Origin of the sequence: Agriterribacter sp. (genome assembly GCF_035497235.1) — a bacterium.
Lineage (GTDB): Bacteria > Bacteroidota > Bacteroidia > Chitinophagales > Chitinophagaceae > Agriterribacter.
On sequence record NZ_DATJEB010000031.1, the window covers coordinates 1 to 115,343 of the forward strand.

The following is a 115,343-nucleotide window of genomic DNA, read 5'->3' on the forward strand; positions in this document are numbered from 1 at the left end:
AGAAGCTGTCTGAAGCATTAGAAAAGTGGACTCAGGATAGAAATGAAAACAAATGCACGATAGAGTGGAAATTCACCCGGCAGCATGCTGATAAAAAATTATCAAAACATTATGTTGCATAATTAAATTGTCATTACACTACTATGCTTGATCCTAAAAAGGAAGATAAAATTGCTGACCAGGTTTGGGCCAACCGCATACGAAGAGAAGTTTTGGAGCTGTGTGCAAACGACCTGAAAAAGATAAGCAATATGGAAAGTCATGCCGGGGAAACAATAACTCCTGTTACCGAAGAACAGGAAGGCATCATTAGTGAACAAAAATTTTGGATTGCGGTAAACAAAGCAGAAGCACATTTTGGATTGGGTGAGATGATGGAATACGAGCAAGCTGCTGCCGCTGCTGCATTGGTTAAACACGATGACTGGATGATGGAAAGCTTTACAAAGCAACTGCAAAAGCTCTCCGAAATGATGCATAAACAAGAAGCATTTGCATAAAACCATTGTATTCTTTATGCTTACTTTTTAATACCCGATCCTTACTTCACAATGGCTGTTATGCTGTTATCCCATAAATAAGCTTACCTTTAGAGGCAAACAAATTATACCCCGAAGCGAATATTCATTGGTTTCAACCATTTATCTCCATATATTCCCGTAGTATTTATTGTAATAAAAAAGCAAAACAGCATAACAATGGTATCACCAGCAGTAATCATCATCGCAGCAGTAATTATGTTCTTCTTCCTGGGAATAAAGATAGTAAGGCCAACGCACAGGGGTTTAATTGAAAGGCTCGGAAAATACAACAAGTTTGCCAATGCCGGCTTCCACTGGATCATTCCTTTTATTGACAAAATGTATATCGTAAATATAACAGAACAGATGGTAGACGCGCAGCCGCAGGAAATCATTACAAACGACAATCTGAATGCAAGCGTTGACGCGCAGGTGTATTTCAGGGTAGTTGAAGCCGAAGAAAGTGTAAAAAGCTCTCAGTACAACGTAAACAACTACAAACTGCAGATCGTTAATCTTGCCCGCACAACACTCCGGAACATTATAGGAACGCTTACCCTGAAATCGGCAAACAGCGAGAGGGGAAAGATCAACGCCGAACTGCATAACACCCTGCGCAACGAAACGGCAAGCTGGGGAATTATTATAGTACGAACCGAGTTAAAAGAAATAGATCCGCCTCGGGATGTGCAGGAAACGATGAATAAAGTAGTAAAGGCAGAAAATGAAAAAATAGCGGCAGTTGATTATGCTACCGCGGCAGAAACAGTAGCCGATGGTGTAAAGCGGGCTAAAATTAAAGAGGCGGAAGGCTATAAAAGAGCTAAAGTATTACACGCCGAAGGAGAAGCAGAAGCCATTATGCTGGTGAATGAAGCTGCCGACAAATATTTTACAGGAAACGCGCAACTCTTAAAAAAGTTAGAAACGCTGGAAGCATCGCTTAAAACGAATGCGAAAATCGTGATCCCCGCAGGAACGGAACTGGTTAATATTATTGGTGATATGGCCGGCATATTGCCCGTGCATTTAAGGAAAGAAGGAAACGGAGAAAGCAAAAATTTTCAGCTTACCGGTAACTCCGAATAAAAGCGGAAATCCCTGTTAACATGCAATAGCGAAAACACTAACCTGTACTGCTTTTACATCATGTAATCAACTGAAAAAGTAATCAACATGAAAAGAATAGCAATTAATGGTTTTGGCAGAATAGGAAGGGCTGCCCTCAAGGTAATGATGGAAACTCCTGAACTGGAAGTTGTAGCCATCAATGACCTGATGCATATTGATAATGCCGCCTATTTACTGAAGTACGACAGTGTATACGGTAAATATGAAAATAATATACACATAGCGGATCACCATTTATATGTGGGGAGTAAGAAAATACGCTTTCTTTCTCAAAAAGACCCGGCGCAGCTTCCATGGAAAAGCCTGGATATAGATGTGGTTATTGAAAGCACAGGATTATTTACCAACCGGGAGGATGCCGAAAAACACATTGCGGCAGGTGCAAAAACAGTAGTTATATCCGGCCCAACCAAAAGCAAAAACACCCCAACGGTATTGCATGGCGTAAATACCGAAGCCGGTAAGATGGCTGTGTTTTCATGCGCCAGTTGCACTACCAATAACATTGGCCCCATCATAGAAATCATAGACAGAAGAATAGGGATAAAAAAAGCCATCTTAAACACGGTTCATGCTTATACCGCATCCCAAGCCCTGGTAGATGCTCCTTCTAAACGCGAACCAAGAATGGGACGGGCCGCAGCAATAAACCTTGCCCCTGCCTCCACCGGCGCGGCAATAGCAACTATAAAAGCGCTACCCCGCTTAGAAGGAAAATTTGACGGGGTGGCCGTACGCACCCCGGTGCCGGTTGGTTCCATTTCAGACATAACCTTCGTGGCTGCCAGGAACACTTCTGCAGAGGAAATTAATGCTATCCTCACAGAAGAATCGAACAGCGCCAGGTACAAACAGGTACTCGCAGTTTCCAATGAACCGCTGGTTTCTACCGATATTATTAAAAGCACGTTTGCCGCAATTGCCGACCTGGAAATGACAAGGGTTGTAGATGGCGACCTGGTAAAAGTAATGGCCTGGTACGATAATGAATGGGGGTTCACCAACCAGATGATCCGCCAGATCCAATCACTATAAAACTGCAATTTTATTTTGCCGGGGAAGTTGCTACTGTTAACAGGAATACCGATTCCTGCAAGGCGGTTACGCTATGCGGCAAGCCTTTATGCAGCGCTATCATCCCCTCTTTTTTCAGTATTACCGATTCCTCATCCGTAGTAAAATTAATTTCTCCGTCAAAAACCTGTACGCTAATAATTCCCGCCGCGGTATGCTTTGCCATAACAGCGCCTTTGTGCAGGGCAACCAGTACCATTCTTAATCCATCGGTTTTATACACCGTTATGGCATTACGGTCGCTGTTAGTCCAGGCAGCTTCCGCTTTTATTTGCGTAATAAAATCAGGAATATTCATACGCACCAATGGCGCATCCAGTACCCTGCCACCTTCGGGCCTTAAACCCGTTGGCTCATTGTATTTCGCTTCCATAAGCATTATTTGAATTAAATCATAAATATAAGCTTTCCTGTAACAGCCCGTACCTGTTTCATAAATGCATTCCGTTTCAACCGGCAGTATTTTTAATATTGCTGTAAATCCGCAACAAAAAGCATTTCCGTTGTATAATTATTTTTTTTCGCAACCCGGCGCCGCCATTACATTATACCCGAATAATATCCACCCTGCCTGTGCATGACTTAATTACTATGCGTAATAAGTGTTAACTTTCAGTAAAACTACTCCTCTTTCCTGTACTCCATTTTTCAGAAAAATTAAAACAACAATAAAATGGACTCGATAGAACAGGCAGCCATTAATACCGTTCGCGTATTATCTGCCGATGCCGTACAAAAAGCCAATTCCGGCCATCCGGGTACCCCCATGGCGCTTGCACCCGCAGGCCATGTGCTTTGGGCGAAGAGCATGCAGTACAACCCGCAAAACCCGGAATGGGCCAACCGCGACCGGTTTATATTATCATGCGGCCATGCATGCATGTTACAATACAGTTTTTTGCATTTAACGGGTTACGCGCTTACGATGGACGATATCAAAAACTTCAGGCAGTTGCACAGTAAAACCGCAGGCCATCCCGAATACGGCTTATGCCCGGGTATTGAAGTTACGACTGGTCCGCTGGGACAGGGTTTTGCCAACGGCATAGGTATGGCCATCGCGGAACAATACCTTGCCGCACGATATAATAGACCGGGTTTCAACCTGTTTGATTACCACATATATGCCATTTGCAGCGATGGCGATATCATGGAAGGAGTGGCTTCAGAAGCGGCATCAGTTGCCGGACACCTGCAATTAGGACAGCTTATTTATTTGTATGATGACAATCGTATTACTATAGAAGGAGAAACGGCGCTGGCATTTAGTGAGGATGTAACTGAACGTTTTCAGGCCTATGGCTGGCACGTACAAGCTGTAGCAGACGGCAATGATATAGCGGCTATTACCACTGCCATTGAAAATGCAAAAAAAGAAAAGCAACGCCCTTCACTCATCAGGGTACATACCCATATTGGTTTTGGCAGTCCAAACAAAGTAGATACCGCTTCAGCGCATGGGGCGCCTTTAGGAAAGGAGGAATTAAGACTGGTAAAGGAGTTTTTTGGATTTGATCCCGACAAAAGCTTTATGGTGGCAGATGATGTATTGCGGTTTTACAGGGAAAAAGGAAAAGCAGGCGTACAGAAAGAAAATGACTGGAACACTTTATACCGGAAATATAAACAACAATACAGCGCCGAAGCTGCCGAATACGAATTGCTCAGCAGCGGTAAACTGCCCGAAGGATGGAACAATGATTTACCCGTTTTTAAGCCCGGTGAAAAAGGCATGGCTACCCGCAAGGCATCAGGCAAAATGCTGAATGCCATTGCCGATAAGCTCCCCCTGCTTATTGGAGGTTCCGCGGATCTTTCGCCCTCTACCGACACTCATTTAAACGCGTTTGAATCTTTCGGCAGCGAAAACCGCAGTGGCAGAAATTTCCACTTCGGCATCAGGGAACATGCCATGGGCGCTATTCTGAACGGCATGGCACTCACTAAGGGCATTATTCCCTATGGCGCTACTTTTCTCATCTTTTACGATTATATGCGGCCTCCTGTTCGCCTCGCGGCTATCATGAAAATAAGGCCTATATTTATTTACACACATGACAGCATCGGGCTGGGGGAAGACGGTACCACTCACCAGCCGGTAGAACAGCTCATTGGTTTAAGGTCCCTTCCCAATATGATGGTTATACGCCCGGCAGACGCCAACGAAACCGTGCAGGCCTGGCGCGTAGCGCTTGAACATACAGACGGCCCGGTTGCCATTATACTTACCCGCCAGGAAGTAGCGGTAATTGACCAGGAGAAATATGCCAGGGCCACCGCACTCGAAAAAGGCGCCTATATTTTATCTGATTGTGAAGGGGAACCACAACTTATTTTAATGGGAACGGGAAGCGAGGTGCAACTCCTGATAGAAGCGCAGCAACAATTGCTGCTGGAAAGCATTCGCGTACGTGTGGTGAGCTTTCCCTGCTGGGAACTATTTGACAAGCAACCTGCGGCGTACAAAGAAAAAGTACTTCCTGCGCATATCCGTACACGACTGGCAGTAGAAGCCGGCTCGCCGATAGGCTGGGGCAAATATGTAACCGATGACGGCGATGTGGTTGCTATTACACAATTCGGCGAATCTGCACCCGGAGCGGAAATTATGAAAGCATACGGCTTTTCCGTAAACAATATAACAGCAAAAGCAAAAGCACTTTTAAAAATTAAATAACTGATAAATTAAAATTACAGAATCATGAAAAAAGTATTAATCGCGCTCGACTATAGTACTACCGCGCCAAAAATTGCGGAAGCAGGCTATGCCATGGCCAAATCCATGAATGCCGCTGCCACTTTGCTGCACGTAACAACAGACGCCATCTATTACGCCTCCCGCAGCTATTCGCCGGTATTGGGATTCGACACTTTCAGTGATTTGGATATTCTTGAAACAACACCCGTGGAGGAAATAAAAAAAGCCGCGCAGGATTATCTCGGTCAGTTGAAGCAGCACCTGGGCGATGAAACCATACAAACTGTAGTAGAAGAAGGCGATAGCGGCGACTGTATACTGGAAGTGGCAGCCGCCATTAATGCAGACATTATTGTTATGGGAACGCACAGCAGGCGGGGAATAAATAAAATAATGATAGGAAGCGTGGCAGAAAAAGTACTGCGGCACAGTACCATACCTTTGTTTATTATTCCTACTAAAATATTCGAAGCGCAATAAAATCAACCCCCATTTTAAATTTTTTTTATGGCAGATTATCCAAACGAAGAGCATATTGTAAAAATATTAGAATGCGAACTGGTTACGCATAACGTAAAACGGTTTAAGCTGAGTAAGCCTGATCATTATATATTTCAGCCGGGGCAGGCAACCGATATCGTTATCAATCATCCGGACTGGAAAGCGGAAAGAAGGCCCTTTACCTTTACCGGTTTGAACGATTGGGATCACTTGGAATTTACGATCAAGATATATGATGATCACAATGGCGTTACCCATACATTAGGAACATTAAAAGCCGGCGATGAGCTGATCGTCCATGATATATGGGGTGCCATTCACTATAAAGGAGAAGGCACCTTTATTGCCGGCGGCGCAGGCGTTACGCCCTTTATCGCTATTTTAAGACAATTACAAAAGGATAATGCGCTGGGCGGGAATCAACTGATTTTTTCCAACAGAACGGAAAAAGATATTATTCTTAAAGACGAGTTTGAGAAAATGCTGGGGAATAACTTTATTAATACGCTTACAGGAGAAAAAAACGGGCAATATGATAACAGGAAAATAGATACCGCTTATCTCCGGGAGAAAATAAAGAACCTGTCGCAATATTTTTATATCTGCGGTCCCGATGCCATGGTAGAAAATATGGCGAAAAGCCTGGAAGAGCTGGGAGCAGATAAAAGCAAAATCGTTATTGAGGAATTTTAGTTTACACAAAACAACGAATATGAAAAGTGAACATTTGTATGCTGCGTCAACGCGGGAAAATGGTGAAAAAAGAGCAGCGCTCGCTCCTGAAATAATAGAAAGCTGGCGGAACTTCAGCAAAACCGTTTTTAAAGCAGGCGCTTTACCGGAAAAAACAAAACAACTGATTGCCGTAGCGGTAGCGCATGTAACCCAATGTCCCTATTGCATTCACTCGCATACAGCGCAGGCCATGCGAAAGGGAGCAAGTAAAGAAGAGATCATGGAAGCCGTGTGGGTAGCCGCTGAAATGCGGGCCGGGGCTACTTATGCACACTCCGCCCTGGCTATGGATGAAATGGAAGCCGCAGAAAAAGTATGAAAAGCGACAGGTACTATATGCAGCGCTGCGGGGTATTGGCCAATGCCGCCGCTGCAAAGGGTGAATCGCCGGTTGGAGCTGTTATTGTAAAAGATGATACACTGATAAGTGAAGCAATGGAAGCGGGTAAAAGCAAAAATGATATTACCTGTCACGCCGAAATAGAAGCCATAAGATCTGCCGTAGCAAAGCTGAAAACAAATGACTTGTCTGATTGTACCCTGTTTACCACACACGAGCCCTGCCTGATGTGTTCGTATGCCATACGGTTTCATAAAATAAAAAAGCTGGTATATCAAAATACAGTAAAATACCTGGGAGGCATTAGTTCTTCCATGCCGCTGCTTACAACAAATGAAGTGCCGCCGCACTGGGGCAAAGCGCCTGAAATTGTGCATCTGACTTAATAAGCAGCAACAACCGATGCCGTAATGGAAAGCAGTAAGCCCCTGCATTTGCGATATTGGTAAATATTATTCACCTGCGGGTTACCGGTATAAATAGCATGTACCTTTGCCAGGGTATTTGCTTCAACACTTTTCATACCAAAAGAATGGAACATGCTGAAAATACAGACGCTTTATTTCATTTGCCTTTTTTTTCTGTAATCATCACATCGTACAACAGGGCAAATCTTTTAAAGCGGGCCCTGCATTCTTTGATCACTCAAACGGAAAAAGACTGGGAAGCTATTGTTGTTGACGATGGCAGCACAGACGACACCTGCGCCCAGATTACGCCTTACCTGCAGTTAAACCATAAAATAACTTATACCAGGCAGGTAAGCAAAGGCTGTGTGGCATCGAAGAACTCGGGAATTTTATTATCAACCGGGAGGTATATTACCTTTTTAGATTCGGACGATGAGTTTAGCCCGGATCACCTTGCAACAAGAAAAGCCATTCTTATTAAAAATCCTGCAGTTGATTTTTTACATGGCGGTGTAAAAGTAATTGGAAGCCCTTATGTACCCGACAGATTCGATTATGAAAAAATGATTCACCTGCGCAACTGCGCCATTGGCGGTACTTTCTTCATTAAAAGGAACCTGGCATATTTGATGAAAGGATTCTCCGCTATATCTTTAGGGCATGATGCCGATTTCTTAGACAGGGTCATTCAGTCGGGCGCAACCGTAATGAAAACCGAACAGCCTACTTATATCTATCACCGCGAAACGCAAAATTCCATTACCAATAACCTAACGGCAAACAGGGGAATAGTATAGCATACACCGGTTGTTTTGATTAAACCATATGAAAAAAGAAGATAAATGCATCTGGACCATCGGGCATTCCACTCATCCTTTTGAGGAGTTTACAGCCATGTTACAATCCTTCCGGATTGAACTGGTAGCGGATATCAGGAGCTTCCCCGGGTCGCGTAAGTTTCCCCAATTCAATAAAGAAACATTACAAATTACTTTGCCTCAAAATCATATTCAATATATACATTTAAAGGAGCTTGGCGGAAGAAGAAAAGTGAATGCGGGCTCTAAAAATACAGCATGGAAACATCCCGCCTTCCGGGGCTACGCCGATTATATGGAAACAGATACCTTTAAAAATGGGATAATGACCCTCGAAAAAATAGCGGCGCAACAACGTACGGCGTATATGTGCTCGGAAGCCGTATGGTGGCGATGTCACCGGAGCATGGTTTCCGACTATCTTAAAGCAGGAGGATGGAAAGTATGGCATATTATGGGTATTGAAAAAGCCGAAGAACATCCGTATACCACCCCTGCAACAATTGTACATGGAGCGCTGAGCTATGGGAAAGGTGAATCGTGAGTAGTGAATAGTGAATAGTGAGACGTGAAAGTTTGAGAGGTAAAGGTACAAGTTTCAGGTTACAAGGAAGGCTGAAAGATAGAATAAGTCGTACTACGTTCATCATTAGTAATCCTTAACTCACCGAAGGCTGACGACTCTTTATTTCGGATTTAGAAAACATACCGACCCTCTTATGAACTAACTTTGCACTGAATTTTTTTATATGCATTTGCAATGGATACGCTTTTAGAAAAAATACTACGCTGTGAAGTTTGTAAAAATCATTTACCGTTAGGCCCTCGCCCGGTTGTTCAGTTGAGTAAGCAGTCAAAAATAGTTATTATTGGTCAGGCGCCCGGCAGGCGCGTTTATGAAACAGGCATTCCCTGGAATGATGCAAGCGGTAAAAAATTAAGGAGATGGATGGGCGTGGATGAAGCTACTTTTTATGACCCCAAGGTTTTTTCCATAATGCCTATGGGCTTTTGCTACCCCGGAAAAGCTATTTCGGGCGATCTGCCTCCAAGACCGGAATGCGCGCCGCTCTGGCATCCGCAGATTTTACAAAATTTCAAAAGCAATCCGCTTCTGTTACTGATAGGACAATATGCCCAGCGCTATTATTTAAAAAAGGATGGCAAAGCCAATCTTACGGAAACGGTAAGATGCTATAAGGAATATCTTCCCTGCTATTTTCCCCTGCCTCACCCCTCTCCCCGCAATCAAAACTGGGTTACCATAAATTCGTGGTTCATGGAAAAAACTGTTCCCGAATTACAGGAGCGCATAAGGTTAGCTATTGGCGGATCCAAGCCAACCTGACAATAGCAACCGGTTTACAAAATTCCGCATTATCCTTACCATCATCTTACACTTTAAAATATTGAAAATGCCTGCAACAAATACCATTCAACCCAACAAAGGCAGCACGCTAAAGCAACTGCATCATAACGGCAAGCTATTGGTGCTTCCGAATATATGGGACCCTTTAGGCGCGAAACTGTTAGAAAGTATCGGATACCCCGCTATTGCCACTGCAAGCGCTTCTATCGCTTTCAGCCATGGCTACCCGGATGGCGAAAAGATTCCTTTTAATGATCTGCCGGCTATCTTACAAAAAATAGTAAATGCGGTAACCGTTCCCGTTACGGCAGATATTGAAAGCGGCTATGCAAAAGACAATCGTACACTCTCTGAAAATATGAAGCGGCTTCTGGATACCGGTATTGCGGGTATTAATATAGAAGACACCCAGCACGACAATCACAGCCTTCGTACAGCAGAATCCCAGAGTGAGCGGATTGATTGTATCAGGCAAACCGCATCAGCTATGGGGATACCACTTTTCATTAATGCCAGAACGGATGTATATCTTAACACAAACCATTTGTCGGCCGAAGAAAAGCTGGCAGAAACTATCCGCAGGGGAAAAGCTTATAAAGACGCGGGAGCTGATGGATTCTATCCTATCTTCCTGAAGGCTAAAGCAGATATGGAAGCCGTTATTCAGGCAGTTGCACTGCCGGTAAATATTTTATTGCTTCCCGGAATCCCCGATGCTGAAACATTACAGCAAACAGGCGTAGCCCGGCTGAGTCTTGGTCCTGGGTTTTTAAAAACCGCTATCAGCGCTATGAAAAATACCGCGGAAAAATTATTGCACTATGAAGGAATGGAGGAAGTGAAGGAGAACCCTGTTACTACCGCTTATGTAAATAGTTTAACCGTGCGTGAAATGCTTCGGGATAAACTATGACAACAGAATTGCTTCGTTCAGCACTTAACTTAAAGATCGGCTATAGTACTGCTATCGGGTATTACTATAGCTGAAGCCACAGTAGTACAGGAGCTTAATCAGGGCTCCTCCCCGAAATCGGGCTGTATATTGATTTCGGGTGGCTTTTTTGGTTACTTTTTTTCCACAAAAAAAGTGACAAAATAGATGCTTCCTGCGTCAGTATTACAAATTATATTAGTATGGCTGAACTTTAGCAGTACAGCCGAATAAGACGCCCCGATTGATATTTCTATCAATCACTGAGATTGTATAACGTATAAAATAAATGATAACACATGAAAAGAATAAACATTACAAAAACAGAACCTAATGCCTACAAGGGTATGCTTGCGCTGGAACAATATATCAGGAACTCCCAAATTGCACCCCTGCTCCGGGAACTGATAAAAATAAGCGCCTCACAAATTAACGGCTGTGCTTATTGTATTGATATGCATACACAGGAAGCGTTGAAGATTGGCGAAACCCAGCGAAGGATTTTCGCCTTACCGGCATGGAAAGAATCTCCATTGTTTACTGCAGAAGAAAAGCGGTATTGCAACTAACGGAGGAGGTTACCCTCATTGCAAAAGGCGGAGTAAGCGATGAAACGTATAATAAGGTTTTAGCATTTTATGGAGAAAATGTGCTTGCCCAGATTATCATGCAGATCATTATCATTAATTCATGGAACAGGATAGCCGTTTCAACGCACCAGGTTTTCGGAGCGGAATGATTCGGTATCTTTAAACTAAACACTTTATCTGATGGCACTAATTATTACTGCTGTTGAAACAAGGGACATCAGGTTTCCCACCAGCAAAACCTTAGACGGGTCGGACGCGATGAACCCCGATCCGGACTACTCCGCAGCCTATGTAATACTTAAAACCAGCGACCCTTCTCTTGAAGGTCACGGACTAACCTTTACTTTGGGGCGGGGAAACGAATTATGCGTTGCTGCTATTCAATCCCTGTCTTATTTAATAACAGGAAAATCGCTTGATGCTATAACGTTGGACATGGCAGGCTTTTGGCGGATGATAACCGGCGACAGCCAGTTAAGATGGTTAGGGCCCGAAAAAGGAGTAATTCATATGGCAACCGGTGCACTGGTTAACGCAGTGTGGGACCTGTATGCAAAAGCCGAAAAGAAACCTTTATGGAAGCTTCTCGCAGATATGACTCCCGAACAGTTGGTTGCCTGTATTGATTTCACCTATATCACAGATGTAATTACGCCTGCTGAAGCTGCTGACATGCTTGGTAAATGGAAAGACAGCAAACAGGAACGAATAGATTTTTTGCTTACAAACGGTTACCCGGCGTATACCACTTCAGCAGGCTGGCTGGGATATTCTGAAGAAAAGATCCGCCATTTAAGCCGGCAGGCAAAAAGTGAGGGCTGGACGCATTTAAAGATGAAAGTGGGTGCAAATATCAACGATGATATCCGGAGAGCGCAAATTATAAGAGAAGAAATTGGAAATGATATAAAGCTCATGATGGATGCCAACCAAAAGTGGGATGTAAATGAAGCCATTCAGCATATGAAGCTCCTGTCTGCATTTAATCCGTGGTGGATTGAAGAGCCAACAAGTCCTGATGATATTTTAGGCCACCTGGCTATCCGTAAAGCTGTTTCACCCATTAAAGTAGCCACAGGTGAGCATTGCCAGAACAAAGTAATGTTCAAACAGTTTTTGCAAAGCGGCGCTATGGACATTTGCCAGATTGACAGTTGCCGGGTAGGGGGAGTAAACGAAGTACTGAGCATTATGCTGATGGCGGCTAAGTTTGATATTCCTGTATGCCCGCATGCAGGAGGCGTAGGCCTGTGCGAATACGTGCAGCACCTGTCTATGATAGACTATATTGCTATCAGCGGGTCTTTAAATAACCGTATCACTGAATATGTTGATCACCTGCATGAACACTTCCTGCATCCTGTTGTTATTAAAAACGGCAACTATATGCCCCCGTTAGCGCCGGGGTACAGTATTACGATGAAAAACAGCTCAATAGCGGAATATTCCTATCCATCAGGTAAGATGCGGAACCCCTACTTTACAAGGTGATTCGGAAAATCACTTACTTTTTTGCAGCATATTTGTTCCATAACCTGCTGTAATTGCACCTTCAGAATTGATATAGTATGGTTGCCACCTTCTTTGCCCAATGCGGATACACCATACATAAAAGATCGGCCGAGGAATGTAAACTGAGCGCCGGATGCAAGTGCTCTTGCAATGTCGGGGCCTGATCTTAATCCGCTGTCCATCATCACTTTTATTTTATCGCCGTATTTAGCAGCGATGGATGTAAGTGGTTTTATGGTTGACTGACCGGCATCTAATTGCCTGCCTCCATGATTGGATACAATAATGCCATCAACGCCCAGTCCTATGGCTCTTTCTGTATCGGCTTCGCTGGCTATCCCTTTTATAACAAGTTTTCCCTTCCACATATCGCGGATAGGTTTTATTTTTTCTTCATTGAGCCTGCCGGAAAAAGTTTGATCCATAAATTCACCCAACTTTCTTAAATTGAGTCCTTTGGGCATATAGGGTTCCAGAATTTCAAAAGAAGGCTGTCCGTTAATAAGTGTTTTGATTGCCCATTCCGGCTTGCCCATAATTTGAAGCATATTAGTGAGCGACATTTTAGGAGGCATGGCCAAGCCGTTCCTGATATCTCTTGGACGGTATCCAAAAGTGGGCACATCGCTTAATATTACAAGAACGGGGTATTGGGCAGCAGCAACTCTTTCTATGATTTTGTCTCTGAGGCTATTTTCGGCAGGATGATACAATTGAAACCAGGCCTGGCCGTTGGTAATCTCACCAATTTTTTCTATGCTGCTCGTAGATACTGTACTTAATACAAAAGGTATGTTGTGCTCAAAGGCAGCCTTGGCCAGTATTTCAGGGGCTTTAGGCCACATCAGGCCCTGCAACCCTACCGGAGCAATCCCAAAAGGCGCATCGTAGGTATGACCGAATAATTCGGTGCGCATATCAGAACCCTTATGCACACTAAGATAGTGCGGAAGGAGCTCCACTTCACGAATTTCTTCCGTATTCCTGTGCAGGTTTACATCTTCGTTACAGCCGCCGTCTAAATATTCAAACGCAAATTTCGGTATCTTTCTTTTTGCTTTTTCTCTTAAATCATCTATAGAAGGATAATTAGGGTTAAACTTAAGCTTCATTGTTTTATATCTTGTATGTATGTAGAATGAATGTTGGTGTAAAATTAGTTAACTCTCTTCACAATGAACGGATTTCATACCATGTACGGTTATCGGGAACAATAAAGTAGAGAAAGTTATCGGTTCTTTGCCGCTCCTGCCATGTTTCTTGTCTTCACGAAACGTTTACCCCTGCCGAGCCTGCCCGCTACGGTGGGATCGAGGCATTTGCAGAGATTAGAGCGAAGATAGATTCCTCCCTGCCTGCCCCGTCCAAATGGTTCATCCGGGCAGACGGCAGGCAAACTGCATTCTACAGCTGGCTGAAAAGGAAAAATACCACGAAATAAGTCATCGCCAACAGCATGAAAGTAGTAATTGATACCAACTGTTTGCTTAGCTGTATCGGCAAAAGATCCCCTTAATTTATTTCCCCCATTAAATATTTTGAAGTTAGAAGAATTCAGTTCCTTTTGGAATAGATAAATGATGGTTAGGTAGATTTTATGTGGCTATTGAATTTCCCGATGTAGTTTGTGTCTGCACGAAATACTTAATCAAACTCAAGATCGAAGCATCTGCAATGGTTAAAGCGAAGATAGATGCTTCTTCCGCTTTAAGGCGGAATCAGCATGACAAGCAGTAGTAGTGAATTTGAGCTTTTGAAATAAAGCCCAACAAAGAATTGCTCTCCTCTCCTACTTCAACAATCCGCTGAGCGGATAGGTTTTACCTGCAACGGTTTGCAGACTTATTTCTGCATTACCATATTTTACTTTACAGTCACCGCCTTTTTTGGAAAGCAGCACGGCATCCATCAGTTTTCCATCCTTCCATTTCATATGCAGTTCAAAGCCGCCCCTTGCACACAAACCTTTTACTTCACCATCTTTCCAGGAAGCAGGAAGAGCGGGTAATAATTCAATAAAATCTTCATGGCTCTGCAATAACATTTCGGCAATGCCGGCGGTAGCGCCAAAGTTGCCATCAATCTGGAATGGCGGATGGGCGCAGAATAAATTATTGTAAGTACCACCGCTGTTGGTCATTTCCACGCCGCTTGAATGTACAGGATTCAATAAACGATTAAGCAGTTTAAGCGCATGATCGCCATCGTGTAGTCTTGTCCAGAAGCTCACTTTCATGGCCAGTGACCAGCCGGTTCCCCCATCGCCTCTTAGTTCCAGCGATTTGCGTGCCGCCTGCGCCAATGCAGGTGTTTTATAATAAGATACCTGGTGACCGGGATATAAAGCAAACAAATGAGATACATGCCTGTGCTGTGGTTCCACTTCTTTAAATTCCTGCGCCCATTCCATTAACCTTCCATCGGAACCAATAGCAGGAGAAGGAAGCGCCTGTATAGCAGAGCGTATTTTATCAATCGTTTCATTCTTTATTCCCAAAACTTCAGCCGCATCTAATGTGTTGGCAAATAAATCGTGGATCACCTGGTGATCATGCGATGGCCCCATGCTGATGCTTGCCTGGCTGCCATCGGGCGCTATAAAATTATTTTCGGGCGAAGCCGCGGGACCAGATACTAATTTCCCCGACACAGGATCTTTTACTAACCAGTCAAGGTAAAATGCCGCAGCGGATTGTAATATGGGAAATACTTTTTTCAGATAGTCCTGATCTTTTGTAAATGCATAATGCTCCCACAAGTGCTGGTTCATCCATGCACTGGCGCCAACATGCAATCCCCAACTGGGATGCTCACCCGGCGCTGTAAAGCCCCATACATTGGTAATAGGATGCATTACCCAGCCGCCGGCATGATAATGCGTTTGAGCGGTTTTTGTTCCGGGTGCCTGCAGCGATGCAATGAGTTCTGTTAATTGCAGGTGGCTTTCTGAAAGATTGGTTACTTCAGCCGGCCAATAATTCATTTGCACATTTACATCGGTATGATAATCGCAGTTCCAGGGCGTTTGTATTTTATTGGCCCATATACCCTGCAGGTTAGCAGGGAGACTGCCCTGGCGCGAGGAAGACAATAATAAATACCTGCCGTACTGAAAATACAAAGCATATAACTCCTGTTCGTTTTGTGTTTGTTTATTCTTTTGCAGAAGTTCATCTGTAGGCAATACATTTTTATTGCTGCCCAACTGAAGCGATACTCTTTTCATATAGGAAGAAAAGTCGGCAATATGCTCCCTGCGCAGTGTGGCATAGGACTTGCTGACAGCGGCTGCGGTAAGCTGTTCCAGTTCTGTTTCATAACTGTTATTGGTATAATCCGGGTAATCCAAACGGTAATTCGTGGCCGAAGTTATAATCAATGTAACTTCCGTTGCGTTCTTTATTACCAGCTTGTTACCTGCTGTTTGTATGCTACCCCCTTTCAATACCGGTGTTACCACCACTTTGTATTTCATGCCTTCGCCACCGGCGCCATTGTTCATGGCGCCCGTCATCAGCAGCGTATTTTGCTGCGCCACGGTAGTAAATCTTTCCGGCCGGTTGATATCCAGTGTAAAAGAAAGGGCTTTGGCTTTTGATGCAGATAAATGAACGATCAAAGCCTTTGCGGGATAGCTGGCAAATATTTCTCTTTTGAACTGAATCCCGTCCTGGTCGTACTTTACAGCGGCGATACCATTGATAATATCAAGGTCGCGGTAATAGTTTTTGTATGATGCTTTTTTACCAAAATCAATCCACAGATCGCCGAGGGTTTGGAAACAACCAAAAGGTACTGTTGAGCCGTTGCCGTTACCCGACCCTGCTCCCTTGCATACCTGAGTTTTATTGGTGAGTGCAGTAGCCTCCTTATACTTTCCTGCAAATAGTAAGTTCCTTATTTCCTGCAAGGAAGCAAATGCATTGGGATTATCATTATCAGCCACGCTCCCGCTCCACAATGTTTTATCGTTCAATTGCAGTCTTTCTTTATTCACATCCCCAAACACCATAGCCCCAATAAAGCCATTGCCCACCGGCAGGGCTTTCAACCATTCCTCATCGTTCTTCCAGCCATCATCCACATCCTTAACCGATGCATCGGCCGGTGCGGTATACCACAGTTTAAGGTTTTGCTGCTGCTGTGCAAAAGTGATCGTTCCCATTAAAAAGAAAATACCAAAAACAATTGTTTTTTTCATGCCGTATATTTTAATATTCTATAGCCCAAATATAAACAAGGGGAAATGTAAATGCATACAAATAAATAAATACATCGTATATACAACCGAATACAGATTCTTCTCCCGCTTTGAGGCGGGATCAGAATGACAAGCGGTAGTAGTATGGATCAGCTTTAGTCGTATAGCCGACCCGCCTGCCCCGCCAGGATGAACTGTTCGGACGGGACTGGGAAGGGACTACTGCCCGTTATCGCCCACATGTTTGGTGTTCATGAAACACTACAACCTGCGGCAGTGCTATACACCGTGCCTGGAAGATAATTCACTTACCGCACAAAAGGCTTACCCTCCTTGCTTAATTCTCTTTTAATACCATGCAGCACATCGGCAAGATAAATAATAAGAGGAGGATGGTTCAGTTTTTTATCTGAGCTTGCTATAGCTTCCGGAAAATCTGTTTGGGGGTTATCATTGTTTGCAGCACCGTGCATGCTTGTTTGAACAGATGCTCGCTCTATGGCTTTAAGAGAGGCATAATGTACTACGTTAATGATACTTCCACCCGATATCTCATATTTTTTAACCAATTCGGGAAGATTGTTGTTTTCTTTATCCATTTTATTATCCAACTGTTCCGGTTCATTTGCAAAAACAACATTTCCGGGAAAAGACTTTTCCCATATTTGCACTCTTTCTTCTGCATCGGGAAAAGGAAACTTTAGTATAGCATTGAAACGACGAAGAAAAGCGTCATCAATATTACTTTTCATATTGGTAGCCAAAATGATAAGTCCGTCATAGTCTTCAATGCGCTGCAAAAGATAAGATACTTCCTGGTTGGCATATTTATCGTGCGCATCCCGCACATTGGTTCGCTTGCCAAATAAGGCATCCGCCTCATCAAAAAACAATATCCATCCTTTATCTTCTGCACGGGCAAAAAGCATTTCAAGATTTTTTTCCGTTTCGCCAATGTATTTTGATACTACCATGGAAAGATCAATTTTATAAATATCCCTTCCCATTTCATTGGCCAGCAAACCTGCGGTTAATGTTTTCCCGGTACCGGGCGGGCCATGAAATAATACCCTGTACCCTTTCTTTAACCGGTCCTGCATTCCCCATTGCCGCATCAATGTAGTGTTATACTTCAGCCAACCGGTAATTTCTTTAATCTGGTTTTGCAATTCTTCGTTGATCACCAGCGACTGCCAGCTTCTTTTTTCTCTTATACGCCGCGCCGGGAATGTCATGCTGAAATGTGGTGGAGAAGGTTTGCCATACATTAATATATCGGCATAATCCTGCGATAAAATTATCCTTCCGCTTAACGGGGGCTCACCCTGGGCAAGCTCTTCGAGCCATAATATTTTTTTTCGGCCAAATAAATGCTCCGCGCCAAATAGTTGCTGTACAACCAGTCTTGTCTGCATATCATCGCCTGCCAATAGAAATAAAGCAGTTTCGCCGGTGGGTAAAAATGCACGGGAGTTTTTACCACGAACACCGCCTATTTTCGGAAAATTCCCTGCATCATTTAACCGGCTTTCAATAGCATGGTCAAATAAATCGGGATACAGGTAAGGAGCAAGTACAATCAACAATACAACAGATTCCCAGCGGTTTAGTTTATTATTATTAATAAAACTTGCCAATGGAGCATGCCAGTTGTTCAAATCCGGAAGTGAAGGTTCTTCCACCTGCACATCAGCAGGGAAATAAGGAGCCAACCGGTATTTAATGAGTTTATCTAAGTAAATAAATTCCCGGGAAACCGTGGCTTCACGATATACATTATTCCCTGCTAAACCTGCTTCCGCATTATTACTGTTCATATATCAAATATTTTCCAGCATTTAATCAAAGTAAAACTAATGTTGCTGTTATCATCTATCGAATATTTAAAACCACAGGCTAAACCTTCATTATTAATAATAGCTTTAGCAATGGCAATATTGGTTTCGGTATTCCACATTAATTTAATACTGGTTCCCGATTGTGTTACCAACAGGCATTCGTTTGAATTGGTGCCGGCAGCAGTGCATGTGGTGGTTTGTGCGGGATCGAATGGTACATTTCTTTCCGTAGCCAGGTAATGCCTGGCTAAAATGATACTGAAAGACTCCCTGTCATTCTCTACCTGGCTTTCGGCCTTAGCACTGGCAGAAGGCTGCCTTTGAACGGCGCCCGGGATACCGTTTTGCTGAAAGAAGAGTCGGGCATTGGTTTGCTGTTCACCCTGTGCAGGCGTATTGCTGTGGCGATGGTTGCGATAACCGGATCTGAACATATAACGTCAATTAACGGGTTAATAAAACTAATGTGCTAATTTTTTAATCAACTCTTCGGCCAGGTTTTTGTAATCTTCAGCGCCATGCGCATGTTTGTCAAAACTAAAAATATCCGTTCCCGCTTCCTGTGCTTTTGCCAATTGTATATTGTTGCGTATATGCGTATGAAAGGCTTTATCTCCAAATTCCTGTTCCAATTGCTGGTACACCTGCCGGTTCATTGTTTTGCGTTCGTCATAACGGGTAAGCATAAAGCCTAACACTTCGATATTCCTGTTCAATTTACTTTTAACAGCTTTGAAATGATGCATAAAGCTACGTAAACCTTTCAGGGGCAAAAATTCAGCCTGCAAGGGCATCAACACGTAATCGCTGGCCACCAGGGCATTTACGGTTAGCATACCAATGGCAGGAGGACAATCAATAAAAATGAAATCATATTTATTTTTCAAAGGTTCCAGCAGCCAGCTAAACACCTGTTCCCGTCCATATACGCTCACCAGCTCCAGTTCGGCCCCTGCCAGTTCAATGGAAGAAGGTACCAGGGATAATCCCGATTTGGTTTGAATGATTACCCCCTGCAGATCACCACTTTCGCCTGCCATTTCTTTTTTTAATTCGGTAAAGAGATTCTTCTCCGGCTCATCCAATACCCCGAGAGACTGCGACAGGTTAGCCTGCGGATCGGCATCGAACAGCAGTACCGTTTTACCCATACGCTGCAGGGCTGCTGCGAGGTTAATGGCGGTAGTGGTTTTGCCTGAACCGCCTTTTTGAATGGCAATTGATATGACAGACATGTGGTTGTTTTATATTTTCCTTTCCTAATCATTAAAATAAAACAATGCTTTTTCCCATGCGCATTGACCAACTTCCGCACCCAGCTTTTGCCCGTCTGTATTTCCTTTTGCAAAATGAATGCCGGCGTATAATCCTGACAGGCCGGCCTGTGCCGCAGCATCGGTAAAAGTTGGCCATTCCAGTTCAATTTCCTGTTTGGGCGTAGTGCCGGGTTCTATAGCAGATGAACCTTTTTTAACACTGGTGCAACCGTTAAAATAATCGCTGCCCGTAAAGCATTTCAGAATAGTAGCGGCTGCCCGGCTAAAATTGCTATGACCCGAAACATGTTCTGCAAAAGGCGGCGTGGAAATATAAGACTGCCAGTTTTCTCCTTTGATGGTTTGTGTTCCCTTATGCGGCCCGCCCCAGGCCTGAATATCTTTACCCCTGTACGTTTCACGAATAGCAGTGATGGGGCAAACGGAATCATAATACCTTTTACATTCCCAGCAGGCGATGGAAGCATCGAGCATCGCATTACAAAGGGCAAAAAACAATTTGATGCAATCATAGTTGCCATACTTTTTATACTGCGCTATAAACTGCGCAATTTCGCACCAGTGGCCGGGCGGCGTATAGGTGCCAGCCCCATCTGCCCAATATTCTGCTATTGCTTTTTGTTTGTCGGTTAATGCCGCACTGATGTTTACTATTTCTTTTACCTGCTCTTTAAACTGCGCTTCATGTTTTTTATACGGCGGCATTGGGCGCAACTGCCAGTTATAATTTAATGCAAAGGGTTTTACCAAACCCCAATACGGCACAAGAAAATTTTGTATTTTATATTCACCGGGCGGGCCTTCGGTACGCAAAGGCTGCCAGTGGCTGAGGTCATTTAGTTTATCCCAGGTATTTACCGGTTGGTACCCTGTATAATCAGACCATGCAGGCATTTGCAAGCTACCGTGCGGATTGGAGCCATCTCCACGTCTGTATTCTAAAACAAGCTTGGCAGCCAGGTTGCCGATTCCCTGTGGTGAGGTAATATCCAATGATGTATCATCCGGATTATAGTTAAGCTGACACATAAAATCGTGAAACCCATTTTTGTATTGCGCCGGCAGAGCCAGCCAGAAACAATCGGTGAGTACCCTGTAAGCAGCATAACTGAAAGCTTTTCGCTTATTGTCTTTGGTACAATTTTCTTCATCCTTTACTTTTATATACAAGGCGGTACTGGTGCTGATGGCTTTTTCCTGATATACACTCCATGCATCATACATGGCAGTATGTACCATTGCCAATACCCGTGCAGCAAGCGGCGGCGATGTTCTGGCATATTTAATGGCATCCAGTGTAAGCTGGTTCCATTGCAGGACGAGGGGTTTTGATGTATTGGCTGACATGGCTTAATAATTTTGATTGATGTCATAATGGTTCTGCTATTTTAATAATATGCAACGCCTCATCGCCCGCAACAGGTAAATAAATGTTTCCCATTTTGTCAACCTGCCAGGTAGCCGCAGCCTGCAAACGAAATTTTTTAGTCAGTGTTTTTGCGGATAGCTCCTCCAGCTTTTCAGTAGCCCTGTTATATAGTAAAACCTGTTTATTGTTTTCCCGGTAAGTTTCTATTACAAAATCATCAGCGTTAGTTAATCCTAAAAGCCTTCCCAACCTGATACCAGGCATATTTAAGTTGACATGGGTGGTTTCAGCAAGCGTCCCGTTTGCCCCCCATTTATATATAATCAAATCTTTGGCGTTTTCATTATAAAGGCTTGCCAATAAATAACCGGAACCGGGAATGATATTATTTACAGGCAAAACCCATTTTAAATGTAGCGCGGAACCAATACAGGATAATGAAAATCCTTCAACGCAATAAATATTGTTATGGATATCAATAGCCACAGGAAACGCCAGGGCCGCATAAATTTCGGGCCCGGCATATTGTATTAGTTTTTTATCCTTTTCCGGGTTGTATTCGATATAAGCCCGGTTATTCGCTCCTTTAATAAAACTTATATAACGCATAGATAATTTGTCATCTGCAAAAATTTTCAGATCAGTATTATCTATACTTCCCCACCGCTCTGCGTTTCCTGTTTTTATATTTATTTTAAAGATGGCCGTTTTTCCTGCCTCTTCTGATTGTATTAAAAGATGATTTTCCGTTGCTTTTATTATGGCCGTGCATTTGCCCGAAAGTGAATCATTCCGGACAGTTATACCAGCGCCTGTATCCCATTCAATTTCCCAGGCCGGGGTCCCGCCCGGTGTAACAAGCTGCAGCCTGTTTGTGATTGTTTTTTCTTTTGTATAAAAACGGGATAGAAGATATAACATGCTATTTTCGTCTATCAAAAAATCAATTATTTCTAATTTTTCAAACCGGCTATCATTCAAAGGAACAGCGGTTTTGGATATTCTTTTATTTTGGGTATCGTAGAGCAGAAATTCCAGGTTGCCAAATTTACCAGGTACAAATATGGGGTCGTTGCAAAGGATGGCTATTTTATTTCCCTGTTCCGAAACCCGAAAACGGTAAGGAGCTGTTACAGGTTCCATATCTCTATTGTGATCATCACGAATACTCGTCATGGGTGGCCCGGTGAGTAGTTTTTGAAGCCCCCCGGCCTCATCCCATGAAACACGAAATAATTCTTCTATTTCAAGGCCATTCTTATCAATAATTAATGGAATTATCATTTTGCTGTGCTTATTTATATTGTTTTTATTTTTTACCTGGCCACAGAAAAATGGACAGATCATATAAATTAAAAGTATCGAAATCAAACAGGTTTTCACTAACTACCAATTTGGAGTTGTAAATTCAATTTTAAAAGCAGGTTTTCCACGGCCAACCCAATAATCATTTAGCTGTTCAATGGTCGTAATCTTTACATCGTCAATGGTTCCCCCGGCCGTAAATGCGGTATTCGGCGGTGGCCAGAAACTATAAATCATAGTTCTGCCCATTCCATCCAGGGTTCCTGCTGCGAGCGCCACGTGAGCTGCTCCATCAAAAAACACAACATCACCAGCCACCGGTCTTTTTGCAGGGCTGGCGGGGTTATACGGAATACGGTTATTAAAACTAAGCTGGCTGACAAGAAAACTAAACCAATCTGGCGCGCCACTTGTATAAATGGCATGTATTCTGGGCCAAGTCATCACACCGCTTCGGAATGCTGCCAGCATTACCATTTCCCAGCAATTAATAACGGTTATGGCGCCCAGTGCAATATCTGGTCCTTGCACAGGAGCGCTTGCCCATAACTGAAATGTAGTGCCGGATGCAGGGTTCGAAGGTTTCCACGTTGCAGTTTGGCCCACCAGCCCGCCCATTTGGGTGGCTACTAAAAGCTGATTATGCGCCCTTGTAATCCAACCGGCAGGCTGATGATCAGGAGAACTGTCAAAAGTTCCATCCCGCATGTCTCTCTCCATAATAGCACACGCAATAACTTCTTCACCGGCCGGAAAAACATTCTTAGTTTTAAATATATTACAAAGCCAGGTAAAGTCAATATTTGAAATAGAAACTTCTTCCAAAAGCCACTTTATGGTAGTAAGAAAATCAAAACTTAAATCTTCCAGGGCATTCTTTATGGTTGTATTATTACAAACGCCAACAAAAAAGTCGCGCCAATGATCTGTTTTTAATACATCCCTGTCAGGTTGCGTGGCAACAGTTATCAAAGGTTGAATTTGGGAATAATCAATATTGCCGGGAGAGGCTTCTTCTTCTACCCATTCCAGTTGTGTTTTAAGATCAAAATGAAGATCGGTAACGGCGGTAATTATTGTTGCATTCGTGCATACGCCAACAAAGAAACCGCGCCAATGATTTGTTTTTAATACATCCCTGTCAGGTTGCGTGGCAACAGTTATCAAAGGTTGAATTTGGGAATAATCAATATTGCCGGGAGAGGCTTCTTCTTCTATCCATTCCAGTTGTGTTTTAAGATCAAAATGAAGATCGGTAACGGCGGTAATTATTGTACTATTATCGCAAACAGCAACAAAAAAGTCACGCCACCTAATTGTTTTTAACACATCTCTTTCCGGCTGAGGCGCTGTACTGATAATGGATTGCAGATCAGCATAATTAATATTGCTGGCGGCGCTTGTAGCGGCTTCCACCCATTCTAATTTTTTTTCTAAAGGAAGGCTTAATATAACAACGGCTCTCACCATTTCACTAATATCAAAAGCACTTGCCATCCTGTTTTTATAAGATATATCCGTAGTTACGGTAGTTTTTTCAACTGTGGTAAGTTGCGGTAATAAAGAGAGTACTTCATCTTCAGGCACATCAAACCTGTCAAGCATTTCATTAAGGCTTGTTAAGTGTTCCGCCGGCGCATCCTGCTTCTGAATTACTTTACCTGCTCCCCCTTGCTGCACTACATGCGTCAACTCATGCGCCAGCAAATGCTTTCCTCCAATACTAGCGGCATTGTACTTACCGGCATTAAAATAAATATCGCTTCTGTGGGTAAAAGCCTGGGCATGCAAGTTTTTATTCATTTGCACGGCAGCGCCATCGGTATGTAAGCGTACATTAGAAAAACCGGAGCCAAAAGAGCTTTCCATTTGTTCCCTTGTGCCGGCAGGGATGGGGAAACCACTGCCTTTGGAAGAACTTAAACTACTTTCGATTGAGGAAAATACTAACGGCGAATTAGCAGCATCTGATTTCTTTTGTAGCTTTTCTTCCTTCAAGCACTCCGCACATTTCCTCTGAATATTACCTTCATCATCCGGGGGCTCAGCATTACTTTCGAAGATGGGTTTCTTTTGCAGTTTGTTTTTTAATAATTCGTTTTCATCCTTCTCCTCTTCTTTTTTCTGCAACTTCTCTTCCTGCTCACAAGAAGCGCATTTTTTTTGTACCAATGGAGTAATGTTCGCCGCCAGAGGCTTTGTCTGAATACCTGCATCTTTTTTTGTAAATGGTTCGGGCACCGCCAAACGCTGCACCACCTGATCAGCCATCACATCAGCTTCCTTTTCATATTTATCATTGGGCTGACCAATAGTTAATTTTGTTTGCAATACCTCATTGCCATTGACACTGTAACCAGGTTCGGCTTTGAAAAAAGAAGGTTCCCTCGCGCCGGTATCTCCAAAAAAGCTTCCTTCCGCCTCCCTTGAGAAGAAAGGCTGGTTTGCCTTTTGCATTGTGGCAACAGATGCTGTTTTTGCTTCAGCGGTTTTCATGATACAACATTCATTAAAAGCGACCCGATATACCAATGGATGTATTTACTTTCTCATCTGCCGGCTTATCGGGATTAGTATTATAATCAAATTTTATATCGAGGTTTACTCCTTTTCCTACAGGTATTTGTATATCCAGTTTTAGTTCGCCATCTTTAAGAAACTGGTACGACTTCATACCTATTCCTGCACCGTAAGAAAGCATATTTCCCCATTTTTTATTGGCACCCATAAAACCGAAACTTGTTTGCAAAAGATTACGGCCTATTCCGTATCTCAGAAAAGTATTCCACATGAGTTCATTATCGCCGGGGTGTAAATTCGCTGCCTGGTAAAACTGGTAAGCGTTGTTTTGCAGGTTCTCATCAACATCTAATTTTAACTGGCCTGCAAAACATCCGAAATCCGGAAATGCAGGATTTGTAACGCACCTGGCTGCACGCGGGGTACGAACTGGTGTGGGCAATGGAGCAGTGCCTGGTGAAGTTTCTTTTGTTACCGGTTCATCCGGTTTTTCCTGGCGCTGAATTATATTTTGTTCCTGCACACCTGAAGTGCATTTTTTTTGTACCGCTGTAAAAAAATGACTTGTATTCCCAAAAAAATTCGTGTTATTTTCTTTTTGGAAGAAAGGATAGTGGGCGGTATTGGCAGGAGCTGTATTTTTATTTTGAAATGATTTCATTTTCTGATGCTATTTTGTTTTAATTAACCAAGGTTTAACTTCAATCCTTTTAAAACTAAGGACATACGCCAATCAATGCTGTCGGTGCTGTCACGGTAGTGCTTCCATTCGCTCCGGCTTTGCGTGTAGTTAGTGTGGAAGCATCGGCTGCAAGCGAATGCACCTGGAAAACGGTGGCGAACCTTCTGAAGCTTCCTGTACCTGTTTTATATTCATAAGGAATAAACAGGCCAATTATCCCCGGAGCAAATGGCGGCAGACCACCACAATGACCGGAATAGGCGCAATCGCCCAGGACTGATTTTGTTCCTTTGCCCGCTATCACTGTACTGGTAAGGCTTTTATCGCCGCAAGGCCCCAATCCCGCAGGAGAGCAGTGTCCGCCTTTAAAAGTATTACATGCATATGCACCTGATGTAGCTATCCCAACCACATCTAATTCACGATACGTTACTTTATTGAAATTTACATTATCAGGCAACAGGAAAACATCTGCGAGGATTCCGGAATCAGGTAAATTAAGATGATGTTTAACGCTGCCGCCTACATTGTCCATATGCACATCATTGGGGGCAATTATTGTAAAATTAATAGTGGCCGTATCGGCCGTTACAGTAACCGTTTGCGCTGTATCCGGAGCGGTGAACAATACGGTGGCGCCAACATTGGCAGATAAGGTTCCGGCAGTTGCGGCCCATGCAGTGGTTAGGTTCCCGGAAGAATGCGTAAGATTCACTTCTTCCCCAACACCAACGGTAGTTCTGGCACGGGAACCCGGGGAAGTTACTACCGTTTCGCTGGTAATTACAGGAACCGGTGGCGCCGCAATCATAGTAATATCCGCTCTTTGATTATTTGCCTGCGCACCAAATTCATTTGTTTCGCCCTGGGCAAATATTTCAATCATGTTATCAGGCACACCATTATTTCGTAATTCATTGGAAACCGATAGCGCCCGTTCGCACGATAACCGCCAGTTCATTTCATCAGCCCCCGGCGTACTTGCGTATCCATCAACCCGTAAGGTATCCGTTCCCCCGCTTGCCTGCCAACTGGCAGCAAACAGGGCAATATCATTTCGTTGCGCTGCAGATAAAGATGTTGAAGAAGTAGGAAATAAAGAAGTTAGCGCAACTGAGCCTGCAGAGCTGGTATTGGCTACATCACAGGCCATTGGCGGAACTTTTGACAGGTCTCCCATCCGCTGAATTTTAGGAGCTATGCCCTTCCCCTGTTGCACCACATGCGTTAGCTCATGACCCAACAATCTTTTACCGCTATCCGTAGCTGGTGAATACTGCCCGCTATTGAATACAATATTATTTCCGGAAGTATATGCCAATGCATTAATGGATTGGGCTGATTTTGCGGCAACGGTATCCGTATGCACTTTTACGTTACTGAAATCACAACCAAAATGCGGCTCATAAAAACGCCTTACCTCGTTGGGTAATGAACGTCCGCCGCTTAAACCGTCCACGTAATTTTCTAAGGAACTACCTGCTGTTGCCTCATTGCCATTCCTTTCTTTACGCTGTAATTTTTCTTCTTCTTCGCAATGAGCGCATTTTGTTTGAAGCAAAGGAGATATGGAAGCAGCAAGCGGTTTTGCCTGAACGGTTTTTTCGCTTTTCGTTCCGGTTCCATGCATTATTTTATCCGCCATGGCATCGGCTTCCTTTTCATATGTATCATTGGGCTGGCCAATTGTAAGCTGTCCGGCGGGCGGGGCGGGCTTGGTTTGCAATACTCCTTTGCCATTTACACTATACAAAGATGACGGTTTAAAAAAGGCCGATGCTTCTTTGCCTTCACCAAAAAAACTCCCGTTCCCTTCTTTTGAAAAGAAGGGCTGATTTGCCTTTGCATTGCTGGCAACAGTTGCCGTTTTGGGTTCAGCTGTTTTCATATTTAACGTATATCATTAGCGAAGCGTTTAATTATACTTTTTCCGGTTAGTGTCTCCACTAACCGGGGCGGTGGCATCGGTGCAACCGATGGACAAATGAATATCTTTGATATTGAACCCTTGCAGGGTTCAACAAAAATTTCGACATTTTTACCGTGAGTTTCTCTCACGGCTATTCAAATTAAAGCCCTCCGGGCTTAAGTTGACGGCTATGGTAAAGACACTAACCAGGTAGTGATTATTACCACTTACTGCTCAATTCACATCCTCACTTCTCACCTCTTACTTTCTTACTCCTTACTTTCTTACTCCTTACTTTCTTACCCCTCACCTCCACTCCACCCACAACATATCTTTCATCCAGGGCAGTTTAATAATTCCCAGGTTCCAGGGCAGTTGATCTAACAATACATCTATTGAAGTACTTTCTATCTGCAGGTACCGTTTGTCATTCCTTTTAAAATATTTTCCCTTTCGTTGCAGAAATCCTTCTCTTAATCCATCGGGTGAAGTATTTTGTAAAACTTTCCATTGGTCAATAACAGCCCGAAGCATATTATCCGCTTCTAATAATTCTTCTTTTTTTAGTTCCATATCTTTTTGCACAGGCATCGCCAGCGGCCAGTTGCATAGTATTTTGGGAACAACCAATTCATATTCTTCCGCTTCCTCCCTGCCCGTAGCGGCATAATGTAAAACATACAGCGCTTTTTGCCGGCAGTGTTCATCGTTAAATTTTCCCTGGCTCAGCCATTGTAACCGGTTAAAGAGCGCAGAAAGAAACGGGTGGATCAACACCATTCCGGCATCGTATACAAACAGCCCATCGTTATCTATTTTTTCTTCGCCCGTTGGTTCAGGAGCGGGTAAAATATCAGCATCCCTTGGCTTTTCCATCTCTTTTATCAACAGTTCTGCATGCAGTTCCTTTTTTGAACCGGCAGCCAAAAATATCAGCCGTTCCCATAATTTTTCCCTGTATTCCTTCACCTGTACTGGCGTAGGAACAGGTTTTGTTTTTGCTATAAATTGCCTTTGCATTTCGTTTATCCTTTCTGCCAGCTCCTGTTGATTTCCGGCAGTTAACACCGTTAACAGTTGCAGCAAAAATTTCTCTTTATGTTGCCCTGCAATCCTCCGGATAACAGCATACTGCTGCCTGATCAATCTTCTTAACGCAGCAATGCTTTCAAAATCAACCGCAAGGGTTCCGAGTACCTGCTCATACCACACGTCATTTACCTGCATTGTATTCCAGGACAAATAGCCTTTTTGCATATAAAACAACCACTGCCTGCAGCTATTGAATGCCACCGTTTCCTGTTTATCAGCTTTTACTTCCCGGTTTTTCTTCACCTGCCTATATAATTGTTCTTTTATTTTTAAAAGAACGGTATTGCCCCAGTCACCTTTAATCATCTCCTCCTCCGAAACCATACCCAGGTCAATTTCCAAATGATCAATATGAATTACTTCGTCAGCAGATGACATTTCATTAAAAATATTTTCAAGCAACGGCAACAGGTGCTGCCGGTAACAGGTACTCACTGTTTGCTGTACACGAAAAGCATCTGTTTCTTTATTGAGTTGCAGGTTGATGACCTGTTTTTTGATGAGGTGCTGCATAACAGGCTATTTAATATTCCGGAAAAACAGGTCATTCAATGCGGTTTCATTCAGCGCCGGCTGAAATGCCGCTATTTCAGCAAAGTTCCAGTAATCATATAAGGCCTTCATATCTGCTTCTGCTTTTCGCAGCTTTTCAATAATCGTTTTCAGTTCGGTGTGCTTAATTTTATCCTTACCATTAAAACATAGTTTGTCTAAAACATAGCAGGTACCGGTTTGCAGGAGTTCACGTACTTGTTTTTTTGTGAGCGGTTTCCCCGGCTTTTCAGGAGCTGTATTTTGTACCACTTCAATAATCAGTTTTGCTAATCTTTCCCGGGTGGGATGCGGGTCCAACAGGAAACGCTGTACTTTGGCCGCAACGGCATTATTACCCGATTTTTCAAATATGTCATCCGCTACTTTTCTGTATTTCGAAAGGCGACTGTTTAACACCTGGCGTTTCCGTTTTGCCATATCCTTGTCTGCCAAACCTGTTTCCATCTCCTTTTCTGCCAAAGATTCGGCGGATATGCTGACAGGCACGGATGAGCCTTCTTTTATTTCTTCATTATGGCTCCCTGCTACGTTTAATAAGGGTGTACCCGGTATACCAGGGTTGCGGGACACTGTTCCTGCACAATGGGTAAATTCATACTGATCGCAATGCTGATCGTACCAGCAATAGAGCTCATTGATTTGCGATACATATTTACTTTCTTCTGCTCCGCCACTCACTTCAGCAAAACAGGGTTTGGGCTGCTGCGCATCATCTTCGCATGGCAGGCAAACCATACAATCATCTAAGCATTCATAATTCCGGTCAAATAAAAATGCAAGGAAATCACATACAGAAAAATCATCAACACAATTTTTCTTTTGTGCAAGCCAGCGGCCCCAGCCCTTATATTTTGTTTCGAAGCAACAAAAATCGTGCGGCGCCAGCCACAATATGCGCAGCAATACATGTGCAGGCGCCTCGCGGTATAATATATTTTCAAGCAAAGCCCTGTTTTCTTTTTTGCGGAAACGTTCCGGCCAGGCAGGCAATACTACGGTAGCTATAAAAGAATAGCGGTCGGCGCCAGGCACAAAACAAATATCCTTTTCTTCCGCGCATGGATCATCACCCGGAACTTTCCACTTAAAATTATTACACGCTGTTTTATTGTCACAATGTTCGGTATACTGTGCACACTGACAATCTTCCGGGTTGCAGCGCGGCCGCAGCAAAATATGTTCCACTACATGCAAGCCTTCACTGTTGACCAGTTCTTTGGCGCGGGTTACTGCCGCGCAGGCCATTTCAGGATTGGTATAACATTGGGGGTTAACCGCTACTATTTCACTGTTATGCCAGTTGCGGGTCGCTGCTTCCTGCCAGTACCAGGTAATGTTTTCATCGGCTATTACCGCATTCTTACTAAACTGAATAGCAATGCCATGAGCATAGCATCCGCAGTCAAATACAGGCTGGTAATAATTAAAATTCAGCAGTAACCTCATAATGGTTTGCAATGCCAGCTCTGCTTCCGTACACGTGGAATAACAACAACCCGCCTTCCATGCCATATAACAAGGTGGTTCATCTTCACCGGCTTCACTGCCGCAGCCACAGGGCTTCTCTTCCATCTTATCTTCTTTGCAGGTATTGAAGCCGGGTAATTGTATTTCTATACAATACCTGTAATTATCGCCGCCGCCTTTTACATCCTTCACCTTTTTTACAGGATAACAGCAAACGAACAACTGCAACATTTCTTTCCATGCTGCAAGGGTTATATTTTTCTGAACTGAGGCGGCAACTATTTCATTTTGATCGTTCCTTAAAACTATTCTTCCTTCTTCTTCCTTATAATTGTTGTCTGAGTCAGCATATTGGGTTAAAGTAGCTACCCTGTCGCTTATACAATTCTCGTTTTGCCCGTTGCTATTAATAATCGCAAAGGGTTTTCCTGCTCCATCGTTCAATACAACGGTGTTATCATTATTTTCAGCCTGCCATGCTTTTTGCTGTATGGCTTCTTTTAATGACTGGTACAATTTAACTAATGCGTCATCCCTTTTTTGAGGCGTATCATATTTGCACGGATGATAAACCAATCCCCCGCCACAGGCTATATAAAACGAATAACAGCAATCTTCTTTTCGTCTGTAGGTATGAAAAGCATTTTCGGTTTGTGAAGTACATATCAACTTTTGTACACCTTCCTTACCCCAGGCCTGTTCTTCCGTAGTAAAGCGTTCAGCGCTTTCTGCCAGCACTTCCCTGAGGTAAACGCGGTATATGGTTTTATCATTAGTACACTGATCACAATCCACGTAATAGTTGCCCGGGTAGCACAACAGCATCAGGAAAAAATCAAATTCCTTCTTTGCTTCTTCAGCGCTCGTATAGAATTTTAAGCTCTGCCACTTTTCGGTTCCCGTTTCCGGAGATAGCAATGTGAAACAATATACGTATGGCTCATTTTTCTTAACACAGTTATCCGCATTGGTTTCACCAGGATTTTGTTCACAGGAAAAAAGTTCGTAAAACGCCTTTGACTTATATTGTACCAGCCGTATGGGATAGCTGAGTGCCATTTTTACAATTGCCGTTATAACTATACTATCCGCAACACCCAACGCGTCTTTTGTTGCTGCAGGTACAAAAACAATATTATCGTTATTGTTACAGGAATCTGTATTATGAATAAGGGTTTCTGCAAGACTTATGGACTTTCCATAATTGGCCGGATCAGAAGCAAGATGAATCAGCAGCAGGTAATTTTCGGTAAATGCTTTTTCTGCATCATCATTGTTTTGATAGCCTTTCGTACTTTCAAAAAGGATTAGCGGTTTTCCCGCCAGCGGGCCCGACAAATAAAACTGATTCAGGCATTTAAGCTGGTAATGATACCAGGTGATTTTTGTGGCTTCATCTTTTCTTTTATTAATAATGTCGCCACCCATGCAAATTTGCAGGTAGCCGGCGCCGTATTTAAACAACTTTGCCAAAGATTTTATATCCAACCGGGCGCTGGCTGTATCTGTAAAAGAACGACTATAGAAAGCAAGCGGACGGTCTTTGTCTATCAGCCGGTACACAAACAATCCCTGCGCACTAACAGGATCCATTCGCACACTATCAAAGAACGCGGCAGGGGTGGTACTTTCCGTAAGCCGATGTATTTCCTTTTGTTCCAGCAGTAGTTTATCTACAGCAACTTTTACGCTGGTTATATCCTTAGATTCCTTTTCAGTAATGAGTTTTACAGAACTAATGGCTATATCCTCATTGTGCGCCACCAAAAAGAGTTCATGCTTCACGGCATCAACGCGCAAAGTTAACAAGGCATTATAAAATAAGGTGGCGGCGGTAAGCGCTTCTTGCGGGTTTGTGTAATCATGTACACTATAAAATAAATACCGGTTATTTTTCTCATACCCCAGGCTATAATTGAATTTCCAGCGATTGGGCTGCTTATCTATAATAATAAAATACCGGTGACTTTTTACAATGTTAAGGATCAGTAACTGAAGCTGTGCCGCCTCTTCTTCTGTATCGTTTTCAATTATACCAATAGCCCTCACGATTCCATGATCCACTACCCGGATAGCGAACTTACTGGTTGCAGCATTCCGGAAGATTTCATAGTTCTCCTCCCCGGTTAATAAAGCCAATAATTCAGCAGCACCGGCAAGTGCTTCAGCAGCATTATTAAATTCATTTACGGATTGAAATTTGAAATTATTTTCCTTATCCAGCAGATCATAGGTAAACATATCAGGTTTACCAACGATGCTATTATTGATGTCAATTTTAAAAGCATCAATATTTATAAAAGATAAGCCACTGTTATTTTTTGCATTGTAAACCAATGCGCCCAGGGGGGCAGCATCTTCATCATATTCCCATTTTTTCCGATCGTCAATTTTCGTTATTGTTTTCAATACCGCCTTCCGTGCTTCTTCTTCAGAAGGATAAAATGCGACTGACCTGCGGACCTGCTTTCCGCCGGAATCATTTAATTGGGGAATATATATATAGGTGCTTTCAAATACGGCGGCTGCAGGATCTTTTGGTATAAACAGCCCCGTAATGTTAGCGGCAACAGCCATAGCCTCTTCTTTTGCTGCATACTGAAACGGGAAAGCCGCTGAGTGGTTTGGCGCGTAATGCAGGGTTAGTTGATACGCATTATCATGCTCAATAAATTGAGGCTGATAATTGTTTTTATCGGGCAATGCGCCGAACAGGGCTTTGGCCGCCATCAATGCTTCGGCTTTCGTATCAAATTTTTCATCAATCCTGAACCAGGAAGTGCCTGCAATTTTTAATATCACTTCAAACTGTTCTTCATATTCAGCCACTTCAAAATTGCAGAGGCTATGCCTTTTTCGGTTAGCCATACCACTGATGGCTTTTACTTTATTTTCGAATCCGGAAACATTATCGTTGTTCCAGTTATTTTCTACGTAATCGTACGCTTTACCCCTGTTGCTGCTGAGATCTGCGTAATGCGTTAAAAATATTTCTTTGCTTTTTATACCGGATGATGATGCGTTCCGGTCATTGGAAAAACCAAATGACAGTAGCGCGTAATCTGTAAATTGTTCGGCAAACCTGGAGAGCAGGTGATTTAAAAATTGCTGCCTGCGTTGTACAAACAATTCCTTGTTTTCAACTATCAGTTGCAGGTATTTTTCAAATGTGAGCAGGTTGAGCTCAATATCAAATGAAAAATTACCGGTTGCAGAAACAAAGGAACGATAGTTCTCACTAAACGTTCCGATGTATTTTACTGAACTGGCATTTTCCGCAGCCTCCTGCAAATTCTTAAAATATTTTTTACTTACCAGTGCTATTTCATCAGAGCTGGTAAGGATATAATAGTAAACACAATCGTCAGCTTTAGTAACATACACACACTCATATTGTTCAAATACAAGGTCGTTCTTCAACTGACTGACAGCCGTATCCTGCTCAGCCATTGTGCTAAAAGTATAGGGCTCAAAATCGCCGGGAGATAAAGTTTTGAGCTTATCGTTATCTTTAAGCTCAAGCAATTTCATCTTATCTACCGGCAGCACCAGTATAGTACCCTCTGTGCCCAAAGCATTTGCATTGCTTTCATTACTATTAAAACGAAGGAGTTGCTGCAGGCCGGGAACGGATGAAAGACGGTTGATAAAATAAGTATGGTTTTCTTCGTCATTATCTGATGCCGACAAAGCGAATAAAGAACGCATATGCTGCAATTGCGAAAGATAATTGGCTAACAACTGATCGAAAAACAAAAGATAGGCCTTCAACTGGTAGGCCTGCGCTTTTCGCGGGGAGGAAGCATCATCCGGCAGCCCGCCTTCCGCAATGCCATATACCCTTGGAAATTCATTCTGTATGGAATAATAATCACCCAGGTCGTTCCTGTATACTCCCTTGGGAATTTCACTGTCGAGATAAGGAGACGGGGACTGATGCAATACTTTTCCGTTATGTGTAAAGTTGATCTCAAAAAGACCTTCAAATTTTTTTTCATCAATAAACACGGGCATACCATTCCGCTTAAACTGAAATCCGGAACAATCCAGCGAAAATTCAGGAACATGATTTTGAGGAATATGGTATTTCCAGCCCTTAACAGGATTTGTGGTACCAGCATTACAGGTTTGCAGGCGAAGATTGTGAATAGCTTTAACACCCTCTACCTCAAATAAAACATGGTATACATCTGACAAATGAATTTCTCTTCTCAGTTTCAATTGTTCGAGTTCTTCCGTGTCGGCAAAGCCATGGCTTTCCGTAATATTATAAGGGCGGCCGGCAAAAATTTCATCTATTGATTTTTGCTTTTCCAATAACTGGGGCAGGGTATAAAACTGCGGCCCGGGGGAAAAGAATGTCCTCAGTTTTTCAACCACTTCTACATATACTTTTTCCGCATCCGCGGTATCTTCCAGCTCTATATCAGCGCATACGCCTGTTTCCTGCTTGCATAAAAAATAAATATCAATAAAATCTTCGCAGAGGTTGCGATGCGACATCAGCGCGCCTTTAATTTTAGCTTCAAATTTCTCCTTTTCTTCCGGATCGTCTTTTATCTTCGTTTCAACTTCATTTTCCAGGTTAATATATACATGGTATAATCCATTAAGAAAATCAATACACGGCTCATCACGTTCGTTGTTGTCAGCGCTACCGCCCGCAGGGTCTTCCTGCCAGCGTGGACGGCAAAAATCTTTCTGATCTGTAGCTATTTCCAGCCAGGCATTCTTAACTCCTTCTATATCTATCAGCAGTTTTCTGAAATCGGTAATGGTAAGCGGATTACAGGTTAGTATTTGTGCAGGCGTGAAAAAATTATTATCTTTTGAGCTATCATCAGGATTCCGGGTAAGCAGGTCTTCTACAGACAGGTTGGTACGATAGCCAAGATCAAGCAATGCATAGCAAAGCACTTCGAGGATGGTGATGCCGGGATCATGCACATTATGGTCTGTCCATATCTTACCTCCCAATCTTCCTAAATAATCAATGCCTTCGGTCCTTAGCTTGTCAAAGTCCAAGTAATCGGGAAACCCTGAGTTATTTTTACTGATAACCATATTTTGTTGATCATCTGCCATTCTACTATTTTTTTATCCTATTACCACATCATCTTTACAATAATCAGCAACAGGAATTTTTTTATTATCACAACAATTCACTTCCTGCCCCTGCACATCAAAACACCGGCCCCATTCTTCACAAGCATTACCCATAATACACACATCTATATCGCCGGCAATTAAAATACTGCGGGGTGATTTAGGGCATATGGGCCGTACCAGTTCTTCTTCTTTTGTTTTATCCGGCCAGGTGTCATCGTCATGCCGCATGAGCAGATCAATAATATAATCCACATAGTCTCTTGTTTCTAAGAAACGTATAATTTCAGACCGGCCAACACACTGGCCAAATCGTAGCTTATCATATTCCCCAATTGCCCAGGGCGCTAAAAATTCACGGAGGTCCTGTTTCAGCTTTTCTTTATAGTAATTTTCATCTTTGCCTGCGATCAATTTTACTTTTAAACAAAAATGAACCTTCTCATATCGTGGATTCATGGCCCGGAAACGCACAAAAGCCGAACTGCGTTTTTTACAATATTCCTGTATATCACCGAGCATGCTTACCGGAACCCGGGGCTCAAAAGACCGGGCAGCTTTTAACTGGTTTAAATCGGGAATAACGGCAAGCAGCACATAACCGGGAGCAATGGGAAAATCGTTTTTGTATTCGTGCGCATTCAATGCCAAACTGTGATTAATGCATTTTACTTTAAACAATTGAGGAAAAGCTTCCAGCACTAACCGTTCATAATCGAATTTTTGTATTGCTCTTCCTTTGTGGCGCAGCAATTCGCTTATCCTCACATAAAAATGTCCTTCAGCTTCCGGCACACAACCGCCAAAGGAATCAAAAGGCTGGCTTAGTTTTTTAATATTGGCATCGGCTTCATTCAGTTTGGATATGGCGCCGGCAGCTAATGACTTAGAGAGGCGCAGTTGGTCGTTCCCTGCTTCATTAGTGAAAGTGGCGCGGATAGCCTGCGTATATATACCGATGGTTTCGCACACCGTTTTACTGTTTTTTGAAACGGAAGCTTTGATCCAGTGGAGTTCTTTAGGCAGCACAGTATTATCCTTTGTCATGTTTTCAGGCAATGCAAATTTTACTATGCCCGAAGTGGTTAATCCATCTGTAGCATCATCTAATACTTCAAAACCTTTACGAAGGGTTTTCCATTGATTATTATCTAAGTAATACCAGTTTACATCTTCTATACCTGATTCCGCATCTGCAGTGGCTTCTGCCAGCTGGAATAATACATTTACATTGCTGCCGGGTTCCAGGTCTTTTAAACCAATAAACAAATTGCCCTCATCACAGTATGTGGGAAATAATGTGGGCTGTAAGGTTATCTCTTCTGTTTTATATGTACCATCATAAGGATAGAGATGGATCAGATCTATATCGGTATTGGCAGCCGTGGCTGTATAATCAAGAGAAATATTTTTAATGATGGGCGTCCAGGGTTCATTGGGGATTAACACGGTTAATGGTTTAACAATTTCCCCTGTGAAAATATCAAAAATGCCCAGGAACGTTTGAAGCACGGCCAGCTTGTCTTTCGTGTCTATCGTTTTCTGCAGTGCATTATCGGCAAGCGTTTTACTGCCGTGAATCAGTGGAATCAGCGTATCCCTTTCCGCATCACTTACACTATTAACAGGCGGCGGTGGTGGAAAGCCAATGGCAGTATTAAAAGTAGTATTCAGCCCATCTACTATATCTTTGGCAAGCTGCGCGGCGTCCTTAGCACTGAATATTTCGTTTTTCAGTTCAACAATGGCTTTACCAAGGCTTCTGAAAACAATAACCGTATTGCCATCCTTTCTATATACCGCACCCTCAAGAATGGAATCAGGATATTTTCCCAGGGCCATCATTTGCCGGGCCAAAATAAACGGGTAGTCTTTGTGCAAAAAATCCTGTTCCTGCAAATTGATTTTAATAAAACCTTTTCTTGTATCTGATTTTAAAGCGGCGTCTACGACATCCTGCAGCGCAAATTCCCGGGAAAACTGAGCGGGAAAATCTGAAGGTTTCAAAACTATACCCTGACTATAGAAACCGTCCGGCGTGCAGGGTGACGGAGACGCTGGGGTAAGTTGAGGTATGGCTGGAGGAGGAACAACATCAAACAATTTCCTGTTTACCATTTCTTCCACCCAGTTACCATTCTGAAGTACGGAAACTTTAATTTTGAAATTATCCTGGTCCAGTCCAAATATTTGAAGGGCTACATCCTCCACGACATAAGCATTATAATATTCTCTAAAATCGTTGGGTTTGTCTTTCCAGTTTACATTGATCCTGGCCGAGTTCCATTTTTTACAAAAAACTTCACTTGCTCCAATATAAAAGCCGGGACCTGTTTGGTTGTGCAAACAATAGCTTTTTGTTTTGTCATTAATCAATGCGCTTATTGCTATTTTATCGGCATTATTGAAAACCGGGTTATTGCTATTGTCTTTTACATCTAAAAAAAGTTCCAGCTCATTCTTAGCTATAACTTTTTTAAACCCATTTGCAGGAGTAATCAGGCTTTGAAGATAGTTCCTGGCTTTAACGGAGATAACAGGAGTGGCATCAGTAATAAATGCTGGTGTAATGCAGGCCGTTGGATTGACCACACTAAAATCAACAATGTCTGGCCGCGTTCCAAACGGATAAACAAGCCCATTTACATTTTGCACACTTTCATCATTCTGAACGATAAAGTTTTTGAGCCCGCATACGCTTACATCAATCCTGGTGGCATCCTGCGGGTCGTTACTTAATTTATCCAATACAACCACATTCCGGAAAAAATGATATAAGGAAACCGTATGCATATCGCCGGCAGACGTTTTCAACAAACAGCAATTATCCAGCTCTCCTTCATCTTCAATCCTGCCTTCCAGTTCATTACTTGTAAATACTAACTTTATTTTATCATCCAGCTCCACCTTAACCAACGGCAGGGTAGTGTTAAAATCTTCTTTCAGCTTGTCTTTGTTATAAAAAGTTACCGCAGGCTGATCTGGTGTAAGCGTGGCTTTGATTTTAAAAATAAATTTATTTCCCGCTAATACCGGATCGCTTATGGTGATAACGGGAGGCTGGGCAGGGTCATTATCGGGAGCTATCCATTCCTTTTCGCCACTGAATAAAATTTTTAAAGCTTTTCGCGGTGTAAACAGTTTATCTAACATCGGTTTTTCAGCAGGCAAAGCAGCGTTGTAGAACATATCCCACACTGCTTTTTTTATAATCGCATCATATTGCTTTATTTCTTCCGGACAATAACATAGCTTTCTTTCACGGATAAGAAAAGAACGAAGTTTACTTTCCAGTTCTTTACTGATTCCCTTTTTAACCGCGTCCACTACCAGGTCTTCACTGATATAATACCAGGTTTCATTCAATGCCGCAACGATATCATTATAGAAACCAGGTGAATGAATAAAATCGGGATATTTTTTTTGGATGATGGCTGCTGTTCCCGGCGTTCCGGTTGCGCTTTCCTCGCAGCAGTTTTGCGATGGTGGTGTTTCCGCTATGGTTATCTTATTGCAGTAATCATCCTTTAACTGGCAGGCTATTGTTATATCTATTGTTCTTTTTCCTTCTTTCATTAGCAACACCGGTGATGCGAGGATAAACCCTATCCGGGCATTGGGATATGGCTGGGCCAACGATTTTTCGGGGTCGGTGTATTTGCTGAGCTTAGCACCCAGTGTTGCAAAACTGCCGGGATCAGTATCCTTAAAATCTTTTATCAGCCCATCCGCCTTATCTGCATTGGGCGCCATGTATACGCCTTCTACATAAGTATGTTCAAATGCATTCTGATTATTAAGGAAGAGCGTGCGCTTATCCGTCACCTGTGCTTTGTTCACTACCATTTCCTCATCGAGCGCAAAGCGGATTTCGGATTTATTATTATCCTTCCCATCTTTAACCAAAAGCCCTTTTTTCAGTAAATATTTATCTAACTGTTTTTGGATTCCAAAAACGATATGCGCCTTATCCGGCAATGCTTCACGGGCCTTTAATTGCAGCACCTGCTTGTAAAAAAAATCAAGGTGCTTTTTTGTATAGGTATTCAGGTCTCCCTGCAGGTGTTGAAACAATTTCAAAAAAGCAAACAACAAGGCTAAATGAGGGGTATGCTTTTTCTGTAATTCTTCTTTCAGCGGAAAAAGGCTTTGTTCCATACTTTGCACAGCAGTACCGGCAATGATCCGGAAAGCATCCAAAAAGGAAGGCAGCAGGCTTACAATCTGGTCTCTTAAACCAATAAGCCGTTTACGTTTGCTTTTACCCGGGGGTCTACAGTTTTCTTTTGCGTTTTCCACAGTTAAATCCAGCCCCCACACTTCGTTTCCCGCAATCCGGGTAAAACCAACCGGTTGTATGCAGTAATATTTTACGGCTACATTATTAATGCAAATCATTTTTTTTAAAGGCTCCCGAAGCTTATCCTTAATGAGTTTTTCTACTACCAGTTCTACCGGAAGTGTGCTGCCCTTTAACTGCAAATGCCAGCCATTAATGCGGTTAATAACTTCCTGAAATATATAGTGAAGCAGCAATTGCAATCCGGCTTTGGAGGGATGCCTGTTGAATGTTTTTTTATAGTGATCAATTTTTTCGGTAACAGCGTTTATATCATATTTAATAATGGCTGCCAACGTAAACGGAATACTCTTTTGAAAAAATGGCTGCCAGTCGCTTACATTCAGCTTTTCATCGTAATAATTAACATGAGGAGAAAGTTGTACAAAATAATGCAGTAAATCGGCCATGTTGCGCCCGTCAATTTTTGGTGAGGCAGATAATAAGTCATCCATCACCCGTTGCTGCTGGCTTACACCGGGGTCGTTTTGAAAAGGATGTATAAGGTTATTGCAATCAAACATGGTTCAGTAAAGTTGTTTTTGCTAAAGAGAAAAATAACATTGTGATTCATGAACACTTCGTTTTCTCTTTACTTCGTTTCCAATTTTCAAAAAAAAATTGAATATCTTTTATGCCCTGAACATTTTTCACCACTCACACGGGCTTTAACGCTTCGTTCCTATAATAATCATACACATAATTAAACCGCGAATTGGTACCCGGAATGGTATATGCCACATTAATGATAAACCGCCCTTCCATCAAATCAAAAGAATCATCGGGTGTTACTTCAATTTTGTCAACCACAATACGCGATTCATAAATTAAAATAGAAGACTCCACCCTGTCTTTTATAAAACCGATCATGGAACTGCTGAGTGGTTCAAACAAATAATCGTTGAGGTTGCATCCGTACCTGGGTTGCATTACTCTTTCGCCGAGGCTGGTAGACAACAGGATGTTTAAGCTCTGTTTAATATCTTCTTCATCGCTTACCAATGCAACCGTGGCTGCATCCCTGTCGAAAGCCGGCGGAAAAGCCCAGCCCGTTCCAAGAAAAGAATTGAATTGTTGGTTCATCTTTTTGATTTAATACTTATCACTTTCCATCATCCTCCAATTTGCACCGTTGGCAAACCCATAACAATTACGCCGCCATGCGCTGTAAGATCGCCCTGCCTGGCTGCAGGCCTACCGCCAATCAGCACCGTTGCCGAACCCATCACAATTGTATCGGGCGGACCCACACATACTACCAGGTCGCCCACTACTGCCGCGGGCAGGCTGCCAATCAGTACCGTTGGCACACATGGCCCGCTTATTGGCCCGCCCACATGCGGCACCACACCGGTTACCATCGGGCAGGTATGCATATCAGATAGTCGTGCTGCGGAAGGCATAATGATTTATAGTTTATAATTTATAGTTTGTGGTTTGTATACCCGGTTTGACCCTCCTTCGCCGGGTGCCGATCTGATACCTCATACCTCACACCTGATACCTCACCACCTCATACCTCAATTTATCTTCACCAATGAGCCGCTGATCTCCGTAATGCCCTGCGCTGATAATTTAGCTAATGCTCCCTCCAGGCTCAAATTACCATCTGCCTTAACACCCAGCGATGCACCACCTATAGTAAGTGACGCCGCGGCGGATAAGGTGAGATTTACACCGGCTTTTATTTCTACATTCATAGGGCTTTCTATGGTTATGCCCGATGTACCCATGGTTATTTTATTGCTGCTCTGGTCTTTGATTTCAATCTTCATTCCCTGTTCATCTATGATTATACTATTGCCTGCAGGTGTATCAATGGTAATAGTTTTTGTATCATCGTTAAACTGTAAATGCATTTTGCTGCGTGTAGTAAAACCCTTTTCATTGTTTGCATCCTGCGCGGTTATGGGAGCCGGCTTGGCGCTGCTATGTAACATACCCAGCACAACGGCATCACGCGGATCATCATTGATAAACCCCACAATTACCTCATCGCCAATTTCCGGACGGAAAAATGCCCCCCTGTCTTCCCCTGCATCCAAACTGGCAATTCTTGTCCATATGCCCTGGTCGTCATTATCAATTACCGGAATCCTTACCCGTATGCGGTCTTCACCATCAGGATCATTCTGTAACTGCACCACAATACCGATCTGCAGTCCGTGAACAGCCCCCGCCAGACCGGCAGCCAGGGCATCGGGCATATCATGGTGAACAAAAGCATACCGCTCAGGATCAAGCCCAAACTGCACATGGGTATCCCACATTCCATTGCCCATTTCCTGCTTTACCGCTGTTACATAAGCCTTGCCTTTAAAGCGTTTACCAATACCTTCAAGCTTTACCATATCGCCAGGTTTAATACTGGCAAAACCGGTAAATTTTGCGCGTCCCCTTATTTTCGCCAGTCTGCTGCGCAGCATAATGCCATCTACCCAATCCTGCAGCTCCTGTTCCAAGGCATGCCCGCTATGTTTCATTTCGTAAGCATTGAGATTGATCGCTTCGGCCAATTGGCTGCCTGCGATATTTCCATGCTGTGCAAAAGCAGCAAACTCATCGGCTTCAGCTTCAAATAACTGCTGGTTGGCATAATCCCACGATGCGGCTTTTACATTTTTCCATTGATTACGGGCATCCATCTCCGCTTCAAATTCGAGTATGGATGAGCCGTAGGTTAGCTGCAATACGGGTTCGGGTGTTGTGTCGGGCTTCGATATTTTTATCAGTCCATCATCTACGTTCACCAGCATGGCATTGGCTTCGGCGCGGAGCAACATAAAATCCCAATCGCTGAGGTGATGCTGCACCAGGTGCTTATGCTCAAGCTTCGTTTCAGCAGTATCGCCCTGCAGTCCATTGTACCGCCCGATCAACTCATCAAACAACCGGTTATCTTTCATGTTTTCATAATAGCGGCTATGCCTGCCTATAGTCATCTTCACCGCTTCATCGCGGCATTCAATATGCAATTCACCATCCCCGTTCTCTTTTACTCTTATGGCGTGCCGGATGATAATGCCTTTGAAAACGCGGATATTATTTCCATCGAGCCCTATTTTGATCAGTATCTTTTTACCGGGAATAAAGTCATTGCTGTTGCTGATCTCAAATGATTTGTCGCTGGCTTCACCATCACGTAAAATAATTTTAGCAGCGGGGATACGGTTAATCTCTTTGGTTATGGAAAGCGACAATACCTGGTACGAGGGATTGATATCCTGGTCATCAACCAGTATATTGAAAGTGGCTACATCATGCTTTGAGGGATTGGGAATTAATAGCTCTTCCATTATGCTTCATTTTTATCAAAGGGTGGAAAAAAAAGATCAGTACCTGCCTGGATATTACGGACATGGGTAAGCGCATTTGCCTTACCTACCTGTAAAAAATAGGCAGGGTTGTTGTATATCCTGAACGTCATCAGATCCAAACGATCCCCCTGCTGCACTTTTCGCCGGTGGGTAAGATCGGCGGATTCCTGCCTTTCTTCGGCCAATCTTTCCTCCCTTGCTTTATAGTTTAAAAAAGTAGCGGTTAATCTTGCCCGTAATGGTTCGCCTTCGGGGTTAAACAGCGTATGATTAATATCCAGGTTGGATAATATGCAGCGAAACCTGATTTCGGACCCCCATATAAGCAATAAAAATTTCGGACGGTGAATTTCTCCCTGGTATTTATAAACGCTGTCTAAGAACTTTTTTACCTGGTCATGCACTTTCATTGTCTTGAGGGAAGTATCTTCTCCCCCGTACCCTTCCATAGTTTGCGTGCCATCCAGAATGAACTCTAATCTTAATTCTTCCGGAACTGTTGATTTAAACCGCAGGTCGGTTCCATGACTGCCATGTCCGCGCCGCTGATCCAGATCTATTTTTAAATTCTTAGTGAACGATTCGGGATTGATGGGCGCCATAAAAGCGGGTTGCAAACGGCTGATCCCTTCTCCGGGATCAACAAAATTCCTGTCGAGGAAAGCATATATCCTTAGTTTTTCCATACCGCTATCGTTCTGTTTTATCTTTTAATATGGCCAACACTTTTTCCACGCAGCTATTAATCATTTCTTCACCAGGGGTAACGGCGTTATTGGTGGCCGGTTGCTGCACTCCGCCTGTTGCTGTTTCCTGCATAACAGTTGCTTTTATAACCAGCTCCCGAACTTCTATTGGCATAATGCATCAATCATTTAAGATGAGATAATTATAATTCAGCTCCAGCGTTTCAATTAATACTTCTCCCCGCTCAGCGTTCAGTTCTCCTATTTTCCAGCTCCGGGGCCACACATTATTAATCGTCCAGTGCATCAGTGGCTGATGTTCTTCATTTAAAAGTTTAATATGTACAGTTGGAATCGGCGTTACCTTTTCATCATCAAAAACCTGTTTAAACCATTTTGTTATACCCGATTCGGTTGGTGTTAATACCCCTCTTTTCAAAACAAGCGGACCATATTTTCTCCTAACCGGAATAACATGCTCAAACCGGTTTTCACCGCCTTCTCTTACCGTGTCTGTTTCTAAGGTGGAATCTAAGCCCGTTACCGATTGAAAACTCATATCTAACGCCTGCGCTTCCCGCACAAACTCAACACGGAAATGAAAGTTCACCGTTTGATAAAAATTATCCGCATTTCTTGTTTTTTCAACTGCCATAGTTAATCCACATTCATTATTTCTAAACCTTCATGTACCAGTTCCATGGTTTCGATAGCCACTTCGTTGGCATCAGCTTTAAGATCGGTTGACTGTATTTTGGAAGGCCATGCATTTTGCAGTTTCCAGGTAATAATGGCTTCATGGTTTTCATTCAGCAATTTAATGGTGATGGTACGGCGATACATGGAGCCTGTTTTATTTCCCTCCTGGAATAAATAGGTTTTACGCCACTCTTTGTAGTAATCGAAGTCGCCTTCAAACGTGCCTCTCTTTAAGGTAATATTGCTGAACTTGGTTAATCCCGGCTGTTTACTTTTATTGTATTTTTTACTATTCCCTTCGCGGTATTCAATTACTTCCGTTTCAAAGTCAAGACCACTGGCTTCGGTAAAGCCAATTCTGAAATCGTCACCCCATTCAACCTGGAAGTGAAATTTTGGAATGGGATAATCTCCTTTGGCTGCCATAATTTTTAATTTTAAGGATGATGTGAATGGGTTTCTGCGTTATTTACACCTGTTTTTGGGGTCCACTTCTTTAATAGCCGATTCCAGGCTTTGTTTGCACGCAAGCAAGGCCTCCTTTTTCTTATTCTCTTTCAATAATTCTTTCGCGATATCTTCCGCAGCTTTTTTATCCGTTTCATACTGATCGTCTACACACTTATAATAGGGATCTTTACAAATAGGGAACAGAAAAATGGGCTCCAGGCTGCAGGCACCAAGGCAACTGTCTTCCTGTGCAGGCGCCGTTCCGGTTTTAGTCATATTTGCTTTGGAACCTGCAGGGGGACAGGGATCAGCATCATCATCACACTGAACAGCACAGTTAAACGCCGTACTCCATTCGGTAATAACAGTACTTAATCCAAAATCAACTGAAATATTTTTATTGATGCGACAGGCAATTTTGATCGCCGCCATCAGCATTTTGATCAACTCGTCTCTTGTGGCAATAACAATCTCCAGTTTCTTTCCATACTCCTCCAGGCATTTCATAATTCCTGTGCCCGGGGCAAGTGCCGGGTTATTTAAACACTTAATACAATTCTGCAAGCGGTCATATTTTGTTTTTACCAGGTCCACCTGCATATAAAAATCGCGTATCATACAATACAGTACCTTAACAGCCTGCACCGCAAGACCGGTGTTGATGCTTACTTTGTCAACCTGGGTAAGCAATATCTCCAGTTGATCACAAATTTTGCGGGCCAAATCATTGGCTTTTGTCAACTCATCGTACCACATTTTTAATTTATCCCTCCTGTCTGCTATTAACGTCAATTCATTCTTAAGCTGTTTGGCTTTCTCTTCCGACTCACTGTATTTTGTTTTTACTACTTTCAGTTCATCCTGCCAGTCATCATAGCAACAATCACATCCCCGCGGATCATCAGGGTCTTCTTTATCGCAGCATTCCTTTATTTTAGCATCCCAGGTATCGGCTAATTTTTGATATGTATGTTCCGTAAGCATAATAATTTGATTTAATTGTTATGGAATATTTCTTCACTACCCGTTAACCGGCCGTGGTTTCACTATTATCTCCACTGTCGTTGCAAAAGGTTCCCTGCACTTCATCACAGATACCGCAAATTTCCTCTTTGCATTTTTCAAGGCGGGGCTTACAATTATCATCTTCCGCAACGCAATCGCATTTGGGGCAGCAAATAAACCGGGTAGTACACATCAGCCCTTCAAAATCACTTCTCTTATTATACAAACCAGCGGCAGATTTGGTAGCTTCCTGTACAGCTTTCACCAGATCTTCCTGTGTTTTTTTCAAAGCACTTTCCCTTAGCTTCATGGTATCCTGGAGGTGTTTTTCAAAAGCTTTGGAATCATCTGCAAGCGTTTTTTGCAAGGGGTCCAGCATGCCCAGGTTGGAAAAAACCTGTATGCCAATTACATCGGAGGAAGCGTTAAAAATATAGTCCACGTCAAATCCAAGGGCTTTTGGCATACAAATCAAATCGTCCAGCACTTCTTTGGCATCGCTGCATTCATCGGGTCTATTGTCCTGCGAAGGTTTTGTATCACAATTCTTTTGCTGTTCGCCGGTTAAAATGGTCATTTGCGTGCAATTACAACTATCATTTTTGCAGTCTTCTAATTTACATGCCGCCGTACGCAGGTCGCCCAATTTTGTTTTTACATCTTTTATGCTTTTAAAGATATTTTTGAGACTGGCAGAAAGATCATTACCCCACTTGATATAATTACTCACATTTTCTTTGATGAGGTCGTTGGACTGCAGCAGTTCTGTGCCAACGCAGATTTCCGTGTTGCGGTAACGGCGGTAATTATCCTCCGTCCACACAAACATGCATTTTTTTTGTTCATACAAATTGCTTTGCCCGTAGTAATTGGTTTCATACTGGCTCATTTCACCCGCCGCTGTATACAATTCATTACAGTATTTTTTTCGTTCTGCAGTGATTGATTTTTGAGTGGCGGTATCGTTCTCTTCGCAATTGCCGCAGTCATCATTCTGCTGCCTTGTACCTTTTTTGGAAGACGATATAATTGACATGTTGAATGATTTTAAAATTGAACAATCCTGTTATGTTGTATATGGTTTATCATTCCTGCAGCATTTTGTGCATGAAACGCAGGATGATAAATTCAGCCGGACGAACTACTGCCATGCCTATTTCCACAATCATGCGTCCTTCCCATATATCTAATTCCGTCATGGTTTCTCCCAGTCCTACTTTCACAAAATAGGCTTCACGGGTAGTGGTTCCCATCAGCGCGCCGGCCTTCCATTGCTGGGTGAGATAATTTTCAATCATGGATTTTACGCGTATCCAGGTATTGCGGTCATTGGGCTCAAACACAAACCGCTCCGTAGCATTTTTGGTTGATTCTTCCACCATATTAAAAAAACGCCTGACGGATATATAGCGCCATTCGTTATCGTTACCGGCCAATGTTCTGGCACCCCAGATGATGGCTGGGCCTCTTCCGGCAAAAGAACGGATAACGTTAATGGATTTGCCGGCAAGGGTATCTACATTCAAGCTCTCCTGCTGTTTATGCGTTACTAATATTTCTGGTCGTATGGCAAAATCAATTCCTACATTAGCCGGCGCCTTCCACACACCACGGGTATTATCTACCTCCGCATATTTTCCAACAACTGCGGCGGAGGCCGGCATCAGCATTTCAATATCACTGATAGCGCCTTTGGCCATAAAATAGTAAGCATTGTTTTTAGTCTTTAATTCGGTAAGCGTTCCGTTCAGGGAGCCATCGCCTACGCCAATAATGGTTACTGTATTTTCATCATCATATTGATAATCCAGTCTTGTGTAAAGACGGGGGTAGTAAACGGCGGCATATTTTACGATGTCAATCGTGCCAAAATCGAAATCGCGCAGTACCTGTATATTGTCTACAGTAATATCGGGGTCCATCCATATATCTAAAACGGCAAAGCGATCTTTTAATTCAGCACACTGATCCATAGCCTCTTTATATAAAGCATAATAACTGCCGGCGCTGCTCATGTTTAAACCATCGGGAAACAGGAGTAAGGTAACTTCATTTATCTTTTCAATTTCATCCAGCCCGCCCTGCAGGGCTGCCTGGTCAATTACATCGCCTCCGCTATAATCGCCTACCGATGTAATATAACAGGGACCGCCTCCATTAATAAAAAACCATTGCAGCGAATAGTACATCAGGTATTTGGATGGTGCGGTTACCTTACCCTGCACATCAATACGGCCGGGCTGGGTAACATCTATTGTTATAGTAATGGTTGTTTCTGGCAGGGGACCGCCAAAAAACTGTTCATATTCCAGCATAGAAGTTATGCGCCTGGGTATATTGATCAGATCGGCCGGTTCTTTTAACTGCGCTTTTTCCGTATACCCTATAAATGCGGGAATGGCTGTTTCAACCGATGCGATGGATGGAGGGAGTTTTGGAATTTCTTCAATATAAACTCCGGGGGTTTTATATTCTGGCATATGAAAAAGTTTTTGTGTTTATAAATGGTTTGCGAAACCAGCTTGCGCATTAATTAATTTAGTTAACTATGGTAACAACGGAAACAGGGCAGACTCTCCTACAAAAATGTCTGTATACTGTTTGCCATTTTCTGTTTTTATCATCTCAAAAGGAAGGGGGTTGGGGAGGTAATACGCACTATTATCGGGTTTCTTTAACAAGAAAGGGGTAAAACTTAACGGGCGGGGTAAAAGTGAAACAAGGTTGTTGTTTTGCGGGAACAGGAAATCGGAATGTTCGTTTTTTAGTTTTTTCTTTTTATCATTAATATATCGCCAGAAAGAAAGCCGGCTTTTCATTCTAATTTCAAAAACAGGCGCAGGCACAATACTGCTGTCGGGCATTATACGGGTAAGTAAAAAACCATTACTATCCAACAGGTTAAAAGCCGGGTCTGTTACTTTAGGTTTTATATTCATTAACGCGCAGCTTTCTCTCAGCCGGTCAGCATCCTCAAAAAAAAGGAACCGGTTAATCTTTGTATTCCCATTACTGTCTTTTACTTCAAGTGTATAAAAAATATTTTCATCAGCGGGAAAGGAGGGAATGGTTTTAATATCCCCCCTGCTGAAATTGAGTACTATTTTTTGAAGTGGCGGGGTGCTTTTAAACGTTAAAGCCATTTGCGCTGTTCCATATTCATCCCTTGAAAGCACTACAGCATTACCATCTTTATCTTTTAATATTACTTCTGCTTCAGTTATATTATCGGCAATGCTGAACGTATAGGAAAAACGCAGCGGAAGCAGTATACGGTCGCTTTCATTTATGAAATGGGTGCCGCTTATATTCAGCCATTGCCCGTTTCCATCTTTATCTATATAGAAAGAACGGGTATCATTAGGGCCAAATGCAGCCTGCTCGCCCTGTTCATATACCAGGGAAGCATTGAAAGCCGGTATGCTGTTGGATAAAACAGGGTATGCTTTGGCGCCGGCAACATTTTCATTTGAAAAATAATATACCGCATTCGTTAGCTTTTGCATCTTCAGGCTGGTATATGCATCCCAGGCGCTATCTTTTCTGATGATCAGTATAGCAATATTCAATGCATCGGGTAATGGAATTTTAGGTTGGTAAACCATTGTTCCGTCAGGAAGCGATTGTTTCCGCACTTCAACCGCAACCTTGCAACCTGCATATGAAGGGAGTAATTTTAAGTGATAATTCCCAAAGGTTTTATGTACGCTTTCCGGCAGATCAAAACGCAGTTCGCTGTTAATATTCCTGCCGTTACGTTTAAACCGGTCAAACAAAAAGCTGATCCTGTCTGTTTGCGCCGCCAGGTCAAATACCGTTTGTCCGTTGGGTTGGGTAAGATAAAACTCGTGGAGCAGCTTTACTTCAAATAATATTTTATAAATAACCCCCATCAGTGGCCTGCCGGTATTTTTGAAAAATTGGTTTCTATTTCTTCGATCAATGGAACTTCTCTCAGCACTTTACGTTCGGTAACAGCTATAAGCCGCAGCTTATACAGCACAAAAGGCATTTGCTTTCCACCCAGCGTGCCCCACAAATGATTGACCTGTTCAAAACTGAGCGTGTACATTTCGTGCCGGATGGTTAATTCCAGCAGGTCTTCTCCTGTAAAAGAAGTGGTACTGCCCGAAATTGAACCGCCGGCAGAAAAGGAATTTTTGCTTTGAAAAAAAGCGATCACCAGTGAAAGCCTTTCCAATGCATCGGTATAACTATTATTATCTGCCGATTTATTACAGGCGGTAACCAGCAGGTAAAGGTTCAGATATACGGGAGGGTTTTCATATTGCGCGGGATTGGAGAATGCTTTCTTAATGAAAGCGCTGTTTTTTAATGTACTTTCTTCTTCAATATTCACCAGTGTAAAAACAATTTTATCATCTAAGTTCACACCGCTGGCAGCAGACTCAAAGAGTCCAATATTTTCTATCACTACTATATCTTCAGCAGTAGTATAACCATGTGAGGAAAGATATGTTACCAGTTCGCGGCGTAATAAGCCAAGTGCTTCGTGTATCATGCCTGATGCGTTTCAATAATAAAAAACGTAACCACTATCATAGTATTAAAAATTAAGGGAATCAGTATACGATACCCCGATTCGTTTCTTTTGGAATGTGATATGGATTTTAGCAGTGATCAGGAAAACAGGGCGTGCGGAAGTTTGCTGCAGGAATACGGAAATACTTTCCGGGACAAGATAAACAGTTTATATGTTGGATGCAATAACCCATTTGTGGTATTTTTTCCTTGGGTATGTTAAATATCGTGTTCATGCGGTTTCACCCTCCTGAGGCCAGGTACCGGCCGCTTCTTTTCTATTATTAAGACCGCCCGGTTGATCTACTAAAAATTGCAGCAACAAAACGGCTGTAAAATCAGGCTCCTACGTGTCGTTTTACTTTTAATAGGCGGGGCATAAAAACATAGGAAGGTCATAGTTCAACAGATGCGCATAGCTGCCTCTTCCTTCTACTGTGTTCCTATGTGTTTATGTGTTTTGCTTTTAAACACATACGGATAAAGACGCACAGCACTTTCATCCACACCGCTTCTTTAATTGTATTTTCCGGGTTGCCGAATAAAAAAAGTAAAAAAAGTTTTGAAAATTCAAAATCAGTATTATATTTGCAGTGTACTAATACAATAGTACACTAAATCACTCCATATGGTCTCTGTACAAAATCTTCACTTTGGCTACAGTAAAAAAAAGGTATTCACCGGGTTAAGCCTTCAGTTGCAACCGGGTTTTATTTATGGCTTGCTGGGTAAAAACGGCACAGGGAAATCTACGCTGCTGCGCAATATTGTGGGAACGCTTTTCCCCGACACCGGAAGCATTACCGTAGGGAATCACGTTCCGGGTAAAAGGAATCCCGCTTTCCTGCAGGAAGTATTCATGGTAGCAGAAGAGTTTTTCCTCCCAGATATCACTCCGGCAAGACTGGCAAAATACAATGCGCCATTTTATCCCAAATTCAACTACGACCAGTTTAACCGTTACTTAGGCGAGTTTGAAATACCGGTTAACAATACCATTCAAAGTATGAGTTACGGGCAAAAGAAAAAAACGCTGATCAGCTTCGGACTGGCCTGCAATACGGCTTTACTGCTGATGGATGAGCCTACCAATGGTTTGGATATTATGAGCAAGAGCCAGTTTCGCAAAGTGATTGCCAGCGCTTTGGACGAGAACAAATCCATCATCATCAGCACGCACCAGGTAAAAGACCTGGAGAATCTTATTGACCGTATTACAATTATTGACGAAGGAAAAATTCTGTTCGATCAAACCATTGAACAGATCACCCATCAACTGAATTTCAAAATTTCATTTGACCCGGAAGAAATTAAACAGGCACTATACAGTGAACCTTCATTAAAAGGCAATGCTATCATTACCCGTAATGCTACGCATGAAGAAAGCCGCCTGGATCTTGAAATGCTGTATAAAGCCATTATTGTAAACCGCGACAAAATTCACACTGCTTTTAACTGATAAAGATATTACCATGAATAATTCATTTAGTTTCTCAAGGCTGGGGCTGCTCATTAAAAAACAATGGTTCGACAACGCGAAGCTTTACAGCTTATCTGTACTGGCACTTATCGGTTTGCTCGCCATCATATTTATTTTTTGGGCTATTGTAAACGAAAATCATTATAATGAAGAAGACACCTACATTATTTTCCTTACCCTTCTTTTTGGGGCAGGGCTAATATTCGCCAGCACTACCTTCGGCGCGTTAAGCGATAAAGCCAAAGGCACTTACTGGCTCAGCATTCCTGCCACGCATTTCGAAAAATTGTTGTGTGGCATTTTTTATTCCCTGGTTGCATTCCTGGTAGTTTACCTCGCAAGTTTCTTCATTATACAGCAAATTACCTTTACCATCATCCGTCTTAACCCTGATAATGAGATTCGGTCCATCAGCAACCTGAAAGAGCCTGCAATAATATTCTCCTACATTTTTTTGGCCCTGCAATCCCTATTCATCCTGGGGTCCGTGTATTTTGAACGGTTTGCATTTATAAAAACCGTACTGGCAGCATTATTTATCATATTTCTTTTTATGCTGGCAGGGGTATTTTTCGCAAAAAATGTATTGCCGCACAATAGTGGTATACAGGGATTAACCAGCTTTGTAATATATGGTGATAATGAAATGAAACTATACCGGTTAGCGCCCTGGATTGAGGACGCAGTTACAGTATTCGCAAAGTTTATATGGGCGCCTGTTTTTTGGGTAGCCACTTATTTCAGGCTGAAGGAAAAGGAAATATGATCGAGTACCTCCTAAAAATTTGTAATCATGCAATTCAAAGATAGTCAGTCAATATACCTGCAAATAGCAGACTACGTGTGCGAGAAGATCCTGCTCAGGGAATGGAAGCCGGAAGAACGCATTCCATCGGTGAGGGAACTGGCAGTTCAATTGGAAGTGAACCCCAATACCGTTATGCGCACATTCGATTTTTTACAGCAGCAGGAGATTATTTATAACCAGCGCGGTATTGGCTATTTTGTAACTGCCAATGCCAGGGAACATGCCCTTGGTTACCGGAAAGAAGAATTTCTGCAGAAAGACCTGCCCGGCGTATTCAGGAACATGTACCTGCTGGGTATGAACACGGAAGAATTAAAACCAGCGTTCGAAAAATTCATCAAACAAAACTTTTCATAACATAATACAACAGGTATGAAAACAAGCAACAAAATATTATTAAGCCTATTCGTTCTGCCTTTCATAATCATGACTTTTATATATACTTCCTTATACGGAAAATATAAAAACGGCGAATACATTTCAAAACAGCAAATAGAAAATGAAAGGAGTACACTCGCCATAACAGACCGCTTTACGGAAATTGATCTGAGCGGTTACAAACAGGGAGGTGTTTCCATAAAACATTCCGACAGTTTCGCTATCCGTATTGACAACGGGAACAGCGATAAAATACAATACCACGCAGATGGCAGAAAATTAACGCTGACAAACAAAACGGAAGAAAGATATATATGGGTTACTGTATACTGCCCGTCTTTTTCAAAGCTTTCCGTAGCTGCTGTTAATGTTGAAATTGACCCTATAGCCTTAACCGGCTGCTTAATGGATATAGGCGCCGATGCCAGCGTTACTTTTACCGGCACGGCAGACAGCTTAACGGCTTACATTCAGCGCGGCGGCCGCTTTAACGTTGGCAAATCTGCTGATATCAGGCTGCTTAACCTGCACCTGTTCAATGGCAGCATATTCAACAATGAGGAGGGCAGCATACGGCAAATCGGCAACCTGGCGCTTGAAGACAGCGCGGTATTGAATGTAAATGGCAAAACCATGCGTATGATATCGGAAAAAAACAAGCCTTAAAATATTAATACATCAAATTATGAAAAAGAATTTTCATTCCATCATAATGCTTATTTCACTAACCGCGTTATGCATGGCGCTGCATCATACCCTGCATACAGAAACAGCATCAGCAGAAGACCAGGCAATAAACGAAAAAAAGACAGAACCACCGGCTAGCCAGACATTTCCTTCCGCTTTTTTTATTGGATTGGATTAACAGCGGGATTCGCTGATTTATTTCACCCCTTACACCACAGGGATATACCTGCCCCGCTTAACTTCCTTTACAATACAAGTTATCGCTTATTTTTGCGCGATGGCAGCTCCACTGGCAGAACGGTTACGGCCCCGGTCATTAGACGAACTGGTAGGACAGGAACATCTTACCGGGCAGGGAAGTATTTTGCGTAAAGCAATACAACAGGGCAAAATCCCTTCCATGATTTTATGGGGACCACCCGGCGTGGGTAAAACAACCATTGCCAATATTATAGCGCATACGCTGCACGTTCCCTTTTATACATTGAGCGCTATCAGCGCCGGCGTAAAAGAAGTAAGGGAAGTTATTGAAAAGGCAAAGCTTGAGCCCGAAAGCATTTTATTTATTGATGAAATTCACCGCTTCAACAAAGGGCAGCAGGATGCATTACTGGGCGCTGTGGAAAAGGGTACCATTACCCTTATTGGGGCCACTACCGAAAATCCATCTTTTGAAGTGAATGCCGCCCTACTCAGCCGCTGCCTGGTATACGTATTAAAACCGCTTGATGAAACGGCCTTAAAAAAACTACTTACGCTGGCTATTGAAAAAGATACCGAGCTAAGTAAACGTAAAATAGACCTGCGTGAAACCGGCGCGCTTTTAAACATTTCGGGAGGTGATGCCAGGAAATTACTGAACCTGCTGGAGATCGTAACAGGCGCGGTTCCGGATAACGAAGTGCTGATTACCGATGCGATGGTAATGGATATTGCCCAAAAGCGTATTGCACTGTACGACAAAAGCGGGGAACAGCACTATGATATTATTTCGGCATTCATTAAATCTATCCGGGGCAGCGATCCTAACGCGGCCGTTTACTGGCTGGCAAGAATGATTGAAGGCGGGGAGGATGTAAAATTTATTGCACGGCGGTTAGTGATCCTGGCAAGCGAAGACATCGGTAATGCCAACGCCAATGCCCTCTTACTGGCCAATGCCACATTTGAAGCGGTGAATAAGATCGGGTACCCGGAGTCAAGAATAATATTATCGCAATGCGCTACCTATCTTGCTTCATCGCCCAAAAGCAATGCCGCCTATCTTGCTATTGACGGCGCCCTGGCCGCTGTAAAACAATTTGGCGATTTACCCGTACCCCTGCACATACGTAACGCCCCTACCAAACTAATGAAAAACTTAGATTATGGAAAAGGCTATCAATATTCCCACGATTACCAGCATAACTTTTCGGCCCAGGAATATTTACCGGATGAAATAAAAGGAACGGCATTTTATAATCCCGGTAAAAATGCAAGAGAAGAAGAATTAAGAAAATGGCTGAAAGGGTTATGGAGAGAGAAATATGGATATTGACAGGGTGCAGGTATCACTCCCTACTCCCTACTCACTTCCCCTGCTGTTCTTATTCCGAAACAGGAGAGGCTTTACCAGACAAATTAAAATTGCCCGATGCTTCTATCGCTTTAAACCCGCCCTGTATATCCACCAGGTTGTGATACCCTCTTGAACGAAGAATAGAGTTAAAGACCATACTCCTGTATCCGCCGGCACAATGCACATAAGCGGTTTTATTTTTATCTACTTCGCCGATATGATCATTAATATAGTCTAACGCCAGGTTTTTTGAATTGGGCAGATGCCCCGCACTATATTCCTCTTCCCTGCGCACATCAATGATACACAGTCCCGGATCAGCTTTTAGGCGACCGGCAAATTCATCGGCGGAAATACTTTCTATACTATCCGTTTCTTTGCCTGCTTTTTGCCATGCCGCCATACCGCCTGCTAAGTAGCCAATAGCCTTATCATACCCTACGCGGGCCAAACGGGTTACTATTTCCTCTTCCCTGCCTTCATCGGCTATAATAAGTATCTCCTGTTTAATATCGGTGATAAGCGCCCCAACCCAGGGAGCAAAATTTCCGTCAATCCCAATATTTACAGCATTGGGTATAAAGCATTTTGCAAAGTCCTGCGGCGAACGGGTATCCAGCATCAACGCGCCTGTTTCATTTGCCGCCACTTCAAAAGCCTCCGGACTCAGCGCCCGGGTGCCATGCTCCAGCACACTGTCTATGCTTTCATAGCCCTGCACATTCATCATTACGTTCTTGGGAAAGTAGGCCGGCGGCGGCGTTAATCCTTCTGTTACTGCAGTAATGAACGCTTCTTTACTCATAGGTTGCAGGGCATAGTTATATTGCTTTTGATTACCCAGGGTATCCGTAGTTTCCGTACTCATATTTTTACCACAGGCCGAACCTGCGCCATGAGCGGGATATATAACAATATCATCCGGTAATGGAAGTATCTTGTTATGCAATGAATCGTACAAATAACCCGCTAATTTTTCCCGGGTAAGTTCTTTATGTATTTTTTGTGCCAGGTCAGGACGCCCTACATCTCCAATGAACAGCGTATCGCCGCTGAACAGCGCTTTTGCTTTACCTTTTTCATCCATCAGTAAATAACAGGCGCTTTCCATAGTATGCCCAGGCGTATGAATTACTTTGATGGTGGCGTTTCCTAATGTAAAAATCTCACCGTCTTTGGCTATATAAGCGTCAAATTCGGGCTGCGCCGTGGGGCCATATACTATCGTTGCTCCCGTTTCGGCAGCCAGGTCAATATGACCGGATACAAAATCGGCATGAAAATGCGTTTCAAAAACATATTTGATCTTAGCGTTATTAGCTTCCGCCTTCCTGATATAAGGCTTTACTTCACGCAGGGGGTCAATAATCGCCACTTCACCTTTGCTTTCAATATAGTATGCACCCTGCGCCAGGCAACCCGTATATATTTGTTCTACTTTCATACCTCAAGATTTTGTATTACTGCAAAGGTACTTGAAAATACCAAGCCCGGAAGAATGCCGGGAACCAAATAAAAGATAAACCCGAAGACAGGAAACCCGAAATCCGAAACCAAATACAAACAAAAGCGAGGTGAGTAGTGAGTAGTGAATGGTGAGTAGTGAAAGGAGGAATTATCACCTCATCGTTAGTATACTTTAGCTGATACCCCATACCTCACACCCACCCCAAAATCATCTTACCCCCACAGTATCATCACTTCCTGCACGATAATATACATGCCCATCACCAGCACAAACCAGCCGAAACCTCTTTTTAATTTCTCGGAAGGGATTTTTTTTGCTAACTGAGTACCAATGAGGATGCCTGCCGAAGCAATTGCCGTTATATACCACAAAAAGATCCAGTCAATGGTATAATGCCCTAAATCGCCGGTGAAGCCTATAAGCGAATTGATACCTATAATAAATAAAGAAGTGCCTACCGCTTCCTTCATAGGGAGTTTCATTAGCAATACTAAAGCAGGGATAATCAGAAAGCCTCCCCCCGCACCCAGAAAACCGGTTACGCACCCAATACCCAATCCAAATAACCCCAATTGAAAATAATCCTTCATACTGCGAACTCCGGCAGCTTTAGTTGAAGGCGCAGTTGCTCTCTTAAGCATTGATACCGCGGCAGCCAGCATTAACACCGCAAATAATAGCATGGTAAGCGTCGATTTGGTAACCTCCAGTTTGCCGATAATCCAAAGCTGTTCAGGAATATGCGGTACAACATCTCTTCGTACAAAAAAAACCGTTGCCGGCGAAACAATGCCCAGGGGCAACGCAAGGTTAAGGCTTGCCTGCTTTTTTCTGAAATTATTGAATGCGCCAATAAGACTGGTAATGCCAACAATAAAAAGAGAATAAGAAACAGCAGCGGCAGGTGGCAAATGGAATATATACACCAATAGCGGCACCGTTAATATAGACCCGCCGCCACCAATAAGTCCAAGCGATATGCCAATTAAAACAGCCGCAATGTATCCGATGAATTGCATTCTTTAAATTGTTTGCAAAAGTAAGATTTTAAGATGATGAGGTTGCAGGTTTCAGGTTGCATGGACAAATAACAATCCGAATACTCCTTCTTTCACATCTCTTCCTTCGCCCTTCCTCTTACCTTTCTCATACATGAGACCTCTTACTTTCTTACCTCTCACCCAGGCATCGGCTGTGGTACAAAAAAAATTTCTGATAATAAGGAATGATACGCCCGAACTCAAACATAAAAGGATTGGAAGCTACACACAAAGGATTTGGGCATAAGGAAATTTAATATTACATTGAATTTCTTTTGAAATATGAAATATAGCCCCTTAAGAAAAAATGATTGGCTGCATAAACAGGCATATATGTTTTTTGTTTTGCTGCTTTTTATTTCTATAGAGGCGAATGCGCAGCATGTGGCCGATACAACTATGGTGCAACTTCAAAAGTACAGCGTAACCTGTATATATTACAAGTCCCTGCAGCAGCAATCAGGACTGTATAACGGTAGCGAATATGTGCCATACACCCACCTTTTAAAAGAAGGCCACCCCTATTTCGATACCTCCGTTTTAACCCCCGGCAGGGTATATTACAACCGGATGGTATACCCGGATGTTCCCATGCTGTTTGATATCATTAAAGATGAAATCATTATTCAGCATTATAATAAAGTATTCTTAGTGCAGCTTATACACAATGCAATTGATTCCTTTTATATGCAGGGGCATTACTTTTTACACCTGGGAAGAGATAGTGTGGCAGAAGGGAATATACAGGAAGGGTTTTACGACAGGGTATACGATGGAGAAATAAAACTGTTTGTCAAAAGAAATAAGTTCATCAGGGAATCCATTCCGGATATGCAGGTAGAAAGAACGGCGTATCAGAAAGACAGGTATTTTCTTTTTAAGGATAACAGATACCATAATATTTATACGGAATCATCTGTATTAAAATTGCTGAAGGATAAAAGAGCGGCATTAAAACAGGGGCTGAGAAACAGTAAGATCAAATTCAGGAAAAACCGGGAATACGCCATGAAGGTAATGGCCGCACAATACGATGCACTAAACAGGTAAGATGAAGCACATTTCTCTCCTTATCATACTATTTATTTTTTTCATACTGCTGTGCCCCTGCGTTCATGCCCAGCAAAGCAAATGGCCCGTTGTGAACGGGGAGTTCAAAAACCTGGCGGCCAGCCGGTTTATTAACGAACTGGAAACACAAACCGGGTATCACTTTTATTACGACACTACCGGATTCGACAGCCTTACGGTAGATATAATCATAAAAGATCAGTCCTTGCCGGAAGTGCTGGATATTGCTTTTGCCGGCACGGAGTATAAGTATACCCTATATCATTCAGCAGTTTTTATTACTAAAGGAACAACCATAACCACTACATTACCCGATGATTTTTTTGCCCGTAAAAACAAAGCGCCCGGTGCCGCCGCAGCGGGTGATTTGCTGAGCGACTTTGAAGAAGACAGTAAGCCTCCAAGTGCCTCTTTGGAGAATAAACTATATGAAATTGGCATTAAAACACAGGGTACGCCGCAGGGTACGGCAAAGCTGGCAGGTTATGTTCGTGATATCACAACGGGTGAACCCGTGCCCGGAGCCGCCGTATTTGCTGATAAACTTAAAATTTCCGTAACCAGCGACCAGTTTGGCTATTATTCCATAACACTGCCCAAAGGACGGCACCTGATTAATATACAAAGCCTCGGTAAAAAAGATACCTGGCGGCAGGTGATGCTGTATGGAGACGGCAACCTGAATATAGATATGCGCGATCACATCCTGTCGCTTAAGGCTGTGGTAATTTCAGCTAAAAAGGCAGCTAATATCAACAGCCTGCAAATGGGACTCGAAAAAGTAGATATCAGAACCATCAAACAAATTCCGGTAGCATTTGGAGAAGCCGATATATTAAGGGTTGTACAAACCCTGCCGGGCGTAAAAACGGCAGGTGAAGCCAGCACCGGGTTTAATGTAAGAGGCGGGTCTGCCGATCAGAATCTTATTCTTTTTAACGATGCCACCATTTATAATCCTTCGCATTTCTTTGGTTTCTTCTCCGCTTTTAACCCCGATGTGGTAAGTAGTGTGGAATTATACAAGAACAGTATTCCCGCTAAATACGGGGGACGGCTGTCATCGGTACTGGATGTGGCCAGCCGCGAAGGCAATAAGAAAAAAATTGCCGGCTCGGCGGGTATAGGATTGCTAACCAGCCGCATCAATATTGAAGGACCCCTGCAAAAAGACAAAACCTCCTTTATCATTGGTGCACGCACCACTTATGCCAACTGGTTATTACAGTATTTACCCAATGAATACAAACACAGCAAAGCTTCTTTTTACGATATAAACCTGCTGATCAGCCACAAAATAAACGATAAAAATGACCTGTACCTAACGGGCTATTTAAGCAACGATCGCTTTAACCTGAACAGCGATACCGTATATGGATATGGCAATAAGAATATTTCGCTGAAATGGAAGCATGTATTCAACAACAAACTGCAAAGCTTAGTTACGGCGGGTTACGATGCGTACGGGTATACAATTTACAGCGAGGAAAACCCTGTAAACGCCTACACCATGAAGTTTGATATCAATCAAACCAATCTCAAGCTGCATTTCAATTATTTTATAAACTCCAAACACACACTCGACTTTGGATTAAATTCCATCTATTATACCCTGCACCCGGGGTCATTTGATCCGCGCGATGAAAAGTCATTAGTAACGCCCAACAGGGTTAGTGCAGAGCAGGCGCTGGAAAGCGCTGCATACCTAAGCGAACGATACAATATTACACCGGCCTTATCTGTTCAGGCCGGATTGCGTTTTTCTTTATACAATTACATCGGCCCCAAAAACCTGTATAATTATGCGCCGGGGCTTCCTAAAGAATTAAGTAATATTACCGACACGGTATCTTATGCCAAAGGAAAATTCATAAACCGGTATAAAGGACCTGAATACCGGCTTTCCCTGAGATACGCGTTTACCGACAACTTTTCCATAAAGGCCGGATACAATTCCCTGCGGCAGTATATACACATGCTTTCCAATACTACCGCCATCGCGCCAACCGACATCTGGAAGCTCAGCGATCCTAATATTAAACCCCAGTACGGCGAACAGGTTTCAGTAGGATTATATAAGAACTTTAAATCCAATACCATTGAAACTTCGGCAGAAGTATACTACAAAAGCATAAAGGATTACTTAGACTATAAAAGCGGCGCTGTGCTGGTATTGAATAAGCATATTGAAACGGATGTTTTTAATACTACAGGAAAGGCGTATGGAGTGGAGCTCATGATCAAAAAATTAACGGGAAAGCTCAATGGCTGGATCAGCTACACCTGGTCGAGAACCTTCCTTAAAATAGATGATCCTTCTATAGGAGAGGTTATTAATGGAGGCGCATTTTACCCGGCTAATTACGATAAACCCCATGAGTTAACTTTCATAGGTAACTACAGATTCTCGCACCGCTACAGCTTTTCACTGAATACCACCTACAGTACCGGCCGGCCCATTACCATACCTATAGGCAGGTACTATTACGAAGGAAGTATGAGGGCTTTGTATTCAGACAGGAATGCTTACCGCATTCCGGATTACTTCAGAACGGATATCTCCCTGAATATAGAAGGCAATCATAAGGTGAAGCAAAAAACACATAATTCGTGGACGTTTGGCGTATATAATTTATTGGGCAGGAAAAATCCCTACTCGGTATATTTTGTATCGGAGAACGGCGTGATTAACGGGTATAAACTATCCATTTTTGGCGCCGCTATTATTTATGCCAATTTTAATATCAGGTTTTAATTTTTATTATTCATGACTATGGACAGCAAAATAAATAAGGTGTGAACAGGGCAATATTTTCAATAAAAACAATTGGTTACATAATAATCGTTGCCCTTGTTATAACCGTTTCCGGCTGCAAGGAAAAGTTTCCTTTTCCACAATCGGCAATTGACAAAAGCTACCTGGTAGTAGAAGGGTTTATTAATATTGGCAACGACAGTACACGTATAAAACTCAGCCGAACGGTTACACCGGATGACAGCCTGCTTATAAGGCCCGAACGCTCCGCCCTTGTTTTAGTAGAGAGCAGCAGCGGATACAGCCAGTACCTTTTTGAAACCGGGGCGGGCGAATATACCGCAGGACCGCTTGCAATAAGCCCGGCGGAAAAATACAGGCTTTCTATTCAAACAAATAATGGAAAGCAATATTTATCAGATTTTGTAGATGTAAAACAAGTACCGCCTATTGACAGTATCAGCTGGGTAAGAACAGCAGGCGGTATACAGGTTTATGCGAATACACACGACCCGCAAAACGCTACCCGGTATTATGCCTGGCAATTTAATGAAACCTGGGAGTTCCGCTCAAATTACATATCCAACTGGGAGTATATAAACGAAATGATGGTTCCCAGGTATAACCCTTCCGGCCTGTATACCTGCTGGCAATCTGCCGCCTCTACCAGTATTTTGATTGGCTCATCCGCAAAACTCACCAACGATGTTATTCACCGGGCACCACTTGCTTTTATACCCGATGATTCGTGGAAACTGAGCGTTAAATACAGTATCAATGTAAAACAGAGCGCATTGAGCAAAGGGGCTTTTGATTACTTAGAAAAAATGAAGAAAAATTCAGAACAGATGGGTAGCATTTTTGATCCCCAGCCTTCCACAAGTTCGGGTAATATATATTGCTCCACCGACCCTAATGAAATGGTAATTGGCTACATGTATGCCAGTTCTATTGTTGAGAAAAGAATATTCATTAACCGGTCGGAAGTGCCCGGCTGGCGATACAACCTCTATTGTGAAGTAATTACAGTACCTAATAATAGGGACAGTCTTGATTTGGCCTTCACAGGAAACTATAACCTTGTTATAAATGAAATTCGTGAAAGAGGATTCTTACTGGGCTATACAGGTTCTACCGGTTTATGTATAGATTGTACCCTAAGGGGAACCAATGTAAAACCTGATTTTTGGCCATGATATTAATCCAGGTATCAGGGGAGAAAAGTACATACAGGTTACGGCAACAGGCAGACACAGGAATATAAGTGATTAACCAGCGTCTGTGAGGTGAAATAATAAAATATACCATTGAGAACCGATAAACAGGATACCAGCAATCAGCATGAACAAATATAAACTCACCTTCTTTTTTCTTTTCATCCTGCTGCAGGCGCATGCGCAAAACGCTGCAAACGATAGCCTGCAACAGCAATTCAACCGTTATACACAAAATGCCTTTTCCGAGAAGGTATATGTACATACCGACAGAAATTTTTATATTACCGGCGAGATCATGTGGTTCAAAGCCTATGTAACAGATGGGATGGTTAATTACCCTTCCAATATAAGCAAGCTGGCGTATGCAGATGTTATTGACAGGAACAATAAAATATTTCTTCAAACCAAGATTGAAATAAAGAACGGAAATGGTAACGGCTCACTGTACCTGCCGGTAAACATGCCATCGGGTAATTATAAAATAAGAAGCTACACCAACTGGATGAAGAACGCCGGCGCTGCGTTTTATTTTGAAAAGGCTTTTACTGTGGTAAACGCGCAATCAACCGCAGGATTAATTACTGCCGATACAACTGCTCAATACGATATACAATTTTTTCCGGAAGGTGGTAATCTTGTAAAAAAAGTGGAAAGCAAGGTTGCCTTTCGCATGACGGATAGAAATGGCAGAGGCGTACCTGCATTTACAGGCGTTGTAGTAAATGAAACCCATGATACGATTGCCCTGTTCAGACCTTCGCGGTTCGGTATTGGTTATTTTAATTTTATCCCTACGGATACGCATCTTTACAAAGCTTATATTAGTACTCCTTCAGGCGGCACAATAGTAAAAAATTTACCGGCTGCATCGGAAGAAGGCTATGTTATGAAGCTCCGAAAAGCAGGCCGGGGCGAGGTTGAGGTAATTGTATATTCGCCCGGCACAGGAAACACCACACCGGCGGTACAGCTTTTTGTTCACACAAGAGGTTCGGTAAAGAACATACAAACTAAAATGATACAAAATGGCAGCGCGCATTTTATGATCGCTGAAGATATACTGGGAGATGGTATTTCCCATTTCACCATATTCAATAGCCTCAGACAGCCGGTATGCGAAAGATTATATTTCAAAACGCCTTCAAAGCATTTGCTGATTAACGCAAAAGCAAATAAACCCGGTTATGGAAGGAGAGAAAAGGTAACTGTTAGCATAAACAGTACGGATACGGATAACATATCCGTTCCGGCAAATATGTCGCTTGCCGTATACAGGCTCGACTCACTTCAAACATCCGGACAGACCGATATTTTCAGTTACCTGTGGCTAAGCGCCGATCTGAAGGGAACGGTTGAATCTCCATCCTGGTATTTTAGCGGAGCTGATGGCACAGCAGAGGCGATGGATAACCTGATGCTTACCCACGGATGGCGAAAATTTGAGTGGGCAGACATACAACAAAACAGGTTGCCTTCCCATACATTTCTTCCTGAATACACCGGCCATATCATTACCGGTAAAATAACAGATTCGGCTACACGCAAACCCCTGCCTTCTGTAACCGTATACCTGTCTGTACCCGGTGATCGCACACAATGCTATGCTTCTACCTCGGATGCAGGCGGGAATATCCGGTTTTATACCCGCGAAGTATACGGACCGGGCGAAGTTATTCTTCAACCGGAAGTATCTTTTGTAAGCGGCTATACGATTGAGATCAATACCCCGTTCCAGGATCAGTTTTCGGCAAAACCTTTAGCGGCATTACAGCTTTCGGCTGAACTTAAAAACGCAATAGAACAAAATAGCGTTAATGCACAGGCGCAGCGAAAATTTTTAGCGGATCAGTTAAAAATATACCACCTTCCCCAAACAGACAGCCTGCCATTTTATGGTAAACCGGATGAAAAATACCTCCTTGACGATTATACCCGTTTTACCACTATGGAAGAAGTATTGCGGGAATATGTATCGGGCGTGCTGGTAGGCCGGTCTAAGGGAAAGTTCCATTTAAATATATTTGACATGGCGAATAACCGCCTGTTTAAAGAGAACCCGCTTGTTTTGTTAGATGGCGTTCCCGTGCAGGATATGGATCGCATTATGCGTTATGATCCGCTGAAAATAAGAAAGCTGGAACTGGTAAAAAGAAGATATTATTATGGTCCGCTGGTAGTGGACGGCATATTGAATTTTACTACGCACAAAAGCAATCTGCCGGAATTTGAAACAGATGACCGCACCGTAATTCTTGATTATGAAGGGATGCAATGGCAAAGAGCATTTTATTCACCGCTATATGAAACGAAAGAACAGGCAGCCGGCCGCTTACCCGATTTCAGGAATCTTTTATACTGGTCTCCTGATGTTATAACAGGTAAAGATGGGCGTGCAGTCTTAACATTTTTTACAGGAGATGTAAAAGGAAAATATACAGGCATTATAGAAGGCATGAGTGCCGATGGTAAAGCAGGCAGCGGCACATTTAGCTTTGAAGTAAAGGATAATGCCCAATAAGAACAATTAATTTCCATATGTGCTTATCTTCCGCCAGTGAAGCTGTAAGAGCCGCTTTACGGCTTTTTGAACAAGAAGAAAGGCAAAAAGGTGAACTCATCAAAGAACTTAAAAAAGGCGAAAAATCTGGGTTTATTCAAAAGTAAAATCTCACTTAATTTTCTATCGCCTTACAGAAAAACAAAATGAAATTGAAATCATCAGAATTTTACATCAACGGATGGACATTGAAAGCCAATTAAATAACTAAAGGTTTCGCTGCACACCCAGTGCAATGGTGCAGATAGGCGCTGAAGCAACCGGCAGCAAATTAATTTTAGTTCTCTTACCTCTTGCCTCTCACTCTTCCCCCGTAAGCTGCCGCCAGATAATATCATACACATCTGTTGCCAATAATTCATTCTTCCCCGCAGGCTGGTCAGTGATCAGCACAGGATGAAAAGAGGAATCCGTGAACGTGCTGCCATGCGAGCCTTTTACCAATGTGGCATCCAAAGGAATAACATCCATCACATAGCGGAATCCCGCTTTTTTACGTAACAGCTTATACCCTGCCCGGGCTTTGGACGTCATAAATAATTCCACGGGATCATAACCCGGTTTTTTATGAATGTCTACCGCCCTTGCATAGTCGGGCGCCACAGCATCATTGAGCCAGAAATAATAGGTGAACCAGCTTTTGTCATCCGCTATCAGCACCATATCGCCCGCCCGTTCATGATCTGTATGGTATGCTTTTTGCGCTTCGCGATCCAGTACCAGCGCCACTCCCGGCAAGCCGGATACGATTTCTTTTACCTGTTCTGCTACCGAAGGGTCGTTAATATAAATATGCGCTACCTGGTGATCGGCAACGGCAAAGGCCCGGGAAGCACCTGCATCTAACAGTTCCAATCCCCGTTCTATTCTTATACCCAGTAGTCCTTTTTCACGCAACAGCCGGTTGATATGAATGGGGTTATTGACGGGCGTTATACCATATTCGGACAAGAGTACAATCCTGGTATTTTTAGCCGCATAATATTCCACCAACTGTTCAACAACCTTATCAATTTCATTTAAATGCGTGCTTATTTTGGAAAGATCGGGACCATATTTTTGTAAACAATAATCCAGGTGCGGCAGGTACACCAGCGTAAGGGTGGGGTTGTATTTTTTATCTGTAAAAATGGTAGCATCGGCAATCCATTGGGTAGATTTGATATTGGCACCTGGCCCCCAGAAGCTAAACAGCGGAAACTGACCCAGTGCTTTCTGCAGCTCATCTCTCAGCGTTGCAGGATGCGAATAACAATCCGGCATTTTTCGTCCGTCTGCCAGGTAATTAGGGCGTGGCGTTACCGCGTAATCTGCACTGGAATACATATTATACCACCAGAACATTTTAGATGTGGTAAATGACGGATCAACCTGCTTTGCCCTGTCCCATATCTTTTCCGCCTGCACCAATTTGTTGGACTGCTTCCAGAATTTTATTTCACAATCCGTACGGTCGTACCATCCGTTGCCCACAATACCATGCTCCCCGGGCCACTTGCCCGTAATATAGGTAGACTGCACTGCTGTGGTTACCGCCGGCAACATGGGCGAAATGGTTTGTACTTGCCTGCTGCCGGCATATTTTTTAATAAATGGCGTATGCGCTCCTATTAGGTTAGCAGACAATCCAACAATATCTATTACAACGGTTTTATGCATGATGAAACAGGTTTGAGGTGTCAGGTATCAGGGTGTTGGAAGTTACAGGGTTCAAGGTTCAGGAAAAACTACTAACGATAAGCCTGGTGCACTTCTCTTACTTCTCTCACCTCTTGCCTCTTAGCTCTCTCACTTCTCTCTTCCCAGCAATCCCATCACCCATTGCATTTCTCTTATTATAGATTCGGTAAGCGGAAGCTTCTGCTCTTCCGGTAATACTTCCCAGGTATAGGTTTCTATTTCAAGATGTGAAGTAAATGGCTGCTGCCGGTGAACAGACAGCACTTTTTCAATATCCTGCCTGGTGGACTGCAGCAATCCATACCTTTCCACAAAAAGCGGTACATGGAAATGCGCCCGCCATTCGGTTACGGAAGCATTATCCGCATCCTGCAACGCATCGGGCATATCGGCATATCTTTTCAACTGCCCGTTTTGCTGCAAAGCCACCACCTGGTGCAGGTAAGTGGGTTCATTAAAGCGGGCAAAAGCTTCAATTACAGGATTCCTATCTTCCTTACCGGCAGGCAATGCCGCTTTCAACGCAGCGCTGATCTGTATCTTACCTGTTTTAATACCAAGCTCCTGTAATTGCCTAATCATGGCGGCATGATCTTCATAACAAATGGCAAAATGGCATACATCATAGCAAAGCTGGATATGCTCCTTTATATGCGAAGCAGCCATATTATCACTGCATCCAAAAAGCCCGGCAATATGCGGTATCCCGTAGGGCAGCAGGTATTGCGTATACCATTCTATAAATTCTTTCCCTTCTCCCAATAACCCATCCGGTTCGGGTTCAATATCAATATGTATTGATTTTCCGGTAGCTTGTTTTATTTGAATTAACTGATCCAGCACTCCTAATAAATGAAGCGTTGACTTTTCAAAAATACCGGGCAACTGTTCGTTCGTGTGCCAGAACCTGTAGGTTAAAGGAGAGGTGGAAATTCCCCCGTCCATACCATCGGGCAATAGCGCCGCTAATATATGGGCCAGCCTGATCGTATAGGCTTCCCGTTCAGGGGTAGTCCAGTCCGGTGCATGTACTTTATCTTTTACAACCGCACGGTGGAAGCCCCCATAGGGAAATCCGTTCATAGTAAATACATAGCAGTCATTATCGCGCAGCCACTGCTGAAATATCTGAAGGTTCTTTTCTTTTATCAGTTCAATACTTGCTATGTTCGACAGGCGCAGCCCTATACCAAAAGCTTTGCCGGGCGATACCTGTTTTTTTACAGGAGGGATATGTTCCTGCAACTGTTTGAAATGATCTTCCCAGCTTTCGCCGGCATGAATATTACTGCAATAGGTAAGCTGTCCGTGTTGTGTTCGCATACTGATTTGTTTAACATGATTTCACCCATTGGCTGGCTTCCTGCAACAGCACGGTATCCAGCTCATGTACCTCAACGCCCCTGCCGATAGATTCAAGTAACATAATCGTTAGTTGTCCGCCCAAATGTTCCCTGAACTCATGCAACCCTTTCAATACCGGGCTTTCTTCATTTTGTATATCCATCAGGGGGTGAGTAACCGAAAATCCAAGCGCTTTTAATACCGCAACAATAGTCTTAGCATCCGCCTCTTCCAGTCTTCCCGACAAAAACGAATAGGCGCTGTCGAGCGCGATGCCCATGGCCACCGCTTCGCCGTGCCGAATGGTAAAACCAGAAAGCTGTTCCACCTTATGGGCGCTCCAGTGTCCGAAATCCAGCGGACGCGAAGAACCCATTTCAAAAGGATCGCCGCCTGCAATATGCTGCAGGTGCAATGCAGCGCATCTTTTAACAAGGTATTGCATGGCCTCCATATTTCTATCTGCCAAAAGCGCGGCATTTGCTTTTAACCATTCAAAGAAGACCCGGTCTTTAATGAGCGATACTTTCACCGCCTCCGACATGCCTGAACGCCACTCTTCCTTACTTAATGTAGTTAGAAAAACATAATCGTTGAAAACAGCAACCGGGGGAACAAAGGTTCCCAGGAAATTTTTCTTTCCCTGGAAATTGATACCGTTTTTTACACCCACACCCGAATCGTTTTGGGAAAGCACGGTAGTGGGTACCCGAATATGCCTGATGCCCCTGTGTGATACGGCTGCCGCATAACCTGCCAGGTCGAGTACAGCGCCGCCGCCAATGGCCACCACATAAGAATGCCTGTCTATACCATACGCATCCACAGCCCGTACAATTTCGTAAAACGCTGCTTCCGTATTCTTCACCTGCTCACCACCTGCAATAACCATCATGTTTTGTACCAGTGTATAACCGGGTATACGCGCAAAATAGTTTCTGACTTGTTCCTGCAGGCCGGGATGATGCGCAATAACACCGGCGTCAATTACAAAGAATAGCTTCTTCGGAACACCTGTTACCGTTTCTTTTAAAAAATCGTGAAAAAGAGAATTATCTGGTGAAAATAAGTGATTGGTAAAAAAAACTTTGTACGCAAATCGTACGCTGAATGTTTGCTCTATATGATCCATCTCAATGTTTGCTAAAATAGTACGGAAACAGGATATTAAGCCATTTTAAAGCGGTAAAAATACGTTATTAACAAATCATTGCCATCAGGTAACAGCAAATAGTTTCCCCAGCAGCAGCGAAACCGGCAAAAGCAATACAATCAGCAGTGCAAAATAAATCATACCAAATGCGGCAGCCCACGCGGCATTCATTACAATTAACGCAATTACACCCGCCTTTACGGCTTTGCCAATTAACGGACCAGCGGGGTTGCGGACGGCTTTTTGCAAAGGAGGAAAGATCATAGCACTGAATAACACCACAAAAGCTAATGCATACCACATATAGTTATTGACAAAGCCAATGGTTAAAATACTGGCTATAACAATGCAGTACAGCAATACAGCGCCATACAGCGTGTTTTTTTTTCCGCCATGCACTTCTCCCCTGCTGATCATTGTAATGGCGGCTATATAAATTACCGGCACTATAGCTAAATAGCCATACTGTGGCAAAACTGCGGGAAGCATACTCATGCCCAATAATAAATTCAATCCACGGCAAATGCCCATATTGAGCGGCCCCAGAAAGCGGTTATGCTTCATCCATTTGTCGTATATCACCGCGCAAACAGCAATAATTATGGCTATAAGTGCGGATGAAGAAAACCAGCCGGATGTATGTACAGCAGCCGCGGCGGCAACGCCCGCTAACAGTAATACAACACCCAGTAAAGCGGCAGTATTTCTTGAAATCAATCCACTGGGAATAGCCCTTTCAGGTCGTTCCACTTTATCTAATTCCGCATCAAACACATCATTTAAAACCACACCACCGCCATACAATCCTGCAGTGGATATGATGAGCAAAACAACAGGCTGCCATTGATACGAAATGACGTTATTGCCCGCATAAACAGCAATAGCAATGCCCGCCAGTATATCTGAAACAGCGGTAACAATATTTGCCGGCCGCATTAAACGCAAAAACCCAATCAGCTTCTTCATAAGGTTCACGCTATCGTATAATGATGGAGTTTTTATCAGTCCGTGGTTGCTGTCCTCCTCTAAGAATCGTATTGCCGCTAAACTTCAGGCTTTGATCTATATTTTTTACAGTAGTAAAATCCGCTTCATCAATTTGTCCGCTTTGCGCAAAAGCGGTGATCGCGTTCTGATAAGTAACCATACGGATATCTGCATCACTGATTCCCATATCCTTCATAAGCGCGGCGGTTTTAGGCACTGCCAGCGGATCGCTGATACCCCAGTCGGCTGCCGAATTGATCATAATGCGCTCCGTGCCATATTGTTTAACAATATCCACCATGCGCTCATTACCCATTTTAGTAAACGGGTATATGGTGAAAGCCGCCCAGAAGCCCCTGTCTAACACTTCTTTCATGGTTTCCTCATTGTTATGGTCTACAATAACCATAGCCGGATCGAGCCCATGCTCCAGGGCTATATCCATACTGCGTGAGGTGCCTCTTTTTTTATCGCGGTGCGGCGTATGTATCTGCACAGGTAGCCCGGCTTCTTTTGCCAGGTCAAGCTGCAGGCGATAATACTTTTCTTCCGCAGGTGTTTGATCGTCAAAACCAATTTCTCCCACACCCACTACACCTTCTTTATAGATAAATAAAGGCAATATCTCCATCACCTGTTCCGCCAGCGCTTCGTTATTGGCTTCGCGCGAATTTAAACCGATGGTACAATAATGTTTAATACCAAACTGGGAAGAACGAAAGCGCTCCCAACCGATAAGGCTGCTGTAATAATCTCGAAACGTATCTATGCCTGTACGGGGCTGACCCAGCCAGAAGGCGGGTTCAATAATGGCCGCTATGCCGGCATCCGCCATCGCCTCATAATCATCTGTTGTACGTGAGACCATGTGAATATGCGGATCAAAAAATCGCATCCCTTTTATACGATCAAGGTAAGATTTGTCCTGTACTGCCGGCTGAAGGTCTTTCTCTGTAATGTTATGACTGCAACACATAATTTTTCATTTTTTCCGCCAGCACATTCCAGCTCAGTTGCCCGGAGGTAATGGCAGATTTTATATACTGATTTTTATTTAATAATTCCTGCGCGGGAGGATAATGACTATCGCTGCAGGCAAGTGCAGCAGCCTCCCTGTCGAAATCGTGTTCCGAAGTAAACAGCCGTTCCATATCCGGAAAAATATCTGCGTTGATGAATTTGCCGGTGCAACGCCATATTTGCGGATTCACCGGGCGGTGGGCCGCCCATCTTTCATGCGCGTAATCAGATAAGGTTTTAGCCAGGTCCTCATTGGCCCGCGCATCTATTCCAATGATCTGCTCCACCGGCTTTTCGGTAAAAAACGCTTTCAATATCAATTGATTCCATGCGGATTCATCTAAGTATGCAGCCGGGTAAGGATTGTTACACATAATGGCTTCCAGCGCAGCCCCGATATTGCTGCGGATGCCTTCGGCGCAGCGTTTAGTCCATCGTTCGGGATACCACAGAACAGGCAACGCCGAATAGAGGGCCACCAGCTCATTAACTTCGGCCGTTAAAAATAAAGTTTCAACCGTTCGCGCATACTTTTCCTCTTCAGTATGGTTTGCGTTCGCCAGCAACCATACCCTGCACAAACGATCAATCGTCCACCCGGTAATGGTTGAACCTGCACCGGCTTCACCAATGGCCGCCACCTGCTCATTTGTTAAAGCAATAACCGCCTTACCCGTTCTGCGGGGAACCGACACAAAAGCGATATTAAATGACTGGCTATTATTTGCGGGTGCAACTTTTTCATTAAGCCAGCTCCAAACCTCCGGGGTTACATTTTGTCTGACTACTGCTGAAAACAATGTCTTTAAAACTTCAGCCTGATATTTCAACATAATTATATCTTTTAGCCTGCTGCTTTATATTCATTAATTTGTAAAGCTAAGTAAGTATTAATAAACTTAAATTGCATGTAAATTTACAACTAAGCTATTCTTTACACTATATTCCTGTATTATTATGCTTTTATCTGTATTAAATATTATTTTCCTCATTGCATTCCTATGGTTTGCCTGGGTGAATATGAACGACAAAGATGCATGGCTTTGGGTTAGTATTTATTTAACAGCAGCCATTTTGTGCGGTTTGGCAGCTTTCAAATATTATTATCCGCTTATTTACATGCCTGTTATGGGCTTTTATTTAATATATGCTATTATACTTTTCTTTAAAAAAGATGGTGTTTGGGACTGGATAACCAAATACAAAAGACAAAATATTGCTGCAACCATGCAGGCTACCAAACCCTATATTGAAAATACAAGGGAATGCTTTGGATTGCTTATCATTACCGGTGCGTTGCTGATTAATTTATTAGTGAGTTACCAGGTACATTAAATATAAAACGCCCCATCAACTTAATCAATTTCACAAACCTGAATTCATGATCCGTCATACCGTAGCATTTACATTAAAATACCCAAAGGGATCTCCGGAAGAAAAGGCATTTTTAGATGCCACTTTGCATTTGGTAAAGATACCCGGCGTACAACATTTTGAAAGGCTGAGGCAAACCAGTAAAAAGAACAGGTTTGATTTCGGTTTATCAATGGAGTTTTCAGATCGGGAAGCCTATGAAACATACAATAACCATCCCACACATACTGCATTTATTCAACAGTACTGGATAACGGGAGTAGAAGATTTTTTAGAAACAGATTATGAGCTGTATGCATAGCCGGCGCTTATCACCAACCGGTTTTAGTGTGTTCTCACCTAATACGTAATACGAACAAAAAAAATAATAGGATTAGAAACATAAGCCGAAAACATACATTTAGCCTCACGCCTATCAAATCCATCTTCTCACTTTCTTTTTATACTGCAGGTATTTATTACCGAAAGCTCGCTGCAGGTAATGCTCTTCTTTCTTTATTACATATAACTGAACAGTCGTTATAAGCAGGGGTATTATAATAAAGGTCCACCAGTTGCCTTTAAAAACAGCTATGCCGCAGTACAGCAGCAGCAATCCCAAATACATAGGATTACGGGTAAAATTATAAATGCCTGTAGTTTGCAGGGAACTGGCAGGTTTCATGGTCATTACCGTATTCTTTGACACAAAAAATTTCCACACGGCAGGCAATACAAGCAAGGCTCCGGCAGCAATCACTATCCAGCCTGTGGCTTTCACTACAGCGCCCTGTAAAAAATCGCTGTTAAGTGGCAGCCATTTCTGCAACAAAACAGACAAAAAGAAAAATGCCAGATAAATTAATGGTGGCGGGATGTATACCCCGGGGTGATCATGTTTTGACATGGTTTCGATTTTACTTTAGGCATATTGCCTCATAAATAATGGCTACTATGCACACACGCTTGCCGTGATGGATCCTTACATGAAAAACGCCTCCGACACTATTTTGCCATCCTTTACCTGGTAAACGCACAATTCACTCATGTTTGACCGATCCTGCCCCTTCATGGTAATATCCATATCCAATACAAAAGCAATGGCATTGCCCGCCACTAAAGGCTCCGACAGGGTAATACCATGTGTTTTTTCAACCATCGCCTCAAACTGGTGCCCCTTTTTAATGACCGCCGGCAACCCTTTTGTTTCTTTTTCAAATCCGGGAGTAGCATAAGGCTCAATACTTACCACATCTTTTGAGAACAATTCTTTTTGTGCCGTTTCAAACTCGCCTTTACGGCAAAGTTCAGCCAGCCGCGAAGCAATTTGTTGTGTTGTCATGATTGTATTTTTAAGATTTTTTTTGCAAATCGTTCAAAGATCAGTTTCCCGGTTGGAGACGTACAGCGTTTTGAGCTCACTCTATCCACAGGCCAAAAGCCACTATAAAAATAATTATATTATTTGGTTTCAAATGCATTGGCCGATCCATCAGATTCCTGTTCATCAATCTGCATTTTCTTTTCCGCTTCCGTTTCATTGTCAATACCAGCCGGGTTATTGATCCGGTCTGTCATTTCCCCTATAAAATCCTTATCCGCTTCTACCGGGGAGGCAGGTGGCTTTTTTGAGGAAATATCTTTTTGAAGTGTTTCCTTACACATAGAGCACTATTTAATTTTGCCGATTGACGAAAGTTAGTAAATATTTTTTTCGCAGGTAATAGCAATCATTTTTCCCCATTACCGAACAAGCTGCTATAAAATGTAAAAAAGCCACCGGTTTCCCGGCAGCTTCCCTGCATTTGCAGTAATATATTATATTAAAACCTGTATGATACCGTAGCTATAAACTGCCGGGGCGGTATAGGATTGATACTATAGTTTTCGTGTACATAATAATTATAGGTATTGGTAAAATTGGAAACCTTTGCCAGCAGGGAAATTTTCTTAAAGGAATAACCTGCCGAAAGATCAATAGTGGTAAATCCATCCACGGGTATTAACCTGGAATAATGTTGCGTTTGCTGCTGTGTATTGTTCCACCCGGCATAGCGTTTACCAACATAAAATACAGATGCTCCTATTTTAAACCCCTTTAAGCGGTTATCAAAGCTGTAAAAAAAACTTGCATTGGTGGTATGGGCAGGCGTGTTAACCAATCTTTCCCCTTCTACATAGCTTCCTTTTGTATCGGGGGTTTTTGTGTAACGCATATTGTTATAGCTGTACCCGGCTATAATATCCAGTCCTTTTGCAGGATGACCGGTGATGTCTACTTCAATACCATCGCTGGTGGTTTGCCCTGCCAGTTCTTTTAATGCAGTATTATTATTAGGCGTAACGCCATCGGCTTCAAACTGCGCTGTTTGCGCCAGGTTATTGTTGATAATACGGTAAGCGGTAACATTGAGTGATAGTAATCCTTTGAAGAAATCATTCTTTACCCCCAGTTCAAACTGATCAATAAGGGAAGGAGAAAGCGCATTGCCAAACACATCGGTTCCGCTGTTTACAGAAAAAGAATTACTATAGCTTGCAAAAACAGCGGTATGGGAAAGTGGCTTGTACACTATGCCAAACCTGGGTGAAAAGGCCTGGTCGCTTTTTCCGCTGCCTTTTACCGTACTGTCTTTTGCCAGGTAAGTGGTTGTTGCAGCCTGCGAATTTTGATATGACCAGCGAACACCTGCCAGCAATTTTAATTGATTTGAAATGCTGATCAAATCCTGCACATATGCCCCAAAACGATTAACGGGTGTTTGTACCCTTGTTATTTTTGCAGCATCCGGGATACCGGTGCGCTGTATATATTTTGAATGATCCAGTATATTAATAGTGTCGTAGGTTTTAGGATTATTGAAGGTATAGCTGGAAGTAAAATACTTATCCGCATCCACACCCACCAGCAGGGTATGATCTATTTCGCCGGTTTTGAATTTCCCTGTAATATCTGCCTGCCCTAAATAATAATTTTCTTTCGACTCAATTTTATTGAGCGGACGAACCCAGTCGCCATTTGCAGCAGCCTGTACTCTTTCAATTGAGTAGTAATCTCTTTGATACAACTGGTAAAAGCCTGTGAGGTTAAGGTTCCATGCATCGCTGAACTGGTGTTTTAACGTAGCGGTTGCCGTTGCCTGGTTGGCTTTATTGTATTGCCATGAAACGCCCTGGAAAGTGGAACGGGGCAAATCGGCAATAATAGTATTGTCTAAAGAGCCAATTCCGAAATCAGGCGTAAACTCATGATTCAGGTAATCGGCCTGCACCAGCAAACTGGTTCTTTTGTTCAAATTAAATAATACAGACGGATTAATATAGTATCGTTCAGAATGCACTTTATCGCGATAGCTACCTGCATTTTCGTAAGTGCCGTTAAGGCGCACGGCTACCTTCGATGATACCGGTCCATATATGTCAAACGCGGGTTTGTATAAGTCATAACTTCCCGCCCGCATAGAAACTTCTCCTCCAAATTCAAACTTTGGCTGCTTGGTAATCATGTTAACGATTCCCCCGGGCGCCACGCTACCATATAAAATAGCGGCGCTTCCCTTCAGTACTTCTACTTTTTCAAGAGAACTTATTTCCGGCATTGTGCCTGAATTTACTCTTGCACCATTCTTATACATATTATCGTTAGAAAACCGATAGCCGCGCGCTGAAAAGGTTTCCTGGGTACTGGCTCTTGTAGTAGACAGGTAAACGCCGTTCACGTTTCTGATTACATCGCTCAGGCGCTGAGCCTGCTGGTTCCTGATAACCGCCTGCCCTATTACCGCTATACTTTGTGGCAGATCTATTGGCGCAACAGGCAGTTTTCCTACTGAAACCGGTTGGAGGTTAGGGCTTCTTCTGCCTTCTATAACAATTTCATTTAACTGCTTAGCCGTTTCTTTAAAAGTAATTTGTAATTCCACTGCCCTGTCTTCCCCAACATTCACCTGTTTTTCCTGGGTTTCCAGCCCGGCATAAGAAACACTAATAATATATTGCCCCGGCTTTATATTTTTAATAATAAAAAAGCCTTCTTCATCGGTTAAAGTGGCAACTGCTAAGTTTTTGATCTGAACAGTAACCCAGGCGGCCGGTTTACCATCTGAAGTAGTTACTTTCCCTTGTATGCGCCCATTATATTCATCGCTGGCATAGGCAACCAATACCGCCGCACAACAAAAACATATGATTATTAATCCTTTAGTCCAAAAATTTGTAGCTTTTCCTTTCACTGTAATCTTTTTAAATGATGAGATGAGATACTATACCCGTTTCAACCGGCAAGCCTTTTTTCAATGCAGCAAAGATATTTTCAGTCCTGCCACATCGTTTACGGTAAAAGGAAAAATGGTTACGTAATGAGGAAATTCGAAGCCGGATGCAGTGAGGGAGAGAGAAGGGAGAAGAGAGAAGTGGTAAGTGGTAAGTGTCTTGTAAAAAAGAATACCGAACCCATCGTTAGTAGCTTTTGGTTTATGGCTGATTGCTGACGACTGATCGCTCACACGTACTTTCCCCTGTGTTAAGGAGTACATTATGTCATCTACTATTTCAACAGAACCTAGTGTGGATAAGGATTTCATCTTTTAGCTCCCATGGTTTCGCGGTTCCGGCGTACCGGTTGCCATCCCGTTTTCTTAGTAATTTTCCCGTATCGTAGTAACGAAACTACAGGCATCTATAAAAAGATTTTACATTACAATCATATAATACACTATTTTTTTACACATCTTATTCACGTTTCTTTGCATCACAAATCCAGATCCTGTTTAAAATTCCTAATCCCTGATCCAATACCTGAGAGAAACATTAATATCCAATACCTACTGACAAAGCCTGAATTGCAGCAGAAGATGAATGAAAGTTGATTCCATTCCTCTGTTACCAACCGGAAATTATTTTTCATTTTCTGCTGCTTTCATTTTACTGCCATCGCCCCAGGAAACTTCCTTTACCTCTGTATGAGATGGCACCCCCCTGATTATCCCGGCAAATTCTCCATCATTCATTTTATTAAAGCTGCGCTGAGGAAAAAATTCCACAACGAACCTGCGGTCATTCATTATGTATAAAGCCGCAGACTATCACAACGGGGGATTACGTAAGTATATTTTTTTTATCCGGTTTTTTGTATTATCATTCCGTTCATTCCGCATACTTCACAGGTTAATATCCTTTACTGTTTTTCATACGCACCGGGGTAACTGCATGCATTGGGTAGTGCAACAAATTTACAGGGTTTGGTTATAAGTAGCGGAGGCATGATTATTGGCTGATTAAGACAAATGATGCGGGTGTTTGGCGCTGTTAAATAAATTTATATCCGAAAATGAAAATTCAAAATAAAGAAAAGCAAAGCAAAGATGTATTTTCCGAACTCCTTCCGCAAGCTATTTCGGTACTCAAAAAAACGATTATTGCACCCTTATTTTCAGATAATCTTTTTCACAGGTATGCGAATGAAAAGCCTCCCCTGCGTTCCGAGCTCTTTTCCATGCAGCAAATGGAAAACCATGCCAAAAACCTGGCAGGCAAACACATTTTAACCAGGGCTGAACCTTCCGAAAAGATGCTGAAACGGTTAGGAGAAAACGAAAGCCTGCTGATGGAAATATACAGCCTGCTAACGGAAACGGTAAAATCTAATATTCGCATTGCGCCTGCAGGCGAATGGCTTTTAGATAATTTTTATCTTATTGAAGAACAGGTAAACACCGGCAAAAAACACCTGCCCAAAGGCTATAGTAAAGGATTACCCCAGCTTGCCAACGGCGCTTCAAAAGGGTTGCCCCGGGTATACGATATAGTGGTAGAGCTGATCTCCCATAGCGATGGCAGGGTAGATACCGAAAGCCTGTCGGGTTTTATTAATGCTTACCAGTCTGTAACACCGCTTCAGTTAGGAGAATTATGGGCCATCCCTATTATGCTTCGCCTTGCACTCATCGAAAATCTCCGCCGTTTATCCACCGAAATAGCTTTAGACATCCTGCATAAAAATTTGGCCGATTACTGGGCAGACCAAATGCTGGAAATACTCGACAAAGATCCCAAAAACCTGGTAGTGGTGATTGCCGATATGGCCAGGTCAAAGCCGCCGGCAGAAGGCGCGTTTGTAGCGGAGCTTACCAGAAAACTACAGGGCAGGGGCGCCTCGCTTAGCCTGCCCCTGAGCTGGATTGAGCAATTTGTTTCAGACATGTCGCTAACCGGCGCCGAACTGGTACATATTGAAAATCAGAAACAGGCGGCAAGACAGGTTTCCGTAAGCAACAGCATCAGCAGCCTGCGTTTTTTAAACAGCGCCGACTGGCGGAATTTTGTTGAAGCAGAAAGCATTGTTGAAAAAATACTGAATGAAGACCCGGACGCGGTGTATGGAAAAATGGATTTCTATACAAGAGATCATTACCGGCATGTAGTTGAAAAAACATCCAAGTACAGCGCCCTGTCTGAAGAAGAAGTGGCAAAAATAGCGATACGGCTGGCACAGCTTAGCCCGGAAAATGGCCGGAAGCGGCATGTAGGATATTACCTGGTAGATAAAGGGGTAAGCCAGGTTGAAAAAATAGCAAAGGTAAATATGCCTTTCGCCCAAAAGCTGCGCAATCATCTTGCTGCAATTCCATTATTTTATTACCTGCTGGGCATTACATCCCTTACATTCTTTTTTTTAAGCATACTGGCATACCATATCAATGAAAGCCTGCAAACCTGGCAATACGGAGTCTTGCTGCTTATTTGCGCCATTGCTGTCAGTCAGCCGGCTATAGCACTTTTTAACTGGATCACCACGCTGCTTACTCATCCCAACCCATTGCCTAGAATGGATTTTTCATCAGGCATACCGCAGGAATGCAGTACCCTTATTGTTATACCAACCCTGCTTACCAGCACAGATGCAGCCGATAGCCTGGTGGAAGCGCTGGAAGTGCGGTATGTAGCTAACCGCGATGATCACCTGCACTTTGCATTACTTACGGATTTTAAAGACGCGGCAACAGAAACCCTTCCGGAAGATGAAGCGCTGCTTGCATACGCCAAAAACAAGATCACCGCGCTTAATGAACGATACGGAAGAGCCGCCAACGATATTTTCATGCTCTTCCATCGCCCGCGTAAATGGAATGAAAAAGAAGGCGTATGGATGGGGCATGAACGCAAGCGGGGTAAACTCAAAGAGCTGAACGCCCTGCTGCGGGGTGAGCAAAGTGAAAATTTTTCATTGGTGGTGGCTGATCAAACCCTGTTTCCCGGAATTAAATATATAATTACACTCGATACAGATACCAAATTACCCAGGGAAGCCGCATGGAAAATGACAGCATCACTGGCGCATCCGCTTAATAAAGCGGTGTACTGCTCCGGGAAAAAAAGAGTAACGGAAGGATACACGATTTTACAACCCCGGGTGTCAAACAGTCTCCCCGGGCCAAGATCCTCCTGGTATGCCCGCATACACGGCAACGAACCCGGCATTGACCCTTACACCCGGATGACATCTGACGTGTACCAGGACCTCTTCAGTGAAGGCTCTTTTATTGGAAAAGGCATTTATGAAATAGATACATTTACGGCATCGCTCAGTGGCAGGTTTCCCGAAAACCGAATTCTTAGTCACGACCTGGTAGAAGGCTGTTATGCCCGTTCGGGTTTCTTAAGCGATGTGCAGTTGTATGAAGCGTACCCGCCGAGCTACTATGCCGATATGCAGCGGCGGCAGCGCTGGATACGCGGCGACTGGCAGATACTGAGATGGCTGTTCCCCCTGGTACCTGCACCCGATAAGCGCTACAGGAGAAATCCGCTGAGCGCTTTATCACACTGGAAAATATTCGACAATATCCGCCGGAGCCTGGTAGCACCCAGCCTCCTATTGCTGTTACTATACGGATGGCTGTTCTCTTCCGGCAGCTTCTGGAGTATTGCCGTAACCGGTATTATTCTTATCCCTTCCTTAATTAAATTATTATGGGACCTATTGAACAAGCCAAAAGACATAGGCATCTACCCGCATCTTGTGTTCATGACGCAGTCTGCAAAAGATACACTCCTCCGCCATCTGCCTGAGCTTCTGTTTCTTCCTTATGAAGCCTTCGTTAATATGCATGCTATTGTACGCACAGCCTGGCGCATCTTTATTTCAAAACGAAATTTACTGCAATGGAATCCATCCGGCAATTCCATTCGCTCCGCTCCAAAAACACTTTTTGACAACTATATAGCCATGTGGACAGCGCCTGTTTTTGCAACAGGTATATTAATGTATTTATTTTACACAGACGCGCTGGCCGCTATAATTGATCTCCCTTTATTAATAAGCTGGATGCTTTCCCCGGGCATTGCCTACCTGATCAGTATGCCCCGTAAACCCAGGCGGGCCGCACTTAGCAGGGACCAAATCGTTTTTCTTCACAAATTGTCGCGGCGAATATGGGCTTTCTTTGAAAAGTTTGTTACCGATGAAGACAACTGGCTTCCCCCGGATAATTATCAAAAACAACCGGGTCCAAAAATTGCCCACCGCACCTCTCCCACCAATATCGGTTTGTCTTTGCTGGCAAATCTCACCGCTTATGATTTTGGCTATTTATCGGCAGGGAGACTGATTGACCGAACCACACGCACATTTCATACGGTGCAGGCGCTGGAAAAATATAAAGGGCATTTGTACAACTGGTACGACACCATAACGCTTTCCTGTTTGCAGCCAAGATATATTTCAACCGTTGACAGCGGCAATTTCATAGGCCATGTTATTACCTTAAAGCAGGGTTTACTGCACTTAAAAGAAAGCAGGATTTTTTCTGCCCGTATACTTGCAGGCTTGTTAGACACGGTAGCGGTATTGCTCGAAAAAGACGAAAAGGATATTGCGGTGCAGGAGCTAAAAAAAGAAATAGAAGCCGCGCAAATCAACCCTCCGCAATCGCTCCGGCAGGTAATGGTTATAATGGAGCATCTTAAAAGCAAGTATCACATTATTGTTCGCGAATACGAAAACGGCAAAAAAGAAGCCGGTAATAAAACCAGCGAATGGGTGGCATTACTGGGCGTACAGTTGAATGATATCACCGGCGACTTAATTACCCTCGCTCCCTGGTTATTACTGCAACCTCCGTCTCCGGCATTTAACCATATTATTGATGATATGGATTACATACCCACCCTAAGGCAATTATCCAGCATACAAACAGCGTTTCTTCCTGAAGTAAAATCCTTTTACCGGTTATCCAACACGCCGGCAGAAAATGACTGGCTCGACATGCTGGTATCTCATATCATTCAATCTTCCAGGCGCGCCAAAGAAAGAATACAGAACATAGAATACCTTGCGGAGCAGTGCGATGACTTTTCGGATGTGGAATATGATTTCTTATACAGCAAAACGCAACACCTGCTGGCCATTGGCTACAATGCCGAAGAACACCGGCGCGATAACAGTTATTATGACCTGCTGGCCTCTGAAGCAAGGCTTGGAAACTTTGTGGCCATAGCCCAGGGAAAATTGCCTCAGGAGAGCTGGTTCGCGCTGGGAAGACAGCTCACCAGTTTTGGCTCAGCGCCGGCACTGCTTTCCTGGAGCGGCTCTATGTTTGAATACCTTATGCCCGACCTGGTAATGCCATCATATGAAAATACATTGCTGGATCAAACTCAAAAAGCCGTAGTACAAAAACAAATTGATTACGGCAACAAGAGGGATGTGCCCTGGGGTATTTCGGAATCGGGATATAATATGATAGACTCTGCCATGAACTACCAGTACAAAGCTTTTGGCGTGCCCGGAACGGGCTTCAAACGCGGACTGGGAGAAGAGCTGGTTATATCGCCCTATTCGGCTGTTATGGCCCTCATGGTAATGCCCGAAGAAGCATGTGACAATCTTCAGCTCATGGCAAAAAAGGGTTTCACCGGCACCTATGGTTTTTATGAAGCAATAGATTACACGCCTTCCCGTTTGCCGAGGGGACAGGAGCATGTTATTATTCAATCTTTTATGATACACCACCAGGGTATGTCATTACTTGCCCTTTCGCATTTGCTGCTTAACCAGCCCATGCAGAAGCGCTTTATATCGGACGTACAGTTCCAGGCAACACTGTTGTTATTACAGGAACGCATACCCCGCGTTACGGCATTAACCGCCCCCGGAATTCATATTGCAGATGCAGGTGTAATTAATAAAGAAGATGACGCTTACATGCGCATCATCAATACGCCTCAAACCGCCAATCCCGAAATACAACTGCTTTCCAACGGCAGGTATCACGTTATGGTATCTAATGCAGGCGGCGGTTACAGCAGGTGGAAAAATATTGCCGTAACCCGCTGGCGCGAAGACAGCACATGCGATAACTGGGGAAATTTCTGTTTTATAAGAGACCTTGAGAATAATGAATACTGGTCATGCGCTTACCAGCCCGCGTTACAGAACGGCGATCATTATGAAGCCGTATTCTCGCAGGGACGGGCGGAGTTTCGCCGGCGCGATTTTGCCATTGAAGCCCATACCGAAATTGTGGTATCGCCCGAAGATGATGTGGAACTGAGAAGATTACATCTTACCAACCGGTCGCGCAAAAAAAAGATAATTGAGGTAACCAGCTATGCCGAAGTGGTGCTGGCGCCTATGGGTGCAGACGCCGCGCATCCTGCATTCAGTAACCTGTTTGTGCAAACCGCCCTGCTGCAGGAAAGCCATGCCATTATATGTACGCGCCGCGCCCGTTCGCAGGATGAGCAGCCGCCTTCCATGTTTCATTTAATGAAAGTACACCATGCGGTTGTACAAAGTATAGCTTATGAAACAGACAGAACAAAATTTACAGGAAGAGGTAATACCATTCATCAGCCGTTGTGTATGCAACAAACCCCGCCGCTTTCCTTTACCGAAGGTTCCGTACTTGATCCTATTGTTTCCATTCAGTACCGTATAGAAATTGCGCCGCAGCAAACCGCGGTAATAGATATGATTACCGGCATCGCGGAAACAAAAGAGGGCTGTATGGACATGATAGGAAAATACCAGGATAAATTTCTGGTAGACCGTGGCTTTGAATTATCATGGACGCACAGCCAGATTGTGCTGCGCCAGATCAATGCCACGGAAGCGGACGCGCAATTATATGCAAAGCTGGCCAGCGCGGTAATTTATACCGACCCCGCATTCCGCGGCGCGCCTGACCTTATATCCCGCAATAACCGCGGACAATCGAGCCTGTGGAGCCATTCCATTTCAGGCGACCTGCCTATTGTGCTGGTGAAGATTGAGGATGTAAACAATATTGAACTGGTAAAACAAATGATCCAGGCGCATGCTTACTGGCGTTTAAAAGGAATGATTGTTGACCTGGTGATATGGAATGAAGATCATGGCAGCTACAGGCATACATTACAAAACCAGATCATGTCGCTTGTAGTGCCGCTTGTGGGAGCACAAATTAATGAAGACCCCGGTGGTGTTTTTATACGCTCCGCAGATCAGCTCTCCAACGAAGACCGTATCCTGTTTCAAACGGTAGCACGCGTGGTGTTGTCCGACAAATTCGGCTCCTTAGAAGAACAGTTAAACCGTAATGTAAAAATAAAGAATGTGATTCCTTATTTTACCCCGGTTAAATTCTATCCCTCTACTCCCACGGCGGTTACCCTGCCCGAAAACCTGCAGTTCTTTAACGGTACCGGGGGCTTTTCGGAAAATGGAAGAGAATATATCATCCTAACGGAACCCGGTAAGGTAACGCCTGCGCCATGGTGTAATGTAGTTGCCAACGCCGGTTTTGGAAGTATTATATCGGAAAGCGGACAGGCCTATACCTGGTTAGAAAATGCACATGAGTTCAGGATCACACCCTGGAATAATAATCCCGTAAGCGACCTGGAAGGAGAATGTTATTACCTGCGTGACGAAGAAAGCGGGAAATTCTGGTCGCCCGCGCCATTGCCCGCCAGGAGCAAAACGCCCTATATCACCAGGCATGGCTTTGGCTATAGCATTTTCGAGCACAGCGAAGATGGCATCTATTCCGAGATGACCGTGTTCGTTGATCTTGATAACGCTGTTAAGTTTACCATGCTCAATATACAAAACCGGTCGGGCAGGCAGCGTAAACTGTCGGTTACGGGATATGTGGAATGGGTACTGGGAGAATTTCGCCCAAAAACACAAATGCATATTGTTACTACTGCAGAAGGAGATACCGGAACCCTCTTTGCACGCAATGACTACAACACCGAATTTGCCGGCCGTGTAGCATTTTTTGATGCCGGCCGGATGCTGGAATCGTATACCTGCGACAGGAAAGAATTTCTTGGCCGTAACGGATCCTCCCGCAATCCCGCAGCAATGAACAAAGTGAGGCTTTCAGGGAAATCAGGACCGGCCCTTGATCCTTGCGCTGCCATTCAAATTACTATTGACTTAGCCGGTGGAGAGTCGCACGAAATTATATTTAAGCTGGGCGCCGCAAAATCGCATGCCGATGCACTGCATATTACAGAACAATTTAAAACACACGCTAATGTTCACCAGGCTTTAGATAAAGTACAGCATTTCTGGCAGCGCACCCTGGGAACCATACAGGTGTACACACCCGATGCCGCCTTAAACATCCTTACCAACGGATGGCTTAACTATCAAACACTGGCCTCCAGAATATGGGGCAGAAGCGGGTATTATCAATCGGGTGGGGATTTTGGCTTCAGAGATCAATTGCAGGATATTTTATCGCTCCTCTATACCAGGCCCGATATTTCAAGAGCGCAAATCTTACTGAACGCCTCCAGGCAGTTTAAAGAAGGAGATGTACAGCACTGGTGGCATCCGCCTTCGGGACGGGGTGTTCGCACCACCTGCTCGGACGACTATTTATGGCTGCCCTATGTAACTGCAAAATATACAGCACATACCGGCGATACGGAAATATTGGAGGAAGTGGTAGGCTTTATAGAGGGCCGGCCGCTGAATGAAGGAGAAGCATCCTATTATGATCTTCCTTCGCACACTCATCAAACAGCCAGCTTGTACATCCATTGTAAAAAAGCCATAGAAAGAGCGCTCCATTTTGGCGAACACGGGCTGCCATTAATCGGGTCGGGCGACTGGAATGACGGCATGGATAAAGTAGGTGAAAAGGGAAAGGGAGAAAGCGTTTGGCTCGCTTTTTTTCTGTACGATACCCTGAACCGGTTTAATGCAATTGCAGCAAAACAGGGCGATACAGCCTTTGAGCAAATATGCCGGGAACAGGCTGCAGCCCTGCGTAAAAACATAGCGCTTCATGGCTGGGACGGCCAGTGGTACCGCCGCGCTTATTTTGATGACGGCACGCCCTTGGGTTCATCGCAAAACGAAGAAGCCAGCATTGATTCTATTGCACAAAGCTGGAGTGTACTGTCGCAGGCCGGTGATGCCCAAAGAACAGCAACAGCCATGCAATCGGCAAGCAAATACCTGGTACGGAAAGATGCAGGGCTGATACAATTATTGAATCCGCCTTTTGATTCATCATCGCTTAACCCCGGTTATATTAAAGGATACGTTCCGGGAGTACGCGAAAACGGCGGACAGTATACCCATGCGGCTATATGGTTTATAATGGCTTTGATGGCTTTAAAAGACAAAGAACAGGGGTGGAACTTGTTACAAATGATTAACCCGGTTAACCGTGGCAGCAGCGCCGAAGCGATAGCCACCTACAAAGTGGAACCCTATGTAATTGCCGCCGATGTTTACTTTGAACCATCGCACCTCGGGCAGGGCGGATGGACCTGGTATACCGGCTCGGCCGCATGGATGTACCAACTGATACTGGAATCATTTTTAGGCATAAAACAAAAAGGTACACAGCTTTACTTTGATCCCTGCACACCGCCTGCATGGACTTCATTTACTGTTCGCTATAAATATATGGACACCTTGTACAACATACATATTAATACAACCGGCACAGGTGAAAACCAGATCATAACAGATGGCAGGATTTGTGAAAACAATTTCCTTCCCTTGCTGAATGATGGCGGAGAGCATACCGTGGAGGTAGTGACAGGGAGCTTGCAGGTACAGCGTACAGGTTAGAGGGTACAAATTATATTACCTATGCAACCTGAAACCTGAGACCTGAAACCTGAGCATAATACCGTATCTCAAAAAAATTGCTTACATTAAGCCTTCTATAGAACAGATAATTTTAAAATCATGAATAATAAAATCGCTTCTCTTACAAAACTTCAGCAGGAAGGAAAAAACATCCACCGCCTTCCTTTTTCTATCAGGATATTACTGGAAAACATACTCCGCAACCACGATGGCTTTGCCATTACTGATGAGCACCTGCATACCTTAACCGAATGGAATGCCGCCGGATCGGATAAGGACATTCCTTTTAAACCGGCCCGTGTGCTGATGCAGGATTTTACAGGCGTACCGGCTGTGGTAGACATTGCTTCCCTGCGTGCCGAAATGATCCGGAAAGGGGGTGATGGTTCCCGCATTAACCCCGCCATACCGGTAGACCTTGTAATTGACCACTCGGTACAGGTTGATTTTTTTGGTACGGATTATTCGTATAAAAGTAATGTGGCCCTCGAATACGAACGTAATGCCGAACGCTATAAACTTTTAAAATGGGCACAGAAGGGATTGGATAATTTTACTGTTGTACCTCCCGGCATGGGCATTTGCCACCAGGTAAACTTAGAATACTTAGCCAAAGGTGTTATTGAAAGAGACGGCTGGACCTTCCCGGATACACTGGTAGGAACCGATTCGCACACACCTATGGTAAACGGTATTGGCGTGCTGGCCTGGGGTGTGGGCGGTATTGAAGCCGAAGCCGCTATGCTGGGGCAACCGATTTATTTTTCCTGCCCGCAGGTAGTAGGTTTAAAATTAACGGGCAAAATTCCACAGGGATGCACAGCAACCGATATGGTGCTTACCATCACCAAACAACTACGCGATTATGGCGTAGTAGGAAAATTTGTTGAAGTATTTGGAGACGGACTTGATCATTTAACAGTTACCGACCGGGCAACCATCTCCAATATGTCGCCCGAATTTGGCTGCACCGTTACCTATTTCCCGATAGATGATCAAACCCTGGATTATATGAGGCGTACGGCGCGCAGCCAGCAGCAAATTGACCTGGTAAAAAGATACTGCCAGGATAATATGCTCTGGCGTACAGGAAAAGAAGCCATTGAATACTCTCATGTACTGGAATTAGACCTGGGCAGTTTGCAACCTACGGTTGCCGGGCCAAAACGTCCGCAGGATAAAATATTATTAGAAGAATTAGACGACAAATTCACAGAGGTACTTAAAACCGAATTTTCAAGAGACTATGTTCCGTTTCACAGCCGCCAGGAACATGCCTGGCTTGCGGAAGGCGGTTCGGGTACTGAATTTTCGTATTCGCCACGTCATGAGCATACCGGCATTACGGTAGAAAAAGAAAGCAACCTGAGATCGGTAAGAATAAAAATAAAAAACAAGGAATATGTGCTAAGCGATGGAAGTATTGTTATTGCAGCCATTACCAGTTGTACCAACACTTCTAACCCCACAGTAATGGTGGGGGCCGGACTGGTAGCCAGGAAAGCCATTGAAAGAGGACTGCGGTCAAAGTCGTGGGTTAAAACAAGCCTGGCGCCAGGTTCCAAAGTAGTAACCAGTTACCTGCAACGGTCGGGGTTAGCCGAAGACCTGGAAGCCTTACGATTCCATACGGTAGGTTATGGTTGTACTTCCTGCATTGGCAACAGTGGCCCGCTTCCTCCGCATATAGCCGAGGCTATTGACAAAAGTGAAATGGTGGTGGCATCTGTATTATCGGGCAACCGCAATTTTGAAGCGCGGGTGCATTCCCAGGTAAAAATGAATTTCTTAATGTCGCCCATGCTGGTAGTAGCCTTTTCATTGGTGGGACGTGTGGATATTGATTTGCTGCACGACCCTTTGGATTATGATCCCAACGGCGAGCCGGTTTACCTGAAAGATATTTGGCCTACCCAGGAAGAAATTAATGAAACGATAAAAGCCTGTATGCGTGTAGAAGACTTTGAAAAGGTATACAGTGTGATCTTTGAAGGAGAGGAAGACTGGAAAAACCTGGTAGCGCCGGAGGGTACAAAATATGTTTGGGATGATCATTCTACCTATATCCAGGAAGCGCCTTTCTTTCAAAATCTCAGTCCTGCTCCGGAAAAACTAACCGACATTAAAGATGCGCGTGTACTGTTATTTTTGGGAGATTCGGTTACTACAGATCATATTTCTCCTGCAGGCGCTTTTGGTGAGCAAACCGCAGCAGGACAATACTTAGTGAGCAAAGGCGTTGCCCGCAAAGATTTCAACTCCTATGGCTCGCGCCGCGGAAACCATGAAGTAATGATGCGCGGCACATTCGCCAACGTGCGTATTAAAAACAAGATTACCGATAAGGTGGGTGGATTTTCAACTTACCTGCCAACCAACGAAACACTGACTGTTTTTGATACGGCTATGAAATACGCGGCAAACAAAACGCCGCTGATTGTGCTGGCAGGTAAAGAGTATGGAAGCGGTTCATCGAGAGACTGGGCGGCAAAAGGTCCAAGCCTGCTGGGTGTTAAAGTAGTGATAGCCGAAAGTTTTGAGCGCATTCACCGGAGTAATTTAGTAGGGATGGGTATTTTGCCTTTGGAATTTCCCGAAGGAGAAACCGCGGAAACACTGGGCTTAACCGGTAAAGAGAGCTTTGATATCACAGGCATATCGGAGAACCTGTATCCCTTTAAAAAAATAAAAGTTACTGCAAAAAAAGATTCCGGTGAAGTAATAGTATTTGAAGGAAAAGCAAGGTTGGATTCCGCTATTGATGTGGCCTATTTTGAGAATGGTGGCATCCTGCAATATGTGCTGAGAGGGTTTTTGAAATAAACCGCTGAACCACAGAGAAGTTTTTGATTTATGGTTTGTAGTTTCTCCAAACCATAAATCTTTTTTTGTGTCTATAGCTCTGCCCACTCTGTGTGATACCTGTTTCAGGCGGCGGGTATAAAAACTTCCTTTGCAGGTTTTGCGGTTAAAGGCTCCACGCGGCGAACGCGGCGATTCCCTTTACGGACTTTGCGTGAAAATCTCAAATTACTTCACCCATGCCATGCCATCGGGAGCATTACCAGTTTTGATATCGCCGGCGAATGTTAGCGTACCCAAATCAAAAACACTTACTATACCCGCTCCGCTGCGTGCAACAAAAGCCTTTTTGCCATCCGGAACAATTAATATGCCCACTGGCGCTCCCTCCGCCTTAACCCGTTTGATCACTTTGCGTGCAGCGGCGTCTATAACAATCAGTTCCCCGGCGCTATTATCGGACACCAGTACCCTTTTGCCATCGGGCGTAAATTTAACGCGGATAGGCACTTTTCCAACCGCGAAGCTTTGCTTTATGGTATTGGACGCCACGTCTATAATATCAATGGTTCCATCACCCGTATTGCCCACCCATACTTCCCTGCCATCAGGTGAAACGTCAATCCCTTCCGGTTTGCTTCCTGTTGCAACCTGGATAATGGCCCCCGGCGATGCGGGTGTGCCAATGTCAATGGAAGTAACGGTATGGGATACCCTGTTTGCTGTATACATTCGTTTACCATCAGGCGTTAGTACCAGCATATGCCCGCCATCCTGCCCGGTACCCGTGAGCCAGTCAATTGTATCAGCGGCAAAATCATAGCGACCCACTGTGCGGGTAAGCTCTGAAATAAAATATACTTTACCATTTTTTGCTTCAATACCGTGAGGCCGCAGCAAAGGGCCCAGCTCAACCCTCCGGATCTCTTTTCGTGCAGCAATGTCAATAACCGAAAGGCTGTGTCCGTGCGTTTGCCCGCCATAATTAGCTACAAAGGCCAGTTTACCATCAGCGGATACCGTCATTTCATGCGGACCTTCGCCGGTAGGCACCGTGGCTACCACTTTTAATGTGGCAGGGTCGGCAATTGCCATTGTATTATCAGCTTTATTTAATACGAATAAGGAGCCTGTTGCCGCCTGTTGTCCTTTAGTATTGCAGCAGCATATTAAATATGTTAATACAGCAAGCGTGATTTTTGTTTGCATGGCAGAAGTATTGAAGGAATAAACAGTTTATTCCAAGATACAAATTAAATGCTATGGCAATGCAAAAGCCACATAGGCGTCACCGGAAGCTGTGCCGAGCTTGCCACCGCCGCAGGCAATTACTATAAATTGCTTCCCATTTACCGCATATATAGCAGGGGTATCAAAACCAGGCGCAGGTAAGGTGGTTTCCCATAACAATTTTCCGTTGCTTTTATTAAAAGCCCGGAACTTGCCATCCTTTGTGGTTGTAACTCACTACTGACCACTGACTACTCACCCCTCTCTTCTCCCATCTCCCTCCTGTAAGGCACTGATGCCTGGACACTCTTTCCACTAACAGCAATGGCTGCTGCCCTGGTAGCAAACCGTACGGCTGCTTCTATAGACTGATCTTCTGCTCCGGAGAGCATTTCCGCCTCCATCCTATTCGGCGCTAATAAAAAAAGTCCACTGAAAATTTCATTGGGTAATTCACGGGCAGAGACGGGATTGAGAATGACTCTTTTCTGATTAGCCTGTGCAAACACCATTACTTCACAAACCGTTTCCACCGGTATTTCGAGCTGTAAAACAATGATACCGGCTTCTGTAATTTTAACGGCAACCAGGATACAATATAGAAAATAACTACCTGCATGCCTTACTCCTGTATGGGATACAGTTCCCGCAATTTTATACAATTCCCCTTTTTATCTCAAAAATAGCAGGAAAATAAATGAAAAGTTGTAGTTTTGCCGCCCTGTGACTTTTTGCTATAGCATCATTGCCCGATAGTATAAGGGTAGTACATCAGTTTCTGGATCTGAGTGTCTTGGTTCGAATCCAGGTCGGGCAACTTATACAGAATGTAAACCTTGCAAATTAACTGTTTGCAAGGTTTTTTTATTCAAAAAATTCGTGGAGTGATTTGAAATACATGTTATTCCAACCCTCCGTAATATCATCAAATTCACTGTCGGGAATGTTGCTGTGCTTTAACTCCACCGAGGTTCCGTGCGCATGAGGATGCAATATAATGGTAACGATGGAAGCTTCTTCCTGGTCGCCAAAATACCATTGCTGCACTATTTTTTTATCCGGTATAAATTCAAGGTTCTTTCCTTCAATACTGTCGCCCCACAACGAAAATGCCGAACCAGGTTCGGCAGACATGGTAGCCGGTTCGCCCGTCCATAGCCTTATAGCCAAAGGATTGGTTAATGCGTTGTATACTTCTTCGGGCAGAGCGGGAATGATATAATATTTTTTAAACGCTTTCAATACGGTATGGTTTAGATGCAAAAGTACTGCCAGGCGGCAAATTGTTAAAATCGTTGTTTTTGGGGGTTATATACGCCAGGCTGCATCAATACCCATCCAATTGCAATGGTATTATTATTTATCCCGGAAATTATTCCTGCTTATCTGGTTGGGACTCTGCTATTTGCTGCAGCGCTTTATTTTGTTGCAGCGGTCCCATTAAAAAAATAACAATGAACACTGCCATCAGCGCCATTATGCCGTAACCGATAAAAACACTATTGTAGGCAAAGGTGTAACCATGTGTTTTGGAGAAATGTTCAATGGTAATACCAGAGAGCGTCTGGAAGATTGCGCCGCCCAATCCCGCTCCTACGCTTGCCACACCCCATACAGAAGCGGTGGCATTCAGCGGCACCACATCTGCCGGAAAAGCCATGGTATTGGCTGTATAAGCAGCATATCCAAAGCCGGCAATACTCAATACTATTAATGCGGTAGCAGGACCCGAAATAACCAATGGCCCGAGAATAAGTGTGAAAGCCAGTATACTGCCAAAAAGCCCTACTGCTATTTTTCTCGCTCTTGGAACCGGTATGCCTTTGCGGATAATGAATTGCGTGAAGAGTCCGCCCAGGATATTACCTATATCTGAAACAATAAAAGGAAACATGGCAAACCAGCCAATCTTTTCTAATCCCCAGTGATGCACATCTACCAGGTACCTGCCGATCCAGAAAGTGATGAAATACCAAACCGGATCCATGAAGATCTTGGAGAAAGTGAACCACCCCACAAAACGCGTTTTGATAAGTTTTAACGGCGGAATGCGGGGAGCTTTGGATGCTTTGAGCGCTCTTTCAGGTGTATAGTAAGTGAACCAGAAAGCAGCCACCCATATATAGCCAATGCACCCGATAATAACAAAAGTAAGCTGCCAGCCGTAATGCATGCCCAGCCAGGCAATCAGCGGCGGGGCCACTACCGCTCCGATAGCGGCGCCACTGTTAAAAATGCCGGTAGCCGTAGAGCGTTCTTCGGGGGTAAACCATTCGCTTGTTAATTTAATTGCGGCAGGCCAATTGCCGGCTTCACCTATCCCTAACAGGAACCTGAATATCCCAAAATGAAACGGCACCCGTGCAACAGCATGCAGCAAAGAAGCCGTGGTCCAAAAGGCCATACACAGCGTATAGCCAAGCCGTGTTCCCAACCTGTCTATCACAAAGCCCGACACGAGGTTAGAAACCATATAAGCTACAAAAAATGCCGTAGCAATGTAGCCAAAATAATCATTCGGTATCATTGATCTGAGCGGCTCGCCCGCACTAAGATAATTAAAGGCAAGGCGGTCTACATAGTTCAATACCGTTGCAACAAATGCAAAGCTCAGCATGAGCCAGCGCATGCGCAAAGGCCGGGTGGTAGTTCGTTGTATGAGGGAATTATCGTTCATGCGCTTTGAAAATATACGCTTTTATAAAAAATCTGTTTCTTATTATACGATGCGCATCGTCATCCCCCCGTCTACCACTATATTTTCTCCGGTAATAAACTTATTTTGTACCAATGTGCAAATAACATCCGCAACATCTTCCGGAGTGCCTTCCCTGTGCAACGGTATCCTGTTGTCAATATTATTTTTTACCTGCTCTGGCTTGAGGTGATCCTGGAAACGCGTTCGTATTACGCCCGGCGAAACACAGTTAACACTAATATTGTCATCGCACAGTTCCAATGCCAGCGCCCTGGTCATTTGCGGAATAGCTCCTTTAACCACAGCATAGGCTAATGCATTTTTTACACCGCGCAAACCTGCAGCAGAGGATATTAACACAATAGCTCCTTCTTTCTGCAGCTTCATATAGGAAACGGCCGCCCTGCACAAATGGAAAGCAGCATGTATATGCACATCAAAGGCCTGGTACCATACCGCTCTTGCCCCATCCAGCAAACTGCCCGGGGCCGCCGCACCCGCACTATGCACCAGTATATCTATGCGCCCCCATTGTTTTTCCACTTCTTCCACAACCCTTATACATTCGTCTTCCCTGCCCAGGTCGGCAGCAATCATCATACACGAAGCACCCAGCGCTTCAATTTTTTGCTGAATATCATTATCTGCTGTATTCCTTGCCACGAGCGCCACCGCCGCACCGCGTCCGGCCAATGCAAGCGCTGTTGCTGCTCCTATGCCATGTGTGCCACCGGTTATAATGGCAACCTTGTTTTGTATATCCATTAATTGTTGATCATTTATTTTCTGTTGGATAATTGAATGCTTTGGGGTTACCGGCAACAGCAACACAGATTGATCTTTCGTTGCATCGCTCCGTTCATCGTCCGGTACTTTTTTCATCAGCACCGGGGATGAGTACTATAGCCCCGTAAATTTTATACCTTTTCGGGAACCGCATAAGGCGCCCGGTAATTGCCCTTTAATAATTTATTTGCCGCTTCACTATTGGTAAAACGTTCGCTTTGATGATCGAAGAACAACTGTTTGTTGCCCGTGCGGTAGCAGATATCTGCCAGGTGCACGAGTGAAGCGCTCAGATGCCCCTGCAGTACATTCCCATTAGCGGGTTTGCCTAACCGTATCGCCTCAACGAAGTTTTGATGGTGAAATACATCAGGGAAAATATCTTTATGCGAGTCCACTACTTTGCCGTCTTTTTCCATTACCTGCCATCCGCCGCCGTGGCGTCCCAGGTACATCAGCCGTTCTGTTCCGTATATCTCTATGCGGGTGGAAGTTTGCGGCCAAAAAGGAAATTGGGTTTTGGAAAACCGTATCTCTCCCGGCACTTTTTGCATGTAAGGCGTGAAATTGCCACTCTCACAGGTCATCGCAAATCCATTTCCCCAGTCGTAAGTAATATTCAGAAATTCGGGCGTTTCTTTCTCAGAATGAAACGCGATATTGCCTCCACTGCAGTATACAGATTTTGGATGCCCCGGATCTCCAAGGGCAAGCCGTGCAAGATCCATCACATGGCTGGCATCGTCAGATAAAGCGCCACCGCCATAATCCCAGAAATCAAGCCATCCGCCCCTGCTGGTCATGCTATGGCGGTTAGGATTATAAGGCACTTTTTTTGCCGGGCCAAGCCATGCATCCCAGTTCAAACCTTTGGGTACTGACGTATCAGCTTCAGGCATCCACTTGCCCCCTCCCAGCATATTGTAACATTTTACATGCACAATATTGCCCAGCTTCCCGCTTTTTATATAATCTCTTGCGGTAAATGCATATGTAGCGCTCCTGTTCTCAAAGCCAACCTGCACTACTTTCCCGTATTTTGTTGCGGCTTCAACCATCTTCCTTCCCTCCCAGATGGAAAGGGTTGGATTCTTTTCCACGAACACATGCTTGCCTGCCTGGAGCGCCCAAATGGTTGCCAGTGTATGCCAATGCTCCGGCGTGGCAATTATAACAGCATCCACATCTTTATCATCAAATACCTGTTTCATATTGCCTGTAAACTTCGGCGCATAACCCTGGGCTTTACTGTATTTGTCAATAGCTGTTTTAATGCCTTCCAGGGTTTCATTTACATCGCAGAGATATTTTACTTCTATATCATCGCTAACAGCAACTATTCCTGAAAGCACACTTAATCCCCGTCCGCCGCAACCAATGAGCGAGAGCACAAGCTTATTGGCCGCAGCATTTTTTGGGGTGTTTGCAAAAGATGGTTGCAGCGCAATACCTGCTGCTCCCAACGACATGTGATGGATGAAACTGCGTCTATGCATACTATATTTATTTAAAGATTAAAAATTTGTACCCGGCTGTTTTTTTAAATGCTTATCCAGGAATTCAAAAGTTGCTTTACCATTGATACTGTGTGGCCCTGTAAAGTGTTCTATGGCAACCAATGTATCAAGCCCCTGCAAATCGTAATAGCGTTGTACTTTTCCGAATTCATAACTCACCCATTCATCTGCGCCCACCCCATCAAAATATCCCCGCTCTACCATAAAGGGTCGCGGCGCTATTAATGCTGCCATTTCTGCATAATTGAAAGTGTGGCCCAGGTCCCATTCAGGCATATCATATTCACCGGTATATACATAACCAAATGCATGTTCCGTAGTAGCAACTTTGCGAACCCATTCATTAAAATCGGCCGAGCAAATGGATAAACAATATCCTTTAACAACAGCCGGGACACGCATAGCTGTTTTACCTCCGTATGAAATTCCGTAAAACGCTATTTTTTCAGCATCTGCAAAAGAAAGCTCCTGCAACCATTCCACAATCCGCTGGTGCTGGCTGATGATGACTGAGAAAAGGGTGAGTCCTATTGGATTAGCCTTGCGTTGAATTACTCTGAATTTATCTTGGCCCCGGTATGGATTATGCGGCGCAAAAGTAATGTACCCTCTTTCCGCCAGACGGGTAGCGAAACCCTTATAAACACTGTAATTCTTTTGGGTCGAATCTGTATTTACCACATCAGAAGGCAATCCTTCCAGACCATGCTGACATACAACAACCGGCCTTTTTTCACCCGGCCTGATACCTTTCGGCACAGTTAGTATTCCCCAGGCAAATACCTCCGAACCAAAAACGTCCAGGGTGATTTCATAACTTATCCATTTTGCCGTTTCCTGGTACACACGGGCTTTGGTATTGAAGCTACCCGATGGCGCAGGTATTTTACCCAGCACATTCCGGAAACGTTCTCTTTGTTGTTCTTTAATAGTAGCCTGCTCTTCAGGAGAGCCTTTCAACGTTTGCCAAAAATCGCGGTTGCGCGTTCGCTCGCATACAGAAAGTTCCTGTTGTGTACATTGTGTCATCTCCCTCACCTGCCTTTCCTGCCGTTGCGGAATTTTGATCCAATTTGCAGATAGTTGATTTGCCGGTGAATGATATATCTTGCCGGGCAGGAACGGAAGGTTCATTGCTTTTGCAAATGCAACAAATGCCGGTGCAGAAAAAAATTGTTGATCCGCTGTTATAAAATTCAACCTGTTTTGAGATGGGATGATGGCAACAGCACGGCGATATTCCGCTTCTGCCGTTGAAAGAGAAGGAGATATTATTTTGCCTGGTGCAGCCCCGGCATTTTGATGGTTTACAGGCGAAACTGTTGCATGCTCAATAATAAGCCTGCGCGGCCAACTCATTACAGCCAGCTCCGCATCGCCAAACGTGTTAAGCAGCCCAAACACATTGCGGTAAATAGGCTCCTCCCACAATTGTTCCCGCGCATTAAAATAGCCGCTTACGAGCGACACAGTGATACGGCTATCCAAAGCAGCCGCATACAAGGCAAGCATTCCTCCCTCTCCATAGCCCGCTACAGCAAGTGTATTATTGCCATCTTCTTTATTTCTCTTCTCCAGCCAGTCAATACCCGAAAAAATCTTTTGCAATTCATAACCGATGATATGGCGCCCAATTTCGTAAGCCTGACGGTAGATCCATTCCCGGTGTGGTTGTTGGGTATACAAATTCAGAGAAGGATTACCCGAATAAGTATAGTCCCTGTTTATGAGAACCGGTATCAGTATTTCTACTCCGCTTTTTGCTAATGCCAGCACTGATGCACTCCCTGTACCTGTTCCTTTGAGCATCCCTGCAAGCGCTTCAGGTTCGATGCCGGCATCAGGAATAATCATAGCCCTTGCCTTTACTTTTTTTGCGGGCATTATCAAGATACCTTCTGCCGACAGGTTGTTCATTACTGTCCACCGCACAGCGGAGACGGTATATTCTTTTTCAACAATAGTATACGGAGCCAGGTCATTACGTGTAGCAATCTGCAGTACCGGTTGTATTCTTTCATCTGTTACACCCAGTAATGTTTTTAATTCAGCTCTTTGTTTAGCTATAGACCGCTCGAACGCGGCAACAGAACTAAAGTGGCGTTGCCAGCGTGATGCCCGTTGCAATGTTCTTCTTCCTGTTTCCTGTATCAGGAAATCATTGATACCATTTACCATTTTTGCAGATAGATCTTCATTCCCGTTTAAGGGTGTGCTGGCAAAAGGAATGGCTTGCTGTGCCACACCATGCAGCAGAACAGCGAGTGTGCTGACAAGGCATGCTATATATCGAAAAAAACTTTTCATAAAACATCTTGTAACTGCCAAAAGCGTTAATCACTTTTCCTTATTCGGTTATGCTTTCCCGGGGTAAAACAGTTATTTATTTTTGCCGGTATCATTCAGCAAATAATGAATACTATTTACGAGAACCTGCTGAAAATCCGGAATATTCCAGTCTTCCCAATGTCCCAGCGAGGTATATACCACTTTGTTATTGTATTTGGTGCGATTTACCCAAAGCACAGGTTCTGACGGCTCATTGGGGATAGTGCCGGTAAGCAGCACCTGCACAGCAGCAGAGCGCAGCGGGCGATTCTGATACAACCAGCTTACGCTTCCAAAACCATTGGGATCCACGCCTTTTAATAAAGGATGTTTTTCCATGCCAGGTACTATAGCGATCTTTGTTTTTTCTTCCAAATGTCCATAATGTCCCTTGTAATTACCGCCCAGTATTTCTTCATCAAATTCAGGCCATTGAGCCAGGAATCCTGATACAGATTCCTTAGACTGGCTGATGCCGCCGCCTTCACGCGCAACATTGCCCTTGGCATCAAAGGAATGGCTTGCCGTGCGGATGCCCAGTACAGGTTTTCCACTCTTTATATAGTTCTTTATCATATCCATTTTCTGCGGCTCAAGTGCAACACGTCGCACAAAAAACACAGCAAGGCTTGCATCCTGGAGTATCTGCAGATTTTCGAGGTTATGCCTGCCCGGTCCATCCATCGCGGGTTTACCTATAGCAAATTCGCAATTTACCCCTTCGCGCAGCATAAGCTCATGCGCAAACCGGGGAAGCGTCTGGTTGGCATGATACTCTCCTTCTGCTGTTATGAAAGCAACAACAGGGCGCTTGTCGTCTTTAAAGCGCAATTGTTTTTTACCTGTAAAATCAGTAGACAATATGGTTGGGCAAACATATTGTTCAATATAATCTACAACTAAACGTACACCGGTAAAGTGATTTACATACGGAGCTCTCCGTGAGTTGTACATAGCATCGGTCATATCGCGCATCAGCACCACATTTTTACCTAACTTTACCATGCTGCGTAACCCAAACGTGCGCCCGATTACGCACATATTGGTGTGTACGCCCGATAAGATCACATTCTTAATTCCCTTTTTTTCAAACAGGGAAGCAATTTCCGATCCTGAGTCACTGATGGCATCACTGTCTTCTATTTTAATGGCATCAATTTGTTTTGTCCATGCCTTTCCCTGGGCACATTGTATCATGTCATCGCAACCTTCATCCGACTGGTCAATAGGCCAGGTAGCTCCCTTTTCATTAGGCACATTTGCGTTATCAATCAGCTTGTCGTATTTTTTGTCGTAATTTTTTAATACGGTTTTCCTTGCCGGGTGATTTTTATAATAATCAATGCAATCACTTGGCGCGTGCACGATCAGAACGCCTTTGCTGCGCGCTATGGTCAGCACTTCGTTTAGCTTTGGCGCCATTTCTGCCACTCTTGATGTAGCGCCTTTACACCAGTGTTTATCCCACATATCACAAATGATGATCGCCGTTTGCTTCGGATCCCATTGCTGCATTTCATTTACAATAGCATAATTATCCACAGCAGCATCGCCTTTAACTCTTTTCTGCATGGAAACGGTGATCGTGTTGCCTGTACCGGCTGAAGTTTGTGCATACATTGCAGGGGGAGTGATTGATCCAAAAATGAAAATTATTGCAGCCATGCATAATTTTCCGCTTCGGAAACATCGTCTTAAATAAAATAAGCGCATAATCAAAATTGGTTTTAAAGAATTATTCATAACCCGGGTTCTGTATTAATAAATCATTTTTATTCATTTCATTCCTCAATATCGGAAAGAAATAAGCTTTATCACTCCATGATCTTGTTTCCAGTACTTCGTGCTTAATAGTGGGCACTGGCGAAGTGTTTTTATCCGGCAATAATTTGTACAGCACATTTGCTTTATAAAATGGTCCATAGGTTTCAGAGGCGATCATCCAGCGCCGGACATCAAAGAACCTGTGATCTTCATACATCAATTCAATACGTCTTTCATTTCTGTAACGCTGTTTCAATACATCCCCTGTTTCATTGGTCTCCGGCTGGCCTGCCCTTTTCCTGATCATATTAATATAATCTCTTGCTTCATCGTATTCTTCAAGTTCTAAACAAGCTTCAGCATAATTCAACAACACTTCTGCATACCTTAAATGCCTCCAGGGAACTTCCTGGCCCACGCCACCCTCTACAGCAACAGAGGCGGGATCGAGAAATTTTTTACAGAGGTACAATGTTTGCCCGCTGTTACCCGGTTGAAAGGGGCTGTTCCTGCTATCAATTCCTGGCTCAATATACATCTGGTTGGTGGAAGCGTTCCATCTTTCAAAATAACCTGTGTGTACAATTCCATAGGGATCCAGGTCAGTCGAATATGCAGGCCGGGTACCCCATTTAGCTCCTTCATATAAAACATTGGCATAAAAACGGGCATCCCTGTTATTATAAGGAAATTGAGCCTGAGCGGGATTATTCCAGTCAAATCTACTGCCATCTTTCATCTCAAAAGCATCCACGAGGTTGCCTGATACAGCATTATTACCCTGACCACCATATCCATTAGGACCATTCATTACCGGCAGGTTATTGTCATTAGAGATGGTTCCGGAAGTATAAAACTTCACCCAGATATCCTCGGAAGTCTTCTTCAGCAGGAAGATTTCGGTATAGTTGCCCGCAATAGAATCACCAGGCCCTGGTTCAGCTTTATGCAGGCTGTAGAGGTTTAAATCTATTACAGCTTTAGCAGCATTTTTAGCAGCACGCCAGCGATCGGTTCTGCTGCCACTGGTATACCCCAGTAATTCAGGCTTTGCATACCCCTGAAACGCGGCTACATTATGCAGATCGCTTGCGGCATATAATAATATACGTGCTTTCAATGCAAGAGCGGCCCCTTTTGTGGCCCTTCCGTTATTAGCGCCGGTTTGTACTTCGGGTAACAGTGCAGCAGCAGCATCCAGTTCGGTTGCTATAAAATCAATGCACTCGGCATATGAGCTCCTTGCAATTGCAAAATCACCTGTAAGACTATAGGCGTTTTTTACTAACGGTACGCCTCCAAACATGTTGGTAAGCTGATAATAGAACCAGGCCCTTAGAAACCTTACTTCTCCTTCCATAGAGGCTTTATCAAAAGGCGCATCTACCGTGTTATCTAAAAACAGGTTACATCTTCTGATCTTGGAATACAAACCATTCCAGGTAGGTTGGGTCTGCCACCCGATAATATTATCCGCTGTCATTTCACCCCGGTTAAATGCCAGGATAGAAGCGTTATCCCGCCTGTGCGCTTCATCACAATATACTGCCAGCATATATTTACACATACTCTGGTCAATGCTTGCATAAATTCCGTTTACAAAAGCGGTAGACAGCGATTGATCCTTCCAAACATCTGCTGAAGAAAATTCGCTTAAAGGGGTGGTTTCAAGAAAATCCTTTTTACAGGATGTAACATCCAATGCCAGGACTGTAACAATAAACCATAGTCTCATTTTCATGGCAATATTTTTAAAGCGTTAGTTTAATACCGAAATTGTATACTTTACTTAATGGATAAACAGTTCCCACAGTTTCAGGGTCAAAAGACTTAAAGCCGGCAAAAGTGAGAAGGTTCAATCCCGTAAAGTATACAGTTGCATTGTTCGCGCCTATTTTATTAAGCCATTGGGAAGGCAGGTTATAACCCAATTGCAGCGTTTTAAGGCGCAAGTAATCATTATTTTTTAACCAGTAGGTATTATTAATACCCCATGTACCACCTGATATTGCGTTTGTCCAGTAATAACCACCGGTATTCCATGCCCGTGGTTTATCAGCATTTGTATTATCGGGAGTCCAGCGGCCATATGCATCATCTGCAAGAAAATTCCCGATCAGGCCTGATTCCAGGGAATAACTCCTAACTGCGCCGGCAGCTCCCTGAAATAATGCAGACAGGAATATATTTTTATAGGACAAATCCACGGTAAAGCCTCCTGTAAATGTGGGCAGATCTGTTTTTCCATAACGCACCAGGTCTAAACCGTTAATGGCACCATCTTCATTTACATCTTTAAAAACCAGGTCGCCGGGTTTGGCATTAGCCCAATGAGGGTATTTATCAATATCTTCCTGGGTTTTAAAAACGCCCATTGAAAGATAATATAACCCGGCGTTCATGGGTCTGCCGGTAGATTGCTGGTATTCGGGAACACCTGGCGTTTCATCCCAGAACAGTATCTTATTTTTGGATAGCGCTGCATTCGCAGACACGCTGTAATTAAAATTTCCACTGCTGCCCCTGTATGCCAGTTCCATCTCAAATCCCCTGTTGGCCACACGTCCAATATTTTCGCGGGGCAAAGTCAAACCTGAGGTAGCAGGCACAGAAGCGTTTCTGAATGCAAGGATATTGCTACGCAGGTTATAAAAATAATTGGCCGAGAGTTGTACTGCACCTTTCAAAAATTGCGCTTCTAACCCAACATTGGTCTGGTTCGCAACTTCCCACGTGATATTGGGGTTGGCGATACGAAGTTCATTCAATGCTTTTGTTAACAGTGTTTCGTTAAAAATAAAAGGCCGGTTTGCAAAACTGTAACTGGAGAGGTATTGATAAGCCTCAATACGATCATTACCGGTTTGTCCCCAGGATCCGGTGATTTTAAAATGGTTCACCATGTTAGCTATTCCTGACCAGAACGACTCTTCAGACAGGATCCAGCCCACGCTAGCTCCCGGGAAAAAACCAAACCGTTTTGCATCAGGGAAGATATAAGAGCCATCATATCTCCATACAAACTCCAACAGGTATTTTTGTTTAAAGTCGTAATTGATGCGGCCAAAATAGTTAAGCCTTGCATTTACGTTGGCAGACCCGCCATTATTTTTATCAGGATCGCCACCAGCAAACATCTGGTCTACCGCTGTTGATACAAAACCACGCCTGAAAGCGGTGAGGTCCATTGATCCGCCGGTAATTTTCTCTACCCCGGCCAGGAACTTTGCCTGGTGATCACCAAAAACTTTATTATAGTTCAACAAAGCATTTAAGGTAGTACGGTAGCCATCAGAAAAATTCTGGTTGAGTTCTGCGGTTGCGTAAGGACCATCCAAAGCCCCGGTTACTACAGGCTCGCCATTTGCGTCAAATGTTTCACGGTCCCAGGAATATAACATGTAAGGCTTTCTCCAGAATTTCCCGTTATTGATCGTTTTATCGTATGAAAGGTTGGTAGTGATTGATAATCCACTCACCCATGGTATGTCTATTTTAAGCCTGGCATTACTCAGGAAATTATAACTTTTACGTCTGTCATAGCCAAGATCATCAGAAACCAACACTACCGGACTTTGCCCGGCCTGATACCCCGCAGCAGGTTTGTTGCCCGGGTAAGTTGCAATAAACATAGGCTTACTGCGGTTAAGCATATATCCGAATGGATTCGCCGCAAAGTCCCTGTCCTCCTGGCTCCCCGAAAGATCAATTCCGATAGAGATGTATGTAGAAATATTTGCATCCAGGTTGGCCCTGAAATTAGCCTGCGAAAACCTGGCAGAACTGTTTTTATAGATCGCATCCTGCAAACTGTAGCCACCAGATACAAAGTACCTGATCGTTTCCGTTCCCCCTCTGATAGAAAGATCTGAACGTGTTTGAGGTGTTGTTTTCTTGAACACAGCATCAAACCAGTTGGTATTAGGATATAACCATGGTTCTGATCCATCCCTGAATTTCTCTATTTCCCCGTCTGTATATATCGGAGCTCTTCCCGCATATGTTTCAATTTCGTTCATCATAGCTGCATACGTTGCAGCATCAGCCATTTCGGGTATTACGGTAGGCGAGCTGATGCCATAATTTACATTGGCTGTAATTTCAGGCTTGCCTGTTTTACCACGCTTGGTGGTAATAAGTATTACCCCGTTAGCTGCGCGGGCACCATAAATTGCGCTTGAAGCATCTTTTAAAACAGTTACACTTTCCACATCTTCGGGGCGAATGCTTGCCATATCCCTTCCTACTATTCCATCCACCACTATTAATGCAGCATTATCACCTAAGGTATTTGCACCACGGATACGTATAGTGGCATTATCATTACCCGGTTCGCCGGAAGTGTTTATTGCCACCAGGCCCGGTAACCGGCCCGCCAGGGTATTGGTAAAGTTTACGGCAGGCGACTGCTGTAATACTTCACCCTTCACCATACTAATAGCCCCGGTTGCTGTTGCTTTTTTCTGCGTTCCATAACCTACCACTACCACATCTGCCAGGCTGGTGTTATTGCTTTTTAATGAAACAACCAGGTTGGTATTTCCATTTAGCGGTACGGTTTCTTCTTTAAAGTTCACATGACTGAAGACGATCACTGCATTTGCCGGAACATGTAACAACTTAAAAAGTCCGGCGTTATTGGTAAATGTTCCTTTTTCGGATCCTTCTATTTTCACGCTTACACCCTGTACAGGACTACCGGTACTGTCCGTTACTTTTCCTGTAATGGTAAAGTCTGCATTAGCCAGGTATCTATGATTTGCTAAAGAAGATAGGGAAATAGAAAAAAAATACAATACAAAAAGCATCCTCAACACCGGCAAGTTTTTATAAGATGAGAGGAGGAAACTTCTCCGCAGGCAATTTGTTATCGTTCTCATGGCAATAATTTTAGCATTGAAATATTCAAAGCATTGTTTAGCAAAAATCTCAACATTTCAGTAAGAGAAATTCCTGTATATTATCCTTACCTGCAGATTTTCCTACAAAAAATGAACATCTGTTTTCAACATGATGGTGTTTTGCCCATATGTTCCGGGATAAAAACAAGTAAAAGCAATTAAGCGGTCTCTTTACCTTTTGTCGCTTCCATGCAATGCCTGCTGAATTCAAGCGGGCTTAATTTTATGATCCTTTTGAATTGATAATAAAAATTAGAAAGGCTGTCAAAGCCGCAGGCATAGCCAATTTCTTTCATAGACCTGTCTCCGTTCCTGATCATCTGGCAGGCTTTGTTAATCCTGTATTCAGTTAAAAATTCAATGTATGTTTTATTTGCCAGCGCCTTGAAATAGCGGCAGAATGATTCTCTTGTGAGGTGTGCTATACGCGCTACTTTTTCTATGCTGATATGTTCATCGAAATTGGAATAAGTATAATGTAAAACATCATTAAAACGATGATCATTTGTGCAGTTGATATCGTTGTTAAGCCTGTTGCTGTGAATAAGTTCCCGGGAATTGTTTTTTGATATGAGCTGTTTTAATATTTCAAGTAAAATAATGATAGCATCCAATGATGAAGCGCTGAACATTCTTTCCATCAGGGGAATAATATTTGCTTTCCCCTCCTCTGTTATACATATACCGTTCTGTGATTTAATAAACAGCTCGTGTACATCTTTCAATTCCGGAAGTTTTAAAAATTCCCTGCCTAAGAAGTTTTCTCCGAACTGCACTACCAATGCTTCCGGAGCGGGGTTATCTGTATTCAACGTTTCTTCATCATGTAAAAAACCGTGCGGAATATTAGATCCTATCAGCATCAGGTCATTATCTCCAAATAATTCTACAGAACTGCCTATAATTCTTGTTCCCTTTGATCGTCTTATTAAGATAAGCTCAGTTTCAGGATGATAATGCATCCCCCTGTACAGTTTATCCCCCCTGTCAACCTTTAGATGAAAGCAGCTACTGGTATTAAAAAAGATTTGCTTAAAGGAGGGTTTCAATACTTGTAACATGACGTAAAAGATTTTAAGCAGTTGAAATATTATAAAATTAGGAAAACGATTTCCTAAAATACAAACTTTAGATGTTATTTACAGCATTTTATTTACATTTTTTTTATCTTGTCTAATTAATTATCAGTTTATAAATTGATTTACAATAAGTTATAACTACATTTTATGTAATAGGATTATGGAAGCAAAGTAATATTTTAATTAAAAATCGTTTTCCTTATTGTGGTTCTATTTTTAAAGTATACAGGAAAGCCTGTTACAAATTTGCGGAACAGCTCTGCAAAACGCTTTACAGGGGTTTATAAGACGGACATCCCTAAAAAAGTTGGGGCTGATCAAAAAGACCAGCCCCATATATTGTGTAAAAAGCTTTTAGAAAATTATTTTGACCACCCTTCGTTTTGTACAAGTTTTCCATTAGATAAAGAAATCTGCTGTTCCGGAATTTGGCTTAAACCATAGGTTGCCATTACCTGCTCACGTTTAATAACAATATTGGTAGAGCCATAAATCAGGGCTCCATTTACTACCGGGATACCCGGTGCATCAATTTTGATCGCATCTGCCGCATGTTCCAAACCCATTCTTAATAAATCCCAATACCTGATCGCTTCTCCAACAAATTCATGATGGCGTTCTTCCATAATATTTTCCAGGGTAGCCGGTTTAGCAGGTGCACTACTTCCGTATGCTCTATGGTATACTTTATCAAAGTTCGCTTGTGCATCAATGCCCAGCTCTGCAGCCATCAGCAACACATCCGCATAGCGAATAACGATATAGTCTGTATAGCTCGACATAGAACTGGGATTCCCTACATATGATCCGTATACTTCATTACCATTGCCATCCGTTTCTCTCAGGTATTTTTTCAGGAATAAACTTTGATATTCGCGGACATCACGTCCTGCTTCCGCATCGTCATACGGATCGGCATCGTTAAAAAGATTATGCTCCTCATTGACATTCATTAAAGAAGCATCTCTGCGGGGGTCATTAGGATCCCATGAATCCCACAAATATTTATTTCCAATATCAAAACCCCAACCTCTGCCATATGGCGGCATGATATACCCACGGGCACCCATATCCGAAACCCAGTTCATGGAAGTACCATTTACATAGCCATGTTTAATAGCAAATATCACTTCCTTATTATACTCTCCGGCATATCCTATGCCTGCAGCCGCTGCACCGGCGGGCCAAAGCGATATATAATCATCCACAAGATCATGATCAGCGTTTTGTATGATATCGTTGAGATACCCCTTCACTTCTGATTCAGTGATCACACCATTCATATATGTCAATAATTCTGCTTTATTTACCCTCGGCAGTTCAGCTTGTGTTTTACCGTAATAACCGGTGTAGAACAAATAAACCCGCGCCAGCAGCCCCTCTGCAGCGTATTTGGTAACACGTCCGCCGGCATCACCCGGGAAAGATGGCTGAAGCAATCCTATAGCTTTTTTCAGGTCATTTACAATCAATTCATAAATGAGCTTAGGGTCGGACTGTGCTTCCAGACCCGCATCTTCTGTTGTTTCTGTAATTAATGGAAGATGACCCCACATTTGCATGGAGCAGAAATATATGTATGCCCTGATAAAACGCACTTCTCCTTCACTGGCCGCTTTAGACATATATTTTCCCATTGCATATGCGCTATTATCATCCCAGGGAAATTCATCAATTTTTTTCAGGAAAGTATTACACCTGTTGATGGTTGTAAAAGCATCGGCCCACATGGCGCTGTATATATTGGCCTCTGCCGGTGCAATGCCCAGATCAAAGCGGTCGAGCGCCTGGGGAAGGAGATAGTCGGATTTTCCTGCTCCGCCGGCTGCATCGTCCGACATAATATCCGACACAATAGGATATACCCAGTTACCTCCGTTGTTAAGCCACCGGTTCATGCCCTGGTAGCACCCAACCAGTGTTTGATAAACTTCTTCCTGTGTTTTAAAAAAAGTGGCTTCCGTTTTTCTGTCTACGGGATAAATGTCCAGAAACTTATCGCTGCAGTTGGACAATAAAAGTATTGAAAAGCACGCTGACAGTACTATTTTGAGCAATTTCATAATTGATAATGTTTTAAAATTTAACACTAAGACCAAACAATATTGTTCTGGCGTGTGGATACATCCCTGAATCCCGGCCAATCTCACTTTGATCAACACCATTGCTGCCGGTACCGATTTCAGGATCCATTCCATTATAGGAAGTAAAATTGTAGAGATTCTGCCCGGTAATATATAGCCTGAGCTGGCTTATTTTATTTGTCTTAAGGATATGTTTTGCCAGGTCATATCCCAGTGTAACATTGTTGATCTTAACATAGTCGCCTTTGTAAAGAAATACATCCGAGAAGTTAATCCAGTTTGAGTTTTGTGCATCTATGCGCGGATATTTATTGGAAGTGCCCGCTCCGTGCCAGCGGTCATCATACAGGTCCTGGGTCATATTCCAGTAGTTTCTATTGGCATCAATATAGTTCTGCAGGATTTGATTTCCTGCAACGCCATTAGTAGCAACATACAGGTCGAACCCTTTATAAGCGAAAGAAAAGGTTAGCCCAAAGATTGCATCAGGATGTCCGTCACCAATCATCGTTTTGTCCAAAGCATTGATTGCTCCATCGCCATTCCTGTCTACATACCGTAGGTCTCCCGGCTGGGCATTAGGCTGTATAGGATTTCCACCAGTGCCTTTATAGTTCTGTACCTCTTCTGCAGACTGAAATAACCCGTCAGTAGTCAGCCCCCAGAAAAAGCCAAGCGGATATCCATTTTGAGAGCGTGTTACTTCAACTGAATTGGCGTACAATGTTCCACTGCCACCATGTAATATTCCATCCTGAGTGGGAATGGCACTTACTTTATTTTTATTGAATGCAATGTTTGCGGAGATATTATAGCTAAACGATTTTGTGTTGCCACCGGAATAATTCAGAGCCATTTCCATTCCCCTGTTTATTACATTCCCTCCGTTAATATAAGGCGCGCCCACTCCATATATACTGGGTATGTTTGCGCGTACCAGCCAGTCTTTTGTTTCGCGATGATACCAGTCAAAAGTAAAACCCAACTGTCCTTTCAGTAACCGGGCGTCAAATCCAATATTGGTAGATTGTGCTTTTTCCCAATGTAAAGATGCATTCCCGAGATTTGTTAAAGCTGCTCCCACGGCAGCATTTCCATCATCGCCAAAAGAATATGGGAAATTAGACCCTACCAATGCTAAATAGTAATAAGGGGGAATATTCATATTCCCGTTCTGTCCCCAGCTTCCCCTTACTTTCAAATAGGGCAGCCACGAAGATGCAGGTTCCATGAATGATTCGTTCGAAATATTCCAGCCTGCAGAAAATGAAGGAAAATATCCCCGGCGATGAGATTGATCAAACCTTGATGACCCATCGGAGCGCAGGATAATTGTTGCCAGGTAAGTTCCTTTATAATCATAATTAATGCGTCCGAAATAAGACAATAAAGCATCTTCTCCCGGGTATCCGCTCATTGACATGGTACCGCCGCTTGCGGTTCCTGTAGCATTATTCAGCCATGCATACTCATACCCTGTATACAAAAGATTTTTATTAGAAGCGCTCAGGTATTCAGTATTTGTTTTAAGCGCCGACATCCCGGCAAGGACATCAAATTTATGATCACTATTAATTGTCGTGGCATAAGTCAATATATTTTCAGAGCCAAGGCTTATGCTTTCTGAAGAAGATTGCGACACCTGTGATACGGCGGTTTTAGCATTATTGTTTGCACTCAAATTAGGTTGTACTGCCTGATAGCTTCTGCTGCGTCCGCCGGAATAATCAAGGGTGAGCATTGTTTTAAAGTGAAGGTTACCCATAAGCTTTACATCAAAATAAACATCTCCTATAACTTTGTTCACCCTGTTGCGGTTATAGCTGCTGTTCAGCATAGATCCATACGGATTTGTTATCTCCGTAGACCAAAATCCATAAATATTATCTCCCCCGCTGGCAGGAACATTATTATAATAAAATCTTGAAGGGTCATCAGGGCTTAAATTAGGAATAATGGATGGAACACGAATTGCTGAAACAATCGGGTAACCCGCTCCTATATTGGTAGCATTGGAATAAGACAGGTGCTGCCCTATTTTCAAAATATCTTTATACAGCTTGTGCTCTGTATTTATGCGGAAAGTGATCCTTTTGTAGTTAGCCAGGTCTGCTCCGCCAATTATACCTCCCTGTTGTGTATAAGACAAGGACATTGCATAAACAGATTGCTCAGTACCCCCCTGCCCGCTGAGGTTATAGTTTTGCATAGGAACATTTTTAGACAAAAATAAATCCATCCAGTTTGTTCCACCGCCTGCATCGCTGAGAATTTTTGTATTGGTTGTTTCATTGGTGTAAATAGGGGTTAGGTTAGAATTGCTATACATTTCATTGATCATATTCATATAGTCCTTTCCGCCCAATACTTTTATTTTTTTAGAAGCGTTCTGAATGCCATAATAAGAATCGAAGGAAATTTGTGAAAATCCTGCGCTGCCTGTTTTGGTTGTAATCATAATTACCCCGTTGGCGGCTCTGGCGCCGTAAATAGCAGCAGAAGCGGCATCTTTCAATATATCTATCGAAGCAATATCATTGTTGTTCAAATAACTGATGTCGGAGGTCTGCACACCATCTACTATATAAAGCGGAGTAGTTTCACCTACCGTGCCAGCGCCTCTTATATTTACGCGAAAACCACTGCCCGGTTGTCCCCCGGTAGAAGTGATGCTTACGCCGGGCGCCTGTCCCTGGATAGCTGCAAGTGGCGTTATCGCCGCCCTTTTTTGAATATCATCGCCCTTAATTTCAACAGTAGCTCCTGTAACCAGCTTTTTCTTTTGTTTACCATATCCCATCACAACTACTTCTTCCATCGTTTGTGATCCGCGGAGCAGGACTATTGACATTTCGGTTTTGCCGCCTACTATTGTCTCTGCACTTTGGTATCCTATAAAAGAAAAAACCAGTGTTGCATCTTCCGGAACACCGGGCAAAGTGAACTGTCCAATATTATTCGTTACTGTTCCTTTAGTGGTGCCTTTTATATTTACATTCACTCCGGCAAGTGCATTTCCTTCTTTGTCGGTAACTGTTCCACGAATGGTTATTGCGTTAATATTGGCACGCGTACCAATATTTTTCTTGTTTGCCGCCTCAACCTGTAATGTCAATAGCAGTAAGAGAAGTAGCATCAGTAGCGGGGTGACGATGATACGCATCCCGCCTCGTAATCTGAATGAAATTAGTTTTTGGCTCATATAAAGATCTATTTTAGTAGATCAATATTAACCAGCTCTGCAAGGGGATAGCTCCTCTATATTATCTTTTGATTCGAATATGTTGATATAATATGCCTGCTGTATATAAATGCTCAAATGTATTTTATCAATATTATACTGCTATGTTAATGTCAGGCTTTATTACATCAACCGTTAACAGGAATTATCAAAATATTATGTTGCATAATTAATTTGCCGATACACCAACGGCAGGATATTTTAGAGGGAGTAAATAATTCTCCTAATGTGCTTTTACTGCAACTATCTTCAGCAATTGCAGGGAGCTTGATGTCCCAACAACCCTCCCTATCTATAATCTATGCCCTGCAAATCGGATGCTCCTTTTAGATATATTGTTACAGATCTGGTAACATTACAGTTACGCGCCGCTCGTGTTAGTGAGCATCATTTACCTGCGGGTGATGAACCCTGTATTTACCCAATTGGCATAATCATAAAAGCTGCCGTCTCCTGCATCAGTGGCCACAAGGTTGATGATGCGACTGCCTTCCGGAATGGGAATATCAAAACTCCAGGGCCATTGTGCATTACGCATCACCGGGCTTTCTGCTGCCAGTTTGCCATCTATAAATATTTTGAAAATTACACTGGGAAATTTCGCCAGTTCTCTACCCATATTGTCTGTGCCGGTAAAGTCATCAATACCACATTGCGCAGTGAAGCGGATGTATTCTGGTTTGAGATTATATGTAAGGAAGGATGGCGCGAGTGTAGCAATTCCATTTTCAAATGTTTGCTTATGAATGCTCAAAGAAGTTCCGTGAAAAGACTTGTTGTATACCGGGCGGCGGCTGTTGCGATTCATGACCATGGTTTCCATGTCTGTTAATTTTACATCTGGTTGGGGAGGCGTAGCGGGCAATCGTTCAAATTGTCCAACACTCTCTATACAAACTACCTTCCCATTTTTGAATGCACTGCTCCTCAACCTGGTACTTTTTACGATAGCAAAAGGTTTTTCGTATAAAGCCGACTCTAATCCCGGTTCTGAGCCATCAACAGTATACCGGATATCAGCGCCTTCGTTCAGCGGAGCAGACAGGGTTACAATAACAGAGTCGCGAAACTGGTGCGGTCGTTCCACTTTACCCCAGGGCGTAATACGAACTGGGTCTACAGGCTGGTTTTCATTCCATAGCCCGTTTTTTTTCAGCATTTCACCCATATTAATACTGGGCGCAAGAAATTTTTCAAAATGTTTTACCACCTTGGCATTGTTACCATCAGGTGTTATGCCCATAGCCGGGTCATATGATGTTTCCGGATCCTGAAGATCTCTTATCAACACACATTTCAGTCCATAATTCATCATATTACGCATACCTTCAGGTTTGCCCAGCACGCAGTTATTGGTATGTACCCCCATGTACCACAATTCTGTAATGCCTTTTTCTTTGCAAACGTTGTATAGTTCCTGCGGACCGGAAGATAATATATCGGACTCTTTTATGATCAGGTCACCTGCCATACCCGTCCAGCCATAGTTGGTTATACATTTGTCGGCGCCACACATGCACCCTCCCCCGCCCGGATGCGGACATTCAATATTCAAAGGTGGAGGTAGTGGCACCTGAGCAGCAGCTATCGCCTTTTCACGCTGCGGGTATCCTACGTAGTTATTTACCACATCTGTTGGGCAAAAAAACACCTGCATGCCTAACTTCCTTGCCTCCTCCAGGCATTGGTTCATGCGTGGCACCATTGCTGCTACCCTGGCCGCCGAGGTTTTGCACCAATGAAAGTTCCACATATCTATAACAACGATACCGATTTTCTTTGCATCAATAATACTGTCTTTAACAGTTACAATATCGTCCATATCTCTCCTTTGGTAACCGGCAACAATATTGTCCGGAGCTTTTTGCGAAGCATCAGGCAACGAACAGCTATGCAACAATACAATAGCGGATATGCTAACAAGGAATAATAAATAACGCATATTAGTAAAACGGTTTTGTAAAATTAAAGATGCAAATTAAAGATGGCATTATATAAATATTCAAAGTGTTTTCATTTGTTGCTAAGGCGCTGTAGAAATACCTGGTTTTATTACACCAACCGTTAACAACAGGTTGGCAAATCTTCTGGTTTCTCCTGTGGCTATTGCCAGGTAAGTATCTTTACTTTCTGCATACTGATAAAATTCCATTCGTTTAAAACCGGTAACAGGAATAGCCGGTGTTAACAGAGATTTGTATACTGTATGTATAGGTTGCTCCACCAGATCGGGCGTTGTCATTATCGCTGCAGACTCTATGGGAATGATTTCCATGAGCAACTTTAATATAGTGGTTGCATCCACCAATCCCGGCGCGATGTTCAGAAATATTTTCTTTGCTGTAGCAGGTGTTTTTGTTGTAACAGGAAAGTTGGCATCGGCAATGAGTATCTTCGATCCATGCCCGCATAGTGACAGTCCGTAAAGCAACTCCGGGTGTAATATCGTTGATTTCAGCATAATCTTATTTTAGTTCTCAGGGTTCATTTTCAAATTGTCGCCGGCTGTTGGGACACCAGCCGGGGCGGCCTGCCGTGGGCGGTGGAATATCTATCTTAGCATTGCCTGCGCTAATATGATCTCACATATCTTCATTGTTTTTAGGGCATCCCTAAAAGGCGAGGAAGTTCCATCTTTTCCTTTTAATACAGAATATATAAATTCCCTGTTTTTTTCCCTGAATCCTCCATATATAAATAGTTCTTCACTACCGGCTACGTCTATACGCTTATAATGCTTACCAATTGTATCACCATCGGCATACACCCGGCCTTCCACTTCTGGTTCCACTTCCGCACAAATTCCCGGTGCATGCATCTGCACGCTGAAAATCCTTCTGCCCGAACTCCAGTTACCTATTGTATGACAGGTATTACCATTATCAAAGTATAAATGCGCACTTATCCAGTTTATATCGTCAACGCCTATATGCCGGCAATAAGACTCTGTTTTCACCACTTCACCATCCATAAGCCATCGCGCTGTATCTATGCAATGAATAAAATCATCGTGCATCCTGTCCCTTGCGCTTTTCATCGGGGTTAATGCACACTTATTGAATGTTACCAGCGCATGCGTAAGCGGCCCTTTTTTATGGCATTCTTGTTTCATCTTTTGCAGCAGCGGCATATTTCGCCGCTGAAGAGAAACCTGCGTGATGCAGTTGTTTACGGCAGCCAAACCGGCAAGTATTTCTGCCTGGTGCAATGTTAAGCCCATAGGCTTTTCAATAAAAAGATGGAAGCGATTTTCAAGGCACCAAACCC

General features: G+C 43.4%; 88 protein-coding genes, 1 tRNA gene and 1 pseudogene (1 of these 90 running past the window's edge). 32 read left to right on the forward strand and 58 right to left on the reverse strand.

Annotated features, from left to right (window positions below):
* Positions 1-143: 143 nt before the first annotated feature.
* The 3 genes from VL121_RS08375 to VL121_RS08385 all read left to right on the forward strand — a co-directional run bounded on the left by VL121_RS08375 (position 144) and on the right by VL121_RS08385 (position 2,687).
* Complete coding sequence (locus VL121_RS08375; protein WP_325404129.1) at positions 144-500, forward strand: hypothetical protein; 357 nt, start codon at positions 144-146, stop codon at positions 498-500.
* A gap of 198 nt (positions 501-698) precedes the next feature.
* The gene (locus VL121_RS08380; RefSeq protein ID WP_325404131.1) at positions 699-1,610 is read left to right on the forward strand and encodes an SPFH domain-containing protein; all 912 of its coding nucleotides are present in this window, start codon (positions 699-701) and stop codon (positions 1,608-1,610) included.
* An 87-nt stretch (positions 1,611-1,697) separates the two neighbouring features.
* Complete coding sequence (locus tag VL121_RS08385; RefSeq protein ID WP_325404133.1) at positions 1,698-2,687, forward strand: type I glyceraldehyde-3-phosphate dehydrogenase; 990 nt, start codon at positions 1,698-1,700, stop codon at positions 2,685-2,687.
* Between the two features lie 10 nt (positions 2,688-2,697).
* Here the strand turns inward: VL121_RS08385 and VL121_RS08390 are convergent, their stop codons facing one another.
* Positions 2,698-3,099 (reverse strand): cupin domain-containing protein, encoded by a 402-nt coding sequence (locus VL121_RS08390; RefSeq protein WP_325404135.1) that lies wholly within the window; start codon positions 3,097-3,099, stop codon positions 2,698-2,700.
* 300 nt (positions 3,100-3,399) lie between these two features.
* On the opposite strand from VL121_RS08390, the gene tkt reads away from it, so the two are divergent.
* Genes tkt through VL121_RS08415 form a run of 5 tightly spaced genes read left to right on the forward strand, consistent with a single transcriptional unit; the run spans position 3,400 to position 7,386 of the window.
* The gene (gene tkt, locus VL121_RS08395) at positions 3,400-5,403 is read left to right on the forward strand and encodes a transketolase (protein ID WP_325404137.1); all 2,004 of its coding nucleotides are present in this window, start codon (positions 3,400-3,402) and stop codon (positions 5,401-5,403) included.
* Between the two features lie 24 nt (positions 5,404-5,427).
* A complete protein-coding gene (locus VL121_RS08400) occupies positions 5,428-5,904 on the forward strand; it encodes a universal stress protein (protein WP_325404139.1) in 477 nt (158 codons plus the stop codon).
* Between the two features lie 27 nt (positions 5,905-5,931).
* The gene (locus VL121_RS08405) at positions 5,932-6,618 is read left to right on the forward strand and encodes a ferredoxin reductase domain-containing protein (RefSeq protein WP_325404141.1); all 687 of its coding nucleotides are present in this window, start codon (positions 5,932-5,934) and stop codon (positions 6,616-6,618) included.
* 19 nt (positions 6,619-6,637) lie between these two features.
* Entirely contained in the window at positions 6,638-6,979 is a 342-nt protein-coding gene (locus VL121_RS08410; protein ID WP_325404143.1) for a carboxymuconolactone decarboxylase family protein, read from the forward strand.
* A complete protein-coding gene (locus VL121_RS08415) occupies positions 6,976-7,386 on the forward strand; it encodes a nucleoside deaminase (protein WP_325404145.1) in 411 nt (136 codons plus the stop codon). The genes VL121_RS08410 and VL121_RS08415 overlap by 4 nt, the downstream gene beginning before the upstream one ends.
* Here VL121_RS08415 and VL121_RS08420 read toward each other — a convergent pair.
* Positions 7,383-7,523: a hypothetical protein gene (locus tag VL121_RS08420; RefSeq protein ID WP_325404147.1), complete on the reverse strand. Its 141-nt coding sequence runs from the start codon at positions 7,521-7,523 to the stop codon at positions 7,383-7,385. The genes VL121_RS08415 and VL121_RS08420 overlap by 4 nt on opposite strands.
* A 9-nt stretch (positions 7,524-7,532) precedes the next feature.
* On the opposite strand from VL121_RS08420, the gene VL121_RS08425 reads away from it, so the two are divergent.
* From VL121_RS08425 to VL121_RS08455, 7 genes are all read left to right on the forward strand, one after another.
* Complete coding sequence (locus VL121_RS08425) at positions 7,533-8,207, forward strand: glycosyltransferase family 2 protein (RefSeq protein ID WP_325404149.1); 675 nt, start codon at positions 7,533-7,535, stop codon at positions 8,205-8,207.
* A gap of 28 nt (positions 8,208-8,235) precedes the next feature.
* Positions 8,236-8,772, forward strand: a complete 537-nt coding sequence (locus tag VL121_RS08430; RefSeq protein ID WP_325404151.1) for a DUF488 domain-containing protein — start codon at positions 8,236-8,238, stop codon at positions 8,770-8,772.
* Between the two features lie 216 nt (positions 8,773-8,988).
* Entirely contained in the window at positions 8,989-9,576 is a 588-nt protein-coding gene (locus VL121_RS08435) for a uracil-DNA glycosylase family protein (protein ID WP_325404153.1), read from the forward strand.
* 67 nt (positions 9,577-9,643) lie between these two features.
* Positions 9,644-10,510, forward strand: a complete 867-nt coding sequence (locus VL121_RS08440) for an isocitrate lyase/PEP mutase family protein (protein ID WP_325404155.1) — start codon at positions 9,644-9,646, stop codon at positions 10,508-10,510.
* A 317-nt stretch (positions 10,511-10,827) separates the two neighbouring features.
* Positions 10,828-11,097, forward strand: coding sequence for a carboxymuconolactone decarboxylase family protein (locus tag VL121_RS08445; protein WP_325404157.1), 270 nt, complete (start codon positions 10,828-10,830; stop codon positions 11,095-11,097).
* Complete coding sequence (locus VL121_RS08450) at positions 11,088-11,267, forward strand: carboxymuconolactone decarboxylase family protein (RefSeq protein WP_325404159.1); 180 nt, start codon at positions 11,088-11,090, stop codon at positions 11,265-11,267. Before VL121_RS08445 ends, VL121_RS08450 begins: the two co-directional genes overlap by 10 nt.
* Before the next feature lie 31 nt (positions 11,268-11,298).
* The gene (locus tag VL121_RS08455) at positions 11,299-12,609 is read left to right on the forward strand and encodes an L-fuconate dehydratase (RefSeq protein WP_325404161.1); all 1,311 of its coding nucleotides are present in this window, start codon (positions 11,299-11,301) and stop codon (positions 12,607-12,609) included.
* Here VL121_RS08455 and VL121_RS08460 read toward each other — a convergent pair.
* The 25 genes from VL121_RS08460 to VL121_RS08580 form a co-directional block, all read right to left on the reverse strand.
* Entirely contained in the window at positions 12,594-13,742 is a 1,149-nt protein-coding gene (locus VL121_RS08460) for an alpha-hydroxy acid oxidase (RefSeq protein WP_325404163.1), read from the reverse strand. The genes VL121_RS08455 and VL121_RS08460 overlap by 16 nt on opposite strands.
* 677 nt (positions 13,743-14,419) lie before the next feature.
* Positions 14,420-16,831 (reverse strand): glycoside hydrolase family 95 protein, encoded by a 2,412-nt coding sequence (locus VL121_RS08465; protein ID WP_325404165.1) that lies wholly within the window; start codon positions 16,829-16,831, stop codon positions 14,420-14,422.
* Between the two features lie 308 nt (positions 16,832-17,139).
* The gene (locus VL121_RS08470; RefSeq protein WP_325404167.1) at positions 17,140-18,648 is read right to left on the reverse strand and encodes an ATP-binding protein; all 1,509 of its coding nucleotides are present in this window, start codon (positions 18,646-18,648) and stop codon (positions 17,140-17,142) included.
* Positions 18,645-19,103, reverse strand: a complete 459-nt coding sequence (locus VL121_RS08475) for a hypothetical protein (protein ID WP_325404169.1) — start codon at positions 19,101-19,103, stop codon at positions 18,645-18,647. The genes VL121_RS08470 and VL121_RS08475 overlap by 4 nt, the downstream gene beginning before the upstream one ends.
* A 27-nt stretch (positions 19,104-19,130) precedes the next feature.
* The gene (locus VL121_RS08480; protein ID WP_325404171.1) at positions 19,131-19,904 is read right to left on the reverse strand and encodes a ParA family protein; all 774 of its coding nucleotides are present in this window, start codon (positions 19,902-19,904) and stop codon (positions 19,131-19,133) included.
* Between the two features lie 24 nt (positions 19,905-19,928).
* A complete protein-coding gene (locus tag VL121_RS08485; RefSeq protein ID WP_325404173.1) occupies positions 19,929-21,293 on the reverse strand; it encodes a vanadium-dependent haloperoxidase in 1,365 nt (454 codons plus the stop codon).
* A 22-nt stretch (positions 21,294-21,315) separates the two neighbouring features.
* Positions 21,316-22,599, reverse strand: coding sequence for a hypothetical protein (locus VL121_RS08490; RefSeq protein ID WP_325404175.1), 1,284 nt, complete (start codon positions 22,597-22,599; stop codon positions 21,316-21,318).
* A 102-nt stretch (positions 22,600-22,701) separates the two neighbouring features.
* Positions 22,702-25,116 (reverse strand): eCIS core domain-containing protein, encoded by a 2,415-nt coding sequence (locus VL121_RS08495; protein WP_325404177.1) that lies wholly within the window; start codon positions 25,114-25,116, stop codon positions 22,702-22,704.
* Positions 25,117-25,129: 13 nt separating this feature from the next.
* The gene (locus tag VL121_RS08500; RefSeq protein WP_325404179.1) at positions 25,130-25,801 is read right to left on the reverse strand and encodes a hypothetical protein; all 672 of its coding nucleotides are present in this window, start codon (positions 25,799-25,801) and stop codon (positions 25,130-25,132) included.
* A gap of 55 nt (positions 25,802-25,856) precedes the next feature.
* A complete protein-coding gene (locus tag VL121_RS08505) occupies positions 25,857-27,710 on the reverse strand; it encodes an eCIS core domain-containing protein (RefSeq protein ID WP_325404181.1) in 1,854 nt (617 codons plus the stop codon).
* Positions 27,711-28,037: 327 nt separating this feature from the next.
* Entirely contained in the window at positions 28,038-29,336 is a 1,299-nt protein-coding gene (locus tag VL121_RS08510; protein WP_325404183.1) for a contractile injection system tape measure protein, read from the reverse strand.
* 6 nt (positions 29,337-29,342) lie between these two features.
* On the reverse strand, positions 29,343-35,930 hold the full coding sequence (locus VL121_RS08515) for a hypothetical protein (RefSeq protein WP_325404185.1): 6,588 nt from the start codon (positions 35,928-35,930) through the stop codon (positions 29,343-29,345).
* 12 nt (positions 35,931-35,942) lie between these two features.
* Entirely contained in the window at positions 35,943-40,814 is a 4,872-nt protein-coding gene (locus VL121_RS08520) for a hypothetical protein (RefSeq protein ID WP_325404187.1), read from the reverse strand.
* 133 nt (positions 40,815-40,947) lie between these two features.
* Positions 40,948-41,373 carry a GPW/gp25 family protein gene (locus tag VL121_RS08525; RefSeq protein WP_325404189.1) on the reverse strand — a complete coding sequence of 142 codons (426 nt, stop codon included), beginning with the start codon at positions 41,371-41,373 and terminating at the stop codon, positions 40,948-40,950.
* Positions 41,374-41,402: 29 nt separating this feature from the next.
* Positions 41,403-41,693, reverse strand: coding sequence for a PAAR domain-containing protein (locus tag VL121_RS08530; protein ID WP_325404191.1), 291 nt, complete (start codon positions 41,691-41,693; stop codon positions 41,403-41,405).
* 117 nt (positions 41,694-41,810) lie between these two features.
* Positions 41,811-43,586, reverse strand: coding sequence for a type VI secretion system tip protein VgrG (gene vgrG / locus VL121_RS08535; protein ID WP_325404193.1), 1,776 nt, complete (start codon positions 43,584-43,586; stop codon positions 41,811-41,813).
* A complete protein-coding gene (locus VL121_RS08540; RefSeq protein ID WP_325404195.1) occupies positions 43,586-44,293 on the reverse strand; it encodes a CIS tube protein in 708 nt (235 codons plus the stop codon). The genes vgrG and VL121_RS08540 overlap by 1 nt, the downstream gene beginning before the upstream one ends.
* Positions 44,294-44,297: 4 nt before the next feature.
* The gene (locus VL121_RS08545) at positions 44,298-44,468 is read right to left on the reverse strand and encodes a DUF5908 family protein (RefSeq protein WP_325404197.1); all 171 of its coding nucleotides are present in this window, start codon (positions 44,466-44,468) and stop codon (positions 44,298-44,300) included.
* A gap of 6 nt (positions 44,469-44,474) precedes the next feature.
* A complete protein-coding gene (locus VL121_RS08550) occupies positions 44,475-44,948 on the reverse strand; it encodes a phage tail protein (RefSeq protein ID WP_325404199.1) in 474 nt (157 codons plus the stop codon).
* Positions 44,949-44,950: 2 nt separating this feature from the next.
* Positions 44,951-45,418: a phage tail protein gene (locus VL121_RS08555; protein WP_152270059.1), complete on the reverse strand. Its 468-nt coding sequence runs from the start codon at positions 45,416-45,418 to the stop codon at positions 44,951-44,953.
* Positions 45,419-45,457: 39 nt separating this feature from the next.
* Positions 45,458-46,426 carry a hypothetical protein gene (locus VL121_RS08560; RefSeq protein ID WP_325404202.1) on the reverse strand — a complete coding sequence of 323 codons (969 nt, stop codon included), beginning with the start codon at positions 46,424-46,426 and terminating at the stop codon, positions 45,458-45,460.
* A 43-nt stretch (positions 46,427-46,469) separates the two neighbouring features.
* Positions 46,470-47,483: a hypothetical protein gene (locus tag VL121_RS08565; RefSeq protein ID WP_325404204.1), complete on the reverse strand. Its 1,014-nt coding sequence runs from the start codon at positions 47,481-47,483 to the stop codon at positions 46,470-46,472.
* 49 nt (positions 47,484-47,532) lie between these two features.
* Positions 47,533-48,927, reverse strand: a complete 1,395-nt coding sequence (locus VL121_RS08570) for a phage tail sheath family protein (protein WP_325404206.1) — start codon at positions 48,925-48,927, stop codon at positions 47,533-47,535.
* Between the two features lie 66 nt (positions 48,928-48,993).
* Positions 48,994-50,340, reverse strand: coding sequence for a hypothetical protein (locus VL121_RS08575; RefSeq protein ID WP_325404208.1), 1,347 nt, complete (start codon positions 50,338-50,340; stop codon positions 48,994-48,996).
* Entirely contained in the window at positions 50,340-50,969 is a 630-nt protein-coding gene (locus VL121_RS08580; protein ID WP_325404210.1) for a Pvc16 family protein, read from the reverse strand. Before VL121_RS08580 ends, VL121_RS08575 begins: the two co-directional genes overlap by 1 nt.
* Positions 50,970-51,617: 648 nt before the next feature.
* On the opposite strand from VL121_RS08580, the gene VL121_RS08585 reads away from it, so the two are divergent.
* From VL121_RS08585 to VL121_RS08610, 6 genes are all read left to right on the forward strand, one after another.
* Positions 51,618-52,448 (forward strand): ABC transporter ATP-binding protein, encoded by an 831-nt coding sequence (locus VL121_RS08585; protein ID WP_325404212.1) that lies wholly within the window; start codon positions 51,618-51,620, stop codon positions 52,446-52,448.
* 13 nt (positions 52,449-52,461) lie between these two features.
* Positions 52,462-53,235 carry a hypothetical protein gene (locus VL121_RS08590; RefSeq protein WP_325404214.1) on the forward strand — a complete coding sequence of 258 codons (774 nt, stop codon included), beginning with the start codon at positions 52,462-52,464 and terminating at the stop codon, positions 53,233-53,235.
* Between the two features lie 27 nt (positions 53,236-53,262).
* A complete protein-coding gene (locus tag VL121_RS08595) occupies positions 53,263-53,634 on the forward strand; it encodes a GntR family transcriptional regulator (protein ID WP_325404216.1) in 372 nt (123 codons plus the stop codon).
* A gap of 69 nt (positions 53,635-53,703) precedes the next feature.
* Positions 53,704-54,321: a hypothetical protein gene (locus VL121_RS08600; protein ID WP_325404218.1), complete on the forward strand. Its 618-nt coding sequence runs from the start codon at positions 53,704-53,706 to the stop codon at positions 54,319-54,321.
* Between the two features lie 19 nt (positions 54,322-54,340).
* Complete coding sequence (locus VL121_RS08605) at positions 54,341-54,520, forward strand: hypothetical protein (RefSeq protein ID WP_325404220.1); 180 nt, start codon at positions 54,341-54,343, stop codon at positions 54,518-54,520.
* 99 nt (positions 54,521-54,619) lie between these two features.
* Positions 54,620-55,879, forward strand: coding sequence for a replication-associated recombination protein A (locus VL121_RS08610; protein WP_325404222.1), 1,260 nt, complete (start codon positions 54,620-54,622; stop codon positions 55,877-55,879).
* 49 nt (positions 55,880-55,928) lie between these two features.
* On the opposite strand, the gene VL121_RS08615 is transcribed toward VL121_RS08610, so the two are convergent.
* Positions 55,929-57,344: an MBL fold metallo-hydrolase gene (locus VL121_RS08615; RefSeq protein ID WP_325404224.1), complete on the reverse strand. Its 1,416-nt coding sequence runs from the start codon at positions 57,342-57,344 to the stop codon at positions 55,929-55,931.
* A 236-nt stretch (positions 57,345-57,580) separates the two neighbouring features.
* Entirely contained in the window at positions 57,581-58,387 is an 807-nt protein-coding gene (locus tag VL121_RS08620; protein ID WP_325404226.1) for a sulfite exporter TauE/SafE family protein, read from the reverse strand.
* Positions 58,388-58,741: 354 nt separating this feature from the next.
* On the opposite strand from VL121_RS08620, the gene VL121_RS08625 reads away from it, so the two are divergent.
* The 6 genes from VL121_RS08625 to VL121_RS21670 all read left to right on the forward strand — a co-directional run bounded on the left by VL121_RS08625 (position 58,742) and on the right by VL121_RS21670 (position 66,219).
* Positions 58,742-59,458, forward strand: coding sequence for a hypothetical protein (locus VL121_RS08625; RefSeq protein WP_325404228.1), 717 nt, complete (start codon positions 58,742-58,744; stop codon positions 59,456-59,458).
* Position 59,459: 1 nt separating this feature from the next.
* Complete coding sequence (locus VL121_RS08630; protein WP_325404230.1) at positions 59,460-62,234, forward strand: TonB-dependent receptor; 2,775 nt, start codon at positions 59,460-59,462, stop codon at positions 62,232-62,234.
* 41 nt (positions 62,235-62,275) lie between these two features.
* The gene (locus tag VL121_RS08635; protein ID WP_325404232.1) at positions 62,276-63,430 is read left to right on the forward strand and encodes a DUF4249 domain-containing protein; all 1,155 of its coding nucleotides are present in this window, start codon (positions 62,276-62,278) and stop codon (positions 63,428-63,430) included.
* A gap of 145 nt (positions 63,431-63,575) precedes the next feature.
* The gene (locus tag VL121_RS08640) at positions 63,576-65,969 is read left to right on the forward strand and encodes a peptidase associated/transthyretin-like domain-containing protein (RefSeq protein ID WP_325404234.1); all 2,394 of its coding nucleotides are present in this window, start codon (positions 63,576-63,578) and stop codon (positions 65,967-65,969) included.
* Between the two features lie 17 nt (positions 65,970-65,986).
* Entirely contained in the window at positions 65,987-66,115 is a 129-nt protein-coding gene (locus VL121_RS21665) for a ribbon-helix-helix domain-containing protein (protein WP_414635405.1), read from the forward strand.
* Entirely contained in the window at positions 66,094-66,219 is a 126-nt protein-coding gene (locus VL121_RS21670; protein ID WP_414635406.1) for a type II toxin-antitoxin system RelE/ParE family toxin, read from the forward strand. The genes VL121_RS21665 and VL121_RS21670 overlap by 22 nt, the downstream gene beginning before the upstream one ends.
* Before the next feature lie 89 nt (positions 66,220-66,308).
* Here the strand turns inward: VL121_RS21670 and VL121_RS08645 are convergent, their stop codons facing one another.
* The 6 genes from VL121_RS08645 to VL121_RS08670 form a co-directional block, all read right to left on the reverse strand.
* Complete coding sequence (locus VL121_RS08645; RefSeq protein WP_325404236.1) at positions 66,309-67,667, reverse strand: alkaline phosphatase family protein; 1,359 nt, start codon at positions 67,665-67,667, stop codon at positions 66,309-66,311.
* A 129-nt stretch (positions 67,668-67,796) separates the two neighbouring features.
* Entirely contained in the window at positions 67,797-69,011 is a 1,215-nt protein-coding gene (gene eboE, locus VL121_RS08650) for a metabolite traffic protein EboE (protein ID WP_325404238.1), read from the reverse strand.
* A gap of 10 nt (positions 69,012-69,021) precedes the next feature.
* Positions 69,022-70,164 carry a 3-dehydroquinate synthase gene (locus VL121_RS08655; RefSeq protein WP_325404240.1) on the reverse strand — a complete coding sequence of 381 codons (1,143 nt, stop codon included), beginning with the start codon at positions 70,162-70,164 and terminating at the stop codon, positions 69,022-69,024.
* Positions 70,165-70,248: 84 nt separating this feature from the next.
* Positions 70,249-71,151 (reverse strand): UbiA-like protein EboC, encoded by a 903-nt coding sequence (gene eboC / locus VL121_RS08660; RefSeq protein WP_325404242.1) that lies wholly within the window; start codon positions 71,149-71,151, stop codon positions 70,249-70,251.
* A gap of 10 nt (positions 71,152-71,161) precedes the next feature.
* Entirely contained in the window at positions 71,162-72,148 is a 987-nt protein-coding gene (locus VL121_RS08665; protein ID WP_325404244.1) for a TatD family hydrolase, read from the reverse strand.
* The gene (locus VL121_RS08670) at positions 72,132-73,025 is read right to left on the reverse strand and encodes an EboA domain-containing protein (protein WP_325404247.1); all 894 of its coding nucleotides are present in this window, start codon (positions 73,023-73,025) and stop codon (positions 72,132-72,134) included. The genes VL121_RS08665 and VL121_RS08670 overlap by 17 nt, the downstream gene beginning before the upstream one ends.
* Positions 73,026-73,149: 124 nt before the next feature.
* On the opposite strand from VL121_RS08670, the gene VL121_RS08675 reads away from it, so the two are divergent.
* Together VL121_RS08675 and VL121_RS08680 are read left to right on the forward strand one after the other, a co-directional pair.
* Entirely contained in the window at positions 73,150-73,527 is a 378-nt protein-coding gene (locus VL121_RS08675; RefSeq protein ID WP_325404249.1) for a transmembrane 220 family protein, read from the forward strand.
* 46 nt (positions 73,528-73,573) lie between these two features.
* A complete protein-coding gene (locus VL121_RS08680) occupies positions 73,574-73,867 on the forward strand; it encodes a Dabb family protein (protein ID WP_325404251.1) in 294 nt (97 codons plus the stop codon).
* A 114-nt stretch (positions 73,868-73,981) separates the two neighbouring features.
* Here VL121_RS08680 and VL121_RS08685 read toward each other — a convergent pair whose 3' ends face one another.
* The 6 genes from VL121_RS08685 to VL121_RS08710 all read right to left on the reverse strand — a co-directional run bounded on the left by VL121_RS08685 (position 73,982) and on the right by VL121_RS08710 (position 78,608).
* Positions 73,982-74,452 (reverse strand): methyltransferase family protein, encoded by a 471-nt coding sequence (locus VL121_RS08685; RefSeq protein ID WP_325404253.1) that lies wholly within the window; start codon positions 74,450-74,452, stop codon positions 73,982-73,984.
* Positions 74,453-74,527: 75 nt separating this feature from the next.
* Entirely contained in the window at positions 74,528-74,887 is a 360-nt protein-coding gene (locus VL121_RS08690) for a SnoaL-like domain-containing protein (RefSeq protein WP_325404255.1), read from the reverse strand.
* 119 nt (positions 74,888-75,006) lie between these two features.
* On the reverse strand, positions 75,007-75,210 hold the full coding sequence (locus VL121_RS08695; RefSeq protein ID WP_325404257.1) for a hypothetical protein: 204 nt from the start codon (positions 75,208-75,210) through the stop codon (positions 75,007-75,009).
* Positions 75,211-75,368: 158 nt separating this feature from the next.
* Positions 75,369-77,777, reverse strand: a complete 2,409-nt coding sequence (locus tag VL121_RS08700) for a TonB-dependent receptor (protein ID WP_325404259.1) — start codon at positions 77,775-77,777, stop codon at positions 75,369-75,371.
* Between the two features lie 60 nt (positions 77,778-77,837).
* Positions 77,838-78,128 (reverse strand): hypothetical protein, encoded by a 291-nt coding sequence (locus tag VL121_RS08705; protein ID WP_325404261.1) that lies wholly within the window; start codon positions 78,126-78,128, stop codon positions 77,838-77,840.
* Positions 78,129-78,440: 312 nt separating this feature from the next.
* Complete coding sequence (locus tag VL121_RS08710; protein WP_325404263.1) at positions 78,441-78,608, reverse strand: hypothetical protein; 168 nt, start codon at positions 78,606-78,608, stop codon at positions 78,441-78,443.
* A gap of 266 nt (positions 78,609-78,874) precedes the next feature.
* Here VL121_RS08710 and VL121_RS08715 point away from each other — a divergent pair, with 266 nt between their 5' ends.
* Together VL121_RS08715 and acnA are read left to right on the forward strand one after the other, a co-directional pair.
* The gene (locus VL121_RS08715; RefSeq protein ID WP_325404265.1) at positions 78,875-87,625 is read left to right on the forward strand and encodes a glycoside hydrolase family 94 protein; all 8,751 of its coding nucleotides are present in this window, start codon (positions 78,875-78,877) and stop codon (positions 87,623-87,625) included.
* Between the two features lie 120 nt (positions 87,626-87,745).
* Positions 87,746-90,469: an aconitate hydratase AcnA gene (acnA, locus tag VL121_RS08720; RefSeq protein ID WP_325404267.1), complete on the forward strand. Its 2,724-nt coding sequence runs from the start codon at positions 87,746-87,748 to the stop codon at positions 90,467-90,469.
* Between the two features lie 207 nt (positions 90,470-90,676).
* Here the strand turns inward: acnA and VL121_RS08725 are convergent, their stop codons facing one another.
* From VL121_RS08725 to VL121_RS08735, 3 genes and pseudogenes are all read right to left on the reverse strand, one after another.
* On the reverse strand, positions 90,677-91,657 hold the full coding sequence (locus tag VL121_RS08725) for a YVTN family beta-propeller repeat protein (protein ID WP_325404269.1): 981 nt from the start codon (positions 91,655-91,657) through the stop codon (positions 90,677-90,679).
* Positions 91,658-91,708: 51 nt separating this feature from the next.
* Positions 91,709-91,897 (reverse strand): annotated as a pseudogene (locus VL121_RS08730) (hypothetical protein); the annotation flags it as partial.
* 32 nt (positions 91,898-91,929) lie between these two features.
* The gene (locus VL121_RS08735) at positions 91,930-92,340 is read right to left on the reverse strand and encodes a PfkB family carbohydrate kinase (protein WP_325404271.1); all 411 of its coding nucleotides are present in this window, start codon (positions 92,338-92,340) and stop codon (positions 91,930-91,932) included.
* A gap of 84 nt (positions 92,341-92,424) precedes the next feature.
* Between VL121_RS08735 and VL121_RS08740 the strand changes: the two genes are divergently transcribed.
* A tRNA-Gln gene (locus VL121_RS08740) sits at positions 92,425-92,495 on the forward strand.
* 47 nt (positions 92,496-92,542) lie between these two features.
* On the opposite strand, the gene VL121_RS08745 is transcribed toward VL121_RS08740, so the two are convergent.
* From VL121_RS08745 to VL121_RS08810, 14 genes are all read right to left on the reverse strand, one after another.
* Positions 92,543-92,920 carry an SRPBCC family protein gene (locus VL121_RS08745; RefSeq protein WP_325404273.1) on the reverse strand — a complete coding sequence of 126 codons (378 nt, stop codon included), beginning with the start codon at positions 92,918-92,920 and terminating at the stop codon, positions 92,543-92,545.
* 130 nt (positions 92,921-93,050) lie between these two features.
* Complete coding sequence (locus VL121_RS08750; RefSeq protein WP_325404275.1) at positions 93,051-94,355, reverse strand: MFS transporter; 1,305 nt, start codon at positions 94,353-94,355, stop codon at positions 93,051-93,053.
* 42 nt (positions 94,356-94,397) lie between these two features.
* On the reverse strand, positions 94,398-95,258 hold the full coding sequence (locus VL121_RS08755; protein WP_226804976.1) for an SDR family NAD(P)-dependent oxidoreductase: 861 nt from the start codon (positions 95,256-95,258) through the stop codon (positions 94,398-94,400).
* 35 nt (positions 95,259-95,293) lie between these two features.
* Positions 95,294-96,658, reverse strand: a complete 1,365-nt coding sequence (locus VL121_RS08760) for a Gfo/Idh/MocA family protein (protein ID WP_325404278.1) — start codon at positions 96,656-96,658, stop codon at positions 95,294-95,296.
* An 18-nt stretch (positions 96,659-96,676) separates the two neighbouring features.
* Positions 96,677-98,986, reverse strand: a complete 2,310-nt coding sequence (locus tag VL121_RS08765; protein ID WP_325404280.1) for an alpha/beta hydrolase family protein — start codon at positions 98,984-98,986, stop codon at positions 96,677-96,679.
* Between the two features lie 72 nt (positions 98,987-99,058).
* The gene (locus VL121_RS08770; RefSeq protein WP_325404282.1) at positions 99,059-100,672 is read right to left on the reverse strand and encodes a ThuA domain-containing protein; all 1,614 of its coding nucleotides are present in this window, start codon (positions 100,670-100,672) and stop codon (positions 99,059-99,061) included.
* A 70-nt stretch (positions 100,673-100,742) separates the two neighbouring features.
* Complete coding sequence (locus tag VL121_RS08775; protein WP_325404284.1) at positions 100,743-102,512, reverse strand: RagB/SusD family nutrient uptake outer membrane protein; 1,770 nt, start codon at positions 102,510-102,512, stop codon at positions 100,743-100,745.
* Positions 102,513-102,522: 10 nt separating this feature from the next.
* On the reverse strand, positions 102,523-105,651 hold the full coding sequence (locus VL121_RS08780) for a SusC/RagA family TonB-linked outer membrane protein (protein WP_325404286.1): 3,129 nt from the start codon (positions 105,649-105,651) through the stop codon (positions 102,523-102,525).
* A 179-nt stretch (positions 105,652-105,830) separates the two neighbouring features.
* A complete protein-coding gene (locus tag VL121_RS08785; RefSeq protein WP_325404288.1) occupies positions 105,831-106,733 on the reverse strand; it encodes an AraC family transcriptional regulator in 903 nt (300 codons plus the stop codon).
* A 380-nt stretch (positions 106,734-107,113) separates the two neighbouring features.
* The gene (locus VL121_RS08790) at positions 107,114-108,814 is read right to left on the reverse strand and encodes a RagB/SusD family nutrient uptake outer membrane protein (RefSeq protein WP_325404290.1); all 1,701 of its coding nucleotides are present in this window, start codon (positions 108,812-108,814) and stop codon (positions 107,114-107,116) included.
* Between the two features lie 13 nt (positions 108,815-108,827).
* Positions 108,828-111,971 carry a SusC/RagA family TonB-linked outer membrane protein gene (locus VL121_RS08795; RefSeq protein WP_325404292.1) on the reverse strand — a complete coding sequence of 1,048 codons (3,144 nt, stop codon included), beginning with the start codon at positions 111,969-111,971 and terminating at the stop codon, positions 108,828-108,830.
* 496 nt (positions 111,972-112,467) lie between these two features.
* Positions 112,468-114,018 (reverse strand): NPCBM/NEW2 domain-containing protein, encoded by a 1,551-nt coding sequence (locus tag VL121_RS08800; RefSeq protein WP_325404294.1) that lies wholly within the window; start codon positions 114,016-114,018, stop codon positions 112,468-112,470.
* 81 nt (positions 114,019-114,099) lie between these two features.
* Positions 114,100-114,537: an RbsD/FucU family protein gene (locus VL121_RS08805; protein WP_325404296.1), complete on the reverse strand. Its 438-nt coding sequence runs from the start codon at positions 114,535-114,537 to the stop codon at positions 114,100-114,102.
* 90 nt (positions 114,538-114,627) lie between these two features.
* A protein-coding gene (locus VL121_RS08810) for a Gfo/Idh/MocA family protein (protein WP_325404298.1) crosses the window boundary here: on the reverse strand, positions 114,628-115,343 show its 3' portion. 265 nt of this gene lie beyond the right edge of the window; only the last 716 of its 981 coding nucleotides appear in the window; the start codon falls outside the window, past its right edge — the gene reads right to left on this strand; the stop codon is at positions 114,628-114,630.

Coding starts and splice junctions, on each gene's coding strand:
- VL121_RS08710 (WP_325404263.1), bottom strand. CDS start 78,608: ATGAATGACCGCAGGTTCGTTGTGGAATTTTTTCCTCAGCGCAGCTTT.
- eboC (WP_325404242.1), bottom strand. CDS start 71,151: ATGAAGAAGCTGATTGGGTTTTTGCGTTTAATGCGGCCGGCAAATATT.
- VL121_RS08405 (WP_325404141.1), top strand. CDS start 5,932: ATGGCAGATTATCCAAACGAAGAGCATATTGTAAAAATATTAGAATGC.
- VL121_RS08505 (WP_325404181.1), bottom strand. CDS start 27,710: ATGAAAACAGCTGAACCCAAAACGGCAACTGTTGCCAGCAATGCAAAG.
- VL121_RS08525 (WP_325404189.1), bottom strand. CDS start 41,373: ATGAACCAACAATTCAATTCTTTTCTTGGAACGGGCTGGGCTTTTCCG.
- VL121_RS08645 (WP_325404236.1), bottom strand. CDS start 67,667: ATGCATAAAACCGTTGTAATAGATATTGTTGGATTGTCTGCTAACCTA.
- VL121_RS08695 (WP_325404257.1), bottom strand. CDS start 75,210: ATGTGTAAGGAAACACTTCAAAAAGATATTTCCTCAAAAAAGCCACCT.
- VL121_RS08410 (WP_325404143.1), top strand. CDS start 6,638: ATGAAAAGTGAACATTTGTATGCTGCGTCAACGCGGGAAAATGGTGAA.
- VL121_RS08380 (WP_325404131.1), top strand. CDS start 699: ATGGTATCACCAGCAGTAATCATCATCGCAGCAGTAATTATGTTCTTC.
- VL121_RS08375 (WP_325404129.1), top strand. CDS start 144: ATGCTTGATCCTAAAAAGGAAGATAAAATTGCTGACCAGGTTTGGGCC.
- VL121_RS08675 (WP_325404249.1), top strand. CDS start 73,150: ATGCTTTTATCTGTATTAAATATTATTTTCCTCATTGCATTCCTATGG.
- VL121_RS08470 (WP_325404167.1), bottom strand. CDS start 18,648: ATGAACAGTAATAATGCGGAAGCAGGTTTAGCAGGGAATAATGTATAT.
- VL121_RS08570 (WP_325404206.1), bottom strand. CDS start 48,927: ATGCCAGAATATAAAACCCCCGGAGTTTATATTGAAGAAATTCCAAAA.
- tkt (WP_325404137.1), top strand. CDS start 3,400: ATGGACTCGATAGAACAGGCAGCCATTAATACCGTTCGCGTATTATCT.
- VL121_RS08490 (WP_325404175.1), bottom strand. CDS start 22,599: ATGATAATTCCATTAATTATTGATAAGAATGGCCTTGAAATAGAAGAA.
- VL121_RS08465 (WP_325404165.1), bottom strand. CDS start 16,831: ATGAAAAAAACAATTGTTTTTGGTATTTTCTTTTTAATGGGAACGATC.
- VL121_RS08670 (WP_325404247.1), bottom strand. CDS start 73,025: ATGTTGAAATATCAGGCTGAAGTTTTAAAGACATTGTTTTCAGCAGTA.
- VL121_RS08500 (WP_325404179.1), bottom strand. CDS start 25,801: ATGAAATCATTTCAAAATAAAAATACAGCTCCTGCCAATACCGCCCAC.
- VL121_RS08605 (WP_325404220.1), top strand. CDS start 54,341: ATGAAAAAGAATTTTCATTCCATCATAATGCTTATTTCACTAACCGCG.
- VL121_RS08690 (WP_325404255.1), bottom strand. CDS start 74,887: ATGACAACACAACAAATTGCTTCGCGGCTGGCTGAACTTTGCCGTAAA.
- VL121_RS08595 (WP_325404216.1), top strand. CDS start 53,263: ATGCAATTCAAAGATAGTCAGTCAATATACCTGCAAATAGCAGACTAC.
- VL121_RS08555 (WP_152270059.1), bottom strand. CDS start 45,418: ATGGCAGCCAAAGGAGATTATCCCATTCCAAAATTTCACTTCCAGGTT.
- VL121_RS08715 (WP_325404265.1), top strand. CDS start 78,875: ATGAAAATTCAAAATAAAGAAAAGCAAAGCAAAGATGTATTTTCCGAA.
- VL121_RS08590 (WP_325404214.1), top strand. CDS start 52,462: ATGAATAATTCATTTAGTTTCTCAAGGCTGGGGCTGCTCATTAAAAAA.
- VL121_RS08625 (WP_325404228.1), top strand. CDS start 58,742: ATGTTTTTTGTTTTGCTGCTTTTTATTTCTATAGAGGCGAATGCGCAG.
- VL121_RS08495 (WP_325404177.1), bottom strand. CDS start 25,116: ATGAAAACCGCTGAAGCAAAAACAGCATCTGTTGCCACAATGCAAAAG.
- VL121_RS08460 (WP_325404163.1), bottom strand. CDS start 13,742: ATGAAGCTTAAGTTTAACCCTAATTATCCTTCTATAGATGATTTAAGA.
- vgrG (WP_325404193.1), bottom strand. CDS start 43,586: ATGGAAGAGCTATTAATTCCCAATCCCTCAAAGCATGATGTAGCCACT.
- VL121_RS08480 (WP_325404171.1), bottom strand. CDS start 19,904: ATGTCTGTCATATCAATTGCCATTCAAAAAGGCGGTTCAGGCAAAACC.
- VL121_RS08610 (WP_325404222.1), top strand. CDS start 54,620: ATGGCAGCTCCACTGGCAGAACGGTTACGGCCCCGGTCATTAGACGAA.
- VL121_RS08385 (WP_325404133.1), top strand. CDS start 1,698: ATGAAAAGAATAGCAATTAATGGTTTTGGCAGAATAGGAAGGGCTGCC.
- VL121_RS08680 (WP_325404251.1), top strand. CDS start 73,574: ATGATCCGTCATACCGTAGCATTTACATTAAAATACCCAAAGGGATCT.
- VL121_RS08780 (WP_325404286.1), bottom strand. CDS start 105,651: ATGAGAACGATAACAAATTGCCTGCGGAGAAGTTTCCTCCTCTCATCT.
- VL121_RS08775 (WP_325404284.1), bottom strand. CDS start 102,512: ATGAAAATGAGACTATGGTTTATTGTTACAGTCCTGGCATTGGATGTT.
- VL121_RS08440 (WP_325404155.1), top strand. CDS start 9,644: ATGCCTGCAACAAATACCATTCAACCCAACAAAGGCAGCACGCTAAAG.
- VL121_RS08390 (WP_325404135.1), bottom strand. CDS start 3,099: ATGGAAGCGAAATACAATGAGCCAACGGGTTTAAGGCCCGAAGGTGGC.
- VL121_RS08545 (WP_325404197.1), bottom strand. CDS start 44,468: ATGCCAATAGAAGTTCGGGAGCTGGTTATAAAAGCAACTGTTATGCAG.
- VL121_RS08655 (WP_325404240.1), bottom strand. CDS start 70,164: ATGGATCATATAGAGCAAACATTCAGCGTACGATTTGCGTACAAAGTT.
- VL121_RS08530 (WP_325404191.1), bottom strand. CDS start 41,693: ATGCCTTCCGCAGCACGACTATCTGATATGCATACCTGCCCGATGGTA.
- VL121_RS08805 (WP_325404296.1), bottom strand. CDS start 114,537: ATGCTGAAATCAACGATATTACACCCGGAGTTGCTTTACGGACTGTCA.
- VL121_RS08725 (WP_325404269.1), bottom strand. CDS start 91,657: ATGCAAACAAAAATCACGCTTGCTGTATTAACATATTTAATATGCTGC.
- VL121_RS08560 (WP_325404202.1), bottom strand. CDS start 46,426: ATGCTTACGGAACATACATATCAAAAATTAGCCGATACCTGGGATGCT.
- eboE (WP_325404238.1), bottom strand. CDS start 69,011: ATGCGAACACAACACGGACAGCTTACCTATTGCAGTAATATTCATGCC.
- VL121_RS08665 (WP_325404244.1), bottom strand. CDS start 72,148: ATGTGTTGCAGTCATAACATTACAGAGAAAGACCTTCAGCCGGCAGTA.
- VL121_RS08425 (WP_325404149.1), top strand. CDS start 7,533: ATGGAACATGCTGAAAATACAGACGCTTTATTTCATTTGCCTTTTTTT.
- VL121_RS08540 (WP_325404195.1), bottom strand. CDS start 44,293: ATGGAAAAACTAAGGATATATGCTTTCCTCGACAGGAATTTTGTTGAT.
- VL121_RS08640 (WP_325404234.1), top strand. CDS start 63,576: ATGAACAAATATAAACTCACCTTCTTTTTTCTTTTCATCCTGCTGCAG.
- VL121_RS21665 (WP_414635405.1), top strand. CDS start 65,987: ATGTGCTTATCTTCCGCCAGTGAAGCTGTAAGAGCCGCTTTACGGCTT.
- VL121_RS08705 (WP_325404261.1), bottom strand. CDS start 78,128: ATGAAATCCTTATCCACACTAGGTTCTGTTGAAATAGTAGATGACATA.
- VL121_RS08580 (WP_325404210.1), bottom strand. CDS start 50,969: ATGATACACGAAGCACTTGGCTTATTACGCCGCGAACTGGTAACATAT.
- VL121_RS08510 (WP_325404183.1), bottom strand. CDS start 29,336: ATGCAGCACCTCATCAAAAAACAGGTCATCAACCTGCAACTCAATAAA.
- VL121_RS08755 (WP_226804976.1), bottom strand. CDS start 95,258: ATGAAAAAAGTACCGGACGATGAACGGAGCGATGCAACGAAAGATCAA.
- VL121_RS08565 (WP_325404204.1), bottom strand. CDS start 47,483: ATGTCAATTATATCGTCTTCCAAAAAAGGTACAAGGCAGCAGAATGAT.
- VL121_RS08600 (WP_325404218.1), top strand. CDS start 53,704: ATGACTTTTATATATACTTCCTTATACGGAAAATATAAAAACGGCGAA.
- VL121_RS08455 (WP_325404161.1), top strand. CDS start 11,299: ATGGCACTAATTATTACTGCTGTTGAAACAAGGGACATCAGGTTTCCC.
- VL121_RS08585 (WP_325404212.1), top strand. CDS start 51,618: ATGGTCTCTGTACAAAATCTTCACTTTGGCTACAGTAAAAAAAAGGTA.
- VL121_RS08615 (WP_325404224.1), bottom strand. CDS start 57,344: ATGAAAGTAGAACAAATATATACGGGTTGCCTGGCGCAGGGTGCATAC.
- acnA (WP_325404267.1), top strand. CDS start 87,746: ATGAATAATAAAATCGCTTCTCTTACAAAACTTCAGCAGGAAGGAAAA.
- VL121_RS08515 (WP_325404185.1), bottom strand. CDS start 35,930: ATGGCAGATGATCAACAAAATATGGTTATCAGTAAAAATAACTCAGGG.
- VL121_RS08785 (WP_325404288.1), bottom strand. CDS start 106,733: ATGTTACAAGTATTGAAACCCTCCTTTAAGCAAATCTTTTTTAATACC.
- VL121_RS08770 (WP_325404282.1), bottom strand. CDS start 100,672: ATGGCTGCAATAATTTTCATTTTTGGATCAATCACTCCCCCTGCAATG.
- VL121_RS08750 (WP_325404275.1), bottom strand. CDS start 94,355: ATGAACGATAATTCCCTCATACAACGAACTACCACCCGGCCTTTGCGC.
- VL121_RS08685 (WP_325404253.1), bottom strand. CDS start 74,452: ATGTCAAAACATGATCACCCCGGGGTATACATCCCGCCACCATTAATT.
- VL121_RS08760 (WP_325404278.1), bottom strand. CDS start 96,658: ATGCATAGACGCAGTTTCATCCATCACATGTCGTTGGGAGCAGCAGGT.
- VL121_RS08550 (WP_325404199.1), bottom strand. CDS start 44,948: ATGGCAGTTGAAAAAACAAGAAATGCGGATAATTTTTATCAAACGGTG.
- VL121_RS08765 (WP_325404280.1), bottom strand. CDS start 98,986: ATGAAAAGTTTTTTTCGATATATAGCATGCCTTGTCAGCACACTCGCT.
- VL121_RS08475 (WP_325404169.1), bottom strand. CDS start 19,103: ATGTTCAGATCCGGTTATCGCAACCATCGCCACAGCAATACGCCTGCA.
- VL121_RS08485 (WP_325404173.1), bottom strand. CDS start 21,293: ATGTCAGCCAATACATCAAAACCCCTCGTCCTGCAATGGAACCAGCTT.
- VL121_RS08575 (WP_325404208.1), bottom strand. CDS start 50,340: ATGGGGGTTATTTATAAAATATTATTTGAAGTAAAGCTGCTCCACGAG.
- VL121_RS08435 (WP_325404153.1), top strand. CDS start 8,989: ATGGATACGCTTTTAGAAAAAATACTACGCTGTGAAGTTTGTAAAAAT.
- VL121_RS08630 (WP_325404230.1), top strand. CDS start 59,460: ATGAAGCACATTTCTCTCCTTATCATACTATTTATTTTTTTCATACTG.
- VL121_RS08400 (WP_325404139.1), top strand. CDS start 5,428: ATGAAAAAAGTATTAATCGCGCTCGACTATAGTACTACCGCGCCAAAA.
- VL121_RS08415 (WP_325404145.1), top strand. CDS start 6,976: ATGAAAAGCGACAGGTACTATATGCAGCGCTGCGGGGTATTGGCCAAT.
- VL121_RS08430 (WP_325404151.1), top strand. CDS start 8,236: ATGAAAAAAGAAGATAAATGCATCTGGACCATCGGGCATTCCACTCAT.
- VL121_RS08800 (WP_325404294.1), bottom strand. CDS start 114,018: ATGCGTTATTTATTATTCCTTGTTAGCATATCCGCTATTGTATTGTTG.
- VL121_RS08795 (WP_325404292.1), bottom strand. CDS start 111,971: ATGCTACTTCTCTTACTGCTATTGACATTACAGGTTGAGGCGGCAAAC.
- VL121_RS08520 (WP_325404187.1), bottom strand. CDS start 40,814: ATGTTTGATTGCAATAACCTTATACATCCTTTTCAAAACGACCCCGGT.
- VL121_RS08445 (WP_325404157.1), top strand. CDS start 10,828: ATGAAAAGAATAAACATTACAAAAACAGAACCTAATGCCTACAAGGGT.
- VL121_RS08620 (WP_325404226.1), bottom strand. CDS start 58,387: ATGCAATTCATCGGATACATTGCGGCTGTTTTAATTGGCATATCGCTT.
- VL121_RS08420 (WP_325404147.1), bottom strand. CDS start 7,523: ATGAAAAGTGTTGAAGCAAATACCCTGGCAAAGGTACATGCTATTTAT.
- VL121_RS08790 (WP_325404290.1), bottom strand. CDS start 108,814: ATGAAATTGCTCAAAATAGTACTGTCAGCGTGCTTTTCAATACTTTTA.